At 67.5% G+C, this 101,879-nt stretch carries 81 protein-coding genes; 51 read left to right on the plus strand and 30 right to left on the minus strand.

Annotated features, from left to right (window positions below; all coding sequences use genetic code 11):
• On the minus strand, positions 1-1,070 hold a 1,070-nt coding region (locus tag DB30_RS21900), incomplete at its 3' end, for a serine/threonine-protein kinase (RefSeq protein ID WP_146660048.1).
• A gap of 218 nt (positions 1,071-1,288) precedes the next feature.
• Between DB30_RS21900 and DB30_RS43150 the strand changes: the two genes are divergently transcribed.
• Both DB30_RS43150 and DB30_RS21910 read left to right on the plus strand, forming a co-directional pair.
• Positions 1,289-1,573: a helix-turn-helix domain-containing protein gene (locus tag DB30_RS43150; protein ID WP_052552118.1), complete on the plus strand. Its 285-nt coding sequence runs from the start codon at positions 1,289-1,291 to the stop codon at positions 1,571-1,573.
• Positions 1,566-2,009, plus strand: coding sequence for a hypothetical protein (locus tag DB30_RS21910; protein ID WP_146660050.1), 444 nt, complete (start codon positions 1,566-1,568; stop codon positions 2,007-2,009). The genes DB30_RS43150 and DB30_RS21910 overlap by 8 nt, the downstream gene beginning before the upstream one ends.
• Here the strand turns inward: DB30_RS21910 and DB30_RS21915 are convergent.
• The 7 genes from DB30_RS21915 to DB30_RS21945 form a co-directional block, all read right to left on the minus strand.
• On the minus strand, positions 1,961-2,557 hold the full coding sequence (locus DB30_RS21915; protein ID WP_052552123.1) for an RNA polymerase sigma factor: 597 nt from the start codon (positions 2,555-2,557) through the stop codon (positions 1,961-1,963). The two genes, DB30_RS21910 and DB30_RS21915, sit on opposite strands and share 49 nt — an antisense overlap.
• 291 nt (positions 2,558-2,848) lie before the next feature.
• On the minus strand, positions 2,849-3,295 hold the full coding sequence (locus tag DB30_RS21920; protein ID WP_052552127.1) for a hypothetical protein: 447 nt from the start codon (positions 3,293-3,295) through the stop codon (positions 2,849-2,851).
• Between the two features lie 19 nt (positions 3,296-3,314).
• A complete protein-coding gene (locus DB30_RS21925) occupies positions 3,315-3,791 on the minus strand; it encodes a sporulation protein (RefSeq protein ID WP_052552129.1) in 477 nt (158 codons plus the stop codon).
• A gap of 58 nt (positions 3,792-3,849) precedes the next feature.
• Complete coding sequence (locus tag DB30_RS21930; protein ID WP_052552133.1) at positions 3,850-5,022, minus strand: hypothetical protein; 1,173 nt, start codon at positions 5,020-5,022, stop codon at positions 3,850-3,852.
• A 42-nt stretch (positions 5,023-5,064) separates the two neighbouring features.
• Positions 5,065-7,374: a hypothetical protein gene (locus DB30_RS21935; RefSeq protein ID WP_052552134.1), complete on the minus strand. Its 2,310-nt coding sequence runs from the start codon at positions 7,372-7,374 to the stop codon at positions 5,065-5,067.
• A gap of 189 nt (positions 7,375-7,563) precedes the next feature.
• Entirely contained in the window at positions 7,564-7,908 is a 345-nt protein-coding gene (locus DB30_RS21940) for a hypothetical protein (RefSeq protein ID WP_052552138.1), read from the minus strand.
• A gap of 169 nt (positions 7,909-8,077) precedes the next feature.
• A complete protein-coding gene (locus DB30_RS21945; protein ID WP_052552141.1) occupies positions 8,078-10,678 on the minus strand; it encodes a protein kinase domain-containing protein in 2,601 nt (866 codons plus the stop codon).
• Between the two features lie 80 nt (positions 10,679-10,758).
• Between DB30_RS21945 and DB30_RS21950 the strand changes: the two genes are divergently transcribed.
• From DB30_RS21950 to DB30_RS21960, 3 genes are all read left to right on the plus strand, one after another.
• Positions 10,759-13,707, plus strand: a complete 2,949-nt coding sequence (locus DB30_RS21950; RefSeq protein WP_052552144.1) for a serine/threonine-protein kinase — start codon at positions 10,759-10,761, stop codon at positions 13,705-13,707.
• A 38-nt stretch (positions 13,708-13,745) separates the two neighbouring features.
• On the plus strand, positions 13,746-15,680 hold the full coding sequence (locus DB30_RS21955) for a M61 family metallopeptidase (protein WP_165703884.1): 1,935 nt from the start codon (positions 13,746-13,748) through the stop codon (positions 15,678-15,680).
• A 245-nt stretch (positions 15,681-15,925) separates the two neighbouring features.
• Entirely contained in the window at positions 15,926-17,110 is a 1,185-nt protein-coding gene (locus DB30_RS21960) for a cytochrome-c peroxidase (protein WP_146660052.1), read from the plus strand.
• A 265-nt stretch (positions 17,111-17,375) separates the two neighbouring features.
• On the opposite strand, the gene rpsI is transcribed toward DB30_RS21960, so the two are convergent.
• Both rpsI and rplM read right to left on the minus strand, forming a co-directional pair.
• Positions 17,376-17,759: a 30S ribosomal protein S9 gene (gene rpsI, locus DB30_RS21965; RefSeq protein ID WP_052552154.1), complete on the minus strand. Its 384-nt coding sequence runs from the start codon at positions 17,757-17,759 to the stop codon at positions 17,376-17,378.
• A gap of 39 nt (positions 17,760-17,798) precedes the next feature.
• Positions 17,799-18,227, minus strand: coding sequence for a 50S ribosomal protein L13 (gene rplM / locus DB30_RS21970; RefSeq protein WP_052552156.1), 429 nt, complete (start codon positions 18,225-18,227; stop codon positions 17,799-17,801).
• Between the two features lie 435 nt (positions 18,228-18,662).
• On the opposite strand from rplM, the gene DB30_RS21975 reads away from it, so the two are divergent.
• Together DB30_RS21975 and DB30_RS21980 are read left to right on the plus strand one after the other, a co-directional pair.
• A complete protein-coding gene (locus DB30_RS21975; RefSeq protein WP_146660054.1) occupies positions 18,663-19,661 on the plus strand; it encodes a GGDEF domain-containing response regulator in 999 nt (332 codons plus the stop codon).
• A 118-nt stretch (positions 19,662-19,779) separates the two neighbouring features.
• Positions 19,780-20,652, plus strand: coding sequence for an NAD(+)/NADH kinase (locus tag DB30_RS21980; protein ID WP_165703885.1), 873 nt, complete (start codon positions 19,780-19,782; stop codon positions 20,650-20,652).
• A 16-nt stretch (positions 20,653-20,668) separates the two neighbouring features.
• Here DB30_RS21980 and DB30_RS21985 read toward each other — a convergent pair whose 3' ends face one another.
• Together DB30_RS21985 and DB30_RS21990 are read right to left on the minus strand one after the other, a co-directional pair.
• Positions 20,669-22,360, minus strand: a complete 1,692-nt coding sequence (locus DB30_RS21985; RefSeq protein WP_052552163.1) for a protein kinase domain-containing protein — start codon at positions 22,358-22,360, stop codon at positions 20,669-20,671.
• Positions 22,361-22,443: 83 nt separating this feature from the next.
• Positions 22,444-23,190 (minus strand): hypothetical protein, encoded by a 747-nt coding sequence (locus tag DB30_RS21990; protein ID WP_052552166.1) that lies wholly within the window; start codon positions 23,188-23,190, stop codon positions 22,444-22,446.
• Between the two features lie 583 nt (positions 23,191-23,773).
• Here DB30_RS21990 and recN point away from each other — a divergent pair.
• From recN to DB30_RS22005, 3 genes are all read left to right on the plus strand, one after another.
• Entirely contained in the window at positions 23,774-25,684 is a 1,911-nt protein-coding gene (recN, locus tag DB30_RS21995) for a DNA repair protein RecN (protein ID WP_052552168.1), read from the plus strand.
• Positions 25,685-25,831: 147 nt separating this feature from the next.
• Entirely contained in the window at positions 25,832-26,317 is a 486-nt protein-coding gene (gene greA / locus DB30_RS22000) for a transcription elongation factor GreA (RefSeq protein ID WP_052552172.1), read from the plus strand.
• A gap of 307 nt (positions 26,318-26,624) precedes the next feature.
• A complete protein-coding gene (locus tag DB30_RS22005; protein ID WP_146660056.1) occupies positions 26,625-27,434 on the plus strand; it encodes a hypothetical protein in 810 nt (269 codons plus the stop codon).
• Between the two features lie 186 nt (positions 27,435-27,620).
• Here DB30_RS22005 and DB30_RS22010 read toward each other — a convergent pair whose 3' ends face one another.
• Positions 27,621-28,709: an RluA family pseudouridine synthase gene (locus DB30_RS22010; protein ID WP_052552176.1), complete on the minus strand. Its 1,089-nt coding sequence runs from the start codon at positions 28,707-28,709 to the stop codon at positions 27,621-27,623.
• A 100-nt stretch (positions 28,710-28,809) separates the two neighbouring features.
• Between DB30_RS22010 and DB30_RS22015 the strand changes: the two genes are divergently transcribed.
• Together DB30_RS22015 and DB30_RS22020 are read left to right on the plus strand one after the other, a co-directional pair.
• Positions 28,810-29,394 carry a hypothetical protein gene (locus DB30_RS22015; protein WP_052552178.1) on the plus strand — a complete coding sequence of 195 codons (585 nt, stop codon included), beginning with the start codon at positions 28,810-28,812 and terminating at the stop codon, positions 29,392-29,394.
• 313 nt (positions 29,395-29,707) lie between these two features.
• Entirely contained in the window at positions 29,708-30,799 is a 1,092-nt protein-coding gene (locus DB30_RS22020) for a VWA domain-containing protein (protein WP_052552301.1), read from the plus strand.
• 8 nt (positions 30,800-30,807) lie between these two features.
• Here DB30_RS22020 and DB30_RS22025 read toward each other — a convergent pair whose 3' ends face one another.
• Positions 30,808-32,472: a PA14 domain-containing protein gene (locus DB30_RS22025; RefSeq protein WP_146660060.1), complete on the minus strand. Its 1,665-nt coding sequence runs from the start codon at positions 32,470-32,472 to the stop codon at positions 30,808-30,810.
• 71 nt (positions 32,473-32,543) lie between these two features.
• Here DB30_RS22025 and DB30_RS22030 point away from each other — a divergent pair, with 71 nt between their 5' ends.
• The 5 genes from DB30_RS22030 to DB30_RS22050 all read left to right on the plus strand — a co-directional run bounded on the left by DB30_RS22030 (position 32,544) and on the right by DB30_RS22050 (position 37,655).
• Positions 32,544-33,671 carry a phosphatidylethanolamine N-methyltransferase family domain-containing protein gene (locus DB30_RS22030; protein ID WP_052552182.1) on the plus strand — a complete coding sequence of 376 codons (1,128 nt, stop codon included), beginning with the start codon at positions 32,544-32,546 and terminating at the stop codon, positions 33,669-33,671.
• Between the two features lie 237 nt (positions 33,672-33,908).
• Positions 33,909-35,414 carry a hypothetical protein gene (locus DB30_RS41580; protein WP_205633037.1) on the plus strand — a complete coding sequence of 502 codons (1,506 nt, stop codon included), beginning with the start codon at positions 33,909-33,911 and terminating at the stop codon, positions 35,412-35,414.
• Entirely contained in the window at positions 35,411-36,526 is a 1,116-nt protein-coding gene (locus DB30_RS22040) for an MXAN_2562 family outer membrane beta-barrel protein (RefSeq protein ID WP_052552186.1), read from the plus strand. Before DB30_RS41580 ends, DB30_RS22040 begins: the two co-directional genes overlap by 4 nt.
• A 98-nt stretch (positions 36,527-36,624) precedes the next feature.
• On the plus strand, positions 36,625-37,059 hold the full coding sequence (locus DB30_RS22045) for a hypothetical protein (protein ID WP_052552188.1): 435 nt from the start codon (positions 36,625-36,627) through the stop codon (positions 37,057-37,059).
• Positions 37,056-37,655: an HAD family hydrolase gene (locus tag DB30_RS22050; RefSeq protein ID WP_052552190.1), complete on the plus strand. Its 600-nt coding sequence runs from the start codon at positions 37,056-37,058 to the stop codon at positions 37,653-37,655. The genes DB30_RS22045 and DB30_RS22050 overlap by 4 nt, the downstream gene beginning before the upstream one ends.
• Before the next feature lie 366 nt (positions 37,656-38,021).
• Here the strand turns inward: DB30_RS22050 and DB30_RS22055 are convergent, their stop codons facing one another.
• Positions 38,022-39,194 (minus strand): hypothetical protein, encoded by a 1,173-nt coding sequence (locus tag DB30_RS22055; protein ID WP_052552193.1) that lies wholly within the window; start codon positions 39,192-39,194, stop codon positions 38,022-38,024.
• Between the two features lie 336 nt (positions 39,195-39,530).
• Positions 39,531-41,963, minus strand: coding sequence for a SulP family inorganic anion transporter (locus tag DB30_RS22060; RefSeq protein ID WP_052552195.1), 2,433 nt, complete (start codon positions 41,961-41,963; stop codon positions 39,531-39,533).
• A 194-nt stretch (positions 41,964-42,157) separates the two neighbouring features.
• Here DB30_RS22060 and DB30_RS22065 point away from each other — a divergent pair, with 194 nt between their 5' ends.
• From DB30_RS22065 to DB30_RS22085, 5 genes are all read left to right on the plus strand, one after another.
• Complete coding sequence (locus DB30_RS22065; RefSeq protein WP_052552198.1) at positions 42,158-42,496, plus strand: LysR family transcriptional regulator; 339 nt, start codon at positions 42,158-42,160, stop codon at positions 42,494-42,496.
• Positions 42,486-43,076 carry a DUF2079 domain-containing protein gene (locus DB30_RS22070; RefSeq protein WP_052552200.1) on the plus strand — a complete coding sequence of 197 codons (591 nt, stop codon included), beginning with the start codon at positions 42,486-42,488 and terminating at the stop codon, positions 43,074-43,076. Before DB30_RS22065 ends, DB30_RS22070 begins: the two co-directional genes overlap by 11 nt.
• An 85-nt stretch (positions 43,077-43,161) precedes the next feature.
• Complete coding sequence (locus DB30_RS41585; protein ID WP_205633038.1) at positions 43,162-44,322, plus strand: hypothetical protein; 1,161 nt, start codon at positions 43,162-43,164, stop codon at positions 44,320-44,322.
• 65 nt (positions 44,323-44,387) lie between these two features.
• Complete coding sequence (locus tag DB30_RS41590) at positions 44,388-45,464, plus strand: hypothetical protein (protein WP_205633039.1); 1,077 nt, start codon at positions 44,388-44,390, stop codon at positions 45,462-45,464.
• A 170-nt stretch (positions 45,465-45,634) separates the two neighbouring features.
• A complete protein-coding gene (locus DB30_RS22085; protein WP_165703887.1) occupies positions 45,635-46,699 on the plus strand; it encodes an alpha/beta hydrolase in 1,065 nt (354 codons plus the stop codon).
• A gap of 393 nt (positions 46,700-47,092) precedes the next feature.
• Here the strand turns inward: DB30_RS22085 and DB30_RS22090 are convergent, their stop codons facing one another.
• Complete coding sequence (locus DB30_RS22090) at positions 47,093-49,069, minus strand: ribonuclease R family protein (protein ID WP_052552211.1); 1,977 nt, start codon at positions 49,067-49,069, stop codon at positions 47,093-47,095.
• Between the two features lie 90 nt (positions 49,070-49,159).
• Complete coding sequence (locus DB30_RS22095; protein WP_165703888.1) at positions 49,160-50,566, minus strand: outer membrane protein assembly factor BamB; 1,407 nt, start codon at positions 50,564-50,566, stop codon at positions 49,160-49,162.
• A gap of 348 nt (positions 50,567-50,914) precedes the next feature.
• Between DB30_RS22095 and DB30_RS22100 the strand changes: the two genes are divergently transcribed.
• Together DB30_RS22100 and htpG are read left to right on the plus strand one after the other, a co-directional pair.
• Positions 50,915-51,799, plus strand: a complete 885-nt coding sequence (locus DB30_RS22100) for a hypothetical protein (protein WP_165703889.1) — start codon at positions 50,915-50,917, stop codon at positions 51,797-51,799.
• 236 nt (positions 51,800-52,035) lie between these two features.
• Complete coding sequence (htpG, locus tag DB30_RS22105) at positions 52,036-54,000, plus strand: molecular chaperone HtpG (RefSeq protein ID WP_052552216.1); 1,965 nt, start codon at positions 52,036-52,038, stop codon at positions 53,998-54,000.
• A gap of 97 nt (positions 54,001-54,097) precedes the next feature.
• Here htpG and DB30_RS22110 read toward each other — a convergent pair whose 3' ends face one another.
• The gene (locus DB30_RS22110) at positions 54,098-54,682 is read right to left on the minus strand and encodes a hypothetical protein (protein ID WP_146660077.1); all 585 of its coding nucleotides are present in this window, start codon (positions 54,680-54,682) and stop codon (positions 54,098-54,100) included.
• Positions 54,683-54,817: 135 nt separating this feature from the next.
• Here DB30_RS22110 and DB30_RS22115 point away from each other — a divergent pair, with 135 nt between their 5' ends.
• The 6 genes from DB30_RS22115 to DB30_RS22140 all read left to right on the plus strand — a co-directional run bounded on the left by DB30_RS22115 (position 54,818) and on the right by DB30_RS22140 (position 64,660).
• Entirely contained in the window at positions 54,818-55,654 is an 837-nt protein-coding gene (locus DB30_RS22115; protein WP_052552220.1) for an ABC transporter ATP-binding protein, read from the plus strand.
• 21 nt (positions 55,655-55,675) lie between these two features.
• Positions 55,676-57,640, plus strand: coding sequence for an ATP-binding protein (locus tag DB30_RS22120; RefSeq protein WP_052552222.1), 1,965 nt, complete (start codon positions 55,676-55,678; stop codon positions 57,638-57,640).
• A gap of 33 nt (positions 57,641-57,673) precedes the next feature.
• Positions 57,674-59,977 (plus strand): hypothetical protein, encoded by a 2,304-nt coding sequence (locus tag DB30_RS22125; protein ID WP_052552224.1) that lies wholly within the window; start codon positions 57,674-57,676, stop codon positions 59,975-59,977.
• A gap of 561 nt (positions 59,978-60,538) precedes the next feature.
• A complete protein-coding gene (locus DB30_RS22130; RefSeq protein ID WP_052552226.1) occupies positions 60,539-61,120 on the plus strand; it encodes a hypothetical protein in 582 nt (193 codons plus the stop codon).
• Between the two features lie 632 nt (positions 61,121-61,752).
• Positions 61,753-64,104 (plus strand): serine hydrolase, encoded by a 2,352-nt coding sequence (locus DB30_RS22135; protein WP_165703890.1) that lies wholly within the window; start codon positions 61,753-61,755, stop codon positions 64,102-64,104.
• Between the two features lie 22 nt (positions 64,105-64,126).
• A complete protein-coding gene (locus tag DB30_RS22140; protein ID WP_052552230.1) occupies positions 64,127-64,660 on the plus strand; it encodes a hypothetical protein in 534 nt (177 codons plus the stop codon).
• A 62-nt stretch (positions 64,661-64,722) separates the two neighbouring features.
• Here the strand turns inward: DB30_RS22140 and DB30_RS22145 are convergent, their stop codons facing one another.
• The 3 genes from DB30_RS22145 to DB30_RS22155 form a co-directional block, all read right to left on the minus strand.
• On the minus strand, positions 64,723-65,610 hold the full coding sequence (locus tag DB30_RS22145) for a GIY-YIG nuclease family protein (protein WP_052552232.1): 888 nt from the start codon (positions 65,608-65,610) through the stop codon (positions 64,723-64,725).
• 267 nt (positions 65,611-65,877) lie between these two features.
• Positions 65,878-67,038, minus strand: coding sequence for a DUF7802 domain-containing protein (locus DB30_RS22150; RefSeq protein ID WP_052552236.1), 1,161 nt, complete (start codon positions 67,036-67,038; stop codon positions 65,878-65,880).
• Between the two features lie 44 nt (positions 67,039-67,082).
• A complete protein-coding gene (locus tag DB30_RS22155; protein ID WP_052552239.1) occupies positions 67,083-68,213 on the minus strand; it encodes a lipoprotein N-acyltransferase Lnb domain-containing protein in 1,131 nt (376 codons plus the stop codon).
• Between the two features lie 55 nt (positions 68,214-68,268).
• Between DB30_RS22155 and DB30_RS22160 the strand changes: the two genes are divergently transcribed.
• Genes DB30_RS22160 through DB30_RS22170 form a run of 3 tightly spaced genes read left to right on the plus strand, consistent with a single transcriptional unit; the run spans position 68,269 to position 70,504 of the window.
• Positions 68,269-69,000, plus strand: a complete 732-nt coding sequence (locus DB30_RS22160; RefSeq protein ID WP_165703891.1) for a hypothetical protein — start codon at positions 68,269-68,271, stop codon at positions 68,998-69,000.
• Positions 69,001-69,026: 26 nt separating this feature from the next.
• Positions 69,027-70,199 (plus strand): serine hydrolase domain-containing protein, encoded by a 1,173-nt coding sequence (locus DB30_RS22165; RefSeq protein WP_165703892.1) that lies wholly within the window; start codon positions 69,027-69,029, stop codon positions 70,197-70,199.
• Positions 70,196-70,504, plus strand: a complete 309-nt coding sequence (locus DB30_RS22170; RefSeq protein WP_052552245.1) for a hypothetical protein — start codon at positions 70,196-70,198, stop codon at positions 70,502-70,504. The genes DB30_RS22165 and DB30_RS22170 overlap by 4 nt, the downstream gene beginning before the upstream one ends.
• Positions 70,505-71,189: 685 nt before the next feature.
• Here the strand turns inward: DB30_RS22170 and DB30_RS22175 are convergent.
• Both DB30_RS22175 and DB30_RS22180 read right to left on the minus strand, forming a co-directional pair.
• The gene (locus DB30_RS22175) at positions 71,190-72,569 is read right to left on the minus strand and encodes a hypothetical protein (RefSeq protein ID WP_146660081.1); all 1,380 of its coding nucleotides are present in this window, start codon (positions 72,567-72,569) and stop codon (positions 71,190-71,192) included.
• 62 nt (positions 72,570-72,631) lie between these two features.
• Positions 72,632-73,801, minus strand: coding sequence for an EF-Tu/IF-2/RF-3 family GTPase (locus DB30_RS22180; protein ID WP_052552249.1), 1,170 nt, complete (start codon positions 73,799-73,801; stop codon positions 72,632-72,634).
• A gap of 293 nt (positions 73,802-74,094) precedes the next feature.
• Here DB30_RS22180 and DB30_RS22185 point away from each other — a divergent pair, with 293 nt between their 5' ends.
• Positions 74,095-74,520, plus strand: a complete 426-nt coding sequence (locus DB30_RS22185; RefSeq protein ID WP_146660083.1) for a hypothetical protein — start codon at positions 74,095-74,097, stop codon at positions 74,518-74,520.
• A 93-nt stretch (positions 74,521-74,613) separates the two neighbouring features.
• Here DB30_RS22185 and DB30_RS22190 read toward each other — a convergent pair whose 3' ends face one another.
• Entirely contained in the window at positions 74,614-75,327 is a 714-nt protein-coding gene (locus DB30_RS22190; protein WP_052552253.1) for an efflux RND transporter permease subunit, read from the minus strand.
• Between the two features lie 416 nt (positions 75,328-75,743).
• Here DB30_RS22190 and DB30_RS42400 point away from each other — a divergent pair, with 416 nt between their 5' ends.
• Positions 75,744-76,340, plus strand: a complete 597-nt coding sequence (locus DB30_RS42400) for an FKBP-type peptidyl-prolyl cis-trans isomerase (RefSeq protein ID WP_240480300.1) — start codon at positions 75,744-75,746, stop codon at positions 76,338-76,340.
• A 1-nt stretch (position 76,341) separates the two neighbouring features.
• On the opposite strand, the gene DB30_RS22200 is transcribed toward DB30_RS42400, so the two are convergent.
• A complete protein-coding gene (locus tag DB30_RS22200; protein WP_052552255.1) occupies positions 76,342-76,587 on the minus strand; it encodes a hypothetical protein in 246 nt (81 codons plus the stop codon).
• 87 nt (positions 76,588-76,674) lie between these two features.
• Here DB30_RS22200 and DB30_RS22205 point away from each other — a divergent pair, with 87 nt between their 5' ends.
• The 5 genes from DB30_RS22205 to DB30_RS22225 all read left to right on the plus strand — a co-directional run bounded on the left by DB30_RS22205 (position 76,675) and on the right by DB30_RS22225 (position 82,569).
• A complete protein-coding gene (locus tag DB30_RS22205; protein WP_052552257.1) occupies positions 76,675-77,169 on the plus strand; it encodes an RNA polymerase sigma factor in 495 nt (164 codons plus the stop codon).
• Complete coding sequence (locus tag DB30_RS22210; protein ID WP_052552259.1) at positions 77,166-77,906, plus strand: hypothetical protein; 741 nt, start codon at positions 77,166-77,168, stop codon at positions 77,904-77,906. The genes DB30_RS22205 and DB30_RS22210 overlap by 4 nt, the downstream gene beginning before the upstream one ends.
• Positions 77,903-80,617: a CHAT domain-containing protein gene (locus DB30_RS22215; RefSeq protein WP_052552261.1), complete on the plus strand. Its 2,715-nt coding sequence runs from the start codon at positions 77,903-77,905 to the stop codon at positions 80,615-80,617. The genes DB30_RS22210 and DB30_RS22215 overlap by 4 nt, the downstream gene beginning before the upstream one ends.
• A 75-nt stretch (positions 80,618-80,692) precedes the next feature.
• Positions 80,693-81,460 carry a hypothetical protein gene (locus DB30_RS22220; protein WP_052552263.1) on the plus strand — a complete coding sequence of 256 codons (768 nt, stop codon included), beginning with the start codon at positions 80,693-80,695 and terminating at the stop codon, positions 81,458-81,460.
• Complete coding sequence (locus DB30_RS22225) at positions 81,460-82,569, plus strand: mandelate racemase/muconate lactonizing enzyme family protein (RefSeq protein ID WP_052552265.1); 1,110 nt, start codon at positions 81,460-81,462, stop codon at positions 82,567-82,569. The genes DB30_RS22220 and DB30_RS22225 overlap by 1 nt, the downstream gene beginning before the upstream one ends.
• Before the next feature lie 593 nt (positions 82,570-83,162).
• Here DB30_RS22225 and DB30_RS22230 read toward each other — a convergent pair.
• Positions 83,163-83,345 carry a transposase gene (locus DB30_RS22230; protein ID WP_052552268.1) on the minus strand — a complete coding sequence of 61 codons (183 nt, stop codon included), beginning with the start codon at positions 83,343-83,345 and terminating at the stop codon, positions 83,163-83,165.
• 62 nt (positions 83,346-83,407) lie between these two features.
• Between DB30_RS22230 and DB30_RS22235 the strand changes: the two genes are divergently transcribed.
• Positions 83,408-83,614, plus strand: coding sequence for a hypothetical protein (locus DB30_RS22235; protein ID WP_052552270.1), 207 nt, complete (start codon positions 83,408-83,410; stop codon positions 83,612-83,614).
• Between the two features lie 217 nt (positions 83,615-83,831).
• On the opposite strand, the gene DB30_RS22240 is transcribed toward DB30_RS22235, so the two are convergent.
• Positions 83,832-84,410 carry an alpha-ketoglutarate-dependent dioxygenase AlkB gene (locus tag DB30_RS22240; protein WP_052552273.1) on the minus strand — a complete coding sequence of 193 codons (579 nt, stop codon included), beginning with the start codon at positions 84,408-84,410 and terminating at the stop codon, positions 83,832-83,834.
• A 156-nt stretch (positions 84,411-84,566) separates the two neighbouring features.
• Positions 84,567-86,909 (minus strand): Tex family protein, encoded by a 2,343-nt coding sequence (locus tag DB30_RS22245; RefSeq protein WP_052552277.1) that lies wholly within the window; start codon positions 86,907-86,909, stop codon positions 84,567-84,569.
• 338 nt (positions 86,910-87,247) lie between these two features.
• On the opposite strand from DB30_RS22245, the gene DB30_RS22250 reads away from it, so the two are divergent.
• Positions 87,248-87,985, plus strand: a complete 738-nt coding sequence (locus DB30_RS22250; RefSeq protein WP_146660090.1) for an FAD-binding protein — start codon at positions 87,248-87,250, stop codon at positions 87,983-87,985.
• Here the strand turns inward: DB30_RS22250 and DB30_RS22255 are convergent.
• Positions 87,931-89,772 (minus strand): DUF4215 domain-containing protein, encoded by a 1,842-nt coding sequence (locus tag DB30_RS22255; protein ID WP_146660092.1) that lies wholly within the window; start codon positions 89,770-89,772, stop codon positions 87,931-87,933. The two genes, DB30_RS22250 and DB30_RS22255, sit on opposite strands and share 55 nt — an antisense overlap.
• A gap of 219 nt (positions 89,773-89,991) precedes the next feature.
• Here DB30_RS22255 and DB30_RS22260 point away from each other — a divergent pair, with 219 nt between their 5' ends.
• From DB30_RS22260 to DB30_RS41595, 9 genes are all read left to right on the plus strand, one after another.
• Positions 89,992-91,296, plus strand: coding sequence for an MFS transporter (locus DB30_RS22260; protein ID WP_052552285.1), 1,305 nt, complete (start codon positions 89,992-89,994; stop codon positions 91,294-91,296).
• The gene (locus tag DB30_RS22265; protein ID WP_052552287.1) at positions 91,293-92,666 is read left to right on the plus strand and encodes a GH1 family beta-glucosidase; all 1,374 of its coding nucleotides are present in this window, start codon (positions 91,293-91,295) and stop codon (positions 92,664-92,666) included. Before DB30_RS22260 ends, DB30_RS22265 begins: the two co-directional genes overlap by 4 nt.
• Positions 92,667-92,729: 63 nt before the next feature.
• The gene (locus DB30_RS22270; RefSeq protein ID WP_146660094.1) at positions 92,730-93,974 is read left to right on the plus strand and encodes a glycoside hydrolase family 5 protein; all 1,245 of its coding nucleotides are present in this window, start codon (positions 92,730-92,732) and stop codon (positions 93,972-93,974) included.
• Between the two features lie 16 nt (positions 93,975-93,990).
• Complete coding sequence (locus DB30_RS22275; protein WP_052552291.1) at positions 93,991-94,872, plus strand: CIA30 family protein; 882 nt, start codon at positions 93,991-93,993, stop codon at positions 94,870-94,872.
• Between the two features lie 89 nt (positions 94,873-94,961).
• Positions 94,962-96,104, plus strand: a complete 1,143-nt coding sequence (locus DB30_RS22280; RefSeq protein ID WP_052552292.1) for a glycoside hydrolase family 5 protein — start codon at positions 94,962-94,964, stop codon at positions 96,102-96,104.
• A gap of 38 nt (positions 96,105-96,142) precedes the next feature.
• Positions 96,143-96,910 carry a hypothetical protein gene (locus DB30_RS22290; RefSeq protein ID WP_052552295.1) on the plus strand — a complete coding sequence of 256 codons (768 nt, stop codon included), beginning with the start codon at positions 96,143-96,145 and terminating at the stop codon, positions 96,908-96,910.
• Positions 96,911-96,918: 8 nt separating this feature from the next.
• Positions 96,919-99,933 carry a glycoside hydrolase family 9 protein gene (locus DB30_RS22295; RefSeq protein WP_146660098.1) on the plus strand — a complete coding sequence of 1,005 codons (3,015 nt, stop codon included), beginning with the start codon at positions 96,919-96,921 and terminating at the stop codon, positions 99,931-99,933.
• A 190-nt stretch (positions 99,934-100,123) separates the two neighbouring features.
• Positions 100,124-101,587: a Vgb family protein gene (locus DB30_RS22300; RefSeq protein WP_146660100.1), complete on the plus strand. Its 1,464-nt coding sequence runs from the start codon at positions 100,124-100,126 to the stop codon at positions 101,585-101,587.
• Between the two features lie 60 nt (positions 101,588-101,647).
• A partial coding sequence (locus tag DB30_RS41595; protein WP_205633040.1) for a hypothetical protein occupies positions 101,648-101,879 on the plus strand: 232 nt, incomplete at its 3' end.

Here is a 101,879-nt window from a genome sequence, read left to right on the forward strand (position 1 = left end):
AACGCGCCCCGCAGCTCGGCCCGGCGCTCGTCGTTCCAGATCGACTCGAGCTCACGCATGACGTCTTCGCACGCATCGGCCTGAGCCTGCCGCGGCGCCACCAAGAACCCAACCACCACCGACGCAGCGATAGCGGCCCCACCGATCGACGCCGCCGCCCACGTCCACCGTGATCGCTTCGGCTCCCGGACCCGCTCGAGCGCGGCCAGCAGCGTCGGCACGTCCGGCCAGCGCTCGTCGGGATCCCCCGCGAGCCCCCGTGCCAAGATCCCATGTAGCTCGCGCGGCATGTCTCGCCGCGTCGGCGCCAGCACCCGGCCTTGCTCGCGCGCCTCCGCGTCCGCGAACGGCTCGCCATGATAGAGCAGCTGGTAGGCGATCATGCACAGCGCGTACAGATCATCACGCTGGTCGCGGAGCCGATGGGCGATCACCTCGGGCGCCATGTATGTGACGGTCCCGACCCAGTCGGCCATGGCCACGGTGTCTTCGGCCGCGCAGCCAAGCCCGAGGTCGGCGATCCGCGGTCGACCATCGCTCCCAAACAGGATGTTGTTGGGCTTGAGGTCGCGGTGCAGGATCCCGGCCTCGTGGATCGCCGCGAGCCCCCGCGCGATCTGGACGATCACCTCCAACTTCGGCTCCCACGCCCGCGGTAAGTCCTGCTGCTCGAGCGTCCCGGCCTCGAGGTACGGAAGCACGACGGCGACCCGACCATCTTCGATCAAGCCGATGTCGAGTACCGGGATCACGTTCGGGTGATCGATCCGCGCGAGCAGCTGACCTTCGCGCAGCAGCGTATAGCGGTCAGCCACGATCCGCTCGACCAACATCGCCTCCACGAACTCGGTCGCATCTTCGCCCAGGCCCAGCGCCTCGATGTCGGCGATGTCGACGTCGGCGAACGGATCCTCCCCCTCCCGCTTGAACGCGACCTGACGCTCGAGGTGCGTGTCCCAGGCCCGGTAGACCGTCGCGTTGCGGCCCCCACCGATCGGGAGCGCGTTGTCGAACCGGTCTGAACTGAACTCTTTCAGACACCGGGGGGCCTGGTCCATCTGCTCATCCATGTGATCGTGATGGTAACACCCCGAACATCTGCTGGTTGAAGTATCTACAAACGGCTGCACGTGCAGCAGGGGCAGCGTTCTGGCGACGCCCGTACGCGTGCAGCTTGGCGTGGGTGAAAAAAGTTGAAAATAATTCGAACGAAACACGCTCGGGCCTCCAATTTACATGTTGGAGAACCAGCGGCGGCGGCGTGCGGAGGACCTTCCGACAACCGCTCGTGGGCCAGCGCCTGCGGGTGCTGAGAGAGCATTTTCGTCTGAGCCGGGCTGAGCTGTCGAACGCGACTGGCGTCGACGCCAGCGCCCTCGCTCGCCTGGAACACGGCGGTGACGTTCGAATATCCACTTACCTCGCAGTAGTTGACTGCTTCCTCGAGCGCGCCCCGGAAGCGTGGATGCTCGCGGACCGAATCGTGGCACTTGGGGATGAGCGCCGGGCGAAGGCCAACGACCACATCCAGTGGCTCGCTCGTACCGCGACGCCAGGAGATGAACATGACTGAACTAGCGATCACACTCGCCACCGAGGCCCGCCGTGCGGGCGTAGCTGCGGCGCTTCGTAGGCACCCAAGGTTGACGCTCGAGTCGGTGGCCGATCTGCTCCGCGAAGGCCCGTACGCTGACGAACTCGCCAGCCTCACGGTGGCTGACCTGCGCCGAGCGCCGCTCCCCGAGGGGCCGCCAAGGGTCCGCGCGGGCGAGACGGTCGAGGACGCCGTGATGCGTGTGTTCCGAAGTCGCCCCGGGGTCTGGATGGCGTCGAGCTTCTTCGTCCGCAACTTCGAGCTGCGGCGCTGGACCGCCCAACAGATCCTTGGCGACCTCGTCGAGGACGGGCTGCTCGAACGGCGCGGCGTGACCTCGGCGACGCGCTATCGCCTGGTCCACGTTCACACGCTCGACTCACGCGTGGTTCCAAAGCGCGAGGGATGCTCTTGAGCTGCGCGCTGCAACATACGGAGCAGACGCTCGCGCCTCTGCTCTGGGGTCAAGCTCAAGCGCAGGCGCTGCCGCGTCCGCGACACCGAAGAGCGCACGGCCGCAGGCGTGGTCCCGAACTTCGCTGCGATCTCCTGGGCCGAGTCGCCGCGAGCCATGGCGATCAGCACGAGCTGCTCGTTCATGCTGCACAGCGCGAGCAAGTGCTCAATGCGCTCGAGCTCGCGTTTGGCCTCGAGCAGCTCCACCGGACCCGGCACCGTTGGGCTGTGCATGCGCGACTCGAAGTACTCCACTTGGCGGCGCACTTGCGTCAGCTCGCGCCGAAGCGCATTGCCGGCGCAGTTGACGAGCCACGCGATGAAGACCTCGCGGCTGGGCGTGGCGCCGCGTCGCAACTTGAGGATGGCCTCGGCGAAGGTCGACTGCGCGACTTCGCGGATCCGGCTCTCGTCTTTGAGGTAGCGGCGTAGGCAGCGATCGATGATCCGGTGAGCCGCCCTGATGGTCGCCGGGTCCCCGGCGCGGAGTTTGCTGTGGTCCAACATCGGCCGGAACGTAGCAATTCTTGGCGAGGGCCTTTGGTCGTTTGGACACGTGCGGATCCGAGCAAACGAGATAGGGCTGCACAGCTGCGCGCGGGCAGCGTTCCACTTCGAAATTCGTGTTTGTCGAATACGCATGAATTGGTTGGGCCGAGGCTGTCGTCGCCGCGGGCAGCTCCGACGTGGACCTCGTTCGACGGAGGAGTCGTTGCGGTCGTCGAGCATCGAGCCTCGTCGGTAGGTGGCAAATGATCCAAGGCGACGCGATGCATTGCACCACGGGCTGCTAGCTAGCTAGCCACCGAGGCACAAGGGCTCGTCGCCGGGTACGGCGGGCACCGTCAGGATGCCCTCGTGATCACCAAACACGAGCGTGTAGTCCCCGTCGGACACGTTCAGCTCGCAGACCTCTTGAACCAGGCCGCAGTCCGCCGTGCACGAGCCAGACTCGCTGCGCACCGTGGCCCTGGCGTGGATCAGCAGGTGCTTGCGGGGCTCGGGCCCGGCAGCGTCGAACAGGATCTGAACGTCGCAGCTCGACTTGACCAGGGTGTCGCAAGACGAGCTCAGGCAGACCGGAAAGTCGACGGTCACGATGTAGTCCGTGCCGTTCTCGACGCTGACACACGCGACGCCTTCGTTGACGTAGATGGTCTCGATTGGCTCGGTACAGCCAAGCGAGCTCGCAATCAGAACGAGCGCGCCAAGTACAATCGAGGTCGAACGAAGGCCACCGCGCATGTGAGCACCCCTGCCCGGCTCAGTTGACCAGCAACTTGCCAGTGATCGTGGGATCGATCTGCCCACGAATGTCCGCCTGCGCGTGCAGGGTGATCGTGCAAGCGCGGGTGGTCGTGTCGCAGTGCTCGGGCACCAACACCTGCACGGTCAGCTCTTGCTCCGCGCCCGGCTCGATGTCCTGCTCGACCTCGACGCGGGTCTGGCTGAGCTGCTCGCGGCTCCACGCTGGCATCAGGTGGTTGCGGTCCTCGAGCTCGAGCGCCTGCTGCTCGGTCAGCTCCATGCCTTGCGCGTCGGCCCAGTGCCGGTGGCGAACGAACACCCGCAGGACCACGCCCTCTACTCGCGCGGTCTTGGTCCCGCCCGCGATGTGCAGCGTGGCCTGGGCGGTGCCACCGGGGGCGACCCGCGCGGCCCAGCCGTCGTCGTCTTCTGCGATCTGCAGGCGGGCGCCTTCGCTGCCCAGGGTCTCACGCATCTTGTCGGAAAAGCCCATGTCTCGTCGTGCTCCTGATCCTGGCCAAACTTAGCAGCTACAGCGACCGCCCGGGGGGTCACTTTTGATCCAGCTGCAACTCGCCGTCGCGGGTGGTCCCAGACGGCACGCTGCGCAGGTCGTTGAGCGCCTGCGGGGGCATGTCGAAGGGCTTGCCGTCGGTCCGCAGCAGCTCTTCGCCGTCGCTGCCGACCTTGCTGAACTGATAGCGAAAGTCGGTGCCGGTGGTCACGCCCTTGCCAGCGTCGAGCGTGAAGCCTACGCGCTCGCGCATGAGGTGGGGCTCGCCCGCGTCGACCCAAAAGTACAGCGCGCCCATGATCTCGCCGTTGATCAGCTTGCCCTTGGGATCGATCCGGCGGACCCGACCGGCGTACTCGATCTCGGCCCGAACGCCTTCTTCGGTGTCCTCGAGCTTGGCGAGCCGCCAGGTCAGCTCGCGGGTGACGATGGATCCGCCCTGCCGCAGCCGACACACGTCTTTCCAGGTCGCCCCCACCCCCACCGGCTCGCTGGGCAGCCGCACGCAGTACAGGCGGTGGACCTGGGCGAGCGCTTTGAAGTGGGCGGGCGATGCCTCGCCGATCACGGCCGTGTCGGTGATCCGCAGGCCGCTGGCGTCGACGCGGTGCGAGGTCGTGAGCCCGGCGACCTGCTTTTCGTCGGCCTCGAGACCCGACCCCGCCGGGGGCTCGGCCTCGTAGTTGCGATAGGTGTGGGTGAGCAGGCAGGTCCGGGCCGCCTCCTCGCCCTTGCAGTCGCTGACGCTGACGTCTTCTTCGCGCGCGAACCCGGTGGGCTTCTCGATCAGCGGCAGCTTCAACATGCCGATCGTCGTGATGCGGTAGTGCGCGTCGTCGGCCAGGGCAAGCCGCAGCTGCACGCGCTTGTCCTCAGCGCCTGGGCTGAGCAGCGGCGCGGCGCCGTCTTGCGGCGGAAGCGGGATCCCGTCGGCGTCGACCGGCCAGGTCGTGCTGGCGGAGCCGTCTTCGTCGGGTGACGTGGTGTCGGCGCCGTCTTCGGCTGTGGCTGCCCCGATCGCGCCGCTGTCCGCCGTCTTGGTCTCTGGCTGGTTCTGGTCGGTGGTCTTGTCGGCGTCGGCCAGCTTGGCGAGGTTGCTTGGCTGCTCCGAGGTGCACGCGGCCATGCTCGCCAGGCCAGACATGGCGAGCACGCCGGGCGCGACAGACAACGCGAGAGCAAAGGGAGCGAAGCGGGCGCGATCGAGCACGGGGCGCGAGAATACCCGAGCCAACTGGACAGGCCAACCAGCTCACCAGGCCAGCTCGACGACACCGATCTTCGCAAACTCGTGGCTCTTGCCGCGCACCTCGACGCCGTGCTCGCCGCGCTTGCCCTCGGGCACGCTGATCTTCAGGTTGCTCTTCTCGGATCGGCGCAGGCCAACGATCAGCTCGTGCTCGCCGGGCAAGACCTCGAGCCACGGGACCTTAAACTCGAAACGATGATGGATGTAGTCGCCGGCCCGCCAGTAGTTGGGCGGGAGCGCGCCGCCGGTCAGCTCGTGGGGTTCGGCAGCGACCCGGCTGACCTTTCCCTTTTGCAGGCGCGCGTACATCTGGGTCCCGGCGGGCATCGGCCGCTGGACCCGAAACACCGCGTGCAGCGTGGCTTTGCTGCCGCGGTGCAGCTCGCCCTCGATCTCCCAGGCGATCAGATCCACGTAGGGTTGCCAGCCAACCAGGGTCTCGTTGGCCAAGGTCAGCGGCTCGCTAAAGGCGATGCCGAGCAGCGGGTTTTGATCTTCGTGCCCCGGCGGCAAGAAGTTGGCGACCAAGACATACGCGTGATGGCTGTTGTCGAGCACGAACAGCGGCCGATCGCCCGAGCGCGCGGCGCTGAAGATCGGCGGCAGATCCGTGCGTCGGATCAACGCCGTGCGCGGGGCCTCGACGCCCAGCCACTTGTCGAGATCGCTGCGGTTGCTGAGGAACACCTCGTGCTCGGTCCCGGGACCGTAGTAGTCGAGGCCCGGATCGCGGATCCGGTGCAGACCCAGCATCGGATCGGGGATCTGCCCAGCCTCGACCCCGGCGATGAAGCCCCGCAGCGGCGCCGCGATCGACATCTGCTGATTGACCTGGGTCAGCGTGACGACCCCAAACGCCCAGATCTGGTGGGTCAACGCGGCGAACAGCAGGACCAGCGGCGCGGCCGTGCGCAGCCGATGCAAGCCCGATCCACCGACGCGCGCCCGAGTCACCAGGCGATCCGCGATCGTCATGAGCGTGCTCAGCTTGCTGGCGACCCACACGGGCGCCCACGCCCACTCGCGCTGGTCCGTGCTGCGCGGGGCCAGCAGGTGGGCCAGCAACAACAGGCCGGCGAACTGCTTGGACATGCGCGGCAGCGAAGCGACCAGATCAAAGCCCGGCACCACGCCGGGCTGGGGGAACTCGATCTCCGTCAGCTGCAGCAGCGGCGAGGCGATCCGGGCAGGCGTGCGGCCGGCGTCCTTGCCGAGCACCAGCGCGCCCAAGATCGCGCCAAACACCAACAGCCGGCGCGCGGCGATCGGCTCGTCGCTGTCGAACATGCGCTTGCAGGCGGCGGTCGCCAGCAACGCCGCCGGGATCGTGACGGGCGTTGGCGTGGGCCCGTAGGTCAACGTCCACACGCTCACGACCACCAGCGCGACCCCAAGCCACAGCGCCGGCCAGCGCGCGCGACCCGGGCCGAGCAGACCCAGCACCACCAGACCGGTGAACGGAAACGCTTGGTAGCCAAACGACTCGAGGGCGTCGGTGAAGCCGGCCTTGCTCGGGTTCTCGATCAGCGAGAGATCCTTGGCCGCGCCGAGCAAGGGGATGTAGCCCTCGCCCTGGTTCCAGGCCAGCCACAGCCCAAAGAAGCCGGCCACCGCGGCGCCGGTCCAGGCGCTGATCACCGCCCAGCGTGGGAGCTCGATCCCGCCGTGCTCGGGATCCCGCGCGACGTCGGCGAGCGCGACCAAGACCAGCGGCAAGCAGCCACCCAACACCACGCCAAGCGAGGCAACCGCCGCGACCAGACAGCTCAGCCCCAGCAGGCCAAACGCGATCCGCCACCCGAGCCCCGACCCACGCTCAGCGCCACGCCGCGCGCGGTCGCAGCTCGCGATCAAGCACAGGCTTGCCGCGCTCAGCCACAGCTCGCCGGTTGGGTTGCCCAGCACCGTGCGGCTCGAGGCCAGCAGCCCCGGCATCGCCAGCGCGAAGCAGCCCGCCAACGCGACCCACGCCGAAGACCAGCCCAAGCGGCGCGCGCTGACCAGCGCCAGCGCGACCAACCCCAAGCCCGCGAGCGCCCCGGGCAGGCGCAGCCCAGCGTCCACGCGACCGCTCGCCGCGTAGACGAAGGTGCGCAGCTGATCCGGCAACCACGGGCTGCGGGTCAGCTCGCTGCGAGGCTCACCGAGCGCCGCCAGCGTGCGGTCGAGCACCGGCAGCTCGCCCAGCGTCCACAGCCCCGTCGCGCCCAACTGCGAGAGCAACACCAAGGCCGCGATCCCCCACACGAGCACGGGCCCGAGCCACGCGATCTTGCGTTGCGGGGGCTCGCTGGCGTCTTGGCGCTGGGTCACGGCGGTGGTTATACGCTTGCTCGGGTCTGTCACGAATCCACGTCGATCACCGACCGGATCGCTGCGCTGCGGGCCTGGACGCGGGCGCGCGCGCGAGCCTCGATGCCGTCGGAGTCGTCGCCGTGAAGCCGATCCCCCTCGCGCTCGCGCTCGCGGCAAAGGGGACCGTGCCCTGTCGATCAGCCAGCACTACTTGCAAGCGTCGGGCACGGGCTTCCCGCCGGCCTCGAGCGCCATCGCGAAGCCCTTCGAAAACTCCTTGCACATGTTGTCGTCGTTCGCCATGCCCACGCCCGAGCACGAGAGGTTGATGTCTTCCGGGGTCAGCTTGCCCTTCTCGGCCTCGACCATCGCCTCGCAACACTTCAGCGCCTTGCGGCACACGTCCGTGTCGTTGGTCAAGATCAGGCTTGGCTTGTCTTCCGCGGCCTTGTCTTTCTTGTCACCAGCGGCCTCCTCCTTCTTGTCGCAGGCGGCGAGGGACAGCGCCGAGACGGCGACGAGCATCGTGATCACGTGAGTGAGTCGCTTCATCGGCGGACCATAGCCGCAGGTGAGGTCGCTGGGCCAGATGCGACGGCACTTTTGGGTGCTGCCCGCCGCCGTCGTGCCTACTATGTCTTCAAGGGGGCTTTCAAAAGCCCCCTCGCTTCGGCGGCGGAGCCCCCTTCGCTCACCCCAAACGCTCGCCTGTCGGCTCGTACTAGCCAACCGACCAGATCTGCTCGCAGCGCCGGCGCACGAGCGCCCGCAGAGCCGCGAACCGTGGGTCGTCGCGCAGGTCCTGAAACAGCGGGCACCGGTCGAGCCAGTCGAGATCGACGAGCACCAGCTCCGCCGAAGCCTCCAGGTACGCGAGCGCCCGCTCGCGGTCGTGGTGAAACGCAGCCTGCTCCGCAAACAGCTGCAGCAACAGGGTCCGCAGCCGACCATTTTTTGTGACCGCCAACATCTGCTGATTGTGGAGCTCGAGCGCCTGCGGCTCGTACGGGTCGAGCAGCGGGGGCCCGTAGCTCCGCATCGCACGAGCGCCATCGCTGGCGGGCGCGGCCTCGATGTTCGCGAGCGCGACACGAACCATGTCCAGGTCGCGCCGCCACGCGCCAACTCGCATCTGCATCAGCTGCGCCGACGCGTGGTGACGGACCGTTCGCCGGACCAGCTGGGCCATGAGCTGATCGTAGCCCTCATAGTCGCCACCCAGCGCCTTGTAACGGGCCAGATCAGCCAGGCACCAGTCGAGCCCAGGGTCGAGCTCGAGCGCGAGCTCGACGTGGGGGATGCCGCGCTCGGGGTGCGCGGCCTCGGTCTGCAGGCGGCCCAGATACTCGTGGGCCAGGGCGCAGGTCGGGGCGATCCGCAGGGCCTCGCGCAGGTGCTCGGCGGCCTCCCGATAGAACCCGCCTTGGACCGACCACGACGCCGCGGCGATCCGGGACTCGGCGAATTGCGGCGCCTCGGCCATCGCATGCTCGACAGCGACCTTGGCGACGGACGCCCAGTCGATGTCGGTCGTCGCGTCGTCGGCGGGCATGAACCACGCGCGCATGCAGGCGATCGCAAGCCCGGCGATCGCTGGCTTGAACCCGGGCGCCCGCTCGAGCGCCGCGCGGTAGAGGGCGACCGCGCCATCGGGCCCCCGCACCTCCCACTTCGACTTGGCTTGGCGAGCCCGCAGGTACCGTTCTATCGCCTCGGCGTCGGCGTTGCCGCGATGATCGATGATCTGCAGCTCGACGCGCAGGGCCTCGGCGATGCGCTTGCCCAGCTTGTCTTGCAGCTCGAACACGTCCTCGAGCAGGCCGTCGAAGCGCTCGCTCCACAGCTGAAAGCCGGTGTTGACGTCGAGCAGCCGGGCCGCGATCCGCAGGCGCTTGCCGGCCATCTGGATGCTGCCGTCCACCACCACGTCGACGCCGAGCTCGGTCCCGATCGAGCGAGGATCACGGTCCCCCCGGCCCGCGAACCGAGCCGTCGCGCCGCTGCTGCTGACCTTGAGCCCGCGCGTCATTGACAGCAGATCTGTCAGCTCGTCGAGCAGCGCGTCCGCGACGAAGTCCGAGTCGGCCGGGCCCCTGTAGTGAAACGGCAGGACCGCGAGCGCGCGAGCTGCTGGGCTCAGCCCGGACGAGGGGGTGGCGGTTGGCAGCCGCAGACCGGTGCGATCGGTGGTCGTGCCGCTGTTGATCAAGCCGCTCACGAGCTCGCCCAACCCTGCGCCCATCAGGGTGGGGCTCGACGTGTCGACGGCTTGCTGCTGGCTGACTTCGGGGGCCGAGCCGGGCGGGAGCGCCGAGTTGGACATCCCGTCCGAGCGCGAGCCGGACTCGAGCGCCAAGCTGCTGGTTGGCTGCTCGTCGCTGTCCCAGCGCGGATCCCAGTGTTCGGCGTCACCGCTGAGGGTCTCGTCGCCGAGCTGCTCGCGGGCCTGCTCGAGCGCGCTCGCAAACGCCAGCGCGCTCGGCCAGCGACCCTTGGGTTCACGACACAGCGCCCGCGACAGCGCGTCGATCACCGGCGCGGGGATCAGCCCGGTCGCAGTGAGATCGGGGACGGGCGCGCTCAGCCGCGCCAGCGCCAGCGCGACGGGGTTGTCGCCAGTGAAGGGCAGCGCGCCCGTGAACATCTCGACGACGATCAGCCCAAGCGCATACACGTCCGTGCGGGCGTCGACAGGCTTGCCCTCGACCTGCTCAGGGGCCATGTAGGCCGGGGTTCCAAGCAGCCCGCCGGTTGGGTTTTGCCCCTGCGCCTCGTTCACCCGCGCGATGCCAAAGTCGGTGATCACGGCGCGCCCGCTGGGCTCGACCATGATGTTGCGGGGCTTGAGATCCCGGTGGATGACGCCTGCCTCGTGCGCGGCCGCGAGCCCGGCCGCGAGCTGCAGCGCGAGGTCGATCGCCTCTGCTGGACGCGGGCGCCGACGCAACCACTCGCGCAGGCTCTCGCCCTCGACGTACTCCATCGTCAAGAACCGCAGGCCCGCGTGCTCGCCAAGGTCGTAGGTGCGCGCGACGTTGCGGTGGGTGACCCGGCGCGCGAGTCGGACCTCGTCGCGGAACCGCCCGACCGCCTTGTGCTCGCGGGCCCGATCGTCCGCAGCCTCGCCCGCGCCATCGCTCGCGCCATCACCCCAGATGGTGTCGAGGGTCTTGAGCGCGACGACCTCGCCGACCGCACGATCGTCCGCACGAAACACGGAGCCCATCCCCCCGCGGCCGACCAGCGCTTGAATCTCGTAGCGGCCAGCGAACAGCTCGCCAACGGCCGGGCTCAGGTCGTCACGCTCGCGCTCGCGGGGCACGGCGCAGACTACCAGCCACCCCGAACCAAGCCAGGACCCCGGGCAACGAGCACTCGCAAAAGCGTCTATGCTTCGACCGTATGAGCGAGAGCTCGGACAACCGGACGCTCGACGCCGATCCCGCCAACCCGAGCACCCGGCCTGTCAAGGTCTCCGTCGAGCTCTCGCGCGGCGAGTCGCTTGGCCGCTACCTGATCGTTGACGTGCTCGGCAGCGGCGGGATGGGCAAGGTCTACGCTGCGTACGATCCCGAGCTCAACCGCAAGCTGGCGATCAAGCTGCTCCACCACGCGCCCGGCACCGAGGCCAGCCGGGCCGCGAGCATGGGCAGCTCCCGGCTGCTGCGCGAGGCCCAGGCGATGGCCAAGCTCTCGCACACCAACGTCGTCACCGTGCATGACGTGGGCACCCACGCGGGTCGGGTGTTTGTCGCAATGGAGTACGTCGAGGGCAGCAACCTCGAGCACTGGTTGGACGCGGCCCCCGAAGGCCGCCCACACCCGTGGCGCGAGGTGCTGGCCCGGTTTCTCCCAGCTGGGCGTGGGCTCGCAGCCGCCCACGCGGCGGAGCTGATCCACCGCGACTTCAAGCCGGCCAACGTGCTGCTGGGCGCCGACGGCAGGGTCCGCGTCGCCGACTTTGGGCTCGCGCGCCGGGCCGGTGACGAAGGCCCGACGGGGGCCGCGATCCCGCCCAACGCCGGGGTCGACGCGGCCACCCTCGTCGACTCGCTGTCGCTGCGCCTGACCCAGACCGGCGCGTTCGTGGGCACGCCAGCGTACATGGCCCCCGAGCAATTTCGCGGCAGCGAGCTCGACGCCCGCTCGGATCAGTTCAGCTTCTGCGTTGCGCTGTGGGAGGGGCTCTACGGCGAGCGGCCGTTCGCCGGGGACTCGGCCGCGGCGATCTTGTTCTCGATCCACGAGCACCAGCTGCGCGAGCCGCCGCCCGCTGCCGCGGCCAAGGTCCCGAGCTGGCTGCGGCGGGTGCTCGAGCGCGGACTCGCCAACGAGCCCAGCGCGCGCTGGCCCAACATGGACTCGCTGCTGCGCGCGCTCAGCAAAGATCCGGCGGTCGGGCGCAGGCGGATCGGCGCCGCCGTGCTCGGGCTCGCGGCCCTGGCCGCGGCGGTCATCGGTCCACAGCTGCGCGAGCAACCCCAACCCCCACCACCGCCCCCGCCTCCACCTCCACTTTGCCAGGGCGCCGAGGCTGCCCTTGGCGAGGCCTGGGACGCCGATCAACGCGAGCGGCTCCACGCCCGCTACGCCAAGCTGAACGAGCGCTGGGCCGCGGACGACGAAGCCCGGCTGATCAGCCAGCTCGACGCGTGGGCCGCTGGCTGGATCGCGGCGTGGACCGACGCGTGCGCAGCAACGCGGATCCGCGGCGAGCAGTCCGAGGACAAGCTCGACGATCGGATGCTGTGTCTTCAGCGTCGCCGCTCGCGGCTCGAGACCTTCATCGAGTCGATCGAGACCACCCCCGACAAGCAGCTGCGCAAGGCCCCCGCGCAGGTCGACGACATCGGCGACGTCGCCGACTGCAGCGATCCCGAGGCGATGCACGCCCGGATCCCGCCGCCGGCTGACACCGAGCGCCGCGCCGAGTTCGAGCGCCTGCTCGAGGAGTTCGACGCGGTCACGGTTCAGCGCTCGATCGGCCGCTACGACCTCGCCAAGACCCGGCTCGAGCCCGCGTATGCGGCCGCGCTCGCGACCGAGCACCCCACGCTGATCACCGAGGCCCGCGCTGTCCGCGGGGATCTGCTCGCCCAGCTCGAGGATCCGCAGGCGGAGCCCGAGCTGGTGCTGGCCTATGAGTCGGCCCTGGCGGCCGGGCTGTTTGGGTTTGCAGCGCGCGCAGCCCAGGATCTCGCCGTGTACCTGATGGCCTTCGACGAGCGCCGCGCCGAGGCCGAGCGCTGGCTGCGAACCGCCGAGGCGCTGGTGACCTACCTCGACGATCAGACCATACGGATGTTCGTGCTCGAGAGCCGGGCCCGGCTCGAGCGCTATCGCGGCAACTACCCCGAAGCTCTGGCCTGGTACCAGCGCGCGGTCGACCTCTCGACGGAGGTCAACGGCGCCGACGCCAAGCGGACCGCCGACGCGCTGTTCAACCTCTCGACGGTCCTGTTCGAGGCCGGAAACATCTCGGAGGCGAAGCAGACGGTCGGGCGCGCCGAGGCGATCTGGGCCGACGAGCTTGGTCCGCTGGATCCACGCTCGCTCGCGGCGCTCAACGCGAGCGGGGTGTTTGCGTGGCGCATGGGCGACGCTCGAACGGCCCGTGAGTCGTTCGAGGAGCTGCTGGCTCGACGCGAGCAGCTGTTTGGACCCGATCACCCCGAGGTGGGCGACGCCCTGTTCAACTACGGCTCGATGCTCGTCGAGTTCAGCGCGCCGCATGCCCGCGAGCCGCTCGAGCGCCTGCTTGCGATCCACACCAGGCACTACGGTCCCGAGTCGATCGCGGTCGCGCACTGCAAGGCCAACCTGGCGAAGGCGGTCATCGTCGAAGATCCCACCGATCTGGCGACCGCGCGGCGACTGATCGACGAGGCGATCGCAACTGTCAGCAAGGAGCGCGACGCGGCCCACCTCGAGCTGCTGATCGCCCGCGGCATTCGCCTGGAGGTGCTGCGGCGCGGCGGGGACTACCGGGCTGCCCTCGCCGAAGCGGCGGTGCTGCAGCGGCTGTTCGAGCGGGCCGACACGGCGGTGCTCTCCAACGTCGCGGATCTGTACGTGGAGCTGGCCTACATCGCTCTCGGCCAAGGCCGCAGCGAGCAGGCGCTCGCCAACGCCGAGAAAGCCGCCGAATTCTCGACCCAAGAAGCGACCGGCCCGCGCAAGACCGCCGAGCGCGAGTTGGTGACGGCGCAGGTGCTCCGCGAGCTCGGCCGGACAGAGCTGGCCAACGCGGCGCGGGCCCGTGCGCGCGCGGCCTACCTGCGAGCGCAGGCGGGGCTGCCCGGGGATCCGCTGTGGGATGCGATCGACGGCTGGGTCGACGCGCCCGAGTAGTTGGCGCCCCAGCGAGTTCGCAGCTTATGCTCGCGGCCATGAGCACCTACAGCCCCCGGCGAGCGCGCGCCTGTTCGATCACCGCGGCGGCGGGCGTGGCCCTGATCGGTCTGTCGTTTGGGTTTGGATCGGCGGCCGTCGCCGGTCACCGCGACGCGGGCATCGCGAGCCTCGCGAACGACACCGCGGCGCGGCTGCGAGGCGCCAGCGGGGAGCGCGAGGCGTTCAAATACGCAGTCACGATGCCCAACCCGCAGCGTCATGAATTCCATGTCGAGCTGCGCTTCGACGCGCTCCCCGGCGACCGCGTCGCGCTCGAGCTGCCCAAGTGGAACCCGGGCGCCTACCGCTTGACGCAAGCCCACCGCAACGTCCGGGCGGTCAGCGCCAAGCAGCTTGGCGACGCCCCCGGCGCCGCGCTGCCCGTCACCAAGCTCGACGAGAACACCTGGGAGGTCACCCACGCCGGCGCGCCCTTCAGCCTCGAGTATCGGGTCTACTGCGGCAGCTACTCGGGGATCGGCGGCTGCTATCTCGACGACGCGATGGGCTTCATCAACGGCGCCCACGTGTTCATGTACGCCGTTGGCCACAAGCAGCGACCGATCGAGCTGCGCGTGACCGAGCTCCCCGGCGGCAAGCAAGCCGAGGTCGTGACCGGGCTGCCAACTCGTGGCAAGGGCAAGGCCAAGCACTTTTGGGCAAGCGACTTCGACGTGCTGATCGACAGCCCGATCCACGCCGGGGTCGTCGACACCGTCAGCTTCGAGCTTGGCGGTCGGCCGATCCGCGCGACGATGTCGGCCGAGGGCGCGTGGAAGCCCGACGAGGTCCGCGACGAGCTCCAAAAGATCACCCAGGCCGCGGCCGCGACCTTTGGCCCGCTCGAGACCGCCCTGCCCTTCACCGACTACACCTTCATCTACCAGGTGCTGCCCAACAACGGCGGCGGGCTCGAGCACCTGAACTCCACGGTGATCGGCGTGGATCCGTGGATGTTCGCCGACGCCAAGGGCAAGCGAAAATTCTGGTCGGTCACCGCCCACGAGTTCTTTCACCTGTGGAACGTCAAGCGGATCCGCCCCGCCGTGCTTGGGCCCTTCGACTACGATCGCGAGGTCCACACCACCATGCTGTGGTTCTCGGAGGGGTTCACCAGCTACTACGGGGCGCTGATCGTCCGCCGGGCTGGGCTGATCGACGAGGCCCAGGTGCTCGACGAGCTCGAGCGGCGGATCAAGGCGGTCGAGACCCGGCCAGGCCGCAAGCTGATGTCGGTCGAGCAGAGCTCGTGGGAGACCTGGTCCAAGCCCGACGACTACGACAAGGCCTACTTCTCGTACTACGACAAGGGCGCGGTGATCGGCATGCTGTTCGATCTGCACCTGCGCAAGTCCAGCCAAGGCCTCGCCAGCACCGACACCGTGTTCCGCGAGCTGTGGAAGCGCTGGCGTGAGACCGGCCTGGGGCTGAGCCCGCAGCAGCTCGAGCAGGCGTTCATCGATCAGGCCGGAACCGGGGCCGACGAGCTTCGCCAGATGTTCAACGACTATGTGCGCGGCACCACCGAGCTCGACTACGATCGCTACCTCGCGCACGCGGGCTACCGGCTCGAGCGCAAGATCAAGCAGCTCGGGCCGTGGATCGGCGTGGACATCGACCGCCGCGGCTCAACCTTGATCGCCCGCAACGTCGAGCACGGCGGGCCGGCGGACCTCGGTGGGGTCGCCGACGGCGACGAGCTCTCGCAGATCAACGGCCGCCCGATCGACGCTGGCAACTACGACAAGGCCCTGCGCGCGCTCGAGCTAGGCGAGCCGTGCACGCTCACGGTCACGCGCACCGGTCGGGTGTTGGATCTGAAGGTCACCCCGATCGAGGGCGGGGATCCAAGCTTCCAGATCGTCGAGCTTGCCAACGTCAGCCCCGAGCAACTGCTGCTGCGCAACGAGTGGCTCGGGCTCGATCCCTGAGCGCGGCGTTCACATCAGATTCACACGGACGGCGCCAAGCTTTCACTTGCGCGCTCGCTTCGCTGCCACATGGGCCGGCCAAGCTGGGTCTATTGGATCTCGCTGGCGGCACGGCGCCAGACGCCGATCTCAGCCGCTGGTCCAAGGCGAGGCGCCGGGCGGCGGCGCTCGATTCACGCTGGAGCTCCAGCCCATCACCCACCGCACTGGTTGGGGTGACCCCGAGCGGTTATCGTCGCTGCGCCATGCCTGCCATGCCCCGCGCCCGCCGAATGTGTCTTCCCCTCGTCGTCATCGGCCTGACCGTGGCCCTCGCGCCCGCGTGCGGCGGTGACAAGGCCACAAAGGACACCAAGGGTGTCAAGCCGGCGCCGGGCAACAAGGCGCCCGCCCAAACCCCCGAGGCCACCCCCCCGCCAACCGGCGAGACGTGGACGTGGGCGCTGCCCAAGGGCCTCAGCGCCGCCCCGGTGGTCCCAGCCGACAACCCGATGAGCGCGGCCAAGGTCGAGCTTGGCCACCAGCTGTTCATGGACAAGCGCCTGTCCGGCGACGGCTCGCGCAGCTGCTACTCGTGCCACCAAAACGAGCTGGGCGCCGCGGACGGTCGGACCCTGGCACTCGGCGCGGGCGACAAGCCGCTCACCCGCAACACGCCCACGATCTGGAACGTCGCCTACCATCAAAATGGGCTGTACTGGGACGGCCGCGCGCCAACCCTGGAGAAGCAGATGCTCGGGGCTTGGAAGGGCGGCAACATGGGCGCGGGCGATGATCTGGCGGCCAAGGCCAAAGAGATCGGCGCGCTGCCGGAGTACACCTCGCAGTTCGCCGAGGTGTTTGGGCTCGAGCCCGGCGCCGAGATCACGCCCGACCACATCGCCATGGCCGTGTCAGCCTACGAGCGGACCTTGCTGTGCGGCGACACGGCCTTCGATCAGGGCACCATGAGCGAGGCGGCCTCGCGCGGGTGGGATCTGTTCCGCGGCAAGGCCTCGTGCTCGACCTGTCACGCCGGCGACAATTTCACCGACGGGCAATTTCACGACGTCGGGATCTCGCACGACGCCGCCGGCCAGCTCCTGCCCGACGCCGACGTTGGCCGCGGCAAGCCCAGCGAGGTCGAGGCGGACAACTACAAATTCCGCACCCCGACCCTGCGCAACGTGACCAAGACCGCGCCCTACTTCCACAACGGCTCGGTCGCGGATCTCACCGAGGTCGTGCGCTACATGGCCGCGGGCGGAAACGCCAAGGCACCCGGCGTCGACCAAAACCTGCGCAACACCCAGCTGACCGAAGCAGAGATCGCCGACGTGGTCGCGTTCCTCGGTGCGCTCGAGTGCCCGGGATCGCTGCAGGTCATCGGAGACCAGAGCGTCGCCGGCATCCCCGAAGCGGCCGAAGCGGCCGATCCAGCCGCTCCCTAAAGCCGGTCACGAGAAGAGCCCCCTGGCGGCCGTGGGGCCGTGGGGGCCGTCTGGTGGCGCTTGGCGCCACGCCATTGCGCACAGACACCCAAGCGAGGTGCTTGGGTGCCTGCAGGGGCCAACCAGCGAGCGCCTTAGCGCTTGCTGAACTGGAAGCGCGCACGGGGGCCGCGGGGGCCGTCTGGTGGCGCTTGGCGCCACGCCATTGCGCACAGACACCCAAGCGAAGTGCTTGGGTGCCTGCAGGGGCCAACCGGCGAGCGCCTTAGCGCTTGCTGAACTGGAAGCGCGCACGGGCGCCGCGGCGGCCGTACTTCTTGCGCTCTTTCTTGCGTGGGTCCCGGGTCAGGTGCCCGGCGGACTTGAGCGCGCCACGGAACTCGCCGTTGATGCGCAGCAGCGCCCGAGCGATCCCGAGGCGCACGGCCCCAGCTTGACCCGAGAGCCCGCCGCCTTGCGCGGTCGCCCAGACGTCGTACTGCTCGCGCGTGTCGGTCTCGACCAGCGGCTGCTCGACGAACTTCATGTTGGTGGCGCGAGTCAGGTACTGCTCGGCCTCACGTCGGTTGATGCTGATCTTGCCTTCGCCCGGCATCAGCCAGACACGGGCGATGGCGGTCTTGCGCCGGCCGGTCGCGTAGTACTTCATGATTTCAGTGCCGTAACGGGGTGTGAGCCAGAGCTAGGACTAGATCTGGTGAGGCTGCGGGTTCTGGGCTTGATGGGGATGCTCGGTGCCGGCGTAGACCTTGAGCTTCTTGAAGGTCTGACGGCCCAGCACGCCCTTGGGCAGCATGCGCTTGATCGCGCTGCTGATCACCAGCTCGGGCTTCTTGGCGAGCATCTCCCGGGCGGTTCGGGTCTTCATGTGCCCGAGGTAGCCGGTGAACTTGTTGTAGGTCTGTTGGTCGAGCTTGGCGCCCGTGAACTTGACCTTGTCCGCGTTGATGCAGACCACGAAGTCACCAGCGTCTAGGTGCGGCGTGAACTCGACCTTGTGCTTGCCGCGGAGCAGGCCCGCGATCTTCGACGCGGCCCGACCGACGGTCTGACCTTCGAGGTCGATCAGCAGCCAGTCGCGCTTGATCTCGGCCGGGTTCGGAATGTGGGTGCCCATGGGACGCAGAGATCTAGAGGAGGGGCCCAGAGGTGTCAAGCGGCCATTCTAGGGCCGTGCCAACTGGCCCGGTTGGCATTCGAGACCCCGCTCCCTGCGTGTACGAGCGCCGCGGGCCGGACTTTTACCATGCGAGCCTCCCCCATCCAATTCACAAGGCCCCACTCGTGTGGATCCGCCCAGACCGGGATGTCGATTTGGCGGGCTCGCGCGGCGGATCTGGCAGGCGGATCTGCGGGCGGATCTGGCGAACGTCAGCCAAACCGGGTCGATCGTCTGCTTGGGGCACTCGACCGCCCCCCCAGCAACTGCCACCGGATGCGACGCGCCCGCCCGAAGACCGCGGTGATGTCGGCATTCCGAGCTTGCGAGCTGCAATGCGGCCCCGCCCCTATGCCCGCCTGCACATAAGGGTGATACTCCTCCGAGTCGCCCATGAGTACGCCCCGCGCGAAGATCCTCGTCGCCGACGATTCATCGGTAGAACGCGCAGCAGCGCGAACTGCGCTGGAAGACGCTGGCTATGCCGTGATGGAGGCCGTCGATGGTCAGCAGGCCCTCGAGGTGTTCGCCCGCGATCGTCCCGACCTCGTGATGCTCGACGTCGTGATGCCGCGACTGACCGGGCTCGAGACCTGCCGCATCCTCAAGGCCAAGGCCGGCGGCAACTACTTGCCGGTGATCATGGTCAGCACCCGCAACTCCGTGAACGCGCGGGTCGAGGGGCTCCGCAGCGGCGCCGACGACTACCTTGGCAAGCCCTACGACGCAGAGGAGCTGCGCGCCCGCGTAGAGGCGTTGCTGCGCACCCGCAAGGTCATCGCCGAGCGAGCGGCGACCGACTCCGGTGAGCCCGGCGCCGAAGAAGCCGACGCCGCCGCAGAGCCAAGCGCCGACGCAGGCGAGGCCGGGCCGCCGACCTCCGCGTCGTCCCGCCACTCCAACGAAGCTTTCAAGCGCCGCGCCGAAGAAGAGTTCGATCGAGCCGAGCGCTACAGCGATCCGCTCGCGTGCCTGCGGGTCGAGCTCGACGACTACGACGCCTTGGTCAAGCGCCACTCCAGCGACGCCGTCGCCGGGCTGGTCCGCGGCCTGCGCGACGTGATCGAGGCCAGCGTTCGCAAGATCGATCTCGTGTTCCGGCTCGATCCCCGCGGCTACATCCTGCTGCTGCCGAACACGCACTTCCCCGGCGCGCTCGCGGTCGCCGAGCGGATCTGCCTCGACAGCGCGAAGATCCGCGTCGACGCGGCGCCCGACTATCGGTGCACGGTCAGCGTTGGGGTCTCGTTCTTCCCGAACAAGGACACCCACTCCGTCCAAGATCTGCTCGACCTCGTCGGCGCCGCGCTCGACCGCGCGCGCAGCGAAGGCGGCGGCAAGATCTGCCTGTTCCAGCACCAAGGCTACCTATACGCCCCCGAAGCGGGGTGAGCGGCTGCGCTAGACCCCACACGCACTTGGACGGCGGCGACTGTGCAGCCGCGTCGCGTCCCGTTGCTTCGCTTTTCTCATGATTCCTCGCCAGCCAATCGCCCCACCCCAGCGGGTCATGTTGTACCCGCGAGAAGATGGGCCGGCGGCCTATGGCGCCGCGACCCAGGCCGCGAGCTGGCTGCACGCGCGCGGCGTGGGGGTCGTCCTCGACGCCCGGGTCCGGGCACGCGCTGGCACCGACGGGCTCGAGCTGCCCGACGCCGCCGTTGGCGTCGAGCTCGACAACATCCCCGACGACGTCGATCTCATGGTCGCGCTTGGCGGTGATGGAACCTTGCTCCGCGCGAGTCGCTGGGTCGCCGACATGGGCGTGCCCGTCGTCGGTGTCAACCTGGGCGACCTCGGGTTCCTGTCTGCCTACGGCCGCGATCAACTCGAAGACGTGCTGCTCGACGCGATCGAAGGCCGGCTCAACTGGGAGCCGCGCCTGCGCATGGGCGTAGAAGTCCGACGCGACGGCGAGGTGTTCGAGACCGAGACCGCGGTCAACGACGTCTACATCAAGCACGGGCAGATCCCCCGCTTGCTCCGGCTCGCGACCCGCGTCGGCGATCACGAGCTCGCGCTCTACAAGGCCGACGGGCTGATCATCGCGACCCCGCTGGGCTCGACCGCCTACAACCTCGCCGCTGGCGGGCCGATCGTCGCGCCCGGCACCGAGGTGTTCACGATCACCCCGATCTGCCCGCACAGCCTGACGCTGCGACCCGTGGTGGTCAGTGCCCACGACGGCGTGACCGTGACGTGGGAAGGACCAACCCAGGGCGTGAGCGACGGGTACCTGACGGCGGACGGGGCCTGGAAGATCCCCTTGCGCTTGGGCGACGAGATCCGCATGCGCGCCGCCGCCAAGCCGCTGCGCCTGGTCCCAGCCAAAGCCAGCGTGTTCGCGGTGCTGGCCGCAAAAATGGGCTGGTCGAGCGGCTGAGCGCCCCGTTTGGGGGTCAGATCCCCAGCACGCGGCGCAGCTCCTCCGACAGACCATGCTTGTCTCGCAGCGAGATCGAGTCGTGCTTCGGCTCGATCGAAAATTGCTTGAACGACTGTAGCCGGCCCAGCACCTCGGACTCGGCGATTCCACAGATCGTTGCGAGCGCGGCACAAGCCCGCTTCAGGCTCATCGTGTTGCCAAGATCCCGATCCCACTTGCCCCAGCTCTCGAGCAACATCATTGCCTGATTGGCGACTTGGGCAGGCTCGTTCAAGGACCCCTGGGTTGGCTCGATTGATCGCAGCGGCCGCTGGGTTCGCCCGGTCCGCGAGTTGGCGACCACCGAGCGCGACAGCTCGGCGCCGCTTGGCGATGCGTGCGGCCGCGCCGTCACCTCGGAGAAGCGCTGCGCGAGCGCCCGAATGAACGCGCCCATCCACGGCTTCATCGCGTCGACTTCGCGCTCGAGCACGCTGGCTGTGACGCTCATCGCGACCACGTCGGTCAGCGCGACGACGCTGGCCGTGCGCGGGGTCGAGGCCAAGATCGCGGTCTCGCCAAACACGTCGCCCGGCCCGAGCGTGCGCAGCGACTCCTGCTTGCCGTTTATATCTTTGAACACCTCGCAGCGGCCCGAGATCAAGATGTACGCGGCGTCCCCAACCTCGTGCTCACGAATGATCCACTGCTTGGCGGCGAAGGTCTGGCGCGGAAAGTTGCCGCCGCCGCGCATGAAGCCCTGCAGATCCGCCTGCATGTCTTCAACGCGTGCGTAGCGATCCACGGGGGACGACGCCATCGCCACGCTGACGATCCGCCGCAGCTCGCGGGGGATCGCCAGCTGCTTGGGCAACTTGGCGCCGCCCGCCTCGGCCTGCAAGAGCACGTCCACGGCGTTGCGCCCCTGATAGGGCGGGTGCCCCGTCAGGATCTCGAACAGCATCGCGCCAAGCTCGAACACGTCGGAGCGCGGGTCGATCTGCCGTTGCTCCCCGCGGGCTTGCTCCGGGCTCATGTAGGCGGGCGTGCCCATGATGATGTTGGCGTTGGCAGCGACCAGCGGCAGCGGATCGCGGACCCGCCTGCTACGCGCGAGCGGATCACCGCCGACTGGCGGCGGCATCACCTTGGCGATGCCCCAGTCCATCAAGTAGACCTGCCCGTAGTCGCCAACCATGACGTTGTCGGGCTTGAGGTCGCAGTGGACGACGCCCCGACTGTGCGCAAACGCGACCGCGTCGAGCACCTTGAAGAACACGTCGAGCAGGCGCAGGAGATCGTCGTGGCCAACCGCCGTTGCGACCCTGAGCCCGGCCGCGTCGGTGCGGTCGTGGGTTGAACGCAGCGCATCGATCAGCTCGAGGAGCGTGCGGCCCTCGACCAGCTTCATCGTGAAAAACAGCCCGCCTCGCTCATCGACGCCGAGCTCGTGGACCGGGACGATGTTGGGGTGGTCGAGCTGACCGGTGATCTGGGCCTCGCGGACCAAGCTGCGGACCGCGAGCAGCGAGTCCGTGTGGCCATCGAGCAGCTGCTTCATCGCGACCCGCCGCTGCAGCGCACGATCAACCCCCACGCGGATCGACGCCATGCCGCCGCGCGCGATCTCGCCCTGCACCTCGAGCCGGGCGCCGTGCTCGGGGATCACCGAAGCGATCAGCGCCGCGACGTCATCGGTCTCGAGGTCGACGCGGTCACCTGCCATGGCTGGAGGCCCTCACCGTTCGAGTTGTACCAAGTAAACGGCCGTCACGAGCGATAGACGCGCGCGGGCCAGGCTAGCGTGGCTCACCCAACCGCTTGGTGGCGGTCGTGATGCAGCGAGAGATTCGCGGCCGCGATGCAGCACTCGCGAAGAAAGTCCATGTACAGATCCAGCGTCCGCTCTCCGGCCTCAGCCATGCGATCGACCCGCTCGGGGTTGGCGTCCAAGAACTCCACCATCGTCCGGCTGAGTGACCCACGCTCCTCGAAGTTGGCGAGCGCGTCGAGGCTGCGCAGGCAGCTGCGGACGTCTGCGCCGAGCAAGCACTCTGCCTGCGCGGTGACCCGCCCCGCGAGCGAGCCCAAGGTCGCGTCGGCCTCGTAGACCGCGGCGAGCTGGGTCCACGGACGGGGCCCGTCAACCTGCAGCTGCTGGCTCTCGTGGAAGCGCCGCATCGAGGTGGTCGCCGACTGGGTCAGGAGATCCGTCAGGTTGATGTGCGGCAAGCGTCGCGCGTTCCACAGCTGCGCGAGCCGGCGCGTGTCATCGGCGACCATTCGGTAGCGCTCGATCGCCTCGCCCGCGATCTGCAGCAGCGAGAGCGACAGCTTGTGCTCACCGACCTCCGCACACCGACGACTGGCCTCGACCAAGAACCGCTCCGCTGGCTCTTGCAGCTGCATCGTGAGCGCGGCCCATTGAATCAAGAATGCGTGCAGCAGGGCGGGGCTGACCTCCGCCGCCATCAAGATCCGCAGCTCCTGCCGGTTCTTTAGACCCTGGCGGGCGCCTGCGAGGCGATCTTGATAGGTATCGAGCGGGGTGGACATGGCACGGGGAGCCCTGGGTGCGGGCCAATGGGCGCGCACGGCGTCTATCAGCCCAACATCTGGACCGGGCGGACCGGAACCGGGCCATGCTGGCCTGATCTGAGCGGGTCTAGACTCGAAGCGGGTTGCCAACTGGATTCCAACCAGTTGCTCGGCGCGGAGGAGCGATTCGGCGCGCCGTGTTCACTAACTTTGTACCGACCCTTGTGTTCGAATGCAACAACAATATCAGAAAAATCCAGTAGAGGTGTAGCTCACAAACTCTTGTCCAAACGGCCACAAACAGCCGAATTACACGACTGAACAGACAGAGGCTCGCGCCTACATGTGTACAGGTATCGGTATTCTGTGCAGTGATCCCTTCGAGAAATTCAGCCACAGTAAACTCGGGTAGCACAAGCAACGACACGCGCAACGGGCGCCCACTCACCATTTGAGTTTCAATTAGATTCCCATCGGGAGCCACAATGGAGACGATCCGCAATCACCTCACTAGCCTCCAATTGTGCACATGTGATCCAGTCTGGACCACGTGTGGGCGGGCCACTCCCCTGGGGCAGGCGGCTGTGCTAGGAGGCGTCCCGTGCTCGACTACCTGCGCATCCGAGGCCTGGCGCTGCTCGACGACGTGGCGCTCGAGTTCGAGCCGGGCATGAACGTGCTCACCGGCGAGACTGGCGCCGGCAAGTCGATCATCGTGGACGCGCTGACGCTGTTGCGAGGGGGCCGGGGCCGCGCGGAGCTGGTCCGCGAGGGTGATGAGACCGCCCGGGTCGAGGCGCAGTTCGCGGTGCGCGGGCGGATCGGCGCCCCCGCGGGCATCGCGCTCGACGAGATCCTCGACCAGTTCGGGCTCGCGCTCGAGGATGAGGCCCTGGTGCTCGAGCGACGGATCCGCAGGTCCGGCCGCGGCCGCGTGGCGATCCAATCCAACCTGTCCACGCTCGCCGCGATCACAGAGATCGGCAGCGAGCTGATCGAGATCTGCAGCCAGCACGAGCACCACTCGCTGACCCACGTGGCCCATCACCTCGAGCTCCTCGACGCCTACGCGCAGCTCGATGGCGCCGAGGGGCCGCTCGCCGACTACGCCGGGCACTACCGCGGCTGGCGGGCGCTGACCGAGCGCATCGCCGAGATCCGCGAACAAGAGGCGGAGCGGCTGTCGCGGGCGGACTACCTGCGCTTCCAGATCGACGAGCTCGAGCGCGCGTCGCTCGAGCCCGGTGAGTACGAGCAGCTGCGCGCCCGGCTTGGCGTGCTGCGCGGCTCGCATGAGCTGGCCGGCTTCGCCAACCAAGCCCAGTCGCAGCTCTACGAAGACGACAACGCCGTCGCCTCGGTGCTCGCCGTGCTGCTCGAGCGAGCCCGCCGCCTGCCCGAGGGCCTCACCGCGCTCGCCGAGATCACCGAGCAGCTCGAGGCCGCCCAGATCGCGTGTGAAGAGGCCGCCAGCGCCGCCGCCCGGCTCGCCGACGAGATCGAGGTTGGACCCAACGAGCTCGAGCACACCCAAGAGCGCCTGCACGAGCTCGAGCGGCTGCGTCGCAAGCACGGCTGCGACGTCGACGAATTGATCGAGCGGACCCAGTCCATGCACGACGAGCTGGTCGCGCTCGACTCGGCCGAAGACGAGCTCGCGCAGCTCGAGCAGCTCGAGTCCAAGCAGTGGGCGGCCGTCAAGCGCCACGCGGACACACTGCACGCCGCCCGAGTCGCCGCCGCCAGCGGCCTCGCCCGCGCGATCGAGGCCGAGCTCGACGCGCTGCACATTCCAAACGCAAAGCTCAGCGTCGAGCTGCGGGCGGTCGAAGCCGGCGCCGATCCAAGCGACGCGCCCGATCCCTCGAGTGAGCGCTGCGCCGTCGGCCCACGCGGCCGCGACCGCGCCGAGCTGCGGTTCTCGGCCAACCCCGGCGAACCGCTCGCGCCGCTCAACAAGGTCGCGTCGGGCGGCGAGCTCTCGCGGGTGCTGCTCGCGGTCAAGAGCGTGCTGTCAACGCGGGCGCGGGTCGCAACCTACGTGTTCGATGAGGTCGACGCGGGCGTCGGCGGGGCCGTGGCCGAGGCGATCGGCCTGCGCCTGCGCCGGGCCGCCAGCAACCATCAGATCTTGTGCATCACCCACCTCCCGCAGATCGCGGCCTACGCCCAGGCACACTTTCGCGTTCGCAAGCTCGTGGTCGATGGACGCACCGTGACACGGGTCGAGCGCCTCGACGCCGACGAACGGGTCGAGGAGCTCGCGCGCATGCTCGGCGGCAAGCGTGTGACCCAGAGCGCACGCGAACACGCTCGCGCGCTGCTCGAGCAAGCCCTCGTGCCCACGCCGCCCGCCGGAAAGCCGCCGGTCGCCAAGCCCGGCAAGTCCACTGCCAAGACAACCGGCAAGACCACTGCCAAGACCTCTGGCAAGACAACCGGCAAGTCCACTGCCAAGACCACTGGCAAGACCACTGCCAAGTCCAAGCCCCGCCGCGCAAACGCGAGCTGAAACCATTTTGTGCTGGTGCCGGCAAGCGGGCGAGAGACCTCGTCCCGCTGCGCACAGCCCGACTCGACGCGGTGTGGTTCCGGGAGTAACATCCTCTCGCTAGCCGCACGAACCCTCCAAGGTTCAAAGGTTCAGAGGTGCATCAACATGGCCCAACGCTTCCCCATGACCCCGGCCGGTCTCCAGCAGCTCCGCAGCGAGCTCAAGCAAATCAAAGAGGTCGAACGGCCGCAGAACGTCAAGGACATCGAGACCGCCCTCGGCCACGGTGACCTGCGTGAGAACGCGGAGTACCACGCCGCCAAGGACCGTCAGGCGGAGTTGGCTGCGCGCATGGCCTACCTCGAGGGCCGCATCGGTCACGCCCAAGTGATCGACCCCGCCAGCATCGAGTCCGACAGCATCGGCTTCGGCGCAACCGTGACGATGACCGACATGGACACCGACGAAGAGGTGGTCTACGTGCTGGTCGGCGAGACAGAGAGCGACGTCAAGGCTGGCCGGATCTCGATCGCCGCCCCGATCGCGCGGGCGATGCTCGGCAAGCGCGAGGGTGACGACGTCACCGTGCAGCTGCCCAAGGGTGACCGTGAGTATGAGGTCGTGAAGATCGAGTACAAAGGCGTGTCGTAGTTTAGACTCGCTGCGCTCGGTCCCGATCGAGACTTGCCGCTGCCAAGCTCGCGCGGGTTGCCGCACCGACCAAGCCGTTCTCGGACCTCGATCTGTTCGACACGAGTTTGGCTTCCGGGGCTATGGTGGTGTATCGCGGCTACGCATTGTGGCGACAACGTCGTCGAGGAGCAGCGGTGATTGTGGCGGATCGGGTGCGGGGCTGTTCCGCTCGGCCCGCTCTGGGCCCGGCCTGCCCCAGACCCGAAGACCATCGCCTGCCGGCTCCGCCTCTTGTTGCATGGGCCGGACTGTGAAAGGTTTCCGTGTGCGCCCTCTTCGTTTCGCCCTGGCCCTGCTCCTGCTCCCCGGACTGACTTCAATCAGCGCCTGCAAGTCAAAGGACTTGCACGCCAACACGAAGCTCCGCAAGCGAAAGGTGACCTTTGACGACGGCGGCGCTCCGGTCGGTGCCTTCTTGATGTTCGGTGACCACGAGGTTGGCCAGGTCACCGCACCCGGGCTCCACGAGCACGAGCTCAAACGTCTGTATGTCCGCGGCACGGTCCCGGCCAGCTTCGACGACAGCAAGGGCGACAACGGCTACAACGGCCTCGAGCTCGAGTTGCGCACCGCCTGCGGGACCCAGCGCATGCCCCTGAGCCTCGTCGCCGAGGAGGGGAGGGCGGACCCGCTGTTGCACTTCGACTCGAGCAAAGCTACCGCAACGGCGAGCACGCGGGTGTGGACGGATGTACCGGACCCCAAGATCTCGATCGGCGAGGCCGAGGCCGCGATCAATATAGATCACTTCATCGTCAACGGCCTCGACTGCGCGCCCAAGCACAGCGTCAGCGTCAACGGCGAGGTGGTCGGGGAGATCGAGGCCAAGGACGACGCGCTCGTGGGCTTGTTCGTCGCCAAGGACGCCGCCACCTGCTACGAGGTCACCGTCGCCCACTATAGCGAGGATGGGGGCAGCACCAATACCACTATCCTGTCGGGCAAGCGGGTCTATGCCTTCCCCCATGAGCGCATCGACTACCGCTTTCGACCGGTGCCGACGGTCACCGTCAGCAAAACAGGCTTCGCTCGTGCGGTGGTTGGGATCAACGTGGTCAGCTGCGACGAGGCCTGAATCGAGCGCTGCGTTGGTGGTTCTCCACGGCGGCGGCTGGCGCGGCGAAGCTCAGCGCGGTCAGCTCGGCGCACACCGCAAGCAAGAAGGTCAGAACGGATCGGGTCGAGAGGCTGAAGTGGTGTATGGCAGTCGCTCTCGGTGGGACGGGGCTGTGCGCCACGCCGCCCACGCTGGCAGCCGGACTCAAGGCCACGCGAGCAGCTGCGCGAGCTCGGCTGGCCACGGCGCCGTAAAGCAGACCCGCTCGCCGGTATGCGGGTGCGGCAAGCTCAGCGAGCTCGCGTGCAAGGCATGGCGCCACAACCCCAGCCGGGCCTCGAGCTCGGCGACAGGGCGGCCGCCCTCGATCACGTCGAGGAACTCCTGCTCGCTCGCGGTGTACAGCTTGTCGCCGATCAGCGGGTGCCCGATCGAGGCCAGGTGCACGCGGATCTGATGGGTCCGCCCGGTCCGCGGCCAACACCTGACCAGCGTGATCGGCTGCCCGCGGTGCTCGCCGTGACGCAGCGCCTCGACGTCGGTTCGCGCGAGCTGTCCGCCGTCGTCGATCGCCCGCGGGCCGATCTTGATCAGGATCCGCGAGTCCTTCGCCGAGCCCAGCGGGACGTCGATCGTCTGCGCGCCCTCGAATCGACCGCCGACCAGCGCGAGGTACTGCTTGTCGACCTCGCGCCGAAAGAAGCTGCCCTTGAGCAGCGGGCCCGAGCCCTTGCGCCGGCCAAACACCATCACCCCCGAGGTCTCGCGATCGAGCCGATGCGCCATCTCCCAGCCGTGTCCGGGCCCAAGCCGGCGCCGCATCAGCGCCGTGAGGGTGTGGCGGTGGTAGCGAGCCGATGGGTGAACCGGCAAGTTGGCGGGCTTGTCGAGCACCAGCAGGTGCGGATCTCGATGCAAGATCGCGTAGTCGAGCACGACCGGCGGCTCGATCGGCGCGGGGCGACGGATCACCAGCACCTGCCCGGCCCGGATCCGCAGCGAGTTCTTGCGCATCGACTCGCCGCTGCTGCGACACCGCACGCCGCCGCCCGCGAGCATCTTGTGCACGCGGTTGCGAGACATCCGAGTGAAGCGCTGCGACAAGAAGCGATCGAGCCGCTGGCCCTCGCTGCCGGGTCCGACCTCGAGCTCGAACTCGATGTAGGGCCGACCGTTCTCGTCGTAGACGATGTCGTCGTAGACCTCGGCGTCGCCGTGCTCGAGCGCTGCGCTGTCTGCGAACGCCGTCGCGTCGACGCCGGACTCGGCCTCGCCCTGCCCTGCCTGGCTCATGCGGCCCGGAGCATAGCCCCGTGCCCGGCCGCGTCGGGCTGCGGAGAATCCACAAGCTAACATTGCTGGCATTCTCGTGGCGAGTGCTATAGTCCGGCCCATGACTTCTCCCGACCCCAAGGCACAGACCCCCGAGCCAGCTGGCGGCGGGATGCTGCCGGCTCTGCTCGCGGGTGCCGGTATCCTCGCCGTCGCCGCGCTGTTCATCTTTGGTGGCGACGACGACAAGAAGAGCGACGCGACCCAGAACAAAGACGGCCAAGCTGCTCACTCGTCTAGCAACCAGACCGGCCGCACCGCCAAAGGGGGCATCGCTGCCCGCCAAGCCGACGCAGCCGCCAAGAGCGGTCGCCCCACCCCGCGGCTCAACCCGCGGATCGCCGACGCGGTCGTGACCGAGGGCATGGCCCCGGCCCCCCACAAGAAGCCCGAGCCAACCAGCTGGGGCTCGCGCGACGAAGAGATCATCTACTGGGAAGACCAGCTGCGCGAGGCCAACCGCATGCTCGAGATCCGCGAGCGGGCCACGGAGCACGTCCCCAGGCAAGAAGAGAAGATCCGCGAGAACGGCACCCCGGAGGACCTCGCGGAGTTCCAGCAGCGGAAGATCGTGGTCGCGGACAACCTCGAGCGGGCGCAAGCCCGCGTCCAAGAGGTCCAGCTCAAGCTCGACAACCTGAAATAGTCATTACCCCCACAGCCGCCTTCGCACTTCGGGTCACTCGCTTCGCTCGCTCCCATCGGCCGTTTGTTCGCGGGGGCATCATTGGCCCCCTAGCAGGGGGCTCTTGTCTGGCCACCTGCAGGTACTGGGTGCCTCTCCACTCACGTGACGTGCTTTGTGGAGTGGTGGGGTCGGCGATGAGCACACTGCTGGCTTCGCCTCCTCACTCTCGTGCTTTTTGAACTGGTGGGATTTTTGGTGGGTTAGGCAACGCTGACATCGCGCGCGGGTGCCGAGGCTTTCTTGGTCGTGCGGTTTCGCTATGCTGCCGGCGATGTCGGCCAAGCGCCTCCGTTCCCGCGTCTTTCAAGCTCTCGTGCTTCCGCTGCTCGCGGTGCTCATGACCGTTGGTGGTTGCGGGCTCACGATCACGCGGATCCAGACCGCCGCCGACAAGCCCAGCAACGTCGCGGTGTACTTCAAGGTCGAGGACGCGAAGGGGGAGCCGGTTGGCGGGATGACGGCCGAGCAGTTCGAGATCTACGAGGACGACGAGCTGGTCTCGGTCTACGAGAGCAAGCAGACGATCCTCAACCCCGAGGTCGCGGCTTCGCACTACACGCTGCTGCTCGTCGACATGAGCGGCTCGGTCGCGGACTCGGAGGACTTTCCGAAGATCAGCGAGGCCGCGACGCTGTTCACCAGCCAGGTCGAGAAGAACAACCAGGTCGCGATCTACGCGTTCGACGGCTCGGCCGAGATCCACAAGATCACCGACTTCACCGGCTCGGCCGGCGGCGCGCAGGCGCGGGCCAACTCGCTCAGCGGCTTCAAGCCACAAGACCCCAGCACCAACCTCAACGGGGCGATCGTGCAGGGCCTCGAGGTCCTCGACGCCGGGCTCGAGAAGGCCGAGAACCCGCTGCGGATCGGGACCTTGGTCGTGTTCACCGACGGCACGGATCGGGCCTCGCGGGTGCCCGAGAGCGAGATGCTCGACGCGGTCAACGGCACCCCCTACGAGGTGTTTGCGATCGGCCTGGGCGCCGAGCTCAGCGAGAAGGACCTGCAGCAGATCGGCAAGAGCGGGACCGCGCTGGCCAAGGACAGCTCGGAGATCCAGACCGCGTTCGAGACGATCGGCAAGCGGATCGAGCAGCTGACCCAGAGCTACTACCTGCTCAGCTACTGCTCGCCCGCCCGGGCCGGCTCACACACGGTGACCGTCAAGGGCAAGCACACGCCCGAAGGCAAGAAGAAGGAGACCACCGGCGCGCTCGAGACCGAGTTCGACGCCGAGGGCTTCGACAAGGGCTGCGATCCCAACACCAAGCCCAAGTTCGACATCACCAAGGGTGACATGGCCGCCGACGACAGCGGCGGCAAGACCAAGGGCAAGGCGAAGGCCTCTGCCTCGACCAACTAGCGACTAGCCTACAGCTCGGTGATGGAGAGCTCGTAGCTGCCCGACCCGTTGTAGCCGTCGACGAAGATCGAGACCGTCTGCCCCGCGCTCAGATCCAGCGGGATCGACGACCACAGATCGACCATCTGATCGGTGATCGTGTCATCGTTGCAGGCGAGCTCCGGCCCGTCGCAGCCGCCATCGCGGATGTACATCAAGGTGTCGTAGTTCGAGCCCTCGAGCGAGAACAGGTAGGACCCATTCGCGGGGGCGGTCCACGACAGCTCGGCCTCGGGCGCGCCGTCGAAGCTGCAGCTGCCCTCAGAGTCGTTGCCGGCCCCGAGCGTGGTGCCGCTGGCGACCGCGGGCAGCTCGCTGCCCAGGCTCTGGCCGCAGCCGGATCCGCCGCCCTCGGCCTCGACCGTCAAGGTGATGAGCCCAGGCGCCTCGGGATCCCACTCGCTCACGAACACGATCTCCTGACCAGCGGCGGCGTCGAACACCAGGGTTGGCTCCTCCCCGGGGATCGTGGTGGCGCACATCCCGTCTTGCCCGTTGCAGCCATCGAGCAACACCGCGAGCCCCGAGAAATTTGGGGTGGCGTCTTGGCTCGCGCGGTAGAGACCGTCCGCGGGCGCGGTCCAGACGAAGCGCCGCTCGGAGCTGGCGAAGCTGCAGCCGAAGTACTGGTTGCCCGCGTCCGACTCGACCGGCCACTCGGCCATCACCGGCACCATCGAAGCGAGGACCTGGGCGTCGTCGCACAGCCCCGGCTGGTCGTCGATCAGCTGCATGGTGAGCTCGTAGTTGCCGACCGAGGCGCCGAAGCCGTCGGCGACGATCGTGTAGGCCTGGCCCGCGGACAGCTCGACGGTGAGCTGGGACTCCACGGTCATGCCGTCGAACGCGTCGTCGTTACAGGCGATGACCGGGCCGCCGCACTCGCCCTGAACCACCTCGAGCACCGTGTCGTAGTCCGAACCAAAGGTGTGAAACTCGTAGAGCCCGGTCACGGGCGGCACGAACAGGTAGCCGTGGTCCCCCGCGCCGTCGCCCCCGCACTGCGAGCCGAAGTCGTTGGAGGTGCCGAGGGTCGAGCCGAACCTGCCGTCGTGGGTCCCGAACAGCTCGCCGAAGGGGCAGTCGCTCGGCTCGTCGTCGACCGGGTACAGCCACATGTCGAAGTAGGTCGGGCCATAGTCGATGTCCGTGTCGAACACGAAGGTGTAGCGCTCGCCAGCGACCGCGTTGAAGTCGACGGTGTTCGGGAAGTTGAACGCCGTGCAACCCAGAGACGGGCCGCCGCAGGCACCCTGCAGCACCGACATGGCCGCGGGAATGTCTGGGTACATGGTCAGCCGATACGGTGCGGTGAACGGCGCGGTCCAGATCGCCGAGTAGTCGGGCCCCGGGCTCACGACGCACTCGCCGTCGTGATCGCTGCCAAGCCCGGCCTCGATCACCGCGCCGAAGTAGACCTCGGGATCACTGCCAAGGTCGACGTCGACGCAGTCCCCGTCCCCGTCCCCCGTTGGATCGCCGTCGCCGTCGCCGGTCGGGTCACCGTCGCCGGTTGGATCGCCATCGGTCCCCCCGATGTCGCCGAAGCCCTCGAGGCCCGGTGGGCGGTCGGGCCCACACCCTGCGGCACACACGGCCGCCAAACACATCGAGTTCAAGCTAAAAAAGCGCACGAGGGGAGTATAGAGCAGCCCTTTGGCCCACGTCACTTGGGTCGCGCGGGCTCTGGGAGCATCATCCCGGCGTGGAAGGACTCCGCGAAGCCATCTCCCTCGAGGGCGTGCTGTTTGGTCTTGCGACCTACGGCCTGTTCATCATCGTCCTGTTCGCGCTGGCCAAGCTGCTACCTGGGCAGATGATCCAGGGCCAGCCGCTGCCGGGCAGCGGGAAGCGACTGACCTACAAGGTCAACGGCATGGCCCTGTTCGTGGCGGTGCACATGTTGATCTTCGTCGGGGCGTGGTTTCTGGACCTGTCGTTGACGCCGCTGCTCGACCACTTTTGGTCGCTGCTAGTCGCGGCCAACATCATCACGGTCGCGTGGCTGGTGCTCATGAACCGGGGCAGCCGCGCGCGCCTACGCAAAGCTGCAGCGGGGGACGAAGCCCAGACGGACGACCCCAAGCACAGCGTGCTCGGGCGGCTGTGGTACGGGATCGAGCTCAACCCGCAGTTCCTCGGTGTGGATCTCAAGACCTTCGCCTACCAGCCCTCGCTGATCGGGCTTGGCGTGCTCAACGTCGCGTTTGGCTGGGCGCAGTATGAGCAGCTCGGCCACCTGACCCCGCAGATGCTGGCCTACCAGGTGTTTTGGTGGGGCTACCTGTTCTCGCACTACTGGATCGAAGACAACGTGCTGTCGATGTGGGACGTGATCGCGGAGCGCTTCGGCCTGATGCTGCTGTGGGGTGACCTGGTGCTGGTGCCGTTCTTCTACTGCATCGGTGGCTGGTGGTTGCTGGCCAACCCCGAGCCCATGCCGATCTGGCGGGTGCTGGCGATCGTCGCCCTGCACGTCACCGGGCTGTGGATCTTCCGCGAGTCGAACTCGCAAAAGCACCGGTTCAAGTTGGACCCTGGCGCCACGATCTGGGGCAAGCCGGCCCGCACCGTGGGCGGGCGCCTGCTGGTCTCGGGCTGGTGGGGGATCGGGCGCAAGATCAACTACACCGGCGAGATCATGGTCTACGCCTCGTTCGCGCTGTGCACCGGGTTCAGCTCGGTGATCCCCTACTTGTTGCCGCTGTGGCTGTGCGTGCTGCTCCCGCACCGGGCCTGGCGCGACGAGCAGCGCTGCGCGGCCAAGTACGGCGAGGTCTGGGTCGAGTACACGCAGATCGCCAAGTTTCGGATGATCCCCTTCTTGTACTGACGCGCCCGGATCCGCGGACGGCCCGTCACCGGCTCGCGCTTGGCTTGCCAGATTGTCAACCCGATCTCCCGGCGCCAACCGCCAACCGCGGGCCGCGTCGAGGCCCCTACCCCGCCGTTCGCCCCCTAAACCCGCTTGGTTGGCGCTAGCTCCAGGTCGCCGTGCTCGGGTGCCGGATCTCGCGCTGGGCTCAGCGCCCTAGGCTCCGTGGCACCGACGTTGCATACTGGCCCGACGATGCAGCGTTCGGCTCCTCGCAAGCACCAAGCACGCGGCGTCGCGCTAGCAAGCGCGACCGCGCTGGTGGCTGTGGCTCTGTTGGGTTCACGTCCCGCCCTCGCGGTTCCCCCGACGTCCGAAGACTTTCAGATCTACTACTACATCACCGACGAGAACGGCGACCGTGCCCGCCAAATGTCCGCGCAGGACATGACCTCGTTCGTGAACCAAGCCCGCTGCGAGTGCCAGCAAAACATCGTCTCGCGGATCACGTTTCAGGGCAGCACGGTCGATCAGGATCAGCTCAACACCTACGTCGGGCAGAACTGTGCGACGGCCCAGAAAAACGGCGGCATTGGTCAGTACGCCCCGTGTGCCCTGCTCTCCTCTGGAACCCCCTCGGCCCTGCAATTTGGACTCGAGTACGGGTTCTCGCCGCTGTTCTTGGCGTATGGCGTTCAGGGCGAGCAAGGCATCGCCAACGCTGTACCCGATGGCACCTGCAGCGGCCTCGAGGGCCAGGGCGGCGTGTGGATGTGCTCGGGCGCCAACGGCTGTCAAATGGGCGAGTTCTTCATGGAGGGCGCGACCAACAACAACGTCCAGGGCGCGGGCATCAGCTACGACTACCAGCCGCCGCTCAATCCGCCGACGGACTTCTCGGTCAGCCCGGGTGACTCGTCGGTGCTGATCAGCTGGAAGGTCAACGCGGTGCCCGAGGCGGGCTACCGGATCTTGTGCGCCGACGAGAACGGCGCCCCGATCGACAACGACGTCTCGTTCACGCCGCCAACTGCGACCACGATCGTCAACGGGACGATCTACTACACCAAGGACAACCTGTGCCCGGATGGTGGATTTGGGCCGGACTACGGCGGTGACGGTGATGGCGACGGTGACGGCGACGGCGATGGTGACGGCGACGGCGACGGCGACGGTGATGGCGACGGGGATCCTGGCGACTGCCCCGACGGGTCGGAGGGCACGGAAGGCTGCAGTTGCTTGGACAACGACACCTGCAACGGCTCGCTGATGTGCACCGACGGTGTGTGCGAGCCGATCGCGTGCAACCTCGGCGAGGCCGGCTGCTTCTGCACGGCCGAGGGCGAGTGCGACGCGCCCAACGAGTGCAGCAACAACATATGCGTGGCGCCCACGGATGGGATCCACACCCTCGACTGGTCCTACGTGTGCAGCGAACACCTGGCCTTCAACGCCTCCGAGGCCCGCATCACGGGGCTCGAGAACGGCAAGACCTACCAGTTCGTGGTCGTCGCCTACGACAAGGCTGGCAACTACGTGGCGAGCACAGAGTCGATCACGGCCGCCCCGGTCGACACCAGCGGGCTGTGGGAGCAGTGCGAGCTGCAGGGCAATGTCTGCGGTGACAGCTGGAGTTGCAGCGTCACCGACCCGCCCCGCGGGGCGCTTGGCGGCGCGCTGGGGGCCCTTGGGTTGCTCGGCTTCATGGGGGTCGGCGCGGGCCTGACACGCCGACGTCGGCAGCAACGGAGGCGCGCGTGAGCGCGATCCTGTCAGCCAGCTTAGTCCTCGCCTTCGCCGCTCCGCCCCCACCACCACCCAGCAGTGGCGACGGCGGCGACGAGACCAGCGAGGACACCAGCGAGGACACCGCGACCCCAGCCGAGGACGAGCTCGCCCCAGCGCCAGCGCCAGAACCAGCCCCGGACCCGACGATCCCCCTCGACGAGCGCTACGATCCGATCCTGCCCTACGGCGAGTCCTCCGATCAGCCCGAGCTCGAGTACGCCGACGAGACGCCGCCGCCGCCGGAGCTCGAGTACGCCGCCGAGACACCGCCAGAGCCAGCGCTCGACTACGATCAGAGCCGACAGCGCCCGGCCCCCGGTGACGACGCGCTCGCCCGCGAGTCAGACCAGCAAAACGATCTGGGCAAGGACGAGTTCCAAGGCCGCGTCGAGTCGCCGCAGCGCTTCGCGATCGAGGTCAAGTTCGGGCCCTACCTGCCCGACGTGGATCACCGCTACACCGGCGACGGCTTCGGCCCCTACGCAAACATCTACGGCCGGGTCGACGATCTGGGCGCCACGATCAAGCAGCCCGCGAAGGGCCTGTTCTCCGTCGTCGGCTTCGAGTGGCAGTTCGTCCACTTCGGCGGGCCGTTCTCGGTTGGGACCACGATCGGCTTGTTTCGCGACCGCGCCAACGCGCTCGTCGCCGAGCCCGTCGAGGACGGCGAGAGCTTGCGCTCTGCCGCCGACAAGACTTTCTTCAGCGTGATCCCGGTGACGGTCCTGCTCGGCTACCGGCTCGAGGTCCTCGCGGATCGATTCCGCGTGCCGCTCGTGCCCTACGCTCGCGGCGGCGTCGCCTATGGGTTTTGGTGGGAGCGCAAGGGTGCCCAGCTCGCGACCAACAGCGCCGGACAAAAGGCCCGCGGCGGCAGCTGGGGGTGGCAGGTCAACCTGGGCCTGATGCTGCGCCTGGACTTCATCGAGCGCGGCACCGCGATCGACCTGGATCGCCTGACCGGGATCAACCACACCTACGTGTTCGGCGAGTGGCAGTTCTCGCATCTCGACGGGTTTGGCAGCGACGCCGCGATGACCGTTGGCGACGACACCTTCTTGGTCGGCCTGGCCTTCGAGTTCTGAGCCCGCACAGGTACCAGAGGGTCGGCCGCCCCTCTGCGTCGGGGACGCCCTGCGCGACCAGGTTTTCTGCACCGCGCGTCGGGGCTAAGCTGTGCGCGATGTCGACCCGCGCCAAGCACTGGCCGCTCGCGCGCGGCGTGATGCTGTGCCTGCTGTGGTTGCCGTGCGTGCTGTCCTCGGGCTGCCGAGTTGGCGACCCAAGCATGCCGGTCGACGGACACCGCGAGCTGTGCTGTCGAGCCGCCAGCCCCGACAACGTGAGCTTCGTGGGCTGCCGCGCGACCAACTACTGCCGGACCAACGAAGAGGTGTGGGTCCGCGGCCCGGTCATCTGCGGCCCGACCGACTCGCGCGCGTGTGAAGGGGGTCGCTGCTGCAAGCTCGATCTCGACGACGTCGTGGAGCTCGACGACGCGGCCTCGCCCACAGCCGAGCCGTCGCCCGCACCCGAGCCCGCCGTCGCGCCCACGCCCGCGCCGATCCGCCCCGTCCCGTTCAACCGATCTGCCACGTCAGCGGCGAGGGCCGAGTGAGCGCGGGTGAGCGGCCGTTCGCCAAGCTGCTCGTGCTCGATCTCGACGAGACCCTGATCCACGCCCGCGACCGCGACGCGCCCCCGCTGCCGTGGCCCCCGCAGCGACAGGTCGCCCGCTACGGCGTGCACCTGCGTCCTGGCGTGCGCGAGTTCATGGCCACCGTGCTCGAGCGCTTCGTCGGGGTTGGCATCTGGACCTCGGCGTCGACCGAGTACGCGACCGCGATGCTCGAGCGCATCGTCGATCGCCGCCGCCTGCGGTTCATCTTTGCCCGTGATCGCTGCGCGCAGATCTGGGATGCAGACGGCGAGCAGACCTACTGGCGCAAGGACATCCGCGAGCTCGACGGGTTTGGCTTCGACCCCCAAGGGATCTTGGTCGTCGACGACAAACCCCGGGGGCTCGAGCGCAGCCGCGCAAACCTGGTCCCCGTGCGGCCGTTCCGGGGCGACCCCGACGATCTCGAGCTGTGGCGGCTGCGCCAGTACCTCGAGCAGCTCGGTCCGCTCGAGGACGTGCGCGCGGTCGACAAGCGTTGTTGGTGGGCGCAGTTCGAGGACGACGTGGACGTCGACCTGGACCTGGAGTCCTAGAGCGCCGATCAGTTTGGAGTCGCGTCGTCAGGTGCGTCTGGGGCCGTTCCTGACTAGGAGCGAGGCCGAAGCTGTATCCGGCATACTGCGAGCGCCGAGTCGACAACGGCAGGAGCGGCCCCAGATGTGCCTGGCGTCGTGAATTCAAACTGATCGGCGCTCTAGCAGCCCGTGGTGCTCGACGGTGTGTACGTGAGGGACGACGAGGGCGAGCTGCGCTTCCACTCGCTCGGCGCCCCCACCCACGAGGATGACGGATGGGACTGTCTTCAGCTCTGGCAGGGTCACCGAAGCTGCGAGGTGGACCCACGAGCGACTCGGTCGTGTGCTCGAACGTCACGGCCGCTCGCTCGACGAGCACGCTTGCTAGCGGGAGGCCCGGAGCAGCGCGAGGGTCCGTCGGGCCTCGTCGCGGACCTGTCGCGAAGGGTGCTGGGTGAGTGGCTCGATCTGCTTGCAGTCCTCGGCCCGCCCGACGTCGGACAAGGTAGCGAGGGCTCCAACGAGTTCGGTCCGATGCATTGACGCGAGGCGTTCGAGCGCGAGGCTGCGGTAATCGGTGGTCACGCCAACGCCACGAGAGTAGCGGCGTGCATAGTGGCGCAGGGAGGCGTTGCGATCGAAGCAGGCCCGCAGCAGTGCCTCGGCGTCTGCCTGCTTGCGTCGCCAGCGGAGCCCAAGCAGGCGGATCGCTGGCGAGCGATCGAGTTCGAGGCGCGAGAGCAAGGTATCGGCGAGATCTTTTGGTAGCTGCCCCGACGCGATCAGTTCGGCGACGCCGCGACGGACTCGCGGATCGAGATCCACGAGGCCCGACTCGAGCGCGCGACGGGCCTCCTCGCGCTCGGGGAAGTTACGCGCAAGCCTAACGATCGCCGCCGCGCGGACGTCCGCGTCGACGGCCTTCGTAGCACGGGCGAGGGCCGTCCAAGCTCGCCGAGGATGGTCGCGCAGCAGCGCCTGGACCTGTCCAGCGAGCTCGCTGCGCGAGGCCCGAACGGTGTCACTCGTGGTCTCGATCAGCGGCAGTGCGGCTATCAGCGCGACGAGCCACTCGGAGCCGCGCTTCCCGTGCAGCAGTCGGTCGGCCTCGGTAGCGATCTCGGCCACGGGATCGTTGAGCCGGGTGACGAGAACGCAGACCGCGAGTTCGTCGACCTCCGCGTCGAGTGCTGCGAGCGCACGCGCGCGCGTCCAGCCGTTTCGCTGCATGGCAGCGAGAGCGAGGGCGCCGACGCGGCCACGCTCGAGGTGCGCGAGCAGGCTGACGCGATCCGGCGTCAGTCCCACGCGTTCCACCGTTCGAGCCGCCCGGTCGATGGCCCACCAGCTGCGCCTGCGCGCGCTTCTCAGCACCGCCTCGGCCGCTCGTGCACTTGCCTCGACCACCAGCGGTGAGGGGTCGCCCAGCCCAGGGACCAGCGAGGCTGCGGCCTGCGTCGGTGAGGCGTGCGTGAGCTCGGTGATTGCGGCTTGGATCCTCGCGTCGTCGTCGTCGCGGGCGGCGTCGTCGAGGCGTGCGATCCAGGTTCGTAGCAAGTCGGCGACACGATAGCACCACCACGCTGGCTCGAGTCGCCGAGCCTTCCCACTTGGCTCGGGTTTCGATGGATTCTTGGGTCTCGTCGTCGACAACCGACTGCACGGGCTTGGCTGCTTTTTGGGCTCACAGCCCGCCAGGGTGGCTGGAGATCGGTAGCGAGACCGTCATCTGCACGTGGGTGCGCCCAGGTTGGTCCGTCTGGTGCCGGACGGGTCGGGCAGCGAGAGCTGCGAGCGTCGTCGGCTGGAGCTGCTCTTTCACTGGGACTCGACCTGAGCCTTCAGCTCGAGGTGGGGGCCCACCACTTCGCGCAGCTCGCGACTCCCGCCGAGCTAGGACGCCCGCACGAGCCCGAGCGCGACCTTCTGCCCGCGCAGCAACAGGACCCGCGCCGAAGCCCGATTGAGCTTGTTGGCCTCGTCGACCAACGCCTGCAGCAGCGGCTCCTCGTGGAGCTTGATCGACCCGAGCAGCACGGCGCCGATGTCGTTGCCGGCGATCGGTCGGAGGGTGTCGAGGATCGCGTGATCCTTGTCGGTGATCAGCGCCCAGCTGGCGAAGGCCTCCGAGAGCTCCGTGCGCAGCTCGTGCGCGTGGGCGGCATCCTCGGCGCTGATCAGCGCGAGGCTGCGGCTCGCACCGCTCAAGGTCTCTCCACGGGCAGCGACCTGGCTGATCATGTCGAGCACGAGCGCGGCGCTCTCGGGCTTCGGCGCCCGGCGCAGCTCGTCGAGTAGCGGCGAGCGGTGACACATGCGCCCGATGTGGGCGAGGCTGCGCAGGTGCTCGGCGGTGTCGCCAGCCGGAGACAAAAGCACGAAGAAGATGTCAGTCTGGTCATCGCCGATCGTCAGCGGGGTCGTCGTCGTGACGACGACGACCACGCTGCGCTCGATGCCCTCGATCGCCGCGTGGGGCAGGCTCACGCCGTCGCCGAGGGGCACGTGGCCGTCGCTGGCTGCGCTGAGGGCCTCGAGCACGGGCTCGGTATCGAGGCCGACCAAGGACGCGAGGCGCGGGGCCGCGAGCTCGATGACCTCGTCGAGGGTCGCGGCCGAGCTGCGCAGCTCGATGTTCTCAGCCGGGATCCAGTCATCCCAGCGCGAGACCTCGTCGTTGTCCGCCATGGAGTCGACCTCGGCGTGCACGCGCTTCCACTCGGCCCAGACCATGCGCACGATGCTCGGCGACGCTTGCTGGGCCTCGGCGGTGCCAGTCCCGACCAGCGCCTTGCGGTAGCGATCGCTGAGCGCCTGCCACTCGACGTGGACCCCCGGATGCCCCGCGCCCTCGCGCTGACGCTGGAGGCTCGACAAGAGCTGCAGGCAGGCGTGATCGATGTGGTCGAGGCGCTCGATGTGGACGTGGAGCTCCTTGTCGACCGGGACTGACTCGAGCGCGCGGGCGAAGCGGGGCAGCTGGATGAAGGTCGCCGCGCCCACGAGGTGGAGGTGGACGACGCCGGGCTCGGGGCCCTCTTCCTCATGGATCTCGAAGTGCGAGAAGGTCCACACGAGCTTGAGCACCGCGGTGATCAAGCCGGCGAGGATCCCGACGAAGAGATCGATGAACACGACCCCGATGAGGGTCACGCCGAAGATCACGAACTCGGCCCGGCCCTGCGTCCACAGCCGACCCATCGCGCCGACGTCGACCAGCTTGATGCCGGTGTAGACGAGGATCGCCCCGAGGCAGGCCTTGGGGATCAGCCCCAAGAGCTGCGGCGCGAGCGACACGAACAAGAGCAGCCAGATCGCGTGAAAGATGGTCGAGCGGCGGGTCAGGGCGCCGGCCTCGAGGTTGACCGAGCTGCGCACGATGACGCCCGTCACCGGCAGCCCGCCCAGCAGCCCCGAGAAGAAGTTGCCGACGCCCTGGGCCTTCATCTCCTTGTCGTAGTCGGTCTTGACGAAGCTCTGGCGTTCGTCGATCGCGTTGGCCGTCAGCAGCGTCGCCGCGCTCGCGACGAACGCGAAGATCGCCGAGCGGCCGATCAGGACTGGGTCGGTCAGGAACTCGAAGTCCGCGGGACTCACGACGTTGAGCCCCTCGAAGAAATTCGACGAGATGTCGAGCGCGCGCACGTCGAGCGAGAGCAGCACCGCGGCGGCGGTGACGGACAGCAGCGCGACGAGGTGGCCGGGGACGATCTTGAGGAACTCGGGCCGGAACTGGTTCCAACCGACGATCAGCGCGACGGTCGCGACGGCGATCAAGAACGGGGCCGACGAGTGTCCGGCCGCGCCGGTCGCCGTGTCGAACAGCGAGAAGGGGACCGCGGCGACGTTCTCGATGAACGTGGCCTTGGGATCTTCATCGAGCGCGACGAGGGCCTGCGAGCCGATGATCAGCACGCCGATGCCGGTGAGCATTCCCGTGATCACCGCTGGCGCGACCGCGCGAAACCACTGGCCGAGGCGAAAGTAGCCGGCCAGCAGCTGCCACACGCCGGTCATCATCACGACCGGGCCGAGCGCGAGCAGGCCATAGTCCGTGACCAGCGCGAAGCACAGCACGATCAAGCTCGCGGCCGGGCCGCTGACCAGCAGCGGCGCGCCCGAGATCACGCCGATGGCTCCGCCGACGATGCCGGCGATCAGCCCTCGCTCGACCGGCACGCCGCACGCGACGGCGATGCCAATGCACAGCGGCAGCGCGACCAGGAACACGACCGTGGAGGCCATGAAGTCGCGGGTCAGCTTCTCGCGCGCGCTGAGCTGTTCGGGGGCGGTTTTGGACTCGTCCTTCGCGCTCGCGTTGGTCATGGCAGGCTGGTGGTGAGGAAGTCGTTCCCCGCGAACCGTTCAGCTGAGTGCTTCCGGGACTCGGATGGTCACCACGGAACAGGTGGACCCTTGCATGACTTGCTCGGCAACGCTACCGACCAACGCCGCAACAGATCCGTCGGCCGTCTCGCCGTCCTCACCTGCGGCTGCGTGGATCGGGGGGCGCCGAAGACGTGCACGACCAGCACCTCGGCGAGGAGTTGCTCGCGCGCACCACCCGGTCGATCCGGATCACGGCTCGCGGCGCGGCCCTGCTCGAGTACGCCGACGAGATCTTCGCGCGCAGCTACGAGGTCAACCACGTCTTCCGCGACAAGAACGAGTCGCTGGTCCCGACGAACATTCGCATCGGCATGGTCGGGGGGATCTCGCGCGTCCGCCCCTCGCCCAGGATCGCCTCGAGACCACCCCCGACGGCCGATGCCGCTACAACTTTCGGCACGCGTGGAAAAATGGCGTGCATGCAGTTTTGCTTGCTCCGCTCGACCTCACCGCGCGGTTGTGCGCCCTGATCCCGCCACCGCGTTGTGGACATTGAGCTTTGGCCTGGCCTTCACCGCGCTCGGCACCGGGTCCAATCTGCATAATCTGTATCTGCACTATACGGTGTTCTCGTTTCCGGCCATGGCCGCCGCCGCTGTGTTTGGGCTGCACAACCTCGTCGAGCGGCTCGAGCCTGCCCGCCGGGCGCCAGCGCTGGCTGGATTCGCCGCCGCGCTCAGCTGCGCGGCCTTGCTTGCCGGTGATCGGTTCGGAGCGTTCAGCGACTCCCAGGCGTTCCTATCCGGCAACGCCCCGCTGATCCGCGAGCTCGGCGAAGCCGCGAGCGAACGCTACACCTGGCTCGCCGCCGCGGTTGCCACGATCCCCGCCGACGCCTCTGTCAGCGCCACCGACTCGCTCGGGCCCCACGTCTCGACGCGGTTGCGGCTCTATCACTTCCGCGACCAACCGGACGCCGACTGGCTGGTGATCCTCGAGTCCGAGACCACCCGCGACCAACGCCACTGGCTCCGCGGTCGGGTCCGCCAGGGCGAGCTCGAACAGGTCGCTCGTCATGCCAAGCAAATCACGATCTATCGCCGCCGCTGAAGCATCGAGCATGCGGTCGAGCCCGGCGTGCAGGCGTGGCACAGATGGGCTGGACACCGCGGTCTGAACTGGCAGACTCGTGCCGATGACCGTCGAAGATTTAGGTACCTACATGATCGCCGCGTTGGCCTTGCTGAGCGCTTGCAGCGACGACTCGAGGTCCGACGATGGCACCGGTGAGTCGGGCAGTGATAGCGACACCTCGGCGGGCGTGAGCGAGTCGGAGTCGGTCGGGCAGGAGGGCGACGGCGATGGTGATGGCGACGGGGACGGAGACGGCGATGGGGACGGAGACGGCGACGGAGATGGAGATGGAGATGGAGACGGAGATGGCGATGGCGACGGAGATGGCGATGGCGATGGCGATGGGGACGGAGACGGCGACGGAGACGGAGACGGCGACGGCGACCCTCCCAACCCGCTGTGGAACAGCTCGCACCTCTGGTACTCGATCGACGACAAGCTGATCCACATCGAGATCGACACCACCGACGGCTCTGTCGTCGACCTGGTCGCCAGCCCGATCGAGGCCAATCCACCGCTGCTCCAGGGTCAGAGCGGGATCACGATGATCCTCAACGAGCAAAACGAGATCGACATTCTGCTCACGCGGGTCAACAACAACAGCAACTCGACGCGCATGCATGTCATCCATAGTCCGACCACCGACGGCACACCCGTGCAGGCCGACGAGATCGGGGTTGTGCCTGACGACCTCTTGATCGAGGCGCTGTTCACCGACTGTCAGGGGCTGGTCTATCTGATGGACACGGGGGTCAACGTCTCGTCGGCGACTGGCAATCGGCTGATTCGGTTTACCGGTGACTACCTCGCTGGTGACCTGGCCTACGAGGTCATCACCGATCTGCAAAATGCCTCGGTCGCCGATATCGACGACATGGGCCCGGGGATCAACATGATGGGCGAGATCACCGATGGTCAGGGCTTTGCGATCGATTCGTCGAATGTCTACGATCTCGACTATAACACCGGTACGGGCACGCTATTGGGCATGGGCGGGACCTACGGTATTCATGCGCTCGGCGGGCCGCTGTTCGACGATGCGATCGCGCGCCTGTACCTGCTCGACAGCAGCGCCAATCTGTACGAGGCCGACCCTGGTGATCTGAGCCTCTCGCCGATCCTCGTCACCGGGCCGCCAGCGTTGCCAAACGGTGTCGCCGGTTGGAGCGGGCTGACGGGCCCGCTGACCGAGTGCGAGTCGACCTTGCCTGAGCCGCAGTAGCCACCAACAAAACAAGACCCGATGCTCGCTTGTGAGCGGGAGGCATCTCATCTATGAATGGGTCAATGAAACGTGCCATTGCTCCATTCGTAGTGCTGATGATCCTCGGCGCCTGCCGAGACGAGCCGACCCCGGTCGGGGAGAGCGAGACCACGACGGGCGACGAGACGACGTCGGGTGATGGGGACGGCGACGGGGATGGCGACGGCGACGGCGACGGCGATGGGGATGGCGACGGCGACGGCGACGGCGATGGCGATGGCGATGGCGATGGCGATGGCGATGGCGATGGCGATGGCGATGGCGATGGCGACGGCGACGGTGATGGTGATGGCGATGGAGACGCCGAGCCGGGTGAGTGCCTCAACGAGATCGACAACCCGCAACCAGATGTTTTTGTCGGCGACGGCGTAGTCGACATGGAGTTGGAATTACGCACGATCTTGGCCGAACCCCCCATCGAGCTGTTCGTGGGCGCGCGGGTGCACATCAAAGGTAGCTACATCGATTGCTGCGACGACGACATTGTCGTGCCGGAGTCCGTGGTCGTGCGGACGTACCCCACCGAGCGGTTCATTCTCGGCAATGTCGCGGCCTTTAGCACCCCGCCGGTGCCCCACGACGTTTTTTTTGCAGCAATCGGCGAGGATCTCGAGACCTGGTTCGCACCTTTTAGCCTCAGCTCCCACGACGACATGCTGTGCGAGGTCGAGTTCGACGAGGACGTCCCGGCAACACACACACGGACCCGCCTCTACGTAGATGCCGGTGCGTGCGAGACCGCCAAGATCATCGATGAAGGGAGCGGGTATGTCGGCGACGTGTTTTTTGTCTCGGCCAACGATATGGCAGTGTGGGAGCCAAGCGGGACGACCGTGGACACCTATAGCCACGGCGACGTGTTCATCTCCCGCCAGCCATGTGAAGCCGGCGATTGCCCCGATACCGCCGACGTGCTCGGGTGCCCCGCGGACAACCCGGGGCCACAAGACCGCGCCAGGATCCTATTGAATGACTACTGCTACAGGCCGGTGAACGCTGGCTACGACCTCGTCTGCGAGATCCTGAGCGAAGCGGACAACGGCGTGATCATCAACTACGCGCTTGACTGCGGGCCGATCCCGTTCAACTGCGAAGAGTGAGAGTCGTTCGTCGTGTATACCCGGGCATTCCCCGATGCCCGCGTACGAGGTCGATGCGAGCCTGCGCCCAGCGTCCGCGATCGAGCTCGAGCTCGCCGAGCTCGAGCAGGACCTCGGCGTGGTCCGGGGCCTCGACAAGATACCACGCCGGCCTGATATCATCGACGGTGATGATTCGAGCGAACATGATCGGGCTTGGCCTCCTCGTGGGGTTGACGGGTTGCATGGACACCGTGAACGCGGACGCGACGGCGAGCACGAGCTCGGCCACCGAGTCATCGGGTGGCAGCACTGGCGTCGACGGGTCCGAGACGACAGGCCAGCCGGCGTGTGAGGCAGATGGACTCGAAGTCCATGTCGAAGGCGCGACCGGGACGCTCGAGGGGACGCTGCAATTGCCGGCGCGCTGCAGCCGAATCGCGGTGCTGATCCACCCCGGGTCTGGGCCCACGGATCGCAACGGGAACACCGTGGGGCAGCCGGGTATGAACGACTCGCTCGCGTTACTTGCCGAGGCGATCACTGAACTCGGGTATCCCAACCTCCGGATCGACAAGCGTGGGGTCGGCGGGAGCGCTGGCGCGCTGGTCAGCGAGTCGGCGCTGCGTTTCGAGCATTATGTCGACGACATCGGGGTCTGGCAGCAGTACCTGCGCGACGAGGGCTACGCGGTCGTCGTCCTTGGTCACAGCGAGGGGGCCCTGCTCACCCTGCTCGCTAGCGGCGTGGCCGGGACGGTCGGCTACGTGTCCTTGGCCGGTCCCGGGCGGCCAGCTGGCGACGTGCTGCGCGAGCAACTGAGCGCCCAAGTGGTGGGACCCTTGCTCGACGAAGCGCTGGCGATCATCGATTCGCTCGAGCAAGGCGTGACGGTCGACTCGGTCTCGCCCGAGCTCGCGCCGCTCTTTCGGCCGAGTGTTCAGCCCTACTTGATCTCCTGGTTCGCCTATGATCCGGCCGCCGAGATCGCTGGTTCCCACGATGTCCTCATGACGCTGGTCGGGGGCACCACCGACATCCAAGTTCCGATCACCGAATTGGACATACTCGCAGCCGCGCAGCCCGACGCCCAGACCTGCCGAATCGAAGGCATGAACCACGTCCTCAAGGCGGCCACGCTCGATCCTGCCTCACAAGAGCAGACGTACACCGATCCCTCATTGCCGCTCGCGCCGGGGCTGGTGGCGTGCCTGGAGGGGTTTCTCGGCCTCGTCGAGACCGCCGTCGACGGGTGATCGTCGGCGTTCCTCATGAATCGCTCGAGCGCCCTATACTCGGGCATCCCCGATGCCCGAGCACGGTCCACTCCTCGTCGAGCTCTCGCTCCGCGAGTGGCCCATCGAGCTCGTGTTTGGTCGCGACGATCCCAAGACGCCGTCGGCCCCCGACGAAGCGAATACCAAGGAGTTGCTGGCGGACCTCGCCGACCGCCCACGCCACGAGTGGTTTCGCGCCGTCGCCCAACGACTCGAGCCCTTCGCCGACGACTGTCCCGCGCTCGAGCTCGCATATCTGGAGCTCGGGCTGACCAAGGACACCAACTGTCCCAGCGAGGGCGAGACGATCGCCGCCGCGATCAAGGCCTGCGAGCGCAACAAGGAGCTTCGCCTGACCGTGCCGAGCCTGCTCTACACCTGCGAGATCAGCACCAGGTCGATCTGCCGCCGCGGCACCGAGGCATCCACGACCTCGACGATCACCCGATCCCCGATCGTCAGAGTCTTGCCGCTGCGCTCGCCGACCATGCGCACGCCGGTCTCGTCGCGGTAGTAGGGCTCGCCCCGCTCTTTCTCGAGATCGGCGACCTTGACCATCCCGTCGACAAACGGCGCGTCGAGCTGGACGAACACCCCGTTTTGCGAGAGCCCGGTGATCGCCCCTTCAAAGCGATCGCCAATCCGGTCGAGCATGAACACCGCCGCGAACAAGCTCTGCGTCGCCCGCTCGGCCGCGACGATCTCGCGCTCGCGCTCGCTGCAGCGCACCGCCAAGTCCTCGCTCTCGCTCGGCTTTGGCATCCGCGGGACCGGGTCGGGCCCACAGTCGCCGCCGTGCTTGGCGACCCACGCCTTCATCACGCGGTGCGAGATCAAGTCGGGGTAGCGGCGGATCGGGCTGGTGAAGTGCACGTAGGCCTTCGACGCCAGCGCAAAGTGACCGACGTTGCCGGTCGAGTACAGCGCCTGCGACATCGCCCGCAGCATCAGCATGTTGAGCGCGGGGGCGAAGGTCTCGCCCTCGAGCTGCGACAGGAATTTTTGGGCGCCGCGGGGCTTTTGCAGCTTCTCGGGATCCGCCTTGGTCCCCAGCGCGAACGCGGCCGCGGTCAGGTTCGCGAGCTTCTCGACATTGGGCTTGTCGTGCACGCGAAACACCACCGGCAAGCCATGCTCGACCGCGAGCTCGCCGACGCCCTCGTTGGCCGCGATCATCAGCTCTTCGACCAGGTTGTAGGCGCGCGTCATCGACTTGGTCGAGCGGCTCTTGACCACGTCCAGGATCCGCGTGCGGTCGTCTTCCTCGAGCACGACCTTGGCCTCGGGCAGATCCAGCTCGATCGCGCCGCGCCGGAGCCGGGCCTTGCGCAGGCGGTCGGCGCAATCTCGCAGCGCGAACACGCGACCGCGGGCCTTCTTGCCCAGGTTGTCGGCGCCGTCGAGCGAGGTCGCAACCTCGGCGTAGGTCATCCGCCTCCGCGAGTGGATCACCGCGGCACGCACGACCCACTCGCTGGTCTCGCCGGCCGGGCTGACCCGCATGCTCACCACCATTGCTAGCCGGTCTTGCTTGGGCACCAGCGAGCACATGTGCGAGCTGAGCTGGTGCGGCAACATCGGGATCGCGCGGTCCGGCAGATAGGCCGAGAAGCAGCGCTCGCGCGCCTCGGCGTCGATCCCGGTCCCTTCGCGGACGTAGTGCGAGACGTCGGCGATCGCCACGTGGAGCCGGTAGTCGTCGACGTGGCTGTTCTCGCCCAGCAGCTCGACGCAGACCGCGTCGTCAAAATCGCGGGCGTCCGGCGGATCGATCGTCATGAACGGGAGCCCGCGCAGGTCGGCCCGGTGCTCGAGCTCGTCCTCGAGCACCGTCGTTGGCACGCGCTTGGCCTCGTTGTGGGCCGCGTCGGTGAACACGTCGTCGATCTGCTGCTCGATCAGGATCTTCTGGATCTCGGTCTCGAGCGCGCCGGGCTTGCCGACCGTTCGCTCGACCCGCACGCGCAGGTCGGGGTTGGGGCCGTCGGGGTACTCGATGATCAACGCGGCGACGACCATCCCAGGCTGCCCCTCGCCAGGTCCGCCCACGCAGATCACCGGCCAGATCAGGCGTGGATCCTCGACCTCGAGCACCCAGGACTTGCCCGCGCGCGTCAGCAGCCCGACGACGCGCTTGCGCTTGCGCTTGATGATGGTCTCGATCCGCCCCTCGAGCCCTTTTTCGCTCTCCCAGTAGACGACCTCGAGCTCGTCGCCGTCGAGCGCGCCACGGAGGTAGCCCGGCGGGATGAACACGCCGCGGGTTTCGTCTGCGGACAATGGTTGGGCGAAGCCGTAGCCGCCTGGGTTGACGTGGAGGACGGCTCGAGTTTGAGAGCGCTGGGACATGAGACTTTCTTCACACCTTCGGGGCTCGCTCGTGCTCAGCGTTCGGCCGGCTTCCGAGCGAATCCCGTGGCGGCGCGGAACGTGGCACGGCTACGGGCCCGCGGCAAGGGGCGACTGAGCGGGGGGCGCGTCCGACCCGGGAGCAGCGAACGCTCGCAGGGTGCCGTCGTCGCAGCCAACAATGACCGTGCCCGAGGGCGTGATCGCGACCGAGCTGTCGACGTCGGCGCCCAGATCGACCGCCCACAGCACCTTGCCCTTGGCCGAGACCGCGTAGAGGTGGTCGTCTTGCGAGCCAAAGAACACGGTGCCGGCTTGGTCGACGAGCGGCGAGGAGTGGATCACGCCGCCCGTTGGCAGCACCCAATTGACCTCCCCGCTTGGCGCGAGCGAGTACAAGTTGGCGTCGAAGCTGGTCGCGTAGACCGTGCCGTCGGGGGCGATGCCAAGGCTCGAGCGGATGTCCCGCTGGGCGACGAAGCTCCAGCGCAGGCTGCCGTCGGATCGGATCGAGTAGATGCGGCCGTCGTCGGCGCCAATGAACAGCGCGCCGTCGGCCCCAATCACCCCCGAGCCGTCGACGTCGGCGCGGACCGTGTATTGCCACTGCTGCTCGCCGGTCTCGGCCGCGAGCGCGGTCACGAACCCGTCTTGCCCGCCAAAGTAGACCCGGCCGTCGCTCAGCACCGGGGTCGAGAACACGTGCTTGGGCCGCTCCTCTTGCTCGGCGCTGGGCCAGTGCCAGCGAATCTCGCCCTCAGGAGACAGCCGATAGACGCCGTCCGCACCGACGAACAAGTCGCCGTCTGGCCCGATCGTGGGGCCGCCGTCGACATCGCAGCGGGCGCCCTCGGGCCCTGGCGAGCGGGTGTCTTCACAGTTGCCAAGTCGCTTGCGCCAAGCGATGCGAGCCTCGCCCTTGGCCGCGGGCGCGATCGCAAACAGTGTGTCGTCGTCATTGCCGACATACAGGCGCAGGTCGTCACCCTCGCCGCGGGCCGCCGCCGTCGCCCAGATCCGCCCGCCAAGATCAATGTCCAGTCCCACGCTGCCAGCCCGCTCGCCCTCGACCACGACCCCCACGAAGCGCCCAGCGTGGGTGCCAACGTAGGCCGTGAGCCCCTCCGGGCCGACCGCCAGCGTCGGCGTTCCAAACACCACGGCGCCAAGGTCAACGACCCAGCGTGGCTCCGGCGGCGTCGTTGGACCGAGCGCGTCGCTTGCCCCAGCGTGGCCCGGACCATTGCGAAACCATCGCTCGCCCTGGCCCGCGCTTGGCTTGGGGGCGGTCGCCGGGTCCGCGATCGGGTCCGCGTCGGCGCGCGTTCGAGCAGGCGCGAGGCAGACGCCCTCGACGCAAATGCGGTCGGTCTTGCAGTCGCTGTCTTTGCCACAGCCCGCACTGGGAGGATGGCTAGCCGGACATCCGCTCAGCCCGAGCGCGCCGAGCAACCACCACCCACGCACCGCACCTGCAATCCTCACATCGCCCGTCATGCTGTTCTCGCCCTCCCCATGTGGCGGGGCGGCCAAAGTTCCCACACATCGCTTGTGTTCGTAAATCCCCAATGGTAGTGCTAAGTTGTCGGGCGGCCCAATGGCCGCAAATCCCCGAAATTCTTGGGTCATTTGCGAATTCAACGACACCGCGGCGCGATTGCGCCGCTTTTTGGTGTCACCCCGAACCCAGTTGCCAGCGGAGGGATCCGGGCCCCGGGCGGGCAGGCAACGCAAAACAACACTCGTGCTGCAAGTTGTTCTTGACAACAAGGAAATAATTTGGTCGAGAAGAACACGACAAGCGTGAATCCCACGCAAGCGCACGCCGAAAGCAACGGAGCATACATGGCAAATCAGGCCATTCAGGCAACAGAGCCTACAGGTCCGGTCGAGGAGCACTACTACCGTCGTGGCGACATCGACTTCTGCTTCCTCCTGAACCGCACTCACCTCAACCTGCGCGTGTTCGACTACCGGGTTGGCAACTACCAACAAAAGCGCGACTTTTTTGATCGCATCGCGCGCTCCGAGGGCCTCAAGAAGGTCTTCACCGTGGTCGAGAAGCAGGACTCCAAGTCCTGGCGCAGCGTCGGATTCTCGCGCGAAGGCGCGATCCCGGGCTACTTCCGCACCGCCGACGCGTACGTCATGAGCCGCGTCTACACCGACGACGGCGACCCCATCCAAGGCGGCGCGCCCAAGCTCACCGCGCCAAACATCGCGGCCAAAGATCCAAACCTCACCAAGCCCCGCGGGCTCAGCGTGGAGTTTGTGTCCGAGACGCCCAAGCTCGCGCGGGTCGTCGAAGACCTCGGCCAAGCTGCTCTCTACGCGCCCTTCCGCCGCGCGGTGTTCCATCCCGACATCGCCATCCACGGCAAGGTCGGCAAGCGCGACTATTGGATCGGTGCCGAGACCGACTCGTCCTTCGGCCACGCCAAGATCGACCTCTTGACCCCGCCACGGGCCAACAAAGAGGCCGATCCGCCAGTCCTCGAGTTCCTGTTGCAGGCCCTGCTCGACGAGCTGCAGCGCCGCGAGACCGCCAGCGTGTTCTCGCTGACCGCCGTCGACTGGGGGCCAACCCAGCAGATCTACGCAAACCTCGCGTTCAAGGTGAACGCCCGGCTCACGGATCACCTGGTCCGCGAAGACGGATTCGTTGGCACCCAGCTGTGGCACCGCCGACTGGTCCCGGGCTCCTCGCCCAAGCTCGCTAGTTTCATTTAGCTAGCGGCTTCGCTCGCTCAGGCCCACGCTCCGGGACATGGCTCCGGAACGTGGGCCTTCGTGCGTTTGTTGGCCAACTCACGACTGGCTAGCGGTTGACCGCGGGTCTCAGCGACCTAGGTTGCGGCCCCCTGCGCGGGTCGTGCCTTGGTCTGTACAGACCTCCCCCGCCACAGCCATCACATCCCCGGATGCCCTGGTCTTGCGGGCGTCCCATCAAGCCAAGGATCCCCAACGTGAGCAGCGAAACCCATGAATTCAAGGCTGAGGTAGCCGCCCTCCTCAACCTGGTCACCAACTCGCTCTATACCAACAGCGAGATCTTCCTCCGCGAGCTGATCTCCAACGCCGCCGACGCCCTCGACAAGGCCCGCTTCCAGGCCCTCGTCGACAGCGCCCTCGACGGCAAGGAGCTCGAGTCGCAGATCCTGATCACCGTCAACAAGCAGGCCGGGACCCTCACGATCGAGGACACCGGCATCGGCATGACGCGTGACGAGACCGCCCAGAACCTCGGCACGATCGCCCACTCCGGCACGCTTCGCTACCTCGAGGAGATGCAGAAGGCCCGGATCGCCGGCGAGACCAGCGGCGCGGCCGAGCCCAACCTGATCGGCCAGTTCGGCGTCGGGTTCTACAGCGCGTTCATGGTCGCCGACGAGGTCGTCGTCACCACCTTGTCGGGCAAGCCCGGCAGCGAGGCGATCATCTGGCGCAGCCGCGGTGACGGCAGCTACCAGGTCGAGCCAGGCACCCGCGACCAGCGTGGCACCACGATCGTGCTCACGCTCAAGTCCGAGGCCAAGGAGTTCTTGGATCGCTGGCGGATCGAGGCCCTGGTCAAGCGCTACAGCAACTACGTCATGCACCCAATCCGCCTGCGGGTGATCGACGAACAGGGTGAGGACAAGGATCCCGAGCCCCGTCAGATCAACGCCGCCTCGGCGATCTGGGCCCGCAGCTCCAGCGAGCTCGAGGACAGCGACTACACCGAGTTCTACAAGCACGTCATGGGCGGGTTCGTGATGCCCGGCGACGAGCCCTTCGCGCGCCTGCACTTCACCGCCGACGCGCCGATCCAGTTTCACGCGCTGCTGTTCGTGCCCGGCCGGGCCCCTGCAGATCTGTTCCAAGAAGACCGCAAGGCGCTGCAGCTCTACGCCCGGCGCGTGCTGGTGATGGAGAACTGCGACACGCTGCTGCCCCAGTACCTCCGGTTTGTCCGCGGCGTGGTCGACTCGCAGGATCTGCCGCTCAACGTCTCGCGCGAGATGCTGCAAGAGCACAAGTCGCTGGCCGCGATCCGCAGGCAGCTGACCCGCAAGACCCTCAAGCTGCTCGCCGAGCTCGCCGAGGAGGACGCCGCCAAGTACACCAAGATGTGGAACGAGTTCGGCTCCGTCATCAAGGAGGGCCTGCACACCGACGGGGGCCAGCGCGCCGAGCTGACCGAGCTGCTTCGCTACCGCCACGTCGCCGACACCGACGACGGCTTGATCTCGCTGAAGGACTACGTCGCGGCGATGGGCGAGGACCAGAAGTACATCTGGTACGTCGCTGGTCCCAACGAGACCGCGCTGCGCAACAGCCCGCACCTCGAGGCCGTCCGCGCCAAGGGTGAGAACGTGCTGCTGATGAGCGACCCCGTTGACGAGTGGGTGCTGCAGAGCCTCTCGGACTACGAGGGCAAGCCGTTCCGCAGCGTCACCCAGGGCGAGCTCGACGAGCCCGCCGAGGACGAGGACAGCGACGAGCAAGACGACGACAGCGACAGCGCCGACGACGAGGACAAGGCCAAGGACAAGCGCGAGCCCTCCCCGATCGACCCGCTGCTCAACCTCGCCAGGGTCGTCCTTGGTGATCGGGTCCGCGACGTCCGTGCCAGCAAGCGCCTGACCGAGTCGCCCTCGTGCCTGGTCGACGCCGCGGGCGGGCTCAGCCGCAACATGGAGCGGATCCTCCGCATGGCCCAGCCCGGCACCAAGATGGGCGCCAGCCCGCGGATCCTCGAGCTCAACCCGGATCACTCCTTCGTCAAGGCTGCCAGCAAGATCAGCGAGACCAACAAGGATGACCCGCGGCTGCCCGAGTGGGTCGAGATCCTGCACGACCTCGCGGCCCTGGCCGAGGGCACGGTCCCGGATCCAGCTGGCGCGGCCAAGCGCTTCGTGAAGGTGCTCAACACGCTCGCAGAGTCCTGAGGCGACTAAACAGGCTGGGCCCGACTAAACAGGCTGGGCCCGACCAAACAAAAAAGCCCCCGCGAGGGGGCTCTTCACGAGTCCGAAGAAGGCCAGCTCAGCTGGCCTTTTTCACGTACTGCCCCGCGAACTGCCCGAGCCGCTGGCCGCAGGTGTGCAGCCGCTGCTGCGGCGCGGGCGTGAACAGGCTGGCGTCCTCGGCCGTGTTGACGCTGATCTCGTCGAGGGTCTGCCCGTCGCGGCTGAAGATGATGCGCGCGGTGATCTTCGAGGGCCACGCGATCACGCCTGCGTACAGGCCCTCTTCCCAGGCGGTGTAGCTCACGGTGATCTGGATCGCGCCAGCTGGGGCCACGCCGGGGACGATCTGCACGTCGCGCAGCTCCTTGGTGAGCCCTTCGAGGATACCAATGTTGGCGGAGTCCTTGGTCTCCAGGTAGGTGGTGCGGTGCTCGTCTTTCTCGCGCGAGGCCAGCCACTCTTCTTCGCTCAGGCCCTTGTCGCTGATCCTGATGTTCGAATAGTCGTACTGGATCGACATCGCGGTGACCCCAACCAACGCCGACGGCGGCCCAGAGGCTGTGATGACTGTCCAAGGGACGCAGGCCATCGCGCCCATGGCCAAGCCAAGCACGAGCACGAGCGAAGGAACGAGATGACGTAGGCGATCGAGCACAGACATGCGAGCCAAGCTATCACGCCCCGCGCGCCATGGCGGAGGCTGATCTTCGCTCGGACGAGACCTTTTCCCCCACCCTGAAAGTGAGCTTCTCGCGCGGTTGCGGACGCCCGTTTTCAGCTCTGCTACCGTGGCCGCGTGGCCGATGCCGCCGTCCGCAAGCGCGACTCGCAGCCTCGGCTGCCAACCCGGGGAGATGCGATCGACGTCGCAGCCGGCCGCGAGGTCGTGCTCGAAGCCCGCGACGTCGACATGGCCTTCGGCCCCAAGCAGATCTTCAGCGGCCTCAACCTGAAGGTCTACGAGGGCGAGGTGCTCGTGATCATCGGGTTCTCGGGCTCGGGCAAGAGCGTGCTGCTCAAGCTGCTCAGCGGGCTGCTCGAGCCGGTCAGCGGCGAGGTGTTCTACCGCGGTCGAGACCTCAGCGAGATGGATGACCAGGCGCTCGTCGAGATGCGCAAGTCGATGTCTCACGTGTTCCAGAGCAACGCGCTGTTCGACTCGATCAACGTGCTCGAGAACGTTGGCTACGGCCTGCTCGAGCACACCAAGATGACCGACGCCGAGATCCGGGCCCGGGTCACAGAGTGCTTGGCGTGGGTCGGCCTTGGCGAGGAGGTGCTGATGCGGATGCCCGCCCAGCTGTCGGGCGGCATGCAAAAGCGGGTGGGCTTGGCTCGCGCGGTTGCGACCGTGCCCAACACGATCTTGTACGACGACCCAACCGGCGGCCTGGATCCGATCAGCGTCACGCGGATCGGCGACATGATCGAGAATTTGCAGTCAGAGCTGCGCCTGACCTCGGTCATGGTCAGCGGCGACATGAAGATCGTGTTCCGCGTGGCCGACCGGATCGCCCTGATCCACAGGGGTCACGTCGCGCATCTGGGCACCCCCAACTACTTTCGCGAGTGCGACGCCCCCGAGGTGATCGAGTTCGTGCGCGACCCCGAGGGCCGCGCGGTCCGCTACTGAAGGCCTCGGCCCGAGCTGAAAATGGTTGAGCACTCCACGACCCTGCACAAGACCCGCGTCGACCTCGAGGGCCTGATGAAGGTGCTCGGCGATCATCTTTATTCAACGCCAATGGTGGCCGTGCGCGAGCTCGTGCAGAACGCCCACGACTCGTGCGAGCGTCGGCGCATCGAGGCCGGCGAGGGGTTTGAGCCCCGCATCAACGTGCTCGCCGATCCCAGCGCACACACGCTGACGATTGAAGACACGGGCGCGGGCTTGACCGACGACGAGATCCGTCGCTACCTCGCCACGGTCGGGGCCGGCTACACGCGAACCCTGCGACAGCGCGAGAGCCTGGCTGCGGCCCAGGCTGAAGCCCCCGCCAACGACCTGGCCGAAGCCCAGTCCAAGCTCGAGTCCAAGGCCGGGTCCAAGACCGGGTCCGACGGCCTGATCGGCTACTTCGGGCTGGGCTTTCTGTCGGCGTTCGTGGTCGCCGAGCGGACCGAGGTGTGGACCTGCTCGTACCAGCAGCCCGACCAGGCTTGGCGGTTTGTCTCGCGCGATGGTCAGACCTACACGCTCGAGGTCGGCGCCGCGCGTCCGGTTGGCACGCGCGTGACCTTGCACCTGCGCGAGGCTCACCACGCCCTGGCCAACCCGCTCGCAGTCCGCCGGCTGCTGATCCGCTACGCCTGCTTGCTGCGTCACCCGATCTTCTGTCCGCTCGACGCCAGCTGGCCCGCCGAGGGTGACGCCGTCAACGCCGATCCGCCGCCGTGGCGCGACGATCGCGAGCTCGCGCCATTGCGTCGGCAGAAGCTCGCGTTGGAATTCGCCGCCCGGTTCGAGTCCGACTTCGAGCCGCTGTGCACGATCGAGATCGGCGGGGCGGACGGGGCCGCGGACCCGCCGGAGGTCCGCGGGCTGCTGTGGATCCAAGACTCGACCACCTACGGTAGCTCCGACAACCGCCGGGTCTGGGTGTTTGTGCGCGGCATGATGATCACCGACGACGCCCGCGAGCTGCTGCCGCGCTGGGCCGGGTTCATCGGGGCCGCCGTCGAGGGCCTGGGCCTGACGCCCACGGCCAGCCGCGAGGATCTGCAGCGCGACAGCGCCTACGACCGCGCGGCCGCCCAGCTGCTCGACGCGCTGGTCCTGGGGCTTGGCCAGATCGCGCGCGAGCAGCCAGCGACCTGGCGGCGGATCTTGTACCGACACAACGAGGCGCTGCTGGGCGCGGCGATCTGCGACGCGCGGCTGTTCGCGCTGGTCGCCGAGCAAGCCACGATCCCGACCTCGCAGGGCGACCTCAGCCTGACGCGCGTGCTCGAGCGCTCCCAGGGCAAGATCTACGTGAGCCAGGCCCAGCGCGGCGGGTTTGAAGAGTTGCTGTTTCGCGCGCTCTCGGTCCCCGTCGTTCAAGCCCGCCGCTATGGCGCGCTCGCGGTCACGCGGCGCTGGGCCGAGCAGCGCGGCGTGCCGCTGGTCATGCTCGGGACCGAGCGGGGCGAGCAGGCGCTGTTTCGCAAGGTCGAAGACGACGAGCTCGAGCCGGGCGCGGCCGAGGGCCTGCGACGCGCGTTCGCGGCCGAGCACGACAGCGGCGAGGTCGAGGTCGTGCTGAGTCGGTTCGCGCCCACCCACCTGCCCTTCGTGCTGGTGCCCGATCGCGAAGTCGAGCTCAAGCAACGGATCGAGGCCGACGACGCGGATCGCCGGATCAGCACCGCGGCGCTTGGCTTGGCCCGGCTGTTCACCCAGACGATCGAGGCCGGCCCGCCGGTCCGCCTGCACCTGAATTTGGACTGCCAGGTGATCGCCACGCTCGGCCGGCTGCTTGGCACGCAGGGGCCCGCCTCCGCGGCCGCGCCTGCGCTGGGCCTGCTCCGGCCATTGGTCGCGCTGTTGTCCCAGACCGACGAACAGCAGCGCTACATGAGCAGCGAGGCGGCCCTCACCCAGATCTGCGAGCTCGCCGAACGATTGCTGCAAGCGTGAGCCGCCCATGCAAGACTTGGGAGCGAGCGCGTCATGAACATCTGGGCCTGGGTCCGTGAGACCAACGCGAGGCTGCGGCGCGGCGAGCCAAACGCCCAGCGCCTCGCGCAGCTGATCGACGAGCTGCCCTCGGCCGCGGTCAACGAGGCCCACGAGCGGGTCGAGAGCATGGTCCCCGAGGCGCTCGCGCTCGCCCGTGAGCTCGACGAGCCTTGGGTGCAGCTGTTCGTCCGCCACTGGAACCTGCAGAGCCGCGTGCTGCATCGGCGCCGGGCCGGCGATGAGCTGCGCGAGGCGGTCTCGCTGCTCGACTTCGCCAGCGGCGCCCAGACCCAAGCCTGCCCGCAGAGCGTGTGCGCCGTGCAAGACCTCGCGGTCTGCTATGCGATCCGCGATGGCCCCGGGTACGTGCCCCAGCGCCTCGCCGTCGCCCAAGAGACCCTCGCCCGCATCGATCCCAGCTGGGGCTGCTTCGACTGCATCAGCGCCGAGTATGTGTCTGCGCTGCTCGACGACGACAAGCCCGCAGACGCGCTGGCCTTCATCGAGCGCCAAGCCAAGCTCGCGGCCGAGCACGGGGAGTTGGAGCCTGGCTTCAACAGCCGGCTCAACCGCGCCCGGGCGCTCGCGCTGCTCGACCGCGCCGAGCAGGCGCTCGAGATCGTCGATGGCATCCGCGACCCGGCCCACTACGGTCGCAGTCGGCAGATGGCCCACCGACAGTGCCGCGTGGGGATCTTGCTCAGGCTCGAGCGCGTCGACGAGGCCCTGGCTCTGCACCCGCCGCTCTCGACGATCATCGACACCGGTGGGCACCTGCGCGACTGGGTCGACAACCTCGCGGCGTTGATCGACCTGGGCGCGCTGGACAACACGGCGCAGGTCGGCCGCGATCTATTAAAGATCCAGCGCCAATTCTTCGAGAGCAGCGCGTACTGGGACACCGCGCGCACGGCCTTGATCGGCGCGCGCCTGGCCGCGGCCCGTGGCGCGCGCGTGGTCACCCGCTTGCTGCTCGACGACGTCGACGCCGTGATCGGGGAGCTGCGGCGGCCGCAGCTGTTGGCGAGCAAGCGGGAAGCGGTCGAGGCCAGCCTCGCCGCGCTCGAGCGCACGCCTGTCTCGATCGAACCCAGCCGCGATCCAGAGCGCGAGCTCGACCGACTCGCCCACCAAGACCCGGACCTAGGCCAAGACCAAGACCCACAACAAGACCAAGTCGATCGCTTGCTCGAGCGCGCCGCTGCGCTGCGCGAGGTCGGTCGCGCGGACATGGCCCGGACCCTGCTCGAGGCCAGCAGCGCCGCGCACGAGGGCGTTCGCTTGGAGCTGGCCCAGACCCTGCTGGCCGCGCACGATCACGCGGCGCTCGAGTTGCTGGTCGGCAACGAAGACGCGAGCTCGCTCGCCCTGCGCTGGGTGCTGGGCCAGAGCCTGCGCGAGCGGGGGCTGCTCGAGCGGGCGATCGCCTTGGATCAGGCCACGCTCGACCGCGCCCCCCAAGCCCACGCGTTCCGGCTGCGACTGGCCGCCGTGGCCCGGGCCCACGCCGACTGGGAGACCGCCCTCGACGCGCTCGAGCTCGCCGCCGCCTCGGTCCCACCTGGCACCCTCGACTGGGACCGCATCACCGCGGCCACGGTGCTCGGTCGTTGGGCCAGCGTTCGCGCGGCGGCGGCCCGGCTTGGGCTTGAGCTGCCGGACGGCGAGCTCGACGACCTCGCCAACGAGCGGCCCATGGACGCGCGCCTGGGTGTCATTCGCTGTGAGTTCATCGAAGCAAGCGGCGAGCGTCAGCGCTGCTGGGCCCGCCGAACCTCCCCGTGCGGGGCCCAGATCATCGAGATCTCGATGCCCGCGGACCCCCAGCACTTTCACGACCGCGTCGTGTTCGAGCCGGTCGATCTCGACGCGCACCTGCGCGAGCCGGCGGAGCCGACACGACATCGGCCCTGCTTCGAGGTCGTGGCGATCACCGAGCCCGGTGCCATGCGGGCGTTCTTGCTCCGGGGTCACGACCCCGGGACAGAGGCGTTCGAGCAGCTCCGCGCGCAGATCCATGCCCAGGGCTTTGGCTTCGAGCGCATCACCAACCCCGGCCGAACGGCCGTTGACCCGCGCGTTGAAGCTGACACCCCCGACCCGCCGCAGCTCCCGACCGTCGGGGTCTTGGTCGCCATCCCCACTGCGGCTGATCCAGCCGCGCTCCGCGACCTCCTACACAGGGCAACGGCCAGCTGGCCGCTGCCGCTGCTGTGTCCCGCGCTCGATCAGGCCGTGGGCGCCGACGAGGCGTCCGAACAGGCGGTGGCGATGCTAAAGCGATGGCACCCGTGAAGCTCGGGGCCAAGCCCGCCATGGGGGTCATTACTAATACTGTGGTCATTTGGCCCCAATGACAGCGAGCATTCAGTGTCGATTTACGTGCCTCGATGGGAGCGCATAGCGCTGACGCCCCAAATATGCGCAACCCACGCTATTCCAACCACGTTGGAATCCGGATCCACCATAGCTCGTTATCGCGCCGCGGCAGAGGCAGAGCATTGGGCCTAGCTCGCGCGTCCACACACCTGGAGAAATCTGCCACTCGGTCCTACAAACTCGACTTTATGGCGATAATGGCCAGCAACAGGCATGCGGGCAAATCGCAGGACTCCACCGCGCGCCTCGAATGCTCGATTCCGCGCTTCCGTTGGCACTGCATCCAAGGAATTCAGCACAGCTTAAATTTTCTATCATCAGTGTTGAAAAATGCCCCAGTCCCGTGTAAACATGTAGACGCACAAGCAGTGAGTTGCCCCCCCGGCTCGGCAGATTGATGGCACTCGCATTCATGCGACTCAGACCGGGGCCATCAACACATTGTTTGCTGGTGATTGGACATATCGGATCTCCCCCATGCGCTACATCAGGATGTACAAGGGCAGTGAAGACGGCGCTCCAGGCGTCACCCTCTACGAGATCGACGCTGAGGGATGGGTGCATCGCCAGCTTCAGGTCCACGCTGACGGGGTTCGCTTCTCACCGGAAGACATCCTGCTGCGGCGTCCGGTCAGCGTCAGCTACATGGCCAAGCACCCCGACGCCGAAGAGATCACCTCGGAAGAGTTCGAGCTGCACTGGGCAGAGTTCGACCACCGCAGGCGGTTCCGCGATCGCATGCCCAACCCGTGGCGCGCGTGGCAGGGCCAGATGGTAGAGAGCAAGCGCGTGCTCCGTTGGGTGCCCTCGGGCGCCAACCCGGGTGACGGCTGGCTGCGAGTGCCTGGCTTCGTGCGACTCTATGTGTACGGCAGCAGCGACGAAGCTTGGGCCACCCAGCGCGAGCTGTTCCTCGAGCGTGACGTTCAATGGCACATGCCCACCAGCGACACCGTCGAGCAGCCCTACGCGGCGGCGCGGTTCATCGTCAACGGTCCGGGGCTCGCGGGTGCGCTGCGCATTGACGAGCAACCCTCGGCTGCAGCTAGCGTGTCGTAGTCGTACGTGTCTCGCTGCTCGAGTGCGTCTCATACAGCCCGACCATGGTCCCGAGTGGGCCCGAGAGCTCCGGTCCACGCAGCCCGTGCGGTAGTCGCGCCTACCCGGCGGCCGCTCGTTGACCATCACTGCCAAGATCGGATCCGCCAGCAAGGCTAGTTGGCGACTCTGTGTCCGAGCCCCTGCACGTTTCAAGTCACTGGACCCGCGAGCCATCCGCCAGGGTCTCGATGGCTGCTTGGAGAGATTGCGGGTGGGTAGTTGCGGCCTGTCACGGTATGCCGGTCGCATCTTTGCATCCTCCCAAAATTGACGGTGAAACGACACATAGTTAGACGACCTAGCGCATGAGGGGCCGCAGCCACCACCTGGGCGTCGGACTCGCCTTCTGGGCGATGATCGCCATGGTAGTGATTCTAGCCGCCTGTCCTGCCGAGGACCCCATGATAGGCGCGGGAGACGAGACTGGGGGCCCTGGACCACCCGAGGCAATTGATCCGTTGGACGGAGGTGGTTCCGAACCACCGGGCTCCCCAGATCCCACCTCGACCTGGCGCGCACCGTCCACCCTCGGCAACGGGCTCGTACACGATTCCCGCTATGACCTCGGCGCGAGGCACTACGCGAAGAAAGTGACGGCTGCGGAGCTCGAGGCGGGAGTTGGTTGGGCGGACTTCGTCACTAGCCATAGCGACAAGCTACGCGTGGGGTTTCGGCCGAGTTCCGTGCATGCGGAAGTGTCGCTCGAGGGCGGCGCCGTACCGCAACTCGCAATCGCCGACCGCTCGGTTTACGTATCCGACGACGACGCAAACTACCGGAGCGAAACGAAGACCTACGTATACTCCAGTCTGTTCAGTGAGGCAAAGCTCGCGCTGAGCGGCCCATCGGCACCGGGGGAACCCCGACCCACATCGATCGACACCTTCAGCCTGCCGAGTGGCCAAGTCGGTGTGACCATCGTGTGGACCTACGACAACAACCCGCTGCCTTGGAAGATCGTGGTGGGTCAGCGGCGGGCGGTGTTCAACGGGGCGCTCGCAGTGTTCCGAAAGACCGGATTTCGCCCGATCTCGATCGCCAGCCGCAACCGAGGCGGGCTCAGCGAATACGCGGGAATCTTCGTGAGCGACGGCGTGCAGGCCACCGATTGGAAAGTATCGCTGGCTGAGCACTGGGCCAGCCTATGGGAGACCGCGGAGACCGAGTGGGGCAAAGGCTACTACGCCTTCCGTGGCACCTATGAGCATGGGTCGGAGACCCTGCCCCTGTTCAACGTGCTGTGGACCAAACGTTCGCCCGAAATGAAGCTCGAGATGCGCTACAACATGGACGAGAGCCTGTTCAACGAGCAGGACATCCACTGGCGCAAGAGCGGCTATCACCTCGAGACGACCTGCGCCTACTCCGACACCGGTGTCACTCGCTATGCCGGCCTGTGGACCCGCAGCGACCCCTATCTGCGTGTCGCCGTAGGTGACAGCCTCGACGAGAGCGGCCCGACCTTCGCCGCACGGTACGCACCTTTCGAAGATAGCGCGATCAAGGTCATGACGCTGGAAGGCACAAAGAGCCAAGGCGAGTACTTTCGCCCCTCGGCGACGTTGCACATTTTCGAGAAGGGCGAGTTGGTGCTCAACCGGGCATACACCTACGCGCCAGCCCACTACCCGGACACCTCGCTCAACGCGAAGATGGCATTGGCCAGCGCGAGCAAGTCGATAACCGCCGCCGCGGTCGTGAAGGAGCTCGACACCAAGGGCATCCCGCTCACGGCGCCATTTGCTGGCACAGCCGGGATCGTAGGAGTTCCGAACATGGTGTCGACGCCGACCATCGTTGAAGTGCTGAGGAATTTAGGCGGATTCAACGCGTTCGTGGACTCATACTCCAATCCATCGCTCATGAACATGAGCTACCCAATCGATGGAAAGGCAATGTATGATTACGTGGTGAACGGGCACCTCGACGCAAAAACGACCGACAGTTACTGGGACGCTGGAACGTACAAGATGAGCCAGCTGGGCCTATTCATCTATTCGAACCCCGGTTTCTCCATGCTCGGGGAGCTTGTGCGAGTACAGTCCGGCGTGCCGTACGCGGAGTACGTGCGAGATAGCCTACTCGAGCCGCTCAACCTCCATCAAGAGATCTATCCTGACGCAGGCCATCGCAACGCCGTTGATGAATCTACCCAGGCCGGGCTGCGAAGCTATCTGATCAACAGCGCGCACCCGTACACCGAAGGATGCAGCGCCGACGCGGATTGTAGCTATCTGCCGGGAGGGACGTGTGCGAGCTCCAACACTTGCGTTGGATGCGTTGTCAACCAAACGGACCCAACGCAGAATCGCCCGTGCCGCGGTGTCTCGGCCTGCATTGCTGGCGTGTGCACCCCTCCGACTCCACGCCTGGCCTCCGAGGCGCCCCCCAAACCCGCCAACGGCGATAGTTCGCCGAAGAGGGCCATCAACGCTGGCCCTGTCCTTGCGTCTGCACCAGACTTCGCGTCCGTGTTCCGCTACGCCGGTCGCGTGTACATGGGTGGCGCGCCACTGGCTGCGGGCGGCTGGCACGGCGACGGCGAGTCGCTCGGTGTGTTGGTGCGAACGCTCGCCCAGTACGACTTTCTCATGCCTTTCACCGTCGCCAGCCAACTCTGGGATCCGAAGTGGTGGAATTTCCAGAATGACCGGGCCAGCAAGTGGGCCTACGGCCTGGGTTGGTACGCGCGCGGCAACTGGATTGCCATGGCCGGCGGGGCCGATGGCACCATGTCCCTCATTCTGCACAATCGTCAGTGGGATTTTACTGTGGTCTTCCTAGCGAACGTAATCGGGAATGGATTTTCCGACTTCATCAACCCGCTCCTCAACGCGCCGTTGGGTTGGGGCTCGAGCATGTTGGGCAGTCAGTTCCCTTGCGCCGACGACCCCGCGACGATCACGGGTAACGAATGTGGAAACATCCTGGCAGCATATTGATAAACACGGCACGGAGACGACCATGCCCATCACACGCACCAACCTGACCTACCTGATGCTCACGATCCTGACCGTGGGCATCTTCGCGTGTCGCAAGCCGCCACCGTGCCCTGACTGCAACGACCAAGGGGTCGACCATGTCGACGAAGGGCCTCCGGTTCCGGATCTGCCTTGTGGTGGCGCCGACCTCATGAGCGACAACGACAACTGTGGCGCCTGCGGCAACGCGTGCACGCTCTGGTGGGAGGGGACGGACTGGGAAGCGGGCGGCTGTGTCGAGGGTGCGTGCGGTCCGCAGTGGTCGGCGTTCTGTGCGGGCGAGAGCAGTCAGCTCAATACTTGCGATGAGTTCTGCGGCGCTGGCGGCCGCGTCTGCGTTGCCAAAGGATGCTCGGGCCTCACCGCGATGCTCTTCAACGTTGGGTTCGACGGGAATTGCGGTCCGTCCGAAGACGAAGGGCCCGATCAGACGATGGCGGGTCCGTGTGACGAGCAGATCCCGTGGATGAGCGACAACGAGTTCACGCTGATGGCGATTTGCTGCTGTGGGGAGTAGACGATATTAGCGATTGGCGAGCACAGGCGCTGGCTCGGAATCAGCGAGTGGCAGCCGCGAGTTCACTCGTCCTCGAGTTCGAACTGCGCCTGCTCCCAGTCGCCAAATGTACGGCCATCCTCGAGCCTCCAGGCACGCTTGCCATTGACCGTGCCTCCAGAAACAACCATGGCGGCTCCGCTGGCAGACGGGAACACGTGGTCCTTGGTGAAGCGAAGTAGGTCTCCCTCCCTCACGAGGACCCGATTGGAGATCAGCGCGGCTCGCTTGGCCCGCGAGTAGTCGGAAAGGCTGTTGGCCTCCTCGACCCGCACGGTCGACCCCGCCAGGACGAGAAACTCCCCGTCCCGAAACACGCACGTCGCATCGTACCCCTTGCCGGAGTAGCTGAAGCGTAGGCCGAGGTCTGGTTGCTCCGCGGAATCACGAGCAGCAGCGTGCCGCAACGACTTGAACGCGTGAATGCCGAAGGTACCCGCAAGCAGCAAAATGTGTTGGACGAGTTCCTCCATCTCCGCGCGATCGGCCTCGGGCAGCTGGCCGCCTTCAGGGCGCTGATGATTGACTATGATCGACTGTTTGGCGTCATCAGCGAGTTGCAACAGCCGAGCTTCGAGGAAGCGGACGTGGGCCTTTGTCAGATTCTCGTCTTTGCTCACGAACAGCGCGACCTGCTCGAAGAAATCCATGCGGTCGGACATGTCATGCTCGCGGATGCGCCGGAACACGTTGTCCCCTTCGCCGATGTAGATGGCGTCACGACGGGCATCTTTGAGGTCGGGGCCGACGAGTAAGTAGACGCCGGTGCGGCCGGCCTCTTCGCGGCGCTGGAGCTCGGCGAGCTGGGAGCGCGGGGCCATGACCGCCTTGCAAGTGGAGAGGCCGAGCTCGGCCGTGCGCAGGCCGGTGGGCGTGCCGTCGACGAGGAAGATCTTGATCTGCTTGGACATGCGGACGGTTCTGGGGGCTTGGGATCACGGGGAGATCTGTGCAGTGTTGAGCTGCTCGATCACCTGAGCGAGTTTCACGCTGCGCTTGCGCGAGAGGACCGCGGCGAGGTCATCAGCAGGCAGGGCCGGGTCGATCTCGACGGCGAAATGCTGGGCCAGGCAAAGCCAGGAGTGTGCGCTTGCTCGGCTTGGGCACGGGACCGGGATGATAGCCGGATCGGAGCGAGTTTGGGCAGTGCGGACCAGGTTCAGTTCTACGTGGAGCTGTCAGCTCGCGCCGGGCCCACGCAGGCGCTGGCGCCCATCGCCAAGCAGCAGCACGAACATCCCGCTGCCGATCACCCCGAGCAAGGTGACGCCCGACATCCACGCCGCAAAGTTCGTGTGCGGCCGCCCGCACACCGTGTACCACTGCGCCCCTTCGGGCGGCGGCTCGTCCACGCACTCGAACGAGTAGTCCTCGTCGAAGTCGCTGGTGCACAAGAACTCGTAGCGCGTGGCGCCGGTGATGTCGGTCGCCTCGACGTAGCACTCGCCAACGGTCTGATGCACGCCAGTGTTGACGTGGGTCGCGGGGTCGAACACCGCCATGATCCCGATCAGCGAGACAAAATAGAAGATCGCCGCGCCAAGCAGCAGTCGGTCACCCGGTCGCGCGGGCACGGGCTTGGCGGTCTTGCGCCAGACGACAACGAGGGTCGCGTAGCCGATCAGGCAGACCGCAAACGCGACGTAGCCCGGGGTCCCGCCGTCGAGCTCCTGCAGCACCGTCATCTGCAGCACCATCATGATCGAGGTGCACCCCGCGACCAGGCCCAGCCCCAGCGCGAAGGTCTTGCCCGTGACCTCTTGGCTGCGCGCCAGGGCCCGATCCAACAGCCACGAGAAGCAGGCGACGAAGGTCAGCACCCACAGGCTGCTGCCGACCGGCGCGCCGAGCAGGCGCGTCGCAATCGGGGCGTCGGTGTCGTGCCAGGTCCACCACGAGAACTTGGCCCCAACGATGTCGTAGGGGGCATAGAACACGCACGCCAGGATCCCCGTGAGCGCGGCTTGGGCGACCGGCTGCAAGCCCAGCCGCCGAACCGCGACGGTTGGGTAGTACATGAAGCACACGTACACGCAGGGGATGTACAGCGGCAGCCGCATCGTGATCATGATCTGCGCCTGGGCCTGCCAGAAATTGTCGACAAGCGGCAGCGCCATGAAGATCAGATCGTTGGCGGTGCCGGCGATCAATGCGGCGACCCACACCAAGATGTGATCACGACCCTCGCGCCACGCGTGGACCAGCGCCAGCACGGCGCAGATCATGAACAAGTACTCGCCAAGCACGAACGAGGGCTGGACCGCCCACTTCTCGAGCGGACTGGTGAAGTGGTGCCACGGGAGCTCGGGGGCGATCGCGGTCTGAAGCAGCGCGCTCATTCGGGGCACGATATGTCATCGCTGCGCGTTCGTCTTGGACCCGGTCAGGGCTCGCTCGGCCAGCCCTCGGGGCGCCATGCGATCAGCAGCATCGGCGCGAGGGGGATGAGCAGCACCACCGCGAGCGGCTGGCGCAAGAGCCCCACGCCAAGGCCCACGGCGACGGCGAGCAACACCGCGACGCGGGCCCGCGCGTAGGTCCTGCGCCGGTCTGGGCTGGCCAGCGCGAGCAGCCAATCCGTTGGCCAGAACACGAGCAGCGCTTCGTTATAACGAAGCTCCGGCATCTCGCTGATCATGCTCAGCAGCCACACCATCGCGCCGATGATCGACAAGATCCCGCCGGTGACCGCGAGCGCGCCTCGCAGGCCACGCTTCCAGTTTGCGAACGCGAGGCCCGTTGGCGCGAGCGTGACCAACGCGAGCAGCCACAGCCAGCCCCGCCCCGTGGTGCCGCCCGTCACGGGTGGCGGCCCCTGCCGCGCGTGGATCTGCTCTGGACGCACGCCAAGCCGGGCCTCGATCGACCCCCGCAACTCCCGCGGGAGAAACATCGCGTCCCACTCGCTCACTTCGCGGTCGGCGGCACGGCCCACGAACACATGCGCGAGCACGGGGATCGCGGTGATGTCCGCGATCCCCTGCTGACCGAGCTCGCGGAAGCTGACCCCAAGCGGCGCGTCGGTGCCCGTGCTCAGCACGCCGCCGCTGGCGTCATCGAGGATGTCGCGGATCCGGGTCGTGCAGTTGTCCTGGAAGTGATGATAGGCGTAGGTGGCCTCGGGGCCGCTGCCGTCATAGCGCGCCGCGTCGGCCTCGAGCTTGGCCGCGGCTGCCCTCGCCTGTTCGGGCTCGAGCGGAATGCGTTGACGCCAGACCGACCGGTCGTCGCTCACATACAGGTCGATCATGCGCTGGACCGGCCAGACCGAGACCCAAAACGGCGAGCGACCGCGGACGAAGCTCCAGCCGAGCTCGCTGGGGGGCGAGCCAAAGTCGGTCGTGCCGTAGTTGAAGCACTTGGAGTCGCGCGGTGAGTCCTCGTAGATCGTGCAGATCGCGGCGTGGCCAAACCGGTGAAACAGCGCGTCGCCGCTGCCCATTGTGTAGACGTCGATCTTCGGAGCTGGCTGAACGGCGAGGACCGCCGCCACCGTGACCGCGAACATGAACATCGCGCATCACAATAGCTCGTAGACGCCGGGCATGGGTCCGGGCTAGCTTCCACGCGTGCCACGACCGAGTCAGCGGCGTTGTGTCGTGCCAGCGCTGCGCCACGCCCTGCTGGGCCTGAGCCTCGCGCTGGGGGGCTGCGCGGGAAACCTTGGCGCCGTGGCGACCATGGAGCCTGCGCGGGCGTCCCCGCTGCCCTTCGCCGCGACTCAGCCTGGGGCCAAGCCAGACCCCCAGGCCGAGCGGCCCCAGCCACCGCTGGGGCCGAAGCCAAAGCCAACGGGCAAGCATCGCCGTGATCCCCGTGACCAACCCAACTGGCGGTTCGTCGGCTGGCACTACGGCGCGGGCGTGGCGAGCACGCTGGTGGTTCAGACGATGACCTACGGGGTCGCGCGGCGGATCGGGCAGACGGGCCAGGGGCTGGGCTCCCCGCTTGGCGCGCTGATCGTCGGTGCGTTCGCGCCACCGCTGTTGAACTACACGTTTCAGTGGGCGCTCGGCCGCACGGTCGCGCCCAAGCGCGATCGCTTCTGGCCCGGGTTCTTGGTCCGCCAGGTCGTCCACCTTGGGGTGTTCGCTGGCGCGCTGCTCGGCGGCGCGGACCTCAACAACCCCAGCCAGACCGCCGCGCTGATCATCGGCGAGGCGTTCGTGACCAGCGGCTTGGCAACCATGACCGCCGAGCTCAGCCGCCGGCCCCAGTTTGGCCCGCCAGCGACCACGGCCTCACCCGCACGGCCGGCCGCGTTCGAGTTCGTCGTACCCGTATTGGAGCTGCAGTTTTGACCACGCGTTTGTCCCACTCTGCGCTCGTGCGCGCCCGCCTTCGCCTGAGGCTTCGCTGGGGGCTCGGCTTGGCGGCCTGCTGCGTCAGCGGGCTCGTGAGCCAGGCCCACGCCGCCTGCCCCCAGGACGTCGCCTGGCCCGAGCCCGACTGGGCCGTCGAGCCACTTGGGCAAAGCGCCGCCCAGACAGCGTTTGAGGACTACCTGTTCACGCTCGTCGGCGCGGACGAGGACCGCCTCGGCGTCCGCACGGACGGCGTCGTCGTCGTCCACCGCGGCCGGATCATCTACGAGCGCTACGCTCGCGGCTACGCGCAACACAAGCGCCACCTGACCTGGTCGGTCAGCAAGAGCATCCACAACGCGCTCGTCGGTGTCGCGGTCATGCGCGGGGATCTGGGCGTCGAGGACTCGGTCTGCGACTACTACCCGGTCGACGCGGACGCGTGCGACATGACCGTGGACGACCTGCTCAGCTTTGGCTCCGGCTACGACTGGAACGAGGGCTACGAGGACGATCCCTACTACCTGTCTTCGGTCATAGCGATGCTCTACGGGGTTGGATCGCGGGACATGGCCCGGTTCGTCGCCGGCCACGAGCTGGCCTACGAGCCGGGCACGGTCTACCGCTACAGCTCGGGCGACTCGGTCCTGCTGTCCGCCGTGCTCGAGGGTGCGCTGCCCGAGTCGCTGCGAGCCAGCCACCCGTGGGAGTTCTTGTTCGATCCGATCGGCATGGACAGCGCCGTGTTCGAGCGCGATCAAGCCGGGACCTTCGTCGGCTCCTCGTATGCGTACACGACCCCGCGTGACATGGCCCGCCTGGGCTACCTGTTCTTGCGCGACGGGTGCTGGGAGGGGCAGCAGCTGCTGCCCGAGGGCTGGGTCGCGTTCAGCACCGCGCCCAACCCAGCGTTCTTGTCCGAGCGCTCGTTCGAGTGGGCGCGCGACGACGACGCGTCCGCCGGGCGTCACTGGTGGATCAACGCCCCGATCCCCGAGCTCATGATCGACAGCCGCTGGCCAAGCGCGCCGCCCGACACCTACGCCGCGCTTGGGCACTGGGGCCAGACGATCTTCGTGATCCCGTCTGAAGATCTGGTGGTGGTCCGAACCGCCGACGATCGCGAGACGGGCGCGTTCGATAAAGATCGCTACCTGGGGCTCGCGCTGGGGCTCGCCGCGGAGGACTTGCCATGACGCGCCTGCGCTGGGTTGGCCTGCTCGCGCTCGGTCTGGTCGCCGTGGCCTCGTGCGGGATCGATGAAGGCTACGACAACAACGACCTCGAGCTGGCCGTGCGGCAAAAGGCCAAAGAGACGTGCTCGTGCCTGTTCGTCATGGAGCTGCCCGAGGAGCACTGCACCGCGTGGACACGCGTGAGCCCGGACGTGGCGGCGGCCAAGATTGATCGGGAGCGACAGCGGGTGTCAGCGACGGCGCTCGGGCTTTGGTCCGCGAGCGCGCACTTCAACGGGCGCACGGGCTGCGTGCTCGACAACTGAACCTCATCTGGGCCTCATCTGGCCCGCATCTGGCCCGCATCTGGCCTTCATCGAAAAGGCGACTACGCAATATTTGCGTTTGATGTCTCGGCGTTGGCGTTAGACCCTTGAGGGTTGCACGTCACCATGGCGAAGCTTGGAATGGTGATCATTCCTCCGAGGATTTGCATCGGGCTAAATCGTTCGGAAGAGAAAGGTAGTGGTTCCGCCAGCGCTCCGAACAAGAGGGGCTCTTGGCCCAAGATAACCAGCAGGGCGCCCGCACATGCAAGCAGACCCCAGGAGAGCCGTTTCACCATTGAACGCACTTTTATTTACTATCCTGGGTGTGATGGTGAGTCAAGATGAATCGCCGCCGTGACGGATTACGTGTAGTCAGGCTCGAAAACGTGCATTTATATCTTGGTGATGTGCTGTGACTGGCCGTCAGCGCATGTATCGCCAGCGGCACCTCGGCCAAAATTCGCAAAGCCAAGAGCAACTCAATACGTGAAGAACAATGCGCGCACCTGGACCTGCTGATAAAATCGATGGTGTGCTTCGCGCTAAACTACTTAACCGATACTTGGATGCCGTATACGCTAAACTAATTAACCGATAGTTGGATGTCGACGTTCAGCCGGATCCGCCAGCGTTGGCTGGCCCTGCACCAGCGGGCCCCGGCGTCGGGTCGGGTCGAGTCGAGTCACCCGGGCGTCGTGCTCCACAAGCCGAGCTCTCCCCCCGAATCGATGCCCGCCAGCTCGGGGAAGCCGTCGCCGTCGATGTCGCCTACGGCCGCGCGCACCATGGTGGGCGGGAGCACGTCGAGGGTTGCCTGGCAGCCGATCGCCTCGTTCTTGTCCGAGTCCTCGAACAACAGGGTGGGCGGACCCGGGTTGAACAACAGTACGCTATCGCTGCCCGCAGCGAAGGGATCGAGAGTGATGAGCTCGCTCGCCTCGGTCCACGCGTACCAAACTCCGCCCGGGCCGGTCACGAGCGTGCCCTCTGGGTAGGCATCAATCACAATCAGATCGACCACGTTTTTGCTAAATTGGCCGTAGGCGAGGTTGGGCTGATCCCCAAGGCCGCGGTACTCGAGCGGCCAATCACTGCTGACGTCCGGAGGCCTGTGGGTGGTGACCCTGCCGAAATTGTCGAGCTTGCCGGGCTCGATGACAGCGATCCGTGGCTCATCATCGTCTGTGACCCCGGCCGTGAGCCGCTTCGCGTTGGCCCACAGCTGCTCGTGGTCGGCCATCGGAGTGAGCAGGTCCGGGTAGATGTTGATCAGAGCGCCCGCGCGCGCGATGAGCTCGTCGGGCCCCCCGGGGATCCAGTCGAGGCTGAAGCTGTCCGCGAGCTCATCGTCGGGGCCGGCGATCGGCGCGGCGAAGCTGCCTGCGCCGAGCCCGAGCGCGATGAAGCTCTGGCTGGTCTGGTCGCTGGTCATGACCACGTCGAGCTGCCCGTCCTCGTTGACGTGCATGAGCTCGAGCTCGGTGTTCTGATGGGGCGGTAGGGGCGTGCTCGAGCTGAGCTGGCCCTCGTCGAACACCTGAAGCTCCTGCTCGGTCAGCACCACGAGCTCGTCGAAGCCGTCGCCGTCGACGTCGGCGAACTGCAGATCGATGGCGTCCCCCGCCTCGGGCGGCAGCGGGATCTCGACCAGCACCGGTGCCTCGCAGTCCGCGAGCTCGCGTACCGCATAGCAGTCGTTGAAGGTGTGATCCCAGTCCCAGTACGTCTCGAAGCACGCCTGGCCTCCCGGGCAGTCCACGCTGTTGTCACACTCGTCGGGCGGCGGCGGTACGTAGCCGTCGTTGCTGCCGCACTGGCCGCTGATACAAGCCTCCCCAGGATCGCAGTCGAGATCGCTCGTGCACTCGGGCTCTTGCCCGTCGCCTGTCTCCGTCTCGGGCGGTTCACCGGTGGTCTCGGACTCACTCGTCGTCGTCGCGTCCGAGTCGCTGCTGCTGCTTTCTTCGCCTGTTTCGACGGGGGTGGCGTCATCGATGGCGGGAATACCGCACGCTGTGCAGGCCAGCAGGGCTGCGGGGACGGCGATGTTCCAGCTACGCAAGTCGGGGAGCACAACTGTCCATTGCCATCGAAGGCCCGATCGATCACGAGAAAAAGATCGGTCTAGGGAGGATCCCCGAGGAGCACACCGAAACCCGCCCCCTTCCCGCCGATCCGCAGGCCGAAGCGCGCCCCCGGTTCGTACCAGCAGGGCTCCTCCAACTCGAGGTCGACGACAAGCGTACGGTCGTGATCGATCTCGAGATCCCACCCACAGGCATGATCCGCGGCGAGCCGCATCGTCGCCCTGTGGATCGCCGTACGCAGGTGGAGGGTAAAGACCGCGCCGTCGAAGCTCCCGTGATAGCCGCAGACCTCGCGAGCCTGGAGGTGGACCGCCGCGCGGACCCGCCGGCGAAGCTCCCCGGGCGTCCGCAGGGCGGTCAGCAGATCGCCGCGCTTCACCTCGGCAAAGCGCGTGTTTTCCAGGAGCAGCCCGACGACGTCGCCGGCCTCCGCCTCGACCAGACGCCTGCGAAACACTTCGATGCCGAGGACCCGCTTCGTCGTCGTTGGCGAGCCGTGGAGGGTCAGCGTATCGCCGGTACGCACGGTCCCCCGCTCGATCCGCCCGGTGACGATGAGCTGGTCTCGGGGCATGTTGAAGCGATCCTCGATCGACAAGAAGAAGGGCTCGGTCCGCAGATCGCGACCGGGACGCGACGCGCTCTCGACGATCCACGCAACGAAGGGGCGCAAGAGGTCGGAGGTCGCCAGCGCGTCGGGGTCGGCCACCGCCTCGCGCAGCGAACCCCAGACGATCGGGGTCAATGCGGCAGGAAACCCCGCGCTCACCAGCTCCGTTCGTAGCTCGCCGGCATCGTGGTCCGACCTCGGATCGTCGATGACGACGGCGAGCGGACGCTCCCCCAGCGATCGGAGCAGCCGCAGGAGCGACCCAGTCGCCTGCCCGCGGAGGAACTCGAACGGCAAGACCACGACCCAGCCCCAGCCCCCATCGCCACAGACCAGGGCAGCGCCAGGAAAGGAGGTCGCGGGTAGATCGCGGTGGCTGACGCGAACCCCGTCGACGTTGTAGCTGCGCTGGTTGGGCTCGAGGCGCGGCTGGTCCCCGCTCGCCCCGTCCGGCGTCGACCCTGGGCGCCGGTCACGATCGCCAAACCGTTCGCTCAACAGGCGCGAGAGCAGGCCGAGCGACTCCGCCGACGGCCCGACCGAGATCATGTGGAGGCGTTTCTGTTCGCCCCCCTGCGGCCGGTCCATCTCGGTCATGCCGAGATGACTATACGTGGGCGTTTCACCGACCTACAGGTGCAGGTGATACGCCCGCGAGGACCGAGGGCCCTGGCGTCGCCAGCGTGGGCGGCCGGCATCCTTGGACCGCGTAGAGTATGCTGGTGCCGCCCATGTACGCGCAGACGAACAGGCGGACGTCACCGCTCGGTGCGAGTCTGGTCCTCGGTCTGTGCGCCTGCGCCAGTTCGACCCCTGCCGCGTCGGACTCGCCTGGCGCGGCGCAGACGCTACCCATCATCATCGACGTGCCGGCCGAGTGTCGCGGTCCGGTGTCCACTGATCCGGAGTATTTTGCTGGGTTGTTCGGGACGGCCAAGGAAGACGAGTTGGTCTTCGAGCTGTATGGGATCCCGGTGCTCGTGCCCCGCGACCGCGTAGCGATCCCAGATCGCTACGCGAGCGCACAGGCGACGTTCGCCGAGGCCGAGACGCTCTATGCCGACCGGAACTACGCCGCGGCGGGTGCCCGGTTCGTGGCCGCGGCCGAACAGTTCTCGGTTGACGACGACTCGCCCTGGGCGGCCGAACTCGAGGCGACCCTCGAGTACACCTGCAAGAACGCGGTCCTGGCGATGTGGATGGCAGACGACCCGAGCTCCGCTCGGGCGCTCGCCGACGGAGCCAGCGACCCGGCCTGTCGACGCGGGGCCGCGCAACAGGTCGAGGAAGTCCTCGATCCCCACACAGACCTTTGAAATCACCGACTGCAGCCGCTGACCCGGTGAGCAGCGTCTACCTGTCGAGTTGCTGGACCAGGTCAACGAGGCCGGGGGAATCTTCATACCCCACTACCGCACACGCTCGTGAACCGCAGGCCGCTCCGCGCCAGCACTACAGTGCTTGGAGGTGTTGGCGCGCGTAGAAGTTGCCGCGGTCCGGGGTCGACACCGCGGGCGTTCGCCGCCGAGCTTGCGGTAGGCCATGATCGCCAACGAAGTCGCAGCGGCCACCATCGTCGAGCGCAGCGACTCGATGTCGGCCGTCGCCTGCCGGAGCTCCGGGCGCCCGAGCAGCGAGCGGTGTAGCCCAGCCTCGACCTCGCTGCCCGAGATGTCGAGCGCGAGCATGCTCCTCGGGTCGAGCTCGATGACGATCCGCCTACGCAACGCACAGGCCTGCACCGAGCTGACCCCGGGAACGCCAAAGCTGTGCTTGACGAGGCGATCGTGGAGCTTCGTCAGCGTGGCCAGATCGATGTCGTCGCTACTCAGCGACCACCGCAGCTCGATCGAGCTGGGTCCCGCGGGCGGGAGCACGACCGGGCCGTCGATGTCCGGCGGCAGACTCGAGCGCAGCTCGGCCAACGCCTCGACCACCGCCATCCTCCCTGCCTCGGCCGTGCCCCGAGTGAACTGGAGCTCGACCCGCGCGTGCCCCTCGCGGGCCTCGGAGGTGACGTGCGACACGCCGGGGACGCCGATGATCGCCGCCTCGATCGGCGAGACGATCAGGTGCTCGACGTCCGTGGCGCTGACGCCTGGCGCAGCCACTGCGACCGCCACGGGCGGGGTTGTATCCGCGGCTTGCTGGGCTGCTGGGGCTTGATCTGGGGCTCGATCTCGATCTGCTCGGGGCTCACGGCTGTGACACGCACCGACGAGGAGCGCGAGGCTGCACAGGACTCGCGGGACGCTCGCGCTCACCCGCGGACTACAGCGGAGCGGCACTGTCAGAGATACGGAATGGTCGAGTCCCCAGATGAAGCCGAATGTGCCAGTTGGCCACTCGCGATTCGCAGACCCATACTCGCTGCCGGGGATGATGGTGCCATCGTGCACGTCCCACCAGTCCAGGACGTGGAACCCGACCGGGCAAAACCCGTCCTCGGCTTCCGCTGCGATTACAGTGCCGCTCGCCAGATCGAGCACCTCGGTCTTGGTATACCCAGCCGTGCCTGCGGCTGGGTTATGGTTGTGACGTGCGAGGACTCAACCTGGTCGCCGTCGTGGCGTTGGCGTCGGCGCTGTCGTCGGGCCTGGCGTGTGCGCCTCGTGTGGCCGCCGAGCTTGGTACGCCCGAACCCAAGCCCGAAGACGTGGAGCCGCTCGTCGTCGAGGCCCTGACCACACCCGCGCCGCTCGCCGTGACCACCGGCCCGGCGCCGGAAGCCCGCGTTCCTCCGCCGCCAGCGTACCCCGGCTTCCCCGCCGATCCGATCCGCAGCGAGGTCTTGCCCGACGGCCTCGTGCTGCACGACTACACCCCGGGGTCAGGCGCCCCTGCGCTGCCCGGCAACCGCGTCAGCATCCACTACGTTGGCCAGCTGTTGGACGGGACCGAATTCGACTCGACCTACGCGCGCGCGACCCCCTTCGAGATCGAGCTTGGACTTGGGCGCATGATCCCGGGTATGGAGCGCGGGCTCGAGGGGGTCCGCGCGGGCATGCGCCGCACGCTGGTGATCCCGCCCGCGCTCGCCTATGGGGAGCGAGCGCCCGGCACGATCCCGGCCAACGCCACGCTGGTGTTTTTCGTCGAGGTGCTGAGCGTCGAGCCCCGTCCCCCACGGCCGTAGTCTAGCCGACCATCCCACTTGGGCGTTGTCGTGCTTCGTAGTCATCGAAGACCCGAAGCCGCGTGATGAGGGCATGCTCGGCAACGTCGATACGTGCGGCAAATGTAGCGATCTCATCGTCGATCGCCTGAAGCTGCTCTTGGCTAAACGAATCATGCAATGTCGCGGCATCTGCCAGAGCTGGTCTGTTCCTGTCCAGCACCAACCCCATCAAACGGCCCTTGTCAGGGCCCGTCGTCGCTGACACGATGCCCGCCTGAGCCGCGACGTTCAGCAGCGACCGGACTCGCCAGCGGACTCCAGGTCGAGTGTCGAGGATGCCCTCGTCCGCGACATGCGGGACCGACTCGCGCGAGCGGTCGTGAAGGTGTGTCCGCCGGATCTCGCCGCTTCGGCCGACGACATCGTACAGCTGGCGATCATCCGGGTGCTCGCGGTCCTGCGTGCGCGAGATCGCGCAGGTGAGGGTGTCGAGCCGCCGTCTGCGTCCTATCTGTGGAAGGTCGCGTACACGACCACGATCGACGAGCTTCGCAAGATGCAGAGCCGAGAGCGAACACGCGATCATGCGACCGGGGTCGTCGGGCCCGTCGAGGTGCCCACCCCAGACGGGGCCGTGGCTGCGTCGGAGGTCTCGGCCGCGCTGCGCAGCTGCCTGGGCGCGCTGCACGAGGATCGTCGTCGCGCGGTCGTGCTCCACTTGCAGGGGCACACGGTCGCCGAGACCGGCGGGCTGCTCGGCTGGACCCGCAAGCGGGCCGAGAACCTGATCTATCGCGGGCTGGCCGACCTGCGTCGCTGCCTCGGCAACAAGGGCTACGCACCATGAGTGAGCACGAGCAAGCGCCCGATCACGAGCAGCTCGAGCGGCTGCGGACCGCGTTCGCTGCGGCCACGGTCGGCGAGCCCAACGACGATCCGAGCGACCCGAGCGATCCGATCGATCCGAGCGACCCCAGCGACCCGATCGACCCCGAGAAAGTCTGGGCGGCAGCCCGGGGTGAGCTCGACCCACGCGAGACCGCGGCGCTGGTCGATCGTCTGCATCGCGATCCCCAGCTCGCGCTCGAGTGGCGCCTGGCCGTGGAATTGTCGGACACGAGCGCAGCGGTCACGCCGATCCGGGCTGCTGCCGATCGTCGCTACTGGGTCGCGGGCGCGCTGGCGCTGGCGACCGCCGCGGCCGTGACCGTCGTCGTGCTGCAAGACGGCGGCTCGCCCGAGCTCGACACCGACACCGTCACACCGGGGCTGCGCGGCCCCGAAGACACGGGGGGCGAGGCGGCGTTCTCGACCCCGATCGCCGAAGGCACCCGCGTGGCGTTGACGGGCTTCGAGCTGAGCTGGTCTGCGCGCGCTCGGGCCAGCCGCTACGAGCTGCAGGTCCGCACCGAGGCCCTCGATCTCGTGTACGAGGCGCGCGAGCTCCAGGCTGCCCGCGCGCGGGTACCCGGTGGCGTGCTGGCGTCACTCGAGCCGGGTCGGGTCTTGCTGTGGCAGGTGACAGCGGTGATGGCCGACGGCACCCGCGAGCGCGGCCCCGCGTGGCGCGTGGTCCTGGAATGAGCACGCGTTGGCGATCGCTGATCCCCGCGCTGCTGGGCGCGCTGTGGCTGTCGGTCCCGGTGGCGTGGGCCGGGCCGCCCAGCAGCGCGAGCTTGGCGAGCTGCCGCCGCGCTGCCAGCCAGGAGCCGGACACTCGCGAGGCGTGGGGCTGCTTTTACGATCACGCCCGTCAGGCCGGCGACTACGCGGCCTCGGCCGAGGCCCTGCGGGCTAGCCTCGCGCAGGCCGGCGAGCTCGAGCCGCGCGCGCGTGGCTACGCTCTGCTGGCGCTCGCCAACCTCGTCGGCGAGCTCGACACGACGGCGGCGGTCGAGCTCTACGAGCAAGCGGTGGTCGAGCTCGAGCGCGGCGGCGACTCGCTGGCGCTCACGCTCACGCTGCTCAACCTCGCCCACCGCCAGCGTGTCATGGGTGAGCTCGAGCGCAGCGCAGAGACCCTGCGCGCAGCCGAGCGCTCGGCCGCGGCCCACGGTGATCCCCGCTGGATCGCCACGGTCGCGGTCGAGCGAGTGCGTCACACCTTGCGTAGCTCCGGCGATCTCGGTGAGGCCGCGAGCATGCTCGGCGAGGTCGAGCCGCTGCTGTTTCCCGACGGCGACTACCAGTCGCAGGTCAATTGGCTCAGCGCAGCGGCGAGCGTGCACCGCCAGCTCGGCCAGCTCGACGAGGCGCGCGCGGCCCACGAGCGACTGATCGCGCTGACCGAGGGCGCCGACGATGCCTACGTCGAAGCCTCGGCTCGCTACAACCGCCTGGTCGTGATGCTCGAGCAGGCGCGCGCGCGTGGTGACGGATCCCCCAGCGCCGAGCTGGTCGCCGAGGTCGAGCGTGCGTTGGCGGTCAGCGTGCGCGGCGGCAACAAGTGGGTGGCCGGCCCGATGCGCTGCATCCACGCTGATCTGCTCCGCGCGCAGGGGCAGCTCGACGCGGCCGAGGCCAGCGCGCGTCGCTGTCGGGATGAGACCCGCGGCCTCGGTGATCCCCGCCTGGCCGCAGATGGTGTGCTGGCGGTGCTCGATGTGCTGATCACCAAGGGCCCGCTCTCGGCCGACGAGGCCGACGAGGCCGAGGCGCTGCTGGCCGAGGCCTGGCGCCACGCCGAGGCCAGCGGCGAGGCCCAGGTCCGCTACGCCGTCAGCGTGATCGAGGCCGAGCTGCGCTGGCGCACGGGCCCGCGCGAGCGTGCGATCGCAGCCAGCGAGGCTGTGCTCGTCACGCTCGAGCAGCTGCGCCTCGAGCAGTCCGATCCACTCAGCCGCGCCGAGTTTCAGGGGTCGCGGGCGCTGGGATACGAGCGCTACGTCGACCACCTCCTGCTGGCGGCGAAGGGCCGCGACGAAGCCCAGCTGCTGGCGGCGGCGTTCGAAGTTGGTGAGCGCTTCCGGGCTCGCGTGCTGTTCGAGTCGCTCGACGGCAGCGGGCGTGAGCACGCGACGCTCAGCCTGGCGGAGGTCGAGCTAGCGAGCTTCCAACAGCTGCTTGGCCCCCGCGAGGCCGCGCTCGTCTACCAGCTGGCCAGCGCGCGCGACTTCGACGACCAGCGCCGCGGGTCGTGGGTGATGATCGTGACCCGCGACGCGGTGCGGGCCGTGCCGCTGACCGAGGTCGACGGACTGCGCGGGCGCATCGAGCTCTATACTGAGCTGGTCGAGCGCCGTGACGCGTCGATCGACGAGGCTGCTGCGCGGCTGTGGTCGGCGCTGCTAGCCGATGCGCTGGCCGAGCTGCCGGCGCAGATCGACAGCCTCGCGCTGATCCTCGATGGGGTCTTGCATCGGCTCCCCTTCGCCAGCTTGCGGTCCGGGCCGGACGCGCCGACGCTGGCCCAGCGCTACGCGACCAGCGTCGTGCCCTCGGCCCGCGTGCTCGCGCTGTGGTACCGGCACGAGGCCACCACGCACGAGACTCCGAAGGCCGTGCTGGCGCTGGCCGATCCGCCGCCCGTTGGTGCGCCGCTGCCCCCCAAGCCCGCTCCCGCGCGCAGCACCGGCACGACCCCCGAGATCGAGCTCGGACCGCTGCCCTTCGCGCGACGCGAGGCCAAGCTCGTCGCGCACGGCGACGACGATCTCGTGTGGGTCGGCGCCGCGGCCAGCGAGGCCGCGCTCGTCAACGCCGCGCTCGAGCGCTTCTCGGTCCTGCACCTGGCCACCCATGCGATCATCGACGAACGCCACCCTGGCCGCTCGGCGATCGTGCTCGCGCCAGGCGACGGCAACGATGGCATGCTGCAGGCGCGGGAGATCGCGCGCTTGGACTTGCGCGGCAAGCTGGTGGTGCTCTCGGCCTGCAGCAGCGCGCGTGATCGCGTCGTCGATGGCGAGGGCGTGATGGGCCTCGCGCACGCGCTGTTCGAGGCGGGTGCCCACGTTGTCGTGGGTGGTCTGTGGCCGCTGCGAGACGACGAAGCGCTGGCGCTGTTCGAGCGCTTCTATCGGCATCTCGATGCCGGGGAGAGCGTCGCGGCCGCTCTCGCTGCGGCCCAGCGCGAGCTCGCTGCGGCGGGGGCCAAGCCCGCAGCCTGGGCGGGCGTCGTGGTCCTGGGTGATGGCACCTTCGTGCCCTTCCCCGCGGGTCGCAGCCGGCCGAGCGACGCAGCGGTCACGCCCGACGGCGAGCCCGGCCGCGGACCCATGCTTGGCTGGATCCTTGGCGCGCTCGCGCTGCTCGGGGTCGCCGTGGTTGGCTGGCGCGTCGCCAAACCCAGCTGAGCAAGTCCAGCTGAGCAAGTCCAGCTGAGCAAGTCCAGCTGAGGAAGTCGGACGCTCGCGCACGTCCATGGGGCGATGACGACGACCCGCACGCACATCCCCACCAACGCGATCGACGACGAGACCTTGGCCGAGATGTACGGGCTGTACGGTCCAAACCACCACGTCTCGCGCGGCGAGTTCTTCGAGCGCGTGCGCGGGCAATTCGACTACGTCGCGCTGTTTCGTCTGCGCCGCGGTCGGCGATTGATCGGCTTCACCGGCGTGCGGGCGCGGGTCCTGACCCTCGAGTCGGGCCAAGAGATCCCGACCGTCTACTCCGGCCTGTCGTTCATCCTTCCCGAGTTTCGCGGGGGGGCCCAGCTCGTGTACGTGCTCGCCTATCACGTGCTGCGCATGAAGCTTCGTCGGCCCCGCGCGACGGTGATCGTCTGGTCCGACAACATCAGCTACAAGCCCTACGTGCTGACGGCGCGCCACATCCGACGCTTCTACCCGTCGCGCTTCGTCGACACGCCCGCGGACATGGTCGAGCTGCGCGATCAGCTAGGTGCGCGCTACTACGGCGATCTCTACCAGCGCGAGACCGGCACGGTCCGCAAGCCTCAGGCCCGCCTCAAGGCCCACGTCGCGCCGATCGGCTCGCGCGAGCTCGCGGATCTAGACATCCAGTTCTACGCCGAGCACAACCCCGGCCACGCCCACGGCGATGGCTTACTGACCCTGATCCCCGCCGATCTGCGCAACGTGGTGGCCGGGCTCACCTATGGGATCTTGCGACCGCGGCAGGCGTCGTCACGTCGTGCGCGCGCCAGCGCCCAGCTGCGAGCCAAGGGCGCCTGATGAGCGTCACGATCGGACGACTAAACGCAGGCGTGCTGCAGCTCCCGTTTCGCGAGCGCTTCGTTCATGCGCTCGCCAGCCGTGCGGCGATGGCCTCGGTCTGGTGCCGCATCGAGGACGCCAACGGCGTCGGTGTTGGATGGGGCGAGGGCTGCCCGCGCAGCTATGTGACCGCCGAGCTGCTCGAGCCCTCGGCCGCGCAGCTGCGTAGCATGGCCGAACACCTGCGCGGCCACACGCTGCGCTCACTCGACGACATCACGGCGCTGCTCGACGAGCTGCTGCCAAGCGCGCCGTCGCTGCGCTGCGCGGTCGAGATGGCGCTGCTCGATCTGCTTGGGCGCGCGCGTGGACGCAGCGTCGCCGAGCTGCTCGGCGCGAGCGCGAGTCGAGTCCGCTACTCGGCGGTCATCTCGGCCGAGCAGCCAGCCAAGGTCACCCAGCTCGCGCGTCGCGGTGTCGCGCTGTCGTTCGCGGACTACAAGCTCAAGGTCGACGCCGAGCTCGAGCAAAACCTCGCCCGACTCGACGCCTTGCGCGAGGTCATCGGTCCCGAGCCCAGCGTGCGCGTGGACGCCAACGCGGCCTGGTCGCTGACCGAGGCTCCGGCCCACATCGAGGCCCTGCACGCCCGCGGCGTCACGCTGTTCGAGCAGCCGCTGCCGGTCGTGGCTGGCATCCCCGGCCACCGTCAGCTGCGGGCCCGGATCCCCGCGGCCGCCAAACTCATGGTCGACGAGAGCATCGTCAGCTGGGCCGATCTCAACACGCTGCTCGACGCCCGCGTGGTCGACCGCTTGCTGCTCAAGGTCAGCAAGCAGGGTGGACCGCTGCGCTGCCTGGCGTTCGCCCGGCGGGCGGCTGCGGCCGGTGTGCCGTGTCACCTCGGCAACCACGTTGGCGAGAGCTCGCTGCTGTCGGCCGCGGGGCGCGTGGTCGCCGGGGCCCATGCGTTCGAGACGGTCGAGGGCTCGTTTGGGCCGCTGCTGCTCGCCGCCGACATCGTCGCGGAGCCGCTGTGCTTCGGCGCGGGCGGCTGGGCCCCCGTGCGCTATGCGTCGGCGCCGGGCTGGGGGCTCGACGTCATGCTCGACTGGGACAACTTGTGATGAAGATCGAATGCACAACTGGCGAATCAGTCGAGATCCCGGGGAATCGCTGGTAGGGGCCAACTTGACCGACATGGCCAACTTGGAATTGCATCGAGCGCTCCTCGAGGAGCCGGTCCGACTTGCGGTGTGAGCGTCTAGATATGGCGCGGCTCGCCGGTGCAACGGCGTACGGGTTGGCCGCCTGGCTTTGACCCCGTGGCGGCTGGAGTCTCGGTCACGTAGGACTTGAAGATCATCGCCCCTCTCGCCTGAACGGGCGGCGACGACGCCACGGAGGTTTCCGCGGAAGCCTCCGCGTGCCGCCTTTAGCCCAATGCCGATCCGCCAGCTCAGCCAGTGCGCACATGAGAGGAACCCCGTGCCGCCCCAGGCTTCGTGGGCATCGAAGACCCGAAGCCGCGTGATGAGGGCATGCTCGGCGACATCGATCCGTGCAGCAAATGTAGCGATCTCATCGCCGATCGCCTGAAGCTGTTCCTGGCCCAACGATTCATACAATGTCACCGCATCGGACATTCACACATTGTATATAACCCGACGTTCAGGTCAAGTACCAATGAGACTCTTCAGGCATTTGAGTGAAACCATCATTAGCAGACCAGGTCTGGCAGCAAATCAAGTCCGCCGCGGTGGAAGAGGATCGTCCGTCGAAAACGCTCGCGGTTGCGGAAGCCTCTCGCGTCGTATTTGATCTCCTGGATCACCCCGTTGAGCCCCTCGGCCGTCGTGTTCGAGACGCCGAGGACGTGGGCCCGGATGATGCCGTAGAGCACCCTCGGCTTGCTGTAGGCGGCGGGGCTCGAACTCAACTAGCGCGACCGATATACTCGGTCCGATGCACAGGATCTCCACCCTCGCCACCTTCTCGTTCACCGTGCTCATCATGGGCAGCTCCGCGGTCGCCCTCGCCGACGAGCCGCCAGCGCGCGAGCACAACAAGAAATCTAGCGGCTGCTCGGTCGCGGCCGAGGACAACGCCGTGATCGGCCTCGCGGCGGGGGTGCTGTTGCTCTCGGGTGTGGCCCTGCGTCGGCGTTCATGAGCGCGCGCCCGCGCGGACGCGCCCCTATAATGGTGCGCAAGCTGTTACCCCCGTCGAGCTGCTGTCGCGTCTCGAAGCAGAGGCCGCGCGCTCGGCGAACCTCTGGTGGACCGTCGGGTATCAGCGCGAACCATCCGTCTCGGGCGGGGAGCCAGCGCAGGAGCTTGCGCTTGTGCGCGGACAGAGCCCAGCACGAAGCCTCCGAGCCGCCACCCTCCTACCCGCCTTGGCCGTCGCCCTGCCGGGACCAGCGAGCGGTCGTCACGGGTGGCGGTGCATGAGTGAGGTGGCGAAACGTGAGGCTGATCCGCGGGCCGGCGCCCGGCTCGGGCTTGATGCAGTGCTTGTGCGTGTGTTGCAGGTCAGCCGTCATGTAGAGCAGCGACCCCGCGGCCAGCGGCAGGTGGGTGTACTCGAAGTTGGGGTCAACACCTGCGCGCAGCCGCAGTGTCCGGGTCTCGCCCAGGCTGACAATGGCGATGCCGGTGTCGGGCGCCAGGATGGTCACGTCGTCCGTGTGCCAGCCGATGCTGTGCTCGCCCGTTGGGTAGTAGTTCATGAGGCAGTTGGTTGGCGTGAACCCAAACCGGGCCTCGACAGCGAGCGCGACGTCCCAGATGGCGGGCAGCCACGGTGCCTCGGGGTAGGAGGCGCCAGCGTAGTTGTAGGGGATGCCAAGGCTCGCCGTCTGGCGCGACCGCATCTGCTGCGTCCACGCCACCTCGTTTATCGCGGTGCGCAGCAGCTCGGCTGGGTCCGAAATGAAGTCGGGGATGTAGGTCCAACCTGTCGCCACGCGGATCGTCCGTCCTCAGTGCACGGACAAGCCATCCGCGTCGAGGTGTTCGTCTAGCAGATTATCGGACGCGCAGCCCAGATTGCCGCGGGCCAACCACGCACGAGCGGCGAAGCTGATCGGCCCGCCGCGGTCCCGCTTGGGGACCCGGCAGTGTCAGCGACGCAGCTTGGCGAACGGGTTGTTGGCGAAGCCGCCGTCGCGCCCAGCGTTGGGCTTGGCCTGACCACGCTTGCCTGGCCCTTGCTTCGCTGGCCCTGCACCAGCGGCCCCGCGCTCGCCGCTGCGTTGACCGCCGCGCTCGCTGGTACCCGAAGCTTGCTTGCCCGGCTCGCGCTTGGCCGACAGCGCGATCCGCTGACGCTCGAGATCCACCGTCAGCACCCGCACTTTCAGGCGGTCACCAACTTTGACGACCTTGCGCGGATCATCGACCCACTTGTCGCTGAGCTCGCTGACGTGCACGAGCCCGTCTTGGTGCACGCCCACGTCGACGAAGGCGCCAAAGTTGGTCACGTTGGTGACCACGCCCTCGAGCTGCATGCCGATCTGCAGATCGCTGACGGCGTGGACGTCGTCGCGAAATTGCGGGGCTTCAAACTGCGCCCGCGGGTCACGGCCGGGCTTGGCGAGCTCGGTGATGATGTCGCGCAGGGTTGGCTCGCCGACCTCACCGTCGACGTAGCGGGCGATGTCGATGCGCGAGACCAGCTGCGCATCGCCGACCAGCTGCCGACTCGAGACCCCGAGATCCGCGGCCATCCGCTCGACCAGGGCGTAGCGCTCGGGGTGCACGGCCGAGCGATCCAGCGGCTCTTGGCTCTCGCGCAGGCGCAGGAAGCCGGCGGCCTGCTCGAAGGTCTTGGGGCCAAGGCCGCTCACGCCCAGCAAGCTGGCGCGGCTGTCGAACGCGCCGTTGCGATCGCGGTGGGCGACGATCTGCTTGGCCAGGCCCTCGCCGATCCCAGCGACGTAGCTGAGCAGCGGCGCGCTGGCGGTGTTGAGCTCGACGCCGACTCGGTTGACGCAGGTCTCGATCACCTCGTGCAGCTTGCGGCGCAGCAGCGTCTGCTGGACGTCGTGCTGGTACTGGCCGACGCCGATCGACTTGGGATCGATCTTGACCAGCTCGGCCAGCGGATCTTGCAGGCGCCGCGCGATCGAGATCGCCCCGCGGATCGTGAGATCGAGATCCGGGAATTCTTCGCGCGCGACCTCGGAGGCCGAGTACACGCTGGCGCCGGCCTCGCTGACGCTGACGACCACGGGCCGCGACTCGGTGGGCAGCTCGAGCTGCGCGACGACCTGCCGGGCCAGCGCCTCGGTCTCGCGCCCGCCGGTGCCGTTGCCGACCGCGATCGCCCGCGGCTTGTGCTTTTGCACGAACTTGGCGAGCTCGCGGGCGGCCTTGTCCTCACCCTTGACCGGGTAGATCGTCACGGTCTCGAGGTACTGGCCGGTCGCGTCGACGGCCGCGCACTTGCAGCCGGTGCGCAGGCCAGGATCGATGCCGATCACCGGCACGCCGCCCAGCGGCGCCGCGAGCAGCAGGTTGCCAAGGTTGTCCGCGAACACCTCGACGGCCTCACGATCCGCGCGCTGCTTGAGCTCCACGCGAACGTCCATCTCCACGCCCACGCCCAAGCGCCCGCGCAGCGCCTTCTCGATCGCCGTGCGCAGCTCGGGCGCGAACGGTGAGACGTCGTCGAGCTGCATGGTCGACTCGAGCTGCGGCTGCAAGAACGCAGGGTCCACGTTGATCTTCGAGCGCAGCACGCCCTCTTTTTCACCGCGGCGGATCGCCAGGTACCGGTGCGAGGGGATCTTGGCCGTTGGCTCCGACCAGTCGAACCAGTCGTTGAACTTGCTGGGCGCCGCCGGGTCGACCCCCGGCATCGCGCGGGTCTCGAGCACGCCGCGCTCGGCGTAGTGCTGCCGCACGCTGGCGCGGATCTCGGGCTGCTCGACCACGGCCTCGATCACGATCTCGCGGGCGCCCGCCAGCGCCGCCGCGACGTCGGGCACCTCGAGCGCCGGGTTGACCAGCGCCGCGGCCTCTTGCTCGGGGGAGCTCTCGCGGGGCTGCGCCAGGATCCGATCTGCGAGCGGACCCAGCCCACGCTCGCGCGCGATCAGGGCCTTGCTGCGGCGCTTGGGCTTGAACGGCAGGTACAGATCTTCGAGCGCCTGCTTGGTCGTGGCCTCGCGGAGCTTGGCCTCGAGCGCGGGCGTGAGCTTGGCCTGCTCGCGGACCGAAGCCAGGATCGCTTCGCGGCGACTCTCGAGCTCCGCGAGGTAGGTGCGGCGCTCTTCGATCGCCCGGATCTGCACCTCGTCGAGGCCACCGGTGGCCTCCTTGCGGTAGCGCGCGATGAACGGAACCGTCGCGCCCTCGCTGAGCAGGTTGACGACGGCGAGCACACCGGCGGGCGCGAGGGCCAGCTCTGCCGCGAGCACGGGGACAGGATCGAAGGTCGGTTCCGAGTTGGGCGACGGCATGTCGGGACGGCGTGTCTACGGCCTGGATCCCGAGATTGCAAGCCCAACTTCGCGCAGAGATCTCGGCTGGATCTTCCGCCGCCACGCGGCCCATGCACAGGCGAAAATGTTGGAGAGTCGCTGACCCCGACGGTCACACCCGGCGGTCACACCCGGCGTCACACCCGGCGTCACACCCAGCCAAAACCCGCCGCAAGAACCACCGCGATATCGACTATCGATTGATTGTGCACCTCCACTTTGGGCGGTCGCCGAGCGCCAAGCAACAATCGAATCCGCGAACATCAATGTCATTGTGCGCTCCAACGCTTCGCTGCCCACGCCCAACCTGACAACCGATGCGCCGCTTTTATAGCTGGGCCCGAACCGAGCACTGCACCCCTGCGAGCTTCGAGCAGCCAACCTGCGAAGCGCAGCTGGTTCGGATCGTCTGTGAGGCACGCAGCGCCAACAAGCAAGTCGAGGTGATCGGCGCCCGGCATTCGTGGTCCGACATTGCGATGCCTTGCGAACGCGACTCCACCGATTGCATGCTCGTCAGCCTCGACGCCATGCAGGCGGTGCTCGAGGTCGACCCCGCGCGGGGCCGCGTGCGCGTGCAAGCGGGGATCCGGCTGCATCGCCTCAATGACGCCCTGGCCAAGCGCGGCTTGGCGCTGTCAATTGTCGGCTCGGTCGTCGAGCAGAGCCTCGCGGGCGTGCTGAGCACGGGCACCCATGGCTCCAGCCTGGTTCACGGCAACATCCCCAGCTTCGTCGTTGGGTTGCGGGTGATCACGGGCACCGGCGAGGTGCTCGAGATCCATGAGCACGATCCGCTGCTCGCCGCGGCTCGGGTTGGCCTGGGTGGACTTGGCATCATCACGCAGGTCAGCGGACATCCAGGCCATGTACCCAAGCGCGAAGGCGTTCGCGAACAAGCTGCGCGAGCTCGATCCCGACGGCGTGTTTCATGGCCGCTTGCTCGCGCGCGTGTTCCCGCGGGCGCCAGCCCGCGATCACGTCGCGCAGCAACCGTGAGCTACGGGATGAAGATGATCTGGCACGAGTTCGGGCAGTCGTCGTCGTTCACGTAGTTGCCGTCATCGCAGTCTTCCTCGCCCTGGACCACACCGTCGCCGCAGTACTCACCAAGCTTGCAGCCGGGCCCACACTCGCCGTAGCCGCCGTCGTTGACCCCGTCGTCGCACTGCTCACCCAGACCAACGATCCCGTCGCCGCAGATCGCCAGGCAGTTCGAGGGCGTGTTCGAGAAGCCGTCCAGCGTGAGGCGGAACGACGAGCCGTCCTGCTTGCGCTCGGCGTGGAACACGACGATCTCGTAGACGCCCCCGTCGGTCAGCCCGTAGGTGGCGGCCGCGGCGGGGTTGAGGGTCACGACGCCGCTCTCGGGGACGTGCACACCGCCAAGGTCCACGGCCAGCTTGTTGTTGACGAACACCCAGACGTCGTCGTCGCCCGTGAAGTCGAGCTGGGCGTTCGCGCCCGCGTCGTATTGGAACCAGTAGACGACCTCGGTCGTGAAGTGGAAGTTGTGGGTGCCGGCGCCGGGGACGATCTCGTCCTCCCAGGGCCAGTTGGGGTAGCCATAGGACGGCCCCACCCTGGCCTCGTAGCGCGGGTCGGGCAGCGCGCTTGGATGGTCGTCAATCGGAAAGAAGAAGGGCTGCCCGTCGTAGGTGACCTCGTCCGCGAAGCACCCAACGTTGGCGTCCCATGGGCAGGGCACGCAGCCCTGCATCAGGCACTCGGCCACGGTGTTGGCGGCCCACATCGCGTTTTCGTACGCGGTCCACGGCTCGCCGTTGGGGCCCCAGCGGTTGACGAAGCCACCCGCGCCGTTGTCGAACAGCACGAGGTCGCCAATGATCGTCGCGTTGTTGCCGTTGTCGGTGTACCACTCGGAGAAATTGGCGCTCTGACAGACCGGTGTGTTGCTGGGCACGGGCTTGCCCTGAGCGTTGAGCGTGGCCGCGACGCCGCCGGTCTGGAGGCCGTCGCACTGCACGGAGAAGTCCGAGTGGCTCGCGTTGAAGTCACGGAACACGGCGGGGACCCGCAGCACGCACTCCCCGTTGATCTGCTCGCACGAGTCTTCTTCTTCGCACTCGAACCCTTCCTCGACCGTGCACGTCGAGGAGCAGCCGTCGCCGTTGACGTTGTTGCCGTCGTCGCACTCCTCGTCGATGACCAGGCCATCGCCACACTCGGAGCTGCACCCTTCGTCGCCGGAGCAGTCGGGCTCGGCCTGACAGACCGAGGAGCAGCCGTCAAAGGGCAGCGTGTTGCCGTCGTCGCAGGCCTCGACCCCTTCCTTGATCCCGTCGCCGCAGGTCGTGGGCGTGCACATGCTGGGATCGTCCTCGCACTGCCACCCCTGCTCGATCTTGCAGTTCTCGGAGCAGCCATCGCCGTTCATGGTGTTGCCGTCGTCGCAGGGCTCTGGGGCGACGACGACGCCATCTCCACACAGCGCGATCTGGTGGCAGGGCTCACCGGGAGGGCTGCACTGCCAGCCCGCGGCGACGCACAGGCAGTCCGCCGAGCAACCATCGCCATCTTGGGTGTTGCCGTCGTCGCAGGCCTCGTCCTGGGTCAGGACGCCGTCTCCACAATTTTTGGGCAGCGGCACGCCCTCCATGCAGGTCTCGTCATTGGGCATGTCGAGCTTGGGGCCCTCGTCGCCGTCGCCATCACCGTCGCCGTCGCCGTCGCCGGTCGAGTCGCCGGTCGAGTCGCCGGTCCCGAAGCTGGTGCTGAATTGACCCGGGTCCCCATTGTTGGTGCAGGCTGTGGCAACGAGCACGCTGCCTGCGACGAGTGCAGAGGGGACGAATGATCGTTGGACAATCCGGGACAGCATGGGGGCTCCGATCTCCGCGTTGAGCGCGGCACGCATCGTCGAGTGGTGGCCACTCGCCACGAGTGGATGATTTTTTTCGACCCAAGCGTGCCGGTCACGCAACGTGCGCAGGCGTTGCGCAGGTGTTGCGCAGCCTCGTTCGCAGGCAAACTGAGCGAGGATCGGGCCGGGTCACGAAAATTCATCCGAACCCCGCCGCCAACACCCACACCTGCCTAAATGGCCGACCCCGCCTCGCGCCCGCGCCATCCGCTCGCCTGGGTGCCGACCGCCTACCTCGCCGAAGGCATCCCCTTCGCCATGGTCATCTGGGTCGCGGGGACCCTGTTCAAGGATCTTGGCCACTCCGACGGGGCGATCACGGTCGCGCTCGCGAGCATCGGCCTGGCGTGGTCGCTCAAACCATTTTGGGCGGCGTTCTTGGACATGTTCCGAACCAAGCGCTTCTTCGTGCTCACGATGGAGCTGTTGATGGCGGTGCTGCTTGGCCTGTTCGCCCTCGCGCTGCCGCTGCCAAACTACTTTCAGGTTGTCATTGCGATCTTGTGGGTGCTCGCGTTCGCCTCGGCAACGCAGGATATCTGCGTTGACGGTATCTATATTACGTCGCTCGATCCGGCCAACCAGGCCAAGTACATCGGCGTGCAGGGAATGGCCTGGAACGTGGGCCGCATCTTCGCAACCGCCGGCGTCGTCTGGATCGCTGGCACCCTGCAAGAACAAGCCAGCTACGCCCCCAAGACCGCGTGGGCGGTGGCCATGGGTCTCAGCGGCGCGACGATGGCCGCGCTCGCGCTCTACCACTTCGTGATGCTGCCACCCGGCTCGAAGACGACGAGCGCCCAATCCACCGAAGAGGTCGTGTCTACCTTCAAGGACACGGTCCGGGACTTCTTCCGCAAGGACAAGATCTGGGGGATGTTGGCGTTCGTGTTCTTGTTTCGCAGCGCCGAGGGGCTGCTGCTGATCGAGGCTCCCCTGTTCATCCAGGCCCCGCTCGAAGAGGGCGGCCTGGGCCTGACGCTCGTCCAAAAAGGCCTCATCGATGGCACGATCAGCACCGCGGTCAGCATCGTGGGCGGCCTGCTTGGCGGCGTGTTCGTGTCGCGCTACGGGCTCGCGCGCAGCTTGTTCTTCCTGGCCCTGTGCCTGAACGTCCCCAACCTCTGCTACGTGTACCTGAGCTGGGCGGGCGGCCCCGAGGCCCCGTTGTCGATGCAGACAATCGCGATCTTGATCACGATCGAGAAGTTCGGCTACAGCTTTGGGTTCGTGGGCAACATGCTGTACATGATGCAGCAGATCAGCCCGGGTCGTTATCACATGACGCACTACGCGTTTTGCACGGCGCTGATGAACCTGGTCCTGATCCCAACCCAGATGGCGAGCGGGCCGCTCGCGGACTGGATGGGCTACCGCAGCTACTTCATATTCGTCGTCGTCGCCACGATCCCCTCGCTGGTGGCGGCGAAGCTCGCACCGTTTCCCCGAGACCAAGCCACATCCAAGCAAGAACCACCATGACCGACTCTGGCTTTCCCGATGACTTCGTGTGGGGCGTCGCCACGTCCAGCTACCAGATCGAGGGCGCCGCCCAGGCAGACGGCCGCGGCGAGTCGATCTGGGATCGCTTCGCCAATACCCCGGGCAAGGTGATCGACGGCAGCAACGGCGACGTCGCGTGCGACCACTATCATCGCTTCGCGGAAGACGTCGCGCTCATGAAGTCGCTGGGCGTGCGCGCGTATCGGTTCTCGATCGCGTGGCCGCGGGTGTTGCCGCAGGGCCGCGGCGCGGTCAACCACAAGGGCCTGGACTTCTATTCGCGCCTGGTCGACGCCCTGCTCGAGGCCGGCATCCAACCGTTCGCAACCCTGTATCACTGGGATCTGCCCCAGGCCCTCGAGGACGAGGGCGGCTGGTCGAGCCGCTCGACAGCCGAGGCCTTCGTGCCCTACGTCGAGGCCGTCGTCGACCGCCTTGGTGACCGCGTGGGCGACTGGATCACCCACAACGAGCCGTGGTGCGCGAGCATGCTGGGCTACGAGCGGGGCATTCACGCGCCGGGTGTCGTCGACAAGGCCCGGGCGATCGCGGCCAGCCACCACCTGTTGCTCTCGCACGGCTGGGCCATGCCCGTGATCCGGGCCAAGTGTCCGGGCGCGCGCGCGGGGATCACCTTGAACCTTGGACCGATGCTGCCCGCGTCGGACAGCGCGGCCGATCACGACGCAGCCCGGCACGCAGACGGTCACTTCAATCGCTGGTTTCTGGATCCGGTGTTTGGCCGCGGCTACCCAGACGACATGGTCCGCGACTACGTGGCGCGGGGCTGCCTGCCCGCAGGCGGCATGACGATGGTCGAAGCGGGTGACCTAGAAGCGATCGCGGCGCGAACCGACTTTCTGGGCGTCAACTACTACAACCGCACGATCATCCGCAGCGAGGCGATCCCGGAGCACGAGAACGAGGCGCCCGTGCGCACGCTCGGGCCCGAGCAGGACTGGACCGAGATGGGCTGGGAGGTCTACCCGCCGGGGCTGCACCAGACCCTCATGCGCGTGCACCTGCACTACGGGCCGCGAAAGATGTACGTCACCGAGAACGGCTGCAGCTACTCGACCGGTCCCGACGCCACGGGCCGGATCGCAGACACCCGACGGGTCGCGTTCTTCCGCGACCACCTCCGCGCGGCCCATCGTGCGATCGCCGACGGGGCTCCCTTGGCGGGCTACTTCGCGTGGTCCTTGATGGACAACTACGAGTGGGAGCGCGGCTACGGACAGCGGTTTGGCATCGTCCACGTCGACTACGAGACCCAAGCTCGCACGCCCAAGGACAGCGCGGCCTTCTTGGCCAAGGTGTTCGCACAAAACGCCGTCCCGCAAGACTGAGGCCGGGTGACGAGGGGTCGTAAATCTTCATCCACTTGGCCGCCCCAGGGCCACGGCATGGGCATGGGCATCGCTCCGGTCCCCCAAATTGGCGCAGGATCCCTCGCCGGATGGCTGCTGACGATCTTCGTCCTCCCGGGCGGGGGCTGCACCGACCCGGTCGGCGACGGGGACACCAACGCTTCGATATCGACGCTTGGCGACTCGACTGGCGATGGTGATGGTGATGGTGATGGTGATGGCGATGGCGATGGCGATCCCGCGACGAGCGGCGACGGCGACGGCGATCCCACGACCAGTGGCGACGGCGACGGCGATCCCACGACCAGTGGCGACGGTGACGGCGACGGCGATCCAACGACCAGTGGCGACGGCGACGGCGACAACCCACCGATCACGCCCGGCGGCTACTACGTCAACGGCAACAAGATCTACGACGGCGATCACCAGATCCACATCTTTCGCGGCGTCGATCGGCCCTCGCTCGAGTGGAACCCCAACGGCGAGGGCATCTCGCAGGCCGACGTCGACCTCATCGCCAGCTGGAACGCCAACGTGATCCGCGTGGCGCTCAACCAGGGCTTTTGGCTCGAGGGCTCCGTCGTCTACGACCCCGGGTACCGGCAGCGCGTTGACGACTTGGTGGCGTGGTCCGAGGCCGCGGGCATGGACGTCATCTTGGACCTGCACTGGTCCGACAAGGGCAACCTGTCACAAGCCCCCGGCCAGCAGCGCATGGCGGATCAAAACTCGCGCACGTTCTGGCAGAGCGTGGCCGATCGCTACAAAGACGACGGGCGCGTGTTCTTCGAGCTCTACAACGAGCCGCACGACGTGAGCTGGTCCGTGTGGCTCAACGGCGGCGACTCGGGTGACGGCTTTCAGGTCGTGGGCATGCAAGAGCTCTACGACACGGTTCGCGACGCGGGCGCGGACAACCTGGTGCTCATTGGCGGGGTTCGCTACGCCTACGACCTCTCGGGCGTGCCCGACCACCGCGTCGAGGGCTACAACATCGTCTACACCGCGCACCCCTACGACTTCGGCGACAAGCAGCCGGCCGCGTGGAACGCCGACTGGGGCTTCCTGGCCGAGACCGACCCGATCTTCGTCACGGAGTTCGGCAGCTTCGACTGCAACCCATCGTACTCGCAGCAATTGATCAATTACGCGGAGCAGCGGGGCCTGTCGTGGTCGGCGTGGGCCTGGTACCCGGGGGGCTGTGGCTTCCCCGCGCTGATCGAGAACTGGTCCGGCGTCCCCTCGGCGACCGGACAGATCGTAAAGACGGCCCTCGAGGCCAATTGACCGACGGAGAACGAACATGCGAATCCAAGCCACCCAAGCCACCCAAGTCGCCCACGTCGTATTGTGTGCAACTGTCACCGTGGTCGTGGCCTGTGCCGGCGACTCCGAGTCGGACAGCAGCTTCATCACCCTGAGCGGCTACACCAACAACGAGCTCGGCGACGGTGACGGCGACGGCGAGACCGGCGACGGCGACGGCGACGACGACCCAAGCACGACCGGTGACGGTGACGGCGACGGCGATCCAACCACCGGTGACGGCGACGGCGACACCACCACCACCGGCGACGGCGACGGCGACATCCCGATCAATCCCGACGACATGATCGACAACTTCGAGGACGGCGACGGCGCGCTGATCCCCAACAACGGGCGCCAGGGCTACTGGTACACCTTCAACGACGCCACCGAGGGCGCCACGCAGACCCCCGCCGCGGACGTGGTCCTGCCCGAGTCCGGCGGCGCGGCCGGTACCAGCATGGCCATGCACACGACCGGCAGCGGCTTCGCCGAGTGGGGCGCGGGGATCGGCATCGACCTCAACAACGCGGGCGATCCCGAAGGCGGCAGCGGCATCAAGATGATCCACGACGCCTCGGGGTTCACCGGCATCGCGCTGATGGCCAAGGGCAACGGGCAGGTCCGGGCCGCGGTCCAGATCGAAGCGACGGTCCCGCCCGAGGAAGGGGGCACCTGCGAGATGGACTGCGATCCCCACGGCAAGGTCTTGTTGCTCTCGGACGAGTGGCAGCAGTTCACCCTGCCCTTCGCGCAGCTCAACCAAGAGGGATGGGGGACCCCGGCCGCGTGGGACGCGGCCAAGGTCGTCGGCATCCAGTTCAAGGTCGCCAAGGACACCAACTTCGACTTCTGGGTCGACGAGATCGGCTTTTACTGAGCGCCCGTCACCCCGGGCAACGGGCTCGCGTGAACGCCGCTACTCAAACCTTCATCCATTTGCGTAGGGAGCAGACCACTGCCTCCGGTATGCAGCCGGTTCGCCTCGCGGCCCCCGGATTTGGCGCTGGACGCCTCGCTGGGTGCTTCATTGCCCTCTTCGCCCTTCACCTGGGCGGTTGCGGCGACTACGGATACGGCCCGGCCGACGACGAAGAAGGCAACGCGTCCACCAGCGGCGACGCGAACGGCGATGGCGATGGCGACCCGAGCGGCGACGGTGATGGCGACGGTGATGGCGACGGCGAGATTCCGCCGATCACGCCCGGTGGCTACTACGTCAAGGGCAACAAGATCTACGACGCCAACCACCAGGTCCACGTGTTTCGCGGCGTCGACCGGCCCTCGCTCGAGTGGGATCCAAACGGCGAGGGCATCTCGTCGGCCGACATTGATCTCATTGCGAGCTGGAACGCCAACGTGATCCGCGTGGCGATCAACCAGGGCTTTTGGCTCGAGGGATCCGTCGTCTACAACTCAGGCTACCGCGAGCGCGTTGACGAGCTGGTGCAGTGGTCCAAGGCCGCGGGCATGGACGTCATCTTGGATCTGCACTGGACCGACAGGGGCAACCTGTCCGAAGTCCCGGCCCAGCAGCGCATGGCGGACCAAAACTCGCGCGCGCTGTGGCAGAGCGTGGCCGCGCGCTACAAAGACGACGGCCGGGTGTTCTTCGAGCTCTACAACGAGCCGCACGACGTCAGCTGGCCCGTGTGGCTCAACGGCGGCGACTCGGGTGACGGCTTTGAGGTCGTGGGCATGCAAGAGCTCTACGACACGGTTCGCGACGCGGGCGCAGACAACCTGGTGCTCGTGGGCGGGCTCCGCTACGCCTACGATCTCTCCGGCGTGCCCGACCACCGCGTCGAGGGCTACAACATCGTCTATACCTCGCACCCCTACGATTTCGGCGACAAGCAGCCAGCTGGGTGGACTGACGATTGGGGCTTTTTGGCCGACACCGACCCGATCTTCATCACGGAGTTCGGCAGCTTCGACTGCGACGCGGGGTATTCTCAGCAACTCATCGACTACGCGGAGCAGCGGGGGCTGTCTTGGTCCGCGTGGGCCTGGTACCCAGGTGGCTGCGGGTTCCCCGGCCTCATCGAAGACTGGTCGGGTACCCCCTCTGCAACTGGACAAATCGTAAAGACGGCCCTTCAGGCCAATTGACGGACGGAGAACAAAACATGCGAACCAAAACCATTGTCATGTTGTGCGCCACCCTCACGCTGGGCCTGGCCTGTGGCGACTCCACTTCGGGCGAGGGCTACACCAGCGCCGGCGACGGTGACGGCGACGGCGACGGCGACACCACGGGTGACGGCGACGGCGACGGCGACGACACGGGTACCGGCGACGGTGACGGCGACGGCGACGCGATCATGATCGATCCCGACAACATGATCGACAACTTCGAGGATGGCGACGGATCGCTGATCCCCAATGGCGGTCGCCAGGGCTACTGGTACACCTTCAACGACGCCACCGAGGGCGCCACGCAGACGCCCGCTGACGACATGGTCCTGCCAGAGGCTGGCGGCGCGGCCGGTACCGCCATGGCCATGCACACGACCGGCAGCGGGTTCGCCGAGTGGGGCGCCGGGATCGGCATCGACCTCAACAACGCGGGCGATCCCGAGGGCGGCAATGGCATCAAGATGGCCTACGACGCCTCTGGGTTCACCGGCGTCGTGCTGCGGGCCAAGGGCAACGGGCAGATCCGGGCCGCGGTTCAGATCGAAGCGACGATCCCACCCGAAGAGGGGGGCACCTGCGCGATGGACTGCGACCCGCACGGCAAGGTCTTGCTGCTCTCGGACGAGTGGCAGCAGTTCACGCTCACCTTCGATCAGCTCAACCAAGAGGGTTGGGGTACGCCGGCCGTGTGGGACGCGTCCAAGATCGTCGGCATCCAGTTCAAGGCCGCCAAGAACACCGAGTTCGACTTCTGGGTCGACGAGATCGGCCTTTACTGAGCCCGAACATGAACCGCCACGCGCTATGCGGAGTGCTCGCGCTGGTCGCCCTTGGGCCAGCGTGCGCGCTCATGGACTCTGACCCGGCGTCGACCCAGCGTCGGGGCTCGACGCAGGCGATCGCGTGTACGCGCGCGGCGGTGATCGAAGACGGTGAGAACAACGACCACCAAGTGGTCGTGCACGCCGACCGCAACGGCTACATCTACACCTTTCGCGCGGGCGACACCCAGCTCGAGCCAACCCCAGGGGCCGACGGCGGCGTGTTCACAATGAGCCTTGGCGGCGCGAACGGGTCGCAGCACGCCGCGCGCATGCACGGCACGGTTGGCGGTGACCCAAGCGCGTTCGCGGGGTTGGGGTTCAATTTCACCGAGCCCCAGGCCGGCTACGACGCGTCGCAGTACGAGGGCATCTCGTTCTTCGCCCGCCGCTCAGCGGACTCCACCGGCAGCGTGCGGCTCAAGATCCCCGACCGCGCGACCTCGCCCGAAGCTGGCGAGTGCACGGAGTGCTTCAACGACTTCGGGGTTGATCTGCAGCTGACCGAGGAGTGGCAGCACTACGTGTTTCGCTTCGACGAGCTCGCGCAGCTCGCCGGTTGGGGCGCCCCACGCCCGGCAAGGATCGACGCGTCCGCGCTCTACGGGGTCCAATTCCAGGTGATGAGCCCCGGCGCAAGCTTCGACATCTGGGTCGATGACCTGGCCTTCGTCGGCTGCGCCGGGCAGGCCGCGCAGGCTGAGCTGGTCCCACGCACCAACGTGGACGAGCCAGAGATCAACGGTGATCACGATCTGATCCGCAACGCGCAATTCGACGCGGGCGCCCTCGCGCCGTGGGTGCTCACGCTCGGGCCCCAAGCTTCGGCGCAGGTCGAGATCAACGAGGGGCGCGCGTGCGTGAACATCGAAGCGCCAGGCCAGCGCAGCTCGGACGTGCAATTGCGGCATCGGGTTCGGCTCGAGGACGCCCACGTCTACCTGTCTGAATTCGTCGCTCGCGCCTCCACGCCAACCCCCGTGCGCGCGCGGGTTGGCAGCGCGGGGCCCCCCTACGTGGACTACTGGGCCAGCAGCGCCGAAGTCGACTCGACCGACCAGCGCTTCATTGGCCACTTCAAGAAGCCAAGCGACGGCGCGCAGCTGACCGAGCTCAGCTTGCAGCTGGGCGGCCCGGCAGCGCGCGCGGGCGCACGGGTCTGCTTTGACCGCATCTCGCTGTCGGATCCCGAGTTCACACCACCCCCACCCTCGGTCTCGGAGCGGGCCCCCCGGGTCCGCGTCAACCAGGTTGGGTACGCGCCCGGACACGAAAAGCTCGCCGTGCTCGCAACGGCAGACAAACAGCCGATCGCCTGGGCGCTTCGCCGCAAGGACGGCTCGATCGCAGCTGAAGGCAAGACCCACGTCCACGGCGAAGATCCAGCCTCGGGCGAGTTCCTCCACCACATCGACTTCTCGACGTTCAACGAGCCCGGCGAGGGCTATGCGATCGCCGTGGGTGATCAGCTCAGCCCGCCCTTCACGATCGGTGGCCAGCTCTACAAGACCCTGCGCGGCGACGCGCTCGCGTACTTCTATTACAACCGCAGCGGGATCCCGATCGAGATGCCTTACGCCGGTCACCCGCGGTGGGCCCACGGGGTCGGCCACCCAAGCGACGCCAAGGCGGCATGCCGGGCCGACAGCGGCTGCAACTACACGCTGGATGTCTCGGGCGGTTGGTACGACGCGGGCGACCACGGCAAGTACGTCGTCAACGCGGGCATCTCTGTGTGGACGCTGCTGAACCTGTGGGAGCGCGCCAACGCGAAGGGCCGCGCCCGCATGGGTGATGGCACGCTCCGCATCCCCGAGGCCAACAACGGCGTGCCGGATCTGCTCGACGAGGTGCGCTGGGAGGTCGAGTGGATGCTGCGCATGCAGGTTCCAGCCGGCCAGCCACACGCGGGCTTGGCCCACCACAAGATCCACGAAGACTCATGGACGGGGCTGCCACATGATCCCGCGATCGAGGCCGCGCCGCGCTATCTGCATCGGCCAAGCACGGCGGCGGGCCTGAACCTCGCGGCCGCGGCCGCCCAGGCTGCCCGGGTGTGGCGCAAGCTGGACCCCGCGTTCTCCAAGCAATGCCTGGCCGCGGCCGAGCGGGCCTACGCGGCCGCCGTCGCCGAGCCCGAGCTGTTCGCCCCCAGCGATGACAACATTGGCGGCGGCCCCTACGACGACAAGGATCTGTCCGACGAGTTTTACTGGGCGGCCACGGAGCTGTTCGTCACCACTGGCAAGGCGGACTACGCCAAGGCCATGAAGTCGTCCAAGCACTTCGGCCGGGTCCTGGGCCCGAACGCGAGCGGCGACGGGGCGCAGGCCTCAATGAGCTGGCAGCAAGTCGGCAGCCTGGGCACGCTCACGCTCGCGGTCGTGTCCAACGAGCCAGCTGAAAAATTGGCCGACAAGCTGGGCGACAAGCTGGGAGACAAGGGCCTCGAGCGGGCTCGCGCCGCCGTGGTCGAAGCGGCGAAGGGCTACCTGCACCACGTGAACGCCGAGGGCTACCCCGTCCCGCTCACCGCTGGCGGCGCTGCAAAGTACCCGTGGGGCAGCAATTCGCTGGTCCTGAACAACATGGTGATCTTGGGCCTCGCGCACCAGATCACCGGCGACAACGCGTACCTCGAGGGCATGCTGCAAGGCATGGACTACCTGCTTGGCCGCAACCCCAACTCGCAGTCCTACGTCAGCGGCTACGGCACCTACCCGCTGTTGAACCCGCACCACCGCCACTGGGCCGCGCAGATCGACGCCGCGTTCCCGCCACCGCCACCCGGGGCGATCTCGGGCGGGCCAAACTCCGACTTGCAAGATCCCCACGCGCAGCAGGCCGGCCTGCCCGGGTGCCCGCCCATGAAGTGCTTCGTGGACCACATCGAGTCGTGGTCGACAAACGAGGTTGCGATCAACTGGAACGCCCCCTTCGCGTGGGTCGTCGCCTACCTCGACGACAACCTGCGCCCCTGATCGCGCAGACCGCGACGGGCCACGACGGACCGGCAGACCTCCGGGTCGCCCGCGCTTGTTCGTCGCGTGAGCCCGGCCATGCCGCCGACCGTGGGCCGAGCCAAGGCTGGAAAAATATCATCCATTCGGACCGCATGGCCCCACCGAATGCTGAGGGCGTGTCGGGCCTGGCACGTTATCGGACTCCCCCATGCTGCCTTGGATATCTCAACGCTCATTTCTCCCCTCTGGGTTGCTCGCGGGCAGCCTCGCCGTCGTTGGCTGCGCCGACCCAGACCAGGGTGCAGACGATCGCTACGGCGAGGCCGGCAGCCTCCCCTTCAGCACCAGCGACAGCGACTCGAGCGGTGACGGCGACGGCGATGGCGATGGCGACGGCGGGCCCAAGTTCGACATGGACGAGAACGACACCGAGGGCATGGGCTGCGAGGGTGAGCCCGGCGGCCCTGGCCCTGGCGGCGAGATCGAGTTCTCCAACATCTGGATCGCCAACTCGCCCGACGGGACAATCTCGAAGATCGACACGCTGAGCGCGACCGAGATCGGCCGGTTCCAGGTCACGCCGCAGCCAGCCAACAACGTGCTCGTTGGGCCTTCGCGGACCTCGGTCAGCCTGTATGGCGACATGGCCGTGGCCGACCGCAGCGGCGGATTGGCCAAGATCTTCGCGCGCCAAGAAGACTGCGTTGACGCCAACAACAACGGGCAGATCGACACCTCGACCAACAACGTCCCGCGGCCCTACGGCGAAGACGAATGCCTGGCGTGGCGCATCCAGATCCCGCGGATGCCAGGCGTATACGACGATCGACGGGGCCCGCGCGCCGTGCAGTGGACACTCCCCGACGGGATCGAGAGCTGCGACTTCACCGGCGCGAAGGTCTGGGTCGCCTTCTGCAACGAGGCCAACAACGACGGCACCGTCTGGCTGGTCGACGGGCAGACCGGCGACGTCGACGTGGAGATCCCCATCCCGGGGATGATGTGCGAAATGATGGGCCCCTACGGCGGCGGCCTCGACAAGCACAACAATTTTTGGTTCGTCGAGAACGACACGCGCAAGGCCTTGTACGTGGCCAAGTATGGCTGCGAGCCCGGTGGCAGCGAGGAATGTTGGGAGGTCTACGACCGCCCCGACGCCAACATGGATCCCTACGGCATCACCGTTGACTCGACCGGCCGGGTCTGGATGGCCGGGCAGAACAACAGCCTCTACTACTACGACTCCGTCAACGGCGATTGGGCCAACTTCAAGGCCGATCTCGACGCCTTCTTTGCCAACAAGGGCAACCCCACCAACATCTTGCGTGGCCTGATGATGGACAGCAACGAGGTGCTGTGGATCGCAACGGTGCAGGAGTTTGGCGGTGGTCAGTTCCCCGGCGTGCTGAAGGTCGACACGACCCAAGATCCCTTCGTGTACGAGTACTTTAGTAAAGAGACGCTTGGCGACCAGCTGCAGCACGCGGCCGGGATCAGCATCGACGTCGAGGGCTATGTGTGGCTGGTCGACACCTTCAGCAACGCCGCCTACAAGATCCACCCGGACAACCCCAGCAATTACACCCGCGTCGAGGGGCTCAACCAGCCATACACCTACAGTGACATGACTGGGTTCGCGCTGAACCTCGTCGGTTTCCCGCCGGAGGGCTGAGCCCCCCCCGCCGCCACAATCGAGCTGTCCATGCCTCGTTCTCGATCGACTCCATTCGCCTTGCTGCTCGCTCTTGGGCTGGTTTTGTCGTGCAAGACTCAAGTTGACGGTGACTGGCCGTTTGCTGCGTCTGCGACCGAGACCACCGCGGAAGACTCGCTCGGCGACGGCGACGGCGACGGCGACACCAATCCCACCGGCGACGGCGACGGTAACTCGGGCGACGGCGACGGCGAGCCCACGGGCGACGGCGACGGCGATTCGGGCGACGGCGACGGCGACGGCGACTCGG

Source organism: Enhygromyxa salina (genome assembly GCF_000737335.2).
Taxonomy (GTDB): domain Bacteria; phylum Myxococcota_A; class Polyangia; order Nannocystales; family Nannocystaceae; genus Plesiocystis; species Plesiocystis salina_C.

Excerpts from the sequence above, each read along its gene's own strand:
- DB30_RS21950 (WP_052552144.1), top strand. The coding sequence starts at position 10,759 with ATGAGCGAGAGCTCGGACAACCGGACGCTCGACGCCGATCCCGCCAAC.
- DB30_RS22170 (WP_052552245.1), top strand. The coding sequence starts at position 70,196 with ATGACGCGCCTGCGCTGGGTTGGCCTGCTCGCGCTCGGTCTGGTCGCC.
- DB30_RS22295 (WP_146660098.1), top strand. The coding sequence starts at position 96,919 with ATGAACCGCCACGCGCTATGCGGAGTGCTCGCGCTGGTCGCCCTTGGG.
- DB30_RS22205 (WP_052552257.1), top strand. The coding sequence starts at position 76,675 with ATGCGGGACCGACTCGCGCGAGCGGTCGTGAAGGTGTGTCCGCCGGAT.
- DB30_RS21985 (WP_052552163.1), bottom strand. The coding sequence starts at position 22,360 with ATGGCAGGTGACCGCGTCGACCTCGAGACCGATGACGTCGCGGCGCTG.
- DB30_RS22215 (WP_052552261.1), top strand. The coding sequence starts at position 77,903 with ATGAGCACGCGTTGGCGATCGCTGATCCCCGCGCTGCTGGGCGCGCTG.
- DB30_RS21975 (WP_146660054.1), top strand. The coding sequence starts at position 18,663 with ATGAGTACGCCCCGCGCGAAGATCCTCGTCGCCGACGATTCATCGGTA.
- DB30_RS21960 (WP_146660052.1), top strand. The coding sequence starts at position 15,926 with ATGCCTGCCATGCCCCGCGCCCGCCGAATGTGTCTTCCCCTCGTCGTC.
- DB30_RS22015 (WP_052552178.1), top strand. The coding sequence starts at position 28,810 with ATGACTTCTCCCGACCCCAAGGCACAGACCCCCGAGCCAGCTGGCGGC.
- DB30_RS22145 (WP_052552232.1), bottom strand. The coding sequence starts at position 65,610 with ATGTCCAAGCAGATCAAGATCTTCCTCGTCGACGGCACGCCCACCGGC.
- DB30_RS22125 (WP_052552224.1), top strand. The coding sequence starts at position 57,674 with ATGAACATCTGGGCCTGGGTCCGTGAGACCAACGCGAGGCTGCGGCGC.
- DB30_RS22150 (WP_052552236.1), bottom strand. The coding sequence starts at position 67,038 with ATGAGCGCGCTGCTTCAGACCGCGATCGCCCCCGAGCTCCCGTGGCAC.
- DB30_RS22140 (WP_052552230.1), top strand. The coding sequence starts at position 64,127 with ATGCCCATCACACGCACCAACCTGACCTACCTGATGCTCACGATCCTG.
- DB30_RS22085 (WP_165703887.1), top strand. The coding sequence starts at position 45,635 with ATGATTCGAGCGAACATGATCGGGCTTGGCCTCCTCGTGGGGTTGACG.
- DB30_RS41585 (WP_205633038.1), top strand. The coding sequence starts at position 43,162 with ATGACCGTCGAAGATTTAGGTACCTACATGATCGCCGCGTTGGCCTTG.
- DB30_RS21925 (WP_052552129.1), bottom strand. The coding sequence starts at position 3,791 with ATGGGCTTTTCCGACAAGATGCGTGAGACCCTGGGCAGCGAAGGCGCC.
- DB30_RS22100 (WP_165703889.1), top strand. The coding sequence starts at position 50,915 with ATGGCAAATCAGGCCATTCAGGCAACAGAGCCTACAGGTCCGGTCGAG.
- DB30_RS21980 (WP_165703885.1), top strand. The coding sequence starts at position 19,780 with ATGTTGTACCCGCGAGAAGATGGGCCGGCGGCCTATGGCGCCGCGACC.
- DB30_RS21955 (WP_165703884.1), top strand. The coding sequence starts at position 13,746 with ATGAGCACCTACAGCCCCCGGCGAGCGCGCGCCTGTTCGATCACCGCG.
- DB30_RS22220 (WP_052552263.1), top strand. The coding sequence starts at position 80,693 with ATGACGACGACCCGCACGCACATCCCCACCAACGCGATCGACGACGAG.
- DB30_RS22225 (WP_052552265.1), top strand. The coding sequence starts at position 81,460 with ATGAGCGTCACGATCGGACGACTAAACGCAGGCGTGCTGCAGCTCCCG.
- DB30_RS22095 (WP_165703888.1), bottom strand. The coding sequence starts at position 50,566 with ATGACGGGCGATGTGAGGATTGCAGGTGCGGTGCGTGGGTGGTGGTTG.
- DB30_RS22275 (WP_052552291.1), top strand. The coding sequence starts at position 93,991 with ATGCGAATCCAAGCCACCCAAGCCACCCAAGTCGCCCACGTCGTATTG.
- DB30_RS21915 (WP_052552123.1), bottom strand. The coding sequence starts at position 2,557 with ATGTTGGACCACAGCAAACTCCGCGCCGGGGACCCGGCGACCATCAGG.
- DB30_RS22250 (WP_146660090.1), top strand. The coding sequence starts at position 87,248 with ATGCGCCGCTTTTATAGCTGGGCCCGAACCGAGCACTGCACCCCTGCG.
- DB30_RS22155 (WP_052552239.1), bottom strand. The coding sequence starts at position 68,213 with ATGTTCATGTTCGCGGTCACGGTGGCGGCGGTCCTCGCCGTTCAGCCA.
- DB30_RS22110 (WP_146660077.1), bottom strand. The coding sequence starts at position 54,682 with ATGTCTGTGCTCGATCGCCTACGTCATCTCGTTCCTTCGCTCGTGCTC.
- rplM (WP_052552156.1), bottom strand. The coding sequence starts at position 18,227 with ATGGGCACCCACATTCCGAACCCGGCCGAGATCAAGCGCGACTGGCTG.
- DB30_RS22300 (WP_146660100.1), top strand. The coding sequence starts at position 100,124 with ATGCTGCCTTGGATATCTCAACGCTCATTTCTCCCCTCTGGGTTGCTC.
- DB30_RS22120 (WP_052552222.1), top strand. The coding sequence starts at position 55,676 with ATGGTTGAGCACTCCACGACCCTGCACAAGACCCGCGTCGACCTCGAG.
- DB30_RS21940 (WP_052552138.1), bottom strand. The coding sequence starts at position 7,908 with ATGAAGCGACTCACTCACGTGATCACGATGCTCGTCGCCGTCTCGGCG.
- DB30_RS21920 (WP_052552127.1), bottom strand. The coding sequence starts at position 3,295 with ATGCGCGGTGGCCTTCGTTCGACCTCGATTGTACTTGGCGCGCTCGTT.
- DB30_RS22245 (WP_052552277.1), bottom strand. The coding sequence starts at position 86,909 with ATGCCGTCGCCCAACTCGGAACCGACCTTCGATCCTGTCCCCGTGCTC.
- DB30_RS22235 (WP_052552270.1), top strand. The coding sequence starts at position 83,408 with ATGCACAGGATCTCCACCCTCGCCACCTTCTCGTTCACCGTGCTCATC.
- DB30_RS22180 (WP_052552249.1), bottom strand. The coding sequence starts at position 73,801 with ATGACCGAGATGGACCGGCCGCAGGGGGGCGAACAGAAACGCCTCCAC.
- DB30_RS22270 (WP_146660094.1), top strand. The coding sequence starts at position 92,730 with ATGGGCATCGCTCCGGTCCCCCAAATTGGCGCAGGATCCCTCGCCGGA.
- DB30_RS22255 (WP_146660092.1), bottom strand. The coding sequence starts at position 89,772 with ATGCTGTCCCGGATTGTCCAACGATCATTCGTCCCCTCTGCACTCGTC.
- DB30_RS21990 (WP_052552166.1), bottom strand. The coding sequence starts at position 23,190 with ATGTCCACCCCGCTCGATACCTATCAAGATCGCCTCGCAGGCGCCCGC.
- DB30_RS22290 (WP_052552295.1), top strand. The coding sequence starts at position 96,143 with ATGTTGTGCGCCACCCTCACGCTGGGCCTGGCCTGTGGCGACTCCACT.
- DB30_RS22090 (WP_052552211.1), bottom strand. The coding sequence starts at position 49,069 with ATGTCCCAGCGCTCTCAAACTCGAGCCGTCCTCCACGTCAACCCAGGC.
- DB30_RS22265 (WP_052552287.1), top strand. The coding sequence starts at position 91,293 with ATGACCGACTCTGGCTTTCCCGATGACTTCGTGTGGGGCGTCGCCACG.
- DB30_RS41590 (WP_205633039.1), top strand. The coding sequence starts at position 44,388 with ATGAAACGTGCCATTGCTCCATTCGTAGTGCTGATGATCCTCGGCGCC.
- rpsI (WP_052552154.1), bottom strand. The coding sequence starts at position 17,759 with ATGAAGTACTACGCGACCGGCCGGCGCAAGACCGCCATCGCCCGTGTC.
- DB30_RS22020 (WP_052552301.1), top strand. The coding sequence starts at position 29,708 with ATGTCGGCCAAGCGCCTCCGTTCCCGCGTCTTTCAAGCTCTCGTGCTT.
- DB30_RS22045 (WP_052552188.1), top strand. The coding sequence starts at position 36,625 with ATGTCGACCCGCGCCAAGCACTGGCCGCTCGCGCGCGGCGTGATGCTG.
- DB30_RS22210 (WP_052552259.1), top strand. The coding sequence starts at position 77,166 with ATGAGTGAGCACGAGCAAGCGCCCGATCACGAGCAGCTCGAGCGGCTG.
- DB30_RS22060 (WP_052552195.1), bottom strand. The coding sequence starts at position 41,963 with ATGACCAACGCGAGCGCGAAGGACGAGTCCAAAACCGCCCCCGAACAG.
- DB30_RS22130 (WP_052552226.1), top strand. The coding sequence starts at position 60,539 with ATGCGCTACATCAGGATGTACAAGGGCAGTGAAGACGGCGCTCCAGGC.
- DB30_RS22010 (WP_052552176.1), bottom strand. The coding sequence starts at position 28,709 with ATGAGCCAGGCAGGGCAGGGCGAGGCCGAGTCCGGCGTCGACGCGACG.
- DB30_RS22280 (WP_052552292.1), top strand. The coding sequence starts at position 94,962 with ATGCAGCCGGTTCGCCTCGCGGCCCCCGGATTTGGCGCTGGACGCCTC.
- DB30_RS22260 (WP_052552285.1), top strand. The coding sequence starts at position 89,992 with ATGGCCGACCCCGCCTCGCGCCCGCGCCATCCGCTCGCCTGGGTGCCG.
- DB30_RS21910 (WP_146660050.1), top strand. The coding sequence starts at position 1,566 with ATGACTGAACTAGCGATCACACTCGCCACCGAGGCCCGCCGTGCGGGC.
- DB30_RS41580 (WP_205633037.1), top strand. The coding sequence starts at position 33,909 with ATGCAGCGTTCGGCTCCTCGCAAGCACCAAGCACGCGGCGTCGCGCTA.
- greA (WP_052552172.1), top strand. The coding sequence starts at position 25,832 with ATGGCCCAACGCTTCCCCATGACCCCGGCCGGTCTCCAGCAGCTCCGC.